The sequence below is a fragment of the Actinoplanes octamycinicus genome (assembly GCF_014205225.1).
Taxonomy (GTDB): Bacteria; Actinomycetota; Actinomycetes; order Mycobacteriales; family Micromonosporaceae; genus Actinoplanes; species Actinoplanes octamycinicus.
Window position 1 is genome coordinate 687,234 of the sequence record NZ_JACHNB010000001.1, and the last position, 113,227, is coordinate 800,460.

The 113,227-nt window shown below is 72.4% G+C and carries 102 protein-coding genes, 1 tRNA gene and 2 pseudogenes (2 of these 105 only partly in view); 43 read left to right on the forward strand and 62 right to left on the reverse strand.

The window, feature by feature from the left end:
- Positions 1-240 carry the start of an enoyl-CoA hydratase/isomerase family protein gene (locus BJY16_RS02915; protein ID WP_185037579.1) on the reverse strand. It extends 534 nt beyond the left edge of the window, so only the first 240 of its 774 coding nucleotides appear in the window; its start codon is at positions 238-240; the stop codon falls past the left edge of the window.
- Positions 241-316: 76 nt separating this feature from the next.
- Between BJY16_RS02915 and BJY16_RS02920 the strand changes: the two genes are divergently transcribed.
- Genes BJY16_RS02920 through BJY16_RS48260 form a run of 4 tightly spaced genes read left to right on the forward strand, consistent with a single transcriptional unit; the run spans position 317 to position 2,626 of the window.
- The gene (locus BJY16_RS02920) at positions 317-778 is read left to right on the forward strand and encodes a DUF6232 family protein (protein ID WP_185037580.1); all 462 of its coding nucleotides are present in this window, start codon (positions 317-319) and stop codon (positions 776-778) included.
- Positions 779-795: 17 nt separating this feature from the next.
- Positions 796-1,149, forward strand: coding sequence for a DoxX family protein (locus tag BJY16_RS02925; RefSeq protein ID WP_185037581.1), 354 nt, complete (start codon positions 796-798; stop codon positions 1,147-1,149).
- Between the two features lie 44 nt (positions 1,150-1,193).
- Positions 1,194-1,736, forward strand: coding sequence for a PAS domain-containing protein (locus BJY16_RS02930; protein WP_185037582.1), 543 nt, complete (start codon positions 1,194-1,196; stop codon positions 1,734-1,736).
- A complete protein-coding gene (locus BJY16_RS48260; RefSeq protein WP_275408103.1) occupies positions 1,733-2,626 on the forward strand; it encodes a methyl-accepting chemotaxis protein in 894 nt (297 codons plus the stop codon). The genes BJY16_RS02930 and BJY16_RS48260 overlap by 4 nt, the downstream gene beginning before the upstream one ends.
- 73 nt (positions 2,627-2,699) lie before the next feature.
- Here the strand turns inward: BJY16_RS48260 and BJY16_RS02940 are convergent, their stop codons facing one another.
- From BJY16_RS02940 to BJY16_RS02950, 3 genes are all read right to left on the reverse strand, one after another.
- Positions 2,700-3,611 (reverse strand): ribokinase, encoded by a 912-nt coding sequence (locus tag BJY16_RS02940; RefSeq protein ID WP_185037583.1) that lies wholly within the window; start codon positions 3,609-3,611, stop codon positions 2,700-2,702.
- 121 nt (positions 3,612-3,732) lie between these two features.
- On the reverse strand, positions 3,733-4,557 hold the full coding sequence (locus tag BJY16_RS02945; RefSeq protein ID WP_185037584.1) for an ABC transporter ATP-binding protein: 825 nt from the start codon (positions 4,555-4,557) through the stop codon (positions 3,733-3,735).
- Between the two features lie 405 nt (positions 4,558-4,962).
- Positions 4,963-6,141, reverse strand: coding sequence for an ROK family transcriptional regulator (locus BJY16_RS02950; protein WP_185037585.1), 1,179 nt, complete (start codon positions 6,139-6,141; stop codon positions 4,963-4,965).
- Positions 6,142-6,313: 172 nt separating this feature from the next.
- Between BJY16_RS02950 and BJY16_RS46875 the strand changes: the two are divergent.
- Both BJY16_RS46875 and BJY16_RS02960 read left to right on the forward strand, forming a co-directional pair.
- Positions 6,314-7,318: pseudogene (locus tag BJY16_RS46875) on the forward strand (glycoside hydrolase family 3 N-terminal domain-containing protein); the annotation flags it as partial.
- Positions 7,319-8,662: 1,344 nt separating this feature from the next.
- Positions 8,663-9,277: a type IV toxin-antitoxin system AbiEi family antitoxin domain-containing protein gene (locus BJY16_RS02960; RefSeq protein WP_185037587.1), complete on the forward strand. Its 615-nt coding sequence runs from the start codon at positions 8,663-8,665 to the stop codon at positions 9,275-9,277.
- 697 nt (positions 9,278-9,974) lie between these two features.
- Here BJY16_RS02960 and BJY16_RS02965 read toward each other — a convergent pair.
- Positions 9,975-14,906, reverse strand: a complete 4,932-nt coding sequence (locus tag BJY16_RS02965) for an NAD-glutamate dehydrogenase (protein WP_185037588.1) — start codon at positions 14,904-14,906, stop codon at positions 9,975-9,977.
- Positions 14,907-15,117: 211 nt separating this feature from the next.
- On the opposite strand from BJY16_RS02965, the gene BJY16_RS02970 reads away from it, so the two are divergent.
- Positions 15,118-17,022: a penicillin-binding transpeptidase domain-containing protein gene (locus tag BJY16_RS02970; protein WP_185037589.1), complete on the forward strand. Its 1,905-nt coding sequence runs from the start codon at positions 15,118-15,120 to the stop codon at positions 17,020-17,022.
- 315 nt (positions 17,023-17,337) lie between these two features.
- On the opposite strand, the pseudogene BJY16_RS02975 reads toward BJY16_RS02970, so the two are convergent.
- The 4 genes and pseudogenes from BJY16_RS02975 to BJY16_RS02990 all read right to left on the reverse strand — a co-directional run.
- Positions 17,338-18,453 (reverse strand): annotated as a pseudogene (locus BJY16_RS02975) (arginase family protein); the annotation flags it as partial.
- Between the two features lie 33 nt (positions 18,454-18,486).
- The gene (locus BJY16_RS02980) at positions 18,487-19,425 is read right to left on the reverse strand and encodes a tetratricopeptide repeat protein (RefSeq protein WP_185037591.1); all 939 of its coding nucleotides are present in this window, start codon (positions 19,423-19,425) and stop codon (positions 18,487-18,489) included.
- 97 nt (positions 19,426-19,522) lie between these two features.
- Positions 19,523-21,196: a coenzyme B12-dependent isobutyryl-CoA mutase large subunit gene (gene icmA, locus BJY16_RS02985; protein WP_185037592.1), complete on the reverse strand. Its 1,674-nt coding sequence runs from the start codon at positions 21,194-21,196 to the stop codon at positions 19,523-19,525.
- Positions 21,197-21,364: 168 nt separating this feature from the next.
- Positions 21,365-22,567: an FAD-dependent oxidoreductase gene (locus BJY16_RS02990; RefSeq protein ID WP_239177883.1), complete on the reverse strand. Its 1,203-nt coding sequence runs from the start codon at positions 22,565-22,567 to the stop codon at positions 21,365-21,367.
- A gap of 56 nt (positions 22,568-22,623) precedes the next feature.
- Between BJY16_RS02990 and BJY16_RS02995 the strand changes: the two genes are divergently transcribed.
- Complete coding sequence (locus tag BJY16_RS02995; protein WP_185037594.1) at positions 22,624-23,205, forward strand: PadR family transcriptional regulator; 582 nt, start codon at positions 22,624-22,626, stop codon at positions 23,203-23,205.
- A 632-nt stretch (positions 23,206-23,837) separates the two neighbouring features.
- Here the strand turns inward: BJY16_RS02995 and meaB are convergent.
- Positions 23,838-24,809 (reverse strand): methylmalonyl Co-A mutase-associated GTPase MeaB, encoded by a 972-nt coding sequence (meaB, locus tag BJY16_RS03000; protein WP_185037595.1) that lies wholly within the window; start codon positions 24,807-24,809, stop codon positions 23,838-23,840.
- A 40-nt stretch (positions 24,810-24,849) separates the two neighbouring features.
- Entirely contained in the window at positions 24,850-26,028 is a 1,179-nt protein-coding gene (locus tag BJY16_RS03005; RefSeq protein WP_185037596.1) for an acetyl-CoA C-acetyltransferase, read from the reverse strand.
- Between the two features lie 81 nt (positions 26,029-26,109).
- Between BJY16_RS03005 and mce the strand changes: the two genes are divergently transcribed.
- The 4 genes from mce (at position 26,110) to BJY16_RS03025 (ending at position 31,032) form a co-directional block, all read left to right on the forward strand.
- Positions 26,110-26,607, forward strand: a complete 498-nt coding sequence (gene mce / locus BJY16_RS03010; protein WP_185037597.1) for a methylmalonyl-CoA epimerase — start codon at positions 26,110-26,112, stop codon at positions 26,605-26,607.
- A gap of 249 nt (positions 26,608-26,856) precedes the next feature.
- Positions 26,857-28,179 carry a coiled-coil domain-containing protein gene (locus BJY16_RS03015; RefSeq protein ID WP_185037598.1) on the forward strand — a complete coding sequence of 441 codons (1,323 nt, stop codon included), beginning with the start codon at positions 26,857-26,859 and terminating at the stop codon, positions 28,177-28,179.
- 243 nt (positions 28,180-28,422) lie between these two features.
- The gene (locus BJY16_RS03020) at positions 28,423-29,853 is read left to right on the forward strand and encodes a Laminin subunit beta-1 (protein WP_185037599.1); all 1,431 of its coding nucleotides are present in this window, start codon (positions 28,423-28,425) and stop codon (positions 29,851-29,853) included.
- Positions 29,854-29,913: 60 nt separating this feature from the next.
- The gene (locus tag BJY16_RS03025; protein ID WP_185037600.1) at positions 29,914-31,032 is read left to right on the forward strand and encodes an AI-2E family transporter; all 1,119 of its coding nucleotides are present in this window, start codon (positions 29,914-29,916) and stop codon (positions 31,030-31,032) included.
- A 21-nt stretch (positions 31,033-31,053) separates the two neighbouring features.
- On the opposite strand, the gene BJY16_RS03030 is transcribed toward BJY16_RS03025, so the two are convergent.
- Together BJY16_RS03030 and BJY16_RS03035 are read right to left on the reverse strand one after the other, a co-directional pair.
- Positions 31,054-31,854 carry an alpha/beta hydrolase gene (locus BJY16_RS03030; RefSeq protein WP_185037601.1) on the reverse strand — a complete coding sequence of 267 codons (801 nt, stop codon included), beginning with the start codon at positions 31,852-31,854 and terminating at the stop codon, positions 31,054-31,056.
- 10 nt (positions 31,855-31,864) lie between these two features.
- Entirely contained in the window at positions 31,865-32,194 is a 330-nt protein-coding gene (locus BJY16_RS03035; RefSeq protein ID WP_185037602.1) for an Rv1322 family protein, read from the reverse strand.
- Between the two features lie 53 nt (positions 32,195-32,247).
- On the opposite strand from BJY16_RS03035, the gene BJY16_RS03040 reads away from it, so the two are divergent.
- From BJY16_RS03040 to BJY16_RS03050, 3 genes are read left to right on the forward strand one after another with little or no spacing between them, the layout of a single operon-like run.
- Positions 32,248-33,741: an aldehyde dehydrogenase family protein gene (locus BJY16_RS03040; protein WP_185037603.1), complete on the forward strand. Its 1,494-nt coding sequence runs from the start codon at positions 32,248-32,250 to the stop codon at positions 33,739-33,741.
- A gap of 49 nt (positions 33,742-33,790) precedes the next feature.
- Entirely contained in the window at positions 33,791-34,429 is a 639-nt protein-coding gene (locus BJY16_RS03045) for an ABC transporter ATP-binding protein (protein WP_185037604.1), read from the forward strand.
- Positions 34,426-35,916, forward strand: a complete 1,491-nt coding sequence (locus BJY16_RS03050; RefSeq protein ID WP_185037605.1) for a DUF6297 family protein — start codon at positions 34,426-34,428, stop codon at positions 35,914-35,916. The genes BJY16_RS03045 and BJY16_RS03050 overlap by 4 nt, the downstream gene beginning before the upstream one ends.
- Before the next feature lie 9 nt (positions 35,917-35,925).
- Here the strand turns inward: BJY16_RS03050 and nucS are convergent, their stop codons facing one another.
- Positions 35,926-36,585, reverse strand: coding sequence for an endonuclease NucS (nucS, locus tag BJY16_RS03055; protein WP_185037606.1), 660 nt, complete (start codon positions 36,583-36,585; stop codon positions 35,926-35,928).
- A 71-nt stretch (positions 36,586-36,656) separates the two neighbouring features.
- On the opposite strand from nucS, the gene BJY16_RS03060 reads away from it, so the two are divergent.
- The 4 genes from BJY16_RS03060 to BJY16_RS03075 are packed head-to-tail and all read left to right on the forward strand — an operon-like array spanning position 36,657 to position 42,019.
- Positions 36,657-37,277: a DUF4126 domain-containing protein gene (locus tag BJY16_RS03060; RefSeq protein WP_185037607.1), complete on the forward strand. Its 621-nt coding sequence runs from the start codon at positions 36,657-36,659 to the stop codon at positions 37,275-37,277.
- The gene (locus tag BJY16_RS03065) at positions 37,274-38,608 is read left to right on the forward strand and encodes a hypothetical protein (RefSeq protein ID WP_185037608.1); all 1,335 of its coding nucleotides are present in this window, start codon (positions 37,274-37,276) and stop codon (positions 38,606-38,608) included. Before BJY16_RS03060 ends, BJY16_RS03065 begins: the two co-directional genes overlap by 4 nt.
- A 47-nt stretch (positions 38,609-38,655) precedes the next feature.
- Positions 38,656-41,262 (forward strand): FtsK/SpoIIIE domain-containing protein, encoded by a 2,607-nt coding sequence (locus BJY16_RS03070; protein ID WP_185037609.1) that lies wholly within the window; start codon positions 38,656-38,658, stop codon positions 41,260-41,262.
- Positions 41,249-42,019 carry a hypothetical protein gene (locus BJY16_RS03075; protein WP_185037610.1) on the forward strand — a complete coding sequence of 257 codons (771 nt, stop codon included), beginning with the start codon at positions 41,249-41,251 and terminating at the stop codon, positions 42,017-42,019. Before BJY16_RS03070 ends, BJY16_RS03075 begins: the two co-directional genes overlap by 14 nt.
- Before the next feature lie 448 nt (positions 42,020-42,467).
- Here BJY16_RS03075 and BJY16_RS03080 read toward each other — a convergent pair whose 3' ends face one another.
- On the reverse strand, positions 42,468-43,316 hold the full coding sequence (locus tag BJY16_RS03080) for a 3-hydroxyacyl-CoA dehydrogenase family protein (protein ID WP_185037611.1): 849 nt from the start codon (positions 43,314-43,316) through the stop codon (positions 42,468-42,470).
- 117 nt (positions 43,317-43,433) lie between these two features.
- Here BJY16_RS03080 and BJY16_RS03085 point away from each other — a divergent pair, with 117 nt between their 5' ends.
- The gene (locus BJY16_RS03085) at positions 43,434-43,763 is read left to right on the forward strand and encodes a hypothetical protein (protein WP_185037612.1); all 330 of its coding nucleotides are present in this window, start codon (positions 43,434-43,436) and stop codon (positions 43,761-43,763) included.
- Here BJY16_RS03085 and murA read toward each other — a convergent pair.
- A complete protein-coding gene (gene murA, locus BJY16_RS03090) occupies positions 43,760-45,049 on the reverse strand; it encodes a UDP-N-acetylglucosamine 1-carboxyvinyltransferase (protein WP_185046237.1) in 1,290 nt (429 codons plus the stop codon). The genes BJY16_RS03085 and murA overlap by 4 nt on opposite strands.
- 1,156 nt (positions 45,050-46,205) lie before the next feature.
- On the opposite strand from murA, the gene BJY16_RS03095 reads away from it, so the two are divergent.
- Complete coding sequence (locus BJY16_RS03095) at positions 46,206-46,781, forward strand: cob(I)yrinic acid a,c-diamide adenosyltransferase (protein WP_185037613.1); 576 nt, start codon at positions 46,206-46,208, stop codon at positions 46,779-46,781.
- 291 nt (positions 46,782-47,072) lie between these two features.
- On the opposite strand, the gene BJY16_RS03100 is transcribed toward BJY16_RS03095, so the two are convergent.
- The 14 genes from BJY16_RS03100 to glyA form a co-directional block, all read right to left on the reverse strand.
- The gene (locus tag BJY16_RS03100) at positions 47,073-47,909 is read right to left on the reverse strand and encodes a PhzF family protein (RefSeq protein ID WP_185037614.1); all 837 of its coding nucleotides are present in this window, start codon (positions 47,907-47,909) and stop codon (positions 47,073-47,075) included.
- A gap of 57 nt (positions 47,910-47,966) precedes the next feature.
- A complete protein-coding gene (locus tag BJY16_RS03105; RefSeq protein WP_185037615.1) occupies positions 47,967-48,434 on the reverse strand; it encodes a DUF2550 domain-containing protein in 468 nt (155 codons plus the stop codon).
- Positions 48,435-48,442: 8 nt separating this feature from the next.
- Positions 48,443-48,724, reverse strand: coding sequence for a F0F1 ATP synthase subunit epsilon (locus BJY16_RS03110; protein ID WP_014694384.1), 282 nt, complete (start codon positions 48,722-48,724; stop codon positions 48,443-48,445).
- Positions 48,725-48,798: 74 nt separating this feature from the next.
- Positions 48,799-49,929, reverse strand: coding sequence for an LCP family protein (locus tag BJY16_RS03115; protein ID WP_373873482.1), 1,131 nt, complete (start codon positions 49,927-49,929; stop codon positions 48,799-48,801).
- A gap of 203 nt (positions 49,930-50,132) precedes the next feature.
- Positions 50,133-51,575, reverse strand: a complete 1,443-nt coding sequence (gene atpD, locus BJY16_RS03120) for a F0F1 ATP synthase subunit beta (protein ID WP_221501869.1) — start codon at positions 51,573-51,575, stop codon at positions 50,133-50,135.
- Entirely contained in the window at positions 51,575-52,510 is a 936-nt protein-coding gene (locus BJY16_RS03125; protein WP_185037617.1) for a F0F1 ATP synthase subunit gamma, read from the reverse strand. The genes atpD and BJY16_RS03125 overlap by 1 nt, the downstream gene beginning before the upstream one ends.
- A gap of 2 nt (positions 52,511-52,512) precedes the next feature.
- Positions 52,513-54,078 carry a F0F1 ATP synthase subunit alpha gene (gene atpA, locus BJY16_RS03130; RefSeq protein ID WP_185037618.1) on the reverse strand — a complete coding sequence of 522 codons (1,566 nt, stop codon included), beginning with the start codon at positions 54,076-54,078 and terminating at the stop codon, positions 52,513-52,515.
- A 75-nt stretch (positions 54,079-54,153) separates the two neighbouring features.
- Positions 54,154-54,975, reverse strand: coding sequence for a F0F1 ATP synthase subunit delta (locus tag BJY16_RS03135; protein WP_185037619.1), 822 nt, complete (start codon positions 54,973-54,975; stop codon positions 54,154-54,156).
- Complete coding sequence (locus BJY16_RS03140; RefSeq protein WP_185037620.1) at positions 54,975-55,538, reverse strand: F0F1 ATP synthase subunit B; 564 nt, start codon at positions 55,536-55,538, stop codon at positions 54,975-54,977. The genes BJY16_RS03135 and BJY16_RS03140 overlap by 1 nt, the downstream gene beginning before the upstream one ends.
- A 34-nt stretch (positions 55,539-55,572) precedes the next feature.
- Complete coding sequence (locus BJY16_RS03145; protein ID WP_185037621.1) at positions 55,573-55,809, reverse strand: ATP synthase F0 subunit c; 237 nt, start codon at positions 55,807-55,809, stop codon at positions 55,573-55,575.
- Between the two features lie 76 nt (positions 55,810-55,885).
- Entirely contained in the window at positions 55,886-56,677 is a 792-nt protein-coding gene (gene atpB / locus BJY16_RS03150; RefSeq protein ID WP_221501870.1) for a F0F1 ATP synthase subunit A, read from the reverse strand.
- Positions 56,678-56,689: 12 nt separating this feature from the next.
- Positions 56,690-56,923, reverse strand: coding sequence for an AtpZ/AtpI family protein (locus BJY16_RS03155; RefSeq protein ID WP_185037622.1), 234 nt, complete (start codon positions 56,921-56,923; stop codon positions 56,690-56,692).
- 205 nt (positions 56,924-57,128) lie between these two features.
- A complete protein-coding gene (locus BJY16_RS03160) occupies positions 57,129-57,626 on the reverse strand; it encodes a hypothetical protein (protein WP_185037623.1) in 498 nt (165 codons plus the stop codon).
- 55 nt (positions 57,627-57,681) lie between these two features.
- Positions 57,682-58,971: a serine hydroxymethyltransferase gene (glyA, locus tag BJY16_RS03165; RefSeq protein ID WP_239177882.1), complete on the reverse strand. Its 1,290-nt coding sequence runs from the start codon at positions 58,969-58,971 to the stop codon at positions 57,682-57,684.
- Positions 58,972-59,053: 82 nt separating this feature from the next.
- On the opposite strand from glyA, the gene BJY16_RS03170 reads away from it, so the two are divergent.
- Positions 59,054-60,529 carry an SDR family oxidoreductase gene (locus tag BJY16_RS03170; RefSeq protein ID WP_185037625.1) on the forward strand — a complete coding sequence of 492 codons (1,476 nt, stop codon included), beginning with the start codon at positions 59,054-59,056 and terminating at the stop codon, positions 60,527-60,529.
- The gene (locus BJY16_RS03175) at positions 60,526-60,912 is read left to right on the forward strand and encodes a RidA family protein (protein ID WP_185037626.1); all 387 of its coding nucleotides are present in this window, start codon (positions 60,526-60,528) and stop codon (positions 60,910-60,912) included. The genes BJY16_RS03170 and BJY16_RS03175 overlap by 4 nt, the downstream gene beginning before the upstream one ends.
- A 135-nt stretch (positions 60,913-61,047) precedes the next feature.
- Here BJY16_RS03175 and BJY16_RS03180 read toward each other — a convergent pair whose 3' ends face one another.
- The 4 genes from BJY16_RS03180 to prmC are packed head-to-tail and all read right to left on the reverse strand — an operon-like array spanning position 61,048 to position 64,191.
- The gene (locus BJY16_RS03180) at positions 61,048-62,064 is read right to left on the reverse strand and encodes an L-threonylcarbamoyladenylate synthase (protein WP_185037627.1); all 1,017 of its coding nucleotides are present in this window, start codon (positions 62,062-62,064) and stop codon (positions 61,048-61,050) included.
- On the reverse strand, positions 62,061-62,660 hold the full coding sequence (locus BJY16_RS03185) for an arsenate reductase/protein-tyrosine-phosphatase family protein (RefSeq protein WP_275408102.1): 600 nt from the start codon (positions 62,658-62,660) through the stop codon (positions 62,061-62,063). The genes BJY16_RS03180 and BJY16_RS03185 overlap by 4 nt, the downstream gene beginning before the upstream one ends.
- A gap of 1 nt (position 62,661) precedes the next feature.
- Positions 62,662-63,306 carry an L-threonylcarbamoyladenylate synthase gene (locus BJY16_RS03190; RefSeq protein WP_239177885.1) on the reverse strand — a complete coding sequence of 215 codons (645 nt, stop codon included), beginning with the start codon at positions 63,304-63,306 and terminating at the stop codon, positions 62,662-62,664.
- 24 nt (positions 63,307-63,330) lie between these two features.
- Entirely contained in the window at positions 63,331-64,191 is an 861-nt protein-coding gene (gene prmC, locus BJY16_RS03195) for a peptide chain release factor N(5)-glutamine methyltransferase (protein ID WP_185037628.1), read from the reverse strand.
- Positions 64,192-64,275: 84 nt separating this feature from the next.
- Here prmC and BJY16_RS03200 point away from each other — a divergent pair, with 84 nt between their 5' ends.
- Genes BJY16_RS03200 through BJY16_RS03215 form a run of 4 tightly spaced genes read left to right on the forward strand, consistent with a single transcriptional unit; the run spans position 64,276 to position 69,632 of the window.
- The gene (locus BJY16_RS03200; protein WP_185037629.1) at positions 64,276-65,772 is read left to right on the forward strand and encodes a GGDEF domain-containing protein; all 1,497 of its coding nucleotides are present in this window, start codon (positions 64,276-64,278) and stop codon (positions 65,770-65,772) included.
- A 1-nt stretch (position 65,773) separates the two neighbouring features.
- Positions 65,774-67,018: an outer membrane protein assembly factor BamB family protein gene (locus BJY16_RS03205; RefSeq protein WP_185037630.1), complete on the forward strand. Its 1,245-nt coding sequence runs from the start codon at positions 65,774-65,776 to the stop codon at positions 67,016-67,018.
- Complete coding sequence (locus BJY16_RS03210; protein WP_185037631.1) at positions 67,015-68,295, forward strand: outer membrane protein assembly factor BamB family protein; 1,281 nt, start codon at positions 67,015-67,017, stop codon at positions 68,293-68,295. Before BJY16_RS03205 ends, BJY16_RS03210 begins: the two co-directional genes overlap by 4 nt.
- Positions 68,296-68,321: 26 nt before the next feature.
- Positions 68,322-69,632 carry an outer membrane protein assembly factor BamB family protein gene (locus BJY16_RS03215; protein ID WP_185037632.1) on the forward strand — a complete coding sequence of 437 codons (1,311 nt, stop codon included), beginning with the start codon at positions 68,322-68,324 and terminating at the stop codon, positions 69,630-69,632.
- Here the strand turns inward: BJY16_RS03215 and prfA are convergent.
- Together prfA and rpmE are read right to left on the reverse strand one after the other, a co-directional pair.
- On the reverse strand, positions 69,616-70,707 hold the full coding sequence (gene prfA, locus BJY16_RS03220; RefSeq protein WP_185037633.1) for a peptide chain release factor 1: 1,092 nt from the start codon (positions 70,705-70,707) through the stop codon (positions 69,616-69,618). The two genes, BJY16_RS03215 and prfA, sit on opposite strands and share 17 nt — an antisense overlap.
- A gap of 85 nt (positions 70,708-70,792) precedes the next feature.
- Positions 70,793-71,017 (reverse strand): 50S ribosomal protein L31, encoded by a 225-nt coding sequence (gene rpmE, locus BJY16_RS03225; protein ID WP_133874661.1) that lies wholly within the window; start codon positions 71,015-71,017, stop codon positions 70,793-70,795.
- A gap of 198 nt (positions 71,018-71,215) precedes the next feature.
- Between rpmE and BJY16_RS03230 the strand changes: the two genes are divergently transcribed.
- From BJY16_RS03230 to BJY16_RS03240, 3 genes are read left to right on the forward strand one after another with little or no spacing between them, the layout of a single operon-like run.
- Positions 71,216-72,286: an RNA ligase gene (locus tag BJY16_RS03230; RefSeq protein WP_185037634.1), complete on the forward strand. Its 1,071-nt coding sequence runs from the start codon at positions 71,216-71,218 to the stop codon at positions 72,284-72,286.
- Entirely contained in the window at positions 72,283-73,179 is an 897-nt protein-coding gene (locus BJY16_RS03235; RefSeq protein WP_185037635.1) for a phosphatase domain-containing protein, read from the forward strand. The genes BJY16_RS03230 and BJY16_RS03235 overlap by 4 nt, the downstream gene beginning before the upstream one ends.
- Positions 73,180-73,181: 2 nt before the next feature.
- Entirely contained in the window at positions 73,182-73,802 is a 621-nt protein-coding gene (locus BJY16_RS03240; RefSeq protein WP_239177881.1) for an RNA ligase family protein, read from the forward strand.
- On the opposite strand, the gene BJY16_RS03245 is transcribed toward BJY16_RS03240, so the two are convergent.
- From BJY16_RS03245 to BJY16_RS03270, 6 genes are all read right to left on the reverse strand, one after another.
- Positions 73,799-74,284: a hypothetical protein gene (locus BJY16_RS03245; protein WP_185037636.1), complete on the reverse strand. Its 486-nt coding sequence runs from the start codon at positions 74,282-74,284 to the stop codon at positions 73,799-73,801. The genes BJY16_RS03240 and BJY16_RS03245 overlap by 4 nt on opposite strands.
- 78 nt (positions 74,285-74,362) lie before the next feature.
- Positions 74,363-75,532, reverse strand: coding sequence for a nitric oxide synthase oxygenase (locus BJY16_RS03250; RefSeq protein ID WP_185037637.1), 1,170 nt, complete (start codon positions 75,530-75,532; stop codon positions 74,363-74,365).
- A 132-nt stretch (positions 75,533-75,664) separates the two neighbouring features.
- A complete protein-coding gene (rho, locus tag BJY16_RS03255) occupies positions 75,665-77,776 on the reverse strand; it encodes a transcription termination factor Rho (protein WP_185037638.1) in 2,112 nt (703 codons plus the stop codon).
- Between the two features lie 294 nt (positions 77,777-78,070).
- Positions 78,071-79,015: a homoserine kinase gene (gene thrB / locus BJY16_RS03260; protein ID WP_185037639.1), complete on the reverse strand. Its 945-nt coding sequence runs from the start codon at positions 79,013-79,015 to the stop codon at positions 78,071-78,073.
- 25 nt (positions 79,016-79,040) lie between these two features.
- Positions 79,041-80,291: an MFS transporter gene (locus tag BJY16_RS03265; RefSeq protein ID WP_185037640.1), complete on the reverse strand. Its 1,251-nt coding sequence runs from the start codon at positions 80,289-80,291 to the stop codon at positions 79,041-79,043.
- A 92-nt stretch (positions 80,292-80,383) separates the two neighbouring features.
- Entirely contained in the window at positions 80,384-83,611 is a 3,228-nt protein-coding gene (locus tag BJY16_RS03270; RefSeq protein ID WP_185037641.1) for an efflux RND transporter permease subunit, read from the reverse strand.
- 56 nt (positions 83,612-83,667) lie between these two features.
- On the opposite strand from BJY16_RS03270, the gene BJY16_RS03275 reads away from it, so the two are divergent.
- Positions 83,668-84,312 carry a MarR family winged helix-turn-helix transcriptional regulator gene (locus tag BJY16_RS03275; RefSeq protein WP_185037642.1) on the forward strand — a complete coding sequence of 215 codons (645 nt, stop codon included), beginning with the start codon at positions 83,668-83,670 and terminating at the stop codon, positions 84,310-84,312.
- Here BJY16_RS03275 and thrC read toward each other — a convergent pair.
- From thrC to argS, 5 genes are all read right to left on the reverse strand, one after another.
- Positions 84,298-85,347 (reverse strand): threonine synthase, encoded by a 1,050-nt coding sequence (gene thrC, locus BJY16_RS03280; protein ID WP_185037643.1) that lies wholly within the window; start codon positions 85,345-85,347, stop codon positions 84,298-84,300. The two genes, BJY16_RS03275 and thrC, sit on opposite strands and share 15 nt — an antisense overlap.
- A 77-nt stretch (positions 85,348-85,424) precedes the next feature.
- Positions 85,425-85,796: a VOC family protein gene (locus tag BJY16_RS03285; RefSeq protein WP_185037644.1), complete on the reverse strand. Its 372-nt coding sequence runs from the start codon at positions 85,794-85,796 to the stop codon at positions 85,425-85,427.
- Positions 85,796-87,094: a homoserine dehydrogenase gene (locus tag BJY16_RS03290; protein WP_185037645.1), complete on the reverse strand. Its 1,299-nt coding sequence runs from the start codon at positions 87,092-87,094 to the stop codon at positions 85,796-85,798. Before BJY16_RS03290 ends, BJY16_RS03285 begins: the two co-directional genes overlap by 1 nt.
- Positions 87,091-88,476 carry a diaminopimelate decarboxylase gene (gene lysA / locus BJY16_RS03295; RefSeq protein ID WP_185037646.1) on the reverse strand — a complete coding sequence of 462 codons (1,386 nt, stop codon included), beginning with the start codon at positions 88,474-88,476 and terminating at the stop codon, positions 87,091-87,093. The genes BJY16_RS03290 and lysA overlap by 4 nt, the downstream gene beginning before the upstream one ends.
- A 3-nt stretch (positions 88,477-88,479) precedes the next feature.
- Positions 88,480-90,141 carry an arginine--tRNA ligase gene (argS, locus tag BJY16_RS03300; protein WP_185037647.1) on the reverse strand — a complete coding sequence of 554 codons (1,662 nt, stop codon included), beginning with the start codon at positions 90,139-90,141 and terminating at the stop codon, positions 88,480-88,482.
- A gap of 86 nt (positions 90,142-90,227) precedes the next feature.
- On the opposite strand from argS, the gene BJY16_RS03305 reads away from it, so the two are divergent.
- The 3 genes from BJY16_RS03305 (at position 90,228) to BJY16_RS03315 (ending at position 91,841) form a co-directional block, all read left to right on the forward strand.
- The gene (locus tag BJY16_RS03305; RefSeq protein ID WP_185037648.1) at positions 90,228-91,037 is read left to right on the forward strand and encodes a thioredoxin-like domain-containing protein; all 810 of its coding nucleotides are present in this window, start codon (positions 90,228-90,230) and stop codon (positions 91,035-91,037) included.
- Complete coding sequence (locus BJY16_RS03310; protein ID WP_185037649.1) at positions 91,037-91,693, forward strand: DUF305 domain-containing protein; 657 nt, start codon at positions 91,037-91,039, stop codon at positions 91,691-91,693. The genes BJY16_RS03305 and BJY16_RS03310 overlap by 1 nt, the downstream gene beginning before the upstream one ends.
- Positions 91,694-91,769: 76 nt before the next feature.
- Positions 91,770-91,841 (forward strand) — tRNA-Arg (locus BJY16_RS03315).
- Between the two features lie 253 nt (positions 91,842-92,094).
- On the opposite strand, the gene BJY16_RS03320 is transcribed toward BJY16_RS03315, so the two are convergent.
- Both BJY16_RS03320 and BJY16_RS03325 read right to left on the reverse strand, forming a co-directional pair.
- Positions 92,095-92,481 carry a hypothetical protein gene (locus BJY16_RS03320; protein ID WP_185046243.1) on the reverse strand — a complete coding sequence of 129 codons (387 nt, stop codon included), beginning with the start codon at positions 92,479-92,481 and terminating at the stop codon, positions 92,095-92,097.
- 94 nt (positions 92,482-92,575) lie between these two features.
- Complete coding sequence (locus tag BJY16_RS03325) at positions 92,576-92,941, reverse strand: hypothetical protein (protein ID WP_185037650.1); 366 nt, start codon at positions 92,939-92,941, stop codon at positions 92,576-92,578.
- A gap of 80 nt (positions 92,942-93,021) precedes the next feature.
- Here BJY16_RS03325 and BJY16_RS03330 point away from each other — a divergent pair, with 80 nt between their 5' ends.
- Positions 93,022-93,918: a Gfo/Idh/MocA family protein gene (locus BJY16_RS03330; RefSeq protein WP_185037651.1), complete on the forward strand. Its 897-nt coding sequence runs from the start codon at positions 93,022-93,024 to the stop codon at positions 93,916-93,918.
- Between the two features lie 209 nt (positions 93,919-94,127).
- Here BJY16_RS03330 and BJY16_RS03335 read toward each other — a convergent pair whose 3' ends face one another.
- On the reverse strand, positions 94,128-94,316 hold the full coding sequence (locus tag BJY16_RS03335; RefSeq protein WP_185037652.1) for a hypothetical protein: 189 nt from the start codon (positions 94,314-94,316) through the stop codon (positions 94,128-94,130).
- A 303-nt stretch (positions 94,317-94,619) separates the two neighbouring features.
- On the opposite strand from BJY16_RS03335, the gene BJY16_RS03340 reads away from it, so the two are divergent.
- Positions 94,620-94,979 (forward strand): hypothetical protein, encoded by a 360-nt coding sequence (locus tag BJY16_RS03340; protein WP_185037653.1) that lies wholly within the window; start codon positions 94,620-94,622, stop codon positions 94,977-94,979.
- 37 nt (positions 94,980-95,016) lie between these two features.
- Here BJY16_RS03340 and BJY16_RS03345 read toward each other — a convergent pair whose 3' ends face one another.
- The gene (locus BJY16_RS03345) at positions 95,017-96,012 is read right to left on the reverse strand and encodes a helix-turn-helix transcriptional regulator (protein ID WP_185037654.1); all 996 of its coding nucleotides are present in this window, start codon (positions 96,010-96,012) and stop codon (positions 95,017-95,019) included.
- Positions 96,013-96,298: 286 nt separating this feature from the next.
- Here BJY16_RS03345 and BJY16_RS03350 point away from each other — a divergent pair, with 286 nt between their 5' ends.
- Entirely contained in the window at positions 96,299-96,655 is a 357-nt protein-coding gene (locus tag BJY16_RS03350) for an STAS domain-containing protein (protein WP_185037655.1), read from the forward strand.
- Between the two features lie 174 nt (positions 96,656-96,829).
- On the opposite strand, the gene BJY16_RS03355 is transcribed toward BJY16_RS03350, so the two are convergent.
- Positions 96,830-97,639, reverse strand: coding sequence for an alpha/beta hydrolase (locus tag BJY16_RS03355; RefSeq protein WP_185037656.1), 810 nt, complete (start codon positions 97,637-97,639; stop codon positions 96,830-96,832).
- Between the two features lie 69 nt (positions 97,640-97,708).
- On the opposite strand from BJY16_RS03355, the gene BJY16_RS03360 reads away from it, so the two are divergent.
- Positions 97,709-98,038 carry a winged helix-turn-helix transcriptional regulator gene (locus tag BJY16_RS03360; protein ID WP_185037657.1) on the forward strand — a complete coding sequence of 110 codons (330 nt, stop codon included), beginning with the start codon at positions 97,709-97,711 and terminating at the stop codon, positions 98,036-98,038.
- Positions 98,039-98,376: 338 nt separating this feature from the next.
- Here the strand turns inward: BJY16_RS03360 and BJY16_RS03365 are convergent, their stop codons facing one another.
- On the reverse strand, positions 98,377-98,835 hold the full coding sequence (locus BJY16_RS03365; protein ID WP_185037658.1) for a hypothetical protein: 459 nt from the start codon (positions 98,833-98,835) through the stop codon (positions 98,377-98,379).
- Positions 98,836-99,164: 329 nt separating this feature from the next.
- Here BJY16_RS03365 and BJY16_RS03370 point away from each other — a divergent pair, with 329 nt between their 5' ends.
- Entirely contained in the window at positions 99,165-99,524 is a 360-nt protein-coding gene (locus BJY16_RS03370; RefSeq protein WP_185037659.1) for a nuclear transport factor 2 family protein, read from the forward strand.
- A gap of 22 nt (positions 99,525-99,546) precedes the next feature.
- On the opposite strand, the gene BJY16_RS03375 is transcribed toward BJY16_RS03370, so the two are convergent.
- On the reverse strand, positions 99,547-101,178 hold the full coding sequence (locus tag BJY16_RS03375; RefSeq protein ID WP_185037660.1) for a CocE/NonD family hydrolase: 1,632 nt from the start codon (positions 101,176-101,178) through the stop codon (positions 99,547-99,549).
- A gap of 103 nt (positions 101,179-101,281) precedes the next feature.
- On the opposite strand from BJY16_RS03375, the gene BJY16_RS03380 reads away from it, so the two are divergent.
- The gene (locus BJY16_RS03380; RefSeq protein WP_185037661.1) at positions 101,282-102,757 is read left to right on the forward strand and encodes a serine/threonine-protein kinase; all 1,476 of its coding nucleotides are present in this window, start codon (positions 101,282-101,284) and stop codon (positions 102,755-102,757) included.
- On the opposite strand, the gene BJY16_RS03385 is transcribed toward BJY16_RS03380, so the two are convergent.
- On the reverse strand, positions 102,711-103,682 hold the full coding sequence (locus BJY16_RS03385; RefSeq protein WP_185037662.1) for an ArsR/SmtB family transcription factor: 972 nt from the start codon (positions 103,680-103,682) through the stop codon (positions 102,711-102,713). The genes BJY16_RS03380 and BJY16_RS03385 overlap by 47 nt on opposite strands.
- Before the next feature lie 59 nt (positions 103,683-103,741).
- Here BJY16_RS03385 and BJY16_RS03390 point away from each other — a divergent pair, with 59 nt between their 5' ends.
- A complete protein-coding gene (locus BJY16_RS03390) occupies positions 103,742-104,512 on the forward strand; it encodes an isocitrate lyase/phosphoenolpyruvate mutase family protein (RefSeq protein WP_185037663.1) in 771 nt (256 codons plus the stop codon).
- Here BJY16_RS03390 and BJY16_RS03395 read toward each other — a convergent pair.
- Positions 104,481-105,506, reverse strand: a complete 1,026-nt coding sequence (locus tag BJY16_RS03395) for a glycoside hydrolase family 18 protein (protein WP_185037664.1) — start codon at positions 105,504-105,506, stop codon at positions 104,481-104,483. The two genes, BJY16_RS03390 and BJY16_RS03395, sit on opposite strands and share 32 nt — an antisense overlap.
- A 134-nt stretch (positions 105,507-105,640) precedes the next feature.
- Here BJY16_RS03395 and valS point away from each other — a divergent pair, with 134 nt between their 5' ends.
- Positions 105,641-108,172: a valine--tRNA ligase gene (gene valS / locus BJY16_RS03400; protein WP_185046244.1), complete on the forward strand. Its 2,532-nt coding sequence runs from the start codon at positions 105,641-105,643 to the stop codon at positions 108,170-108,172.
- Positions 108,173-108,209: 37 nt separating this feature from the next.
- Positions 108,210-108,827: a signal peptidase I gene (gene lepB / locus BJY16_RS03405; protein WP_239177880.1), complete on the forward strand. Its 618-nt coding sequence runs from the start codon at positions 108,210-108,212 to the stop codon at positions 108,825-108,827.
- A 13-nt stretch (positions 108,828-108,840) separates the two neighbouring features.
- Here the strand turns inward: lepB and BJY16_RS03410 are convergent, their stop codons facing one another.
- From BJY16_RS03410 to fabG, 6 genes are all read right to left on the reverse strand, one after another.
- Entirely contained in the window at positions 108,841-109,830 is a 990-nt protein-coding gene (locus BJY16_RS03410) for a calcium-binding protein (protein WP_185037666.1), read from the reverse strand.
- A 98-nt stretch (positions 109,831-109,928) separates the two neighbouring features.
- Entirely contained in the window at positions 109,929-110,294 is a 366-nt protein-coding gene (locus tag BJY16_RS03415; RefSeq protein WP_185037667.1) for a hypothetical protein, read from the reverse strand.
- Between the two features lie 138 nt (positions 110,295-110,432).
- On the reverse strand, positions 110,433-111,899 hold the full coding sequence (locus tag BJY16_RS03420) for a glutathionylspermidine synthase family protein (protein ID WP_185037668.1): 1,467 nt from the start codon (positions 111,897-111,899) through the stop codon (positions 110,433-110,435).
- A 3-nt stretch (positions 111,900-111,902) separates the two neighbouring features.
- On the reverse strand, positions 111,903-112,487 hold the full coding sequence (locus BJY16_RS03425; protein ID WP_185037669.1) for a hypothetical protein: 585 nt from the start codon (positions 112,485-112,487) through the stop codon (positions 111,903-111,905).
- Between the two features lie 8 nt (positions 112,488-112,495).
- Positions 112,496-112,930 (reverse strand): hypothetical protein, encoded by a 435-nt coding sequence (locus tag BJY16_RS03430; RefSeq protein WP_239177879.1) that lies wholly within the window; start codon positions 112,928-112,930, stop codon positions 112,496-112,498.
- A gap of 48 nt (positions 112,931-112,978) precedes the next feature.
- A protein-coding gene (gene fabG / locus BJY16_RS03435) for a 3-oxoacyl-ACP reductase FabG (protein WP_185037671.1) crosses the window boundary here: on the reverse strand, positions 112,979-113,227 show its end. The gene runs 516 nt beyond the window's last position; only the last 249 of its 765 coding nucleotides appear in the window; its start codon lies beyond the right edge, outside the window; the stop codon is at positions 112,979-112,981.

Here is a 113,227-nt window from a genome sequence, read left to right on the forward strand (position 1 = left end):
GGCGCGGGCCACCATGTCCGGGTAGCTGATCGTGGCGAAGTCGCGGATGTCGGCGCCGGCCGCGAACACCGCCGGGCCGCCCCAGACGATCACGGCGCGGATCGCCGGGTCGCCGGCCGCGGCCGTGGCGGCCTCCCGCAGCTCGTCCTGGACCTGGACGTTCAGCGCGTTCATCGGGGGTCGTTCGAGCCGGATCGTGCCGATCCCGTCCGCGATCTCCAGCCGTACGAACTCGCCCACGCCGACCTCCGTTGGTTGCCGTTTCGGGGCCAGCCTACGACGGGTACCACTAGATTGGTTCCCCTGGGGAGGCAAGATGACCACGTACTACCGGGATCCGGACGTACTGATCACTTCGTCCGGGATCCATATGAACGGCCGCGATTTCCGGCTGCCCGAGCTGCTCCAGGTGTGGCACACCAAGGGCGCCCGGTCCTGGTCGGTGATCGCCAAGCGGGGCGCGCTCGGCCTGGCCATCCTGATGCCGCTCGTGGTCGGGGCGCTCGCCGTCGGGCTGGCGCTGCTCCTCGACCTCAGCACGGCGAACACCATCGCGCTGGTGATCGGCGGGCTGCTGATCGGGCTGGCCGTGGTGCCGGCCGCCGACCTGGTGCTGGAGCGGGTCGACCGGTCCTACGACCTCGGCAGCCGGACCATCGAGATCTGGGGCCGGGTGCGCGGCGGCGAGGTGCTGCTGCTGCGGACCACGAACGCGCAACGGTTCGGCCGGATCTACCGCGCCCTGCAGCGGGCCATGGAGCCGGCGATCCGGCGTTGACTGGTTAGAGTGCCCGGATGAAAAAGGATGCCGCGGCGCTGGCCGGGTTGCTCACCACGACGGGCGTGCTGCACTTCGTGGCGCCGAAGCCGTTCGACGCGATCGTGCCGGGCGGGTTGCCCGGGCCGGCGCGGCGTTGGACGTACCTCAGCGGGGTCGCCGAATTGGCCGTGGCCGCGGCCGTCGCGCATCCCCGCACCCGGAAGGCCGGCGGCTTGGCCGCCGCCGCGCTGTTCGCGGCGGTCTTCCCGGCCAACGTGAAGATGGCCTGGGACTGGCGGCACGCCCCGCCCGCCAAGCGCGCCGTCGCCTTCGGCCGCCTGCCGCTGCAGGCTCCCCTGATCGCCTGGGCGCTCCGCGTTTCTCGCTGATTCGTCGTAAAAGCCGGACGAAATTCGGCACGATCAGAAACACCATGAGAGCGACCCGGGTACGGCCCACCGGCATCGAGCGGACCTTCGGCGACCACGAGATGATCGTCACGAAGACCGATCCGCGCGGCGTGATCACCTACGCCAACGACGTCTTCCTGCGGGTGTCCGCGCTGCCCGAGGCCGAGGCGGTCGGCCAGCCGCACAACCTGATCCGGCACCCGGACATGCCGCGCGCGGTGTTCAAGCTGCTCTGGGACGTGCTCGCGGAGCAGCGCGAGATCTTCGCCTACGTGCTGAACCTGGCCGCCGACGGCGCGCACTACTGGGTCCTGGCGCACGTCACGCCGAGTTACGACGCCGGCGGCCGGGTGGTCGGCTACCACTCCAACCGGCGCCGCCCGAGCCCGTCCGCGGTAGCCGCGGTCAGCGACCTGTATGCGAGCCTGCGCGCCGTGGAGGCCCGGCACAGCCACACCCCGGACGCGGTCGCGGCCGGCTACCAGGCGCTTCAGGACACCCTGGCCGACCGCGGCATGGACTACGACGAGCTGGTGTGGTCGCTGACCAACGGGGGCGACCGGTGAGGCCGGCGGCCGACCCGCTGGTCACCATCGCCGAGGTCTGCCGGCGGATGACCGCCGGTGACTTCGAGGCGCGGCTGCCCCCGATCGGCGACACCGAGGCCGCGCTGGCCGCCCGGACCGCGGTGAACGGCCTGCTGGACCGGCTGGACGCGTTCGCCCGGGAGGCCGGCGCCGCCTCCGCCGCGGCCGCCGCCGGCCGCTTCCACCGGCGGTTCCTGACCACCGGGCTGCAGGGCACGTTCCGGCTGGCCGCCGAGCAGATCAACGAGTCGGTGACCGCGATGCGCCGCAACGCCGACCAGATCGCCGCGGCCACCCGCGCCCGGCACGCCCTGGCCGACGAGCTGGAATCCGCGGTGCTGACCGTTTCCGAGCAGGTGGCGACGGCGGCCACCGAGATGGGCGCGTCGGCGAACGGGCTGGCCAGCTTCGCCCGGGGCGCGGTCGCCGACGCCGAGCGCGGGCTGGGCACGGTCACCTCGCTGCGCAGCGCGTCCGAGGAGATCCGGCACGCCGTCGACCTGATCAACCAGGTCGCCTCGCAGACCCGCCTGCTGGCGCTGAACGCGACCATCGAGGCGGCCCGGGCCGGCGAGGCGGGCCGCGGCTTCAGCGTGGTGGCCAACGAGGTGAAGACCCTCGCGAACGAGACCAGCGCGTCCAGCGAGGAGATCATGGGGCAGGTCAACACGGTGCAGCAGACCGCGGCCGAGGCGGTCGGCGTGCTGGAGGCGGTGAGCCGCAGCTTCCGCGAGATCAACAACCTGATCGACGGCATCGCGGTCGCGGTGGACGGCGGCGGCGCGGCCGGCACCACCGGGTTGTCGCAGCTGGCCGAGGTGTTACGCGCCGAGGTCACGCGTTTCTTGACGACCGCACGACAATCCTGAAGATCTTCGTCTGCGCGCGTCCGCTTCGGTGCGGATCGCCTGCTCCCGCGCGGCCTTCATTGCCCGCGGGTGGTCACCGAAGATCAACCGCGAAGATCTCGTCGATCTCGTCGCGGGACGGGAGCGCGACACTGGCGCCGACCTTGCGGACGCAGGCCGCCCCGGCCGCGTTCGCCCAGCGCACCGCCTCGATCAGGTCACGGCCCTCGGCCCAGGCCACGGCGAGCGCGCCGCAGAAGGCGTCACCGGCCGCCGTGGTGTCGGCGACCTCGACCCGATAGGCGGGCACCTGCACGTCCTGGCCGTCCCGGTCGGCATAGCGCGAGCCGTTGCCGCTGAGGGTCAGCACGACCCGGGGCACCAGGGCGAGCAGCGCCGCCATGTCCGAAGCTGATCCACCGGTGATGGCCCGCGCCTCGGTCTCGTTGACCACCAGCAGGTCGACCTGGTCGAGCAGGCCGGGCGGAAGGTCCATGGCCGGCGCGGCGTTCAAAATCGTCCGGGTTCCGGCGGCCCGGCCGGCGGTCAGCGCCGCGGCCACCGTGGCCAGCGGGATCTCCTGCTGGCAGAGCAGCACGTCGGCGCCGGCGACGCAGGCCCGCTCCTCCTCGGTCAGCTCCAGGAACGTCCGGTTGGCGCCCGGGCTGACCAGGATCGAGTTCTCCCCGGCCCGGTCCACCATGATCACGGCGACCCCGGACGAGCCGTAGCTGGTCCGCAGGTGGGTGGTGTCGACGCCGGTCGCCGCCAGGCGCGAGCCCAGCGTCACCCCGAACGAGTCCGACCCGATCGCCCCCAGGAACGTCGTCGTGCCACCCGCCCGGGCGGCCGCGATCGCCTGGTTGGCGCCCTTGCCGCCCGGCGTCATCACGAAGTCGTCGCCGAGCACGGTCTCGCCCGGCCGGGGCAGCTTCTCGGCCAGCCCGACCAGGTCCATGTTCGCGCTGCCGACGACCGCGATCTTCGCTGTCCTCGAAGCGGGCATCTCAGGCCGCCTTCTTTTTCGCTTTCGTCGGCGCGGGCATCTCAGCCCGCTTTGGCTTTCGCTTTCGTCGGCCCGGACATCTCAGGCCGCCTCCGCTTTCGCTGTCGTCGGCGCGGGCGACTCAGGCGGCCCGGGCCGTGTACCGGTCGCCGAACCGGTCCACGACCAGCGGCAGCCCGAACGTCTTCGTCAGGTTCTCCGCGGTCATCACCTCGCCGAGCAGGCCGGCCGCGACCACGCTGCCCTCGCGCAGCAGCAGGCCGTGGGTGAAGCCCGGCGGGATCTCCTCGACGTGGTGGGTGACCAGCACCATGGCCGGCGCGTCCGGGTCGAGGGCCAGCTCGGTGAGGTGCCCGATGAGCACCTCCCGGCCGCCCAGGTCGAGGCCGGCGGTCGGCTCGTCGAGCAGCATCAGCTCCGGGTCGGTCATCAGCGCCCGGGCGATCTGGGTGCGCTTGCGCTCGCCCTCGGAGAGCGTGCCGAACTCCCGGTCCAGGAAGTTGCTCATGCCGAGCTGGGCGAGCAGCTGCCGGGCGCGGGCCTCGTCCTGCGGGTCGTACTCCTCGCGCCAGCGGCCGACCACCGACCAGGCGGCGGTGACGACGACGTCGAGCACCTTCTCCTCCGGCGGGATCCGGTCGGCGAGCCGGCCGGTGGTGATCCCGACCCGGGTGCGCAGCTCGTTGACGTCGACCCGGCCCAGCCGGTCACCCAGCACCCACGCCTGGCCGCGGGTCGGGTGCAGCCGGCCGGAGGCGATGTTGAGCAGGGTAGTCTTGCCGGCCCCGTTCGGACCCAGCACCACCCATCGCTCGTCCAGCTCGACCTGCCAGGACAAACTGTTGATCAGGTGATTCCCGCCGCGGACCACGCTGACGCGGTCGAACGCGATGACGGTGTCCTCATCGGGCGGAACGGTTACGGCAGCCTCAACCACGCCGTCCATCCAACCATGTGCCCACGCCCCCGATCCGTCGGCGTGCCGCCGCTCACCCACGAGGTCACCCACGTCCCGCCAAAGGCACGCCGTCCGCCACCCAGCCACCCCCGAACGCCCCACGCCGAGCGCCCCCGGACCACCCGGCCGGCCCACAATCGCGCCGTCCCGAGCGCGCCAGGGACCACCGCCGCCGGTCCGCAATCGCCCTGCCCCGAACGCGCCACGGAGAACCCCCGCCAGCACGCAATCGACCTGCCCCGAACGCGCTACGGACCACCCCCGCCAGTCCGCAATCGCCCTGCCGCGAACGCGCCGCGGACCCACCCCCGCCAGCCCGCGACCGCCCCGCGCCGAGCGCGCGCCACCGACCGCCCGCGATCGGTCCTTCGCGGGCTGGGCGGCCGGCCCGGGTCAGTCCGTGGTGGAGCCGAAGACCTCGTCGCGGACCGCGTCCAGGGCGGTGTGCAGGGCGCCGAACAGCACCGGGTCGGTGCTCACGCCGGTCACCACCACCTTGGGCGAGACCAGGGTGATCTCGGCGACCTCGCGCTCCACCCGCTCGGCCAGCGCCGGCCCGCCGGCCCGGCCCACCTCACCGGCCAGCACCACCAGCGGCGGGTCGAGCACCAGGCAGGTGGCCGCGACACCGAGGGCGAGCCGGCGGGCCAGCTCGTCCAGCACCGGCTCACCGGCCGGCCCGGCGGCGACCGCGGCGCGCACCACGTCGGCGGCCTCGGCCCCCCGGAACCCGTACTGCTTGCCGATCGCCTTGACCGCCTCGGCCGCGGCCAGCGTCTGGAAGGCGCCCTTCACCCCACGCTTCGACGCGTTGTGCGGCACGTCGGCGCCGCCCACCGGCAGGTAGCCGATCTCACCGGCAGCGCCCGTCGCGCCCTGGTGCAGCCGGCCGTTGATCACGCTGGCCAGACCGACGCCCCGGCCGATCCAGACCAGCGCGAAGTCGGCGACCCCGGTGGCCGCCCCGGTGCTCTGCTCGGCGACCGCGGCCAGGTTCACGTCGTTGCCGAAGACGACCGGCGTGCTCAGGTCCCGGCGCAGGTCGGCGAGCAGCCCGCGGTGCCAGCGCGGCAGGTCCCAGGCGAACGAGATCTCGCCGGACTGCGGGTCGACCAGGCCCGGGGTGCCGAGCACCACCCGGCGTACCGAAGTGATGTCGGTCCCCGCGTCGCTCGCCGCCTGGACCACCGCCTGGTGCACCACGCCGACCGGGTCGTCGGTGTCCTTGGTGCTCAGCTCGGCCCGGCCGATCACCGCTCCGGTGATGTCCGCGCAGGCGGCGACCACGGTGTCCGGGCCGACCTCGACGCCGATCACGTGCGCGCTGCTCGGGGTGACCGCGTAGAGCTGCGCGTTCGGCCCGCGGCCGCCGGCCTGCTCACCGACCCGGCGGACCAGGCCGCGCTCCTCCAGCCGCTCCACCAGCTGGGAGGCGGTGACCTTGCTGAGGCCGGTCAGCTCGCCGAGCTGGGCCCGGGTCAGGGGACCTCGGGTGAGCAGCAGATCCAGCGCCGCGCGGTCGTTGAGAGCACGCAGCAACCGGGGTGTGCCCGGAAGGCGAGTGGCGGCCATGACTCGTTCCCCTAATACTAAAGATTCTTTCCTGTTACAGTGTCGGCGCTCGAAACGCAGCCGCAGCGTAACGGTCGGCAATGTTGCTCGTCCGTACGGTGGCTATCGACTCCGAGCGATCATGGCAGCTCGCCGCCACCGGTGGCCAGAGCCGCGTCATCGAGAGGACACCATGGCCATCGACCCCGGGCTACGCCGACTCGCCCTGCGCACCCTCCTTGCCGCCTTCCCCGGGACGGTCCCGCCCGGCTGGGCGCTCGACCTGCTCGCTGACGGGCTGGCCGGGCACACGCTGTTCGGCACCAACGTCGAGGATCCCGCGCAACTCGCCCGGTTGACCGCAAAACTGCGATCCGCACGCCCGGACGCGCTGGTCGCGATCGACGAGGAGGGTGGCGACGTCACCCGGCTGGGGCATCGGACCGGCAGCCCGTACCCCGGAAATTCCGCTCTCGGCGCGGTAGACGATCAAAGTCTCACCCGCCAGGTGTACGCCGCGATGGGCCGCGACCTGGCCGCCGCCGGGATCAACCTGGACCTCGCGCCGACCGTCGACGTGAACACCGCCGCCGAGAACCCGATCATCGGAACCCGCTCGTTCGGCGCCGACCCGGCCCTGGTCGCCCGGCACACCGGCGCGGCCGTCGAGGGCCTGCAGTCGGCCGGGGTGGCGGCCTGCGCCAAGCACTTCCCCGGCCACGGCGCCACGGTCACCGACTCCCACCTGGAGCTGCCGACCGTCGACGCGCCGATCGGCGTGCTCCGGTCCCGGGACCTCCCTCCGTTCGCCGCGGCGGTGGCGGCCGGCGCGAAGGCCGTGATGAGCGCCCACATCCGGGTCCCGGAACTGACCGGCGACGGCCCCGCCACCTTCAGCCGCGCCGCCCTGGAAGGCCTGCTCCGCGCGGAATACGGCTTCACCGGCGTGATCGTGACCGACGCCCTGGAGATGCGCGGCGCGGCCGGCGCCGCCGGTGGCGTCCCGCAGGCCGCCGTCCGGGCCCTGGCCGCCGGTGCCGACCTGCTGTGCATCGGCGCGCTCGTGGACCGCGACCTGGTCCTCGCCGTCGCCGACGAGATCGCCACCGCCGTCCAGGACGGCCGCCTCCCCGCGTCCCGTCTGGAACAGGCCGCCACCCGCAACGCCGACCTGGCCACCTGGACCGCCCTCACCCGCATCACCGCCCCGCCCTCCCCCAGCGCGATCCACCTGTCCGCTTCCTCTCCGTCTGCCCTCACCGCCCCCGCAACGGCAGCCACCACCGCGGTCCCCGCCTCAGCTACCGCCCTGACTTACGTCACAGCCGTCGCTCTGCCGTCCGCCGCATCGGAGGCCACCGCCGCCTCCGTCGCCTCCACCCCAACGAAGGCCACCACCGGCTCCCTCGCCTCCACCGGCTCCCTCGCCTCCACCGCCGCCACCGCCGTCGCCTCCACCGCTGTCGCCTCCACCGCAACGGAGGCCGGCACCGCGACCGGAGCCCAAGAAGCCACCGCCCTCGCCGCGACTCCGGACGTCGCCTCCGCCGCGACCGCCACGCTCACCTCGACTGAGCTGGGGATCCACGCGGCTCGGCGCGCGCTGCTGATCGAGGGCGACCCGACCGCGGTGGCCGGACCGCTGGTGGTGCAGCTCTCCAGCGGTTACTCGATCGCCGAGGGCAAGGTGCCGTGGGGCCTGCGGCCCTTCCTCGGCGGCGTCGAGCAGATCGAGGTGCCGGCCGCCGACACCACCGCCGACGCGCTGATCGAACGGGCCGCGGGCCGGCCCATCGTGCTGGTCGGCCGCCGGGTGCACCAGGGCGCGGCGAGCCGCGAACTGGCCGAGAAACTCGCCGGGGCCTGGCCGACCGCGATCGTTGAGCTGGGCTGGCCGTCGCCCTGGCGGCCGCAGGGCGCCCGAGCCTTCCTGGTCACCCACGGCGCCAGCCTGGCCAGCAGCCGGGTCGCCGCCGAAGCCCTCGGTCTGGTCGGGTCTGATAACTGAACGTAACGCAGAGACACAGTCACACCCCGTAATTGATGTCCGAAAAACCGGACAACAGACGGATAAGTCCGCTCATCCGAACGGTCAGAGCCCACGCTCAGCACTTCTCACCCGCAGCCCAAGTCACGTAGCGTCATGTCCGCAGGTGGATCTGGGGATGTCGCGGGCCCGCCTCGGGAGCAGTGCGACCCGCGACGCAGATGGTGAGCCGGGCGCGGCGGACTTCGGGAGCAGTCCGCCGCAGCCCGGCCCACCACCATCACTTGCCACGGGCGTCCCGGCAGCAGGCGACCCGCGAGGGCTCAGGGGCCATCCCGGTTCGTGCACCGGCCTGCTGGTGGACAGCCACCCATGCACCTCCTTCTTGCGGTGTTCCGCCCTCCCGCACACCGGGCCACCTCGTGCCTGCCGCGCTCATTTCTTCGCACGCCTCCAAGTCTCCGCCCGCGAATTTCCGCGAACGAGTTATCCACATTGCGCGTCTGTCCACAGGGTCCGAGGCAGCCATCCGCGCCCGGCGGCAGAGTTCCGGGCATGGCACAACTCGACGACATCAGCGGCCGCCAGTGCGGGGTGGTGACCCGCGGGCAGGCCCTCCAGGCCGGCGTCCGACCGGAGACCGTGCGCCGCCACCTCAGGTCCGGCCGCTGGCAGCGGATGATCCCGGGGATCTATGCGACCTTCACCGGCCGCCCGCCACCGGGCGCGAAGCGCTGGGCCGCGGTCCTGCACGCCGGCCCCGGCGCGATGCTGTGCCGCCGTTCCGCGGCGGAGGAGACCGGGCTCGCCGCACCCGGCCGCGGCGCGGTCCACGTGCTGATCCCGGAGACGCGGCGGATCCGTCCGATCGTCGGCATCGTCGCGCACCGTTCCCGGCACGCGGCGGCCCGCCGCGATCCACTCCGCTCCCCGCCGCAGACCCGCGTCGAGGAGACCGTCCTGGACCTGGCCTCGACAGCGCGCACGGCGCCGGAGGGCCTGCACTGGATCATGGCGGCCTGCGTCCGGCGGCTGACCACCCCGGACCGGCTGGCCAGGGCCCTGTCCACCCGTCCCCGCCTACCCCGCCGCAAGGCAGTGGCCGCCTTGCTCGGCATCGCCGCCGATGGCCGGCCCGCGCCCCTGCCGCTCTGGCCACCGCTCAAGTGATCACCACGGCACGCCACGGATAACGCGACACGTCCCGACGGCCGCCGCGTCCCCGCGGCCACCCAGACGGCCCACGCCCGACCTGGCGATCTGGCGATCTGGCGATCTGGCGATCTGGCGACCAGGCGACCAGGCGACCAGGCGACCAGGCGACCAGGCGAGTATCCGCGACCGGTCAGGCATCGGTCGCACCCAGTCGCCGCGGTGCTGTACGCCCCCGGACAGCGCCGCGGCCCGTTCCGAAAGTCTCGGGAAAGGAGCGAGAAAAGCTGCCGGCGGCAACCGGCAGGCCCGGTAATCCGTGCGCCGGGCCGCCCGGGATCGGGACAATCCCGGGCAAGGTCGGCCGGGGCACTAGCCCCCGGCCGACCTTCAACTCTCCCCGGATGGACGAGATCCGGATGACGCATCAAAGCCGCGCGAAAGGACGACCGCGCTGCAGCTGTAGCAGGACTGCGAGCGGAGCGGCCCGCGAGCCGCGCCTAGGACGACCGAGCTGCGGCTGTAGCGGATTGGGAATCGGAGCGGCCCGAGCCGCGCGTAAGGACAACCGCACTGCAGCTGTCGCAGAGCTGGGCACGGAGCGGCCCGCGAGCCGCGCGAAAGGACAGCTGTCGCAGAGCTGGGGAACGGAGCGGCCCGCAAGCCGCGCGGAGGAGACCGCGCGACCGGCGGGCCGCTGAACGTGCGGGCCGGCTCAGTTGGCCGACGAGGTCTTCACCAGCGTGCGGATCTGGCGGAGCAGGACGGACAGCGCCGCCAGGTCCGCCGGGGACTCGTCCACGTCGCCCATCGCGTTCGACGCGCGGGCGATCGACGCGGCGTTGACCTGCTCCCACTGGGAGACCCGGTCCTCCGGGGCGGCCGACTCCGGTGTCGACTGGAGGACCTCCGCCGTGAGGGCGGCCAGCGCCGCGTACAGGTCGTAGCGGAGCGCCATCCGGGCCAGCGTCTGCCAGCGGTCGCCGCGCGGCAGGCGGGAGATGTGCGACAGCAGCGCGTCCACCCCGAACCGCTCGGAGAGCACGAAGTAGACCTGCGCCACCTCGGTCACGTCCCGGTCGATGCCGGCCGCCGTCTCCAGGATGTCCAGCAGGCCGAAGCCGTAGAACACCCGGCTCACCGAGTCCGCCAGGTCGGCCGGCACGTCCTTGCCGGCCAGCATCGCCACCCGCTCCTCGAACGAGCGGCGCTCCGCCCCGACCAGCACCTGCGGCAGCTGCGGCAGCAGGGTGGCCACCCCGGGACGCAGCTTGGCGATCTCGCCCTGCACGTCGATCGGCGAGCGCCGGGTGCTGACCAGCCAGCGGACCGCCCGGTCGAGCAGCCGCCGGGTCTCCAGCAGCGCCAGCGTCTGCGCGGCCGTCGGCACCTTGTTGTCCAGCGCCTCGGCGGCCTTCCAGATGTCGGCGAGCCCGTAGACGTCCCGGATCACCACGAAGGCCCGGATCACGTCGGCCGCGGACGCGCCGCTCTCCTCCATGGCCCGGAAGACGAACGACGTGCCACCCCGGTTGACCACCTCGTTGACCAGCGCCGTCGAGATGATCTCCCGGCGCAGCCGGTGCCCGGCCATCCGGGCGGCGTACCGTTCGCGCAGCGGCGTCGGGAAGTACCGGTGCAGCACCTGGTTGGTCCACGCCTCGTCGACCAGTTCGTCGGCGAGCACCTCCCGCTCCAGGCTGATCTTCACGTACGCCAGCAGCACCGCGAACTCCGGTGCGCTCAGGCCCTCCCCGTTCTCGTACCGAAGAGCCAGCTCTTTGTCCGTGGGCAGCGCCTCCAGCTCGCGGTTCAGCTCGCCGCGCTGCTCCAGCGCGGTCAGCATCCGGCGGTGCACCGGCAGCAGCGAGTGCGCCTGCGCCCGCGCGTTGCCCAGCGCCATCGCCTGCTCGTAGTTGTCCCGCAGGACCAGCGCCCCGACCTCGTCGGTCATCGCGGCCAGCAGCTCGTCCCGCTCGGGCATGCCGAGCTCGCCGTCGACCACCGCCCCGCCGAGCAGGATCTTGATGTTGACCTCGTGGTCGGAGCAGTCCACCCCGGCCGAGTTGTCGATGAAGTCGGTGAAGACGCGGCCGCCGGCCCGGGCGAACTCGATCCGCCCGCGCTGGGTGAGCCCCAGGTTGCCGCCCTCGCCGACCACCTTGACCCGCAGGTCGGCCCCGTTCACCCGGATCGCGTCGTTGCCCTTGTCACCGACGTCGGCGTGCGACTCGGAGGCGGCTTTCACGTAGGTGCCGATGCCGCCGTTGAAGAGCAGGTCGACCGGGGCCTTGAGGATGGCCCGCATCAGCTCGCCGGGGCTGACCGCGGTGACCGACTCGGACAGGTCCAGCGCGGCGCGCACCTGCGGGCTGACCGGGATCGACTTGGCGCCGCGCGGGTACACCCCGCCGCCCTCGCTGATCAGCTTGGTGTCGTAGTCCGCCCAGGACGACCGGGGCAGGTCGAAGAGGCGACGACGTTCGGCGTACGAAACAGCCGGGTCCGGATCCGGATCGAGGAAGATGTGCCGGTGGTCGAACGCGGCCACCAGCTTGATGTGCTCGGACAGCAGCATGCCGTTGCCGAAGACGTCGCCGGACATGTCGCCGACGCCGACCACCGTGAAGTCCTCGGTCTGGGTGTCCTTGCCCAGGTCCCGGAAGTGTTTCTTGACCGACTCCCAGGCGCCCCGGGCGGTGATCCCCATCTTCTTGTGGTCGTAGCCGGCCGAGCCACCGCTGGCGAACGCGTCGCCGAGCCAGAACTCCTTGCCGACCGAGATCTCGTTGGCGATGTCGCTGAACGTCGCGGTGCCCTTGTCCGCGGCCACCACCAGGTAGGGGTCGTCGCCGTCGTGCCGCACCACGTCCTTCGGCGGCACGATCTTGCCGCTGAGGATGTTGTCGGTGACGTCCATCAGCGCGGTGACGAACTGCTTGTAGCACTCCACCGCCTCGTCCCGGTCGCCCGGCTTCTGCTTCAGCACGAAGCCGCCCTTGGCGCCCACCGGCACGATCACCGAGTTCTTCACCATCTGCGCCTTGACCAGGCCGAGCACCTCGGTCCGGAAGTCCTCGCGCCGGTCCGACCAGCGCAGGCCGCCGCGGGCGACGGCGCCGAAGCGCAGGTGCACGCCCTCGAAGCGCGGCGAGTAGACGAAGATCTCGTACTTCGGGCGGGGCTGCGGCAGGTCCGGGATCGCCTCCGGGTTCAGCTTGAACGCGACGTAGGACTTCGGCCGCCCGTCCGCGCCACGCTGGTAGAAGCTGGTCCGCAGGGTGGCCTCGATCAGCGTCAGGTAGGACCGCAGGATCCGGTCCTGGTCCAGGCTGTCCACCTGGTCGAGCAGCTCGGTGATCCGGCCGGCCACCTCGCCGGCGCGGCGGGCCCGCTCACCCTCCCCGATCTGCAGCGCCGGCGAGAAGCGGACCTCGAAGAGTTCCAGCAGCAGCCGCGCGATGTCCGGGTAGGCGATGAAGGTCGACTCCACGTACCGCTGGGAGAAGACGTTCCCGGCCTGGCGGAGATATTTCGCGTACGCCCGCAGCACCACCACCTGCCGCCAGGTCAGCCCGGCCCGCAGCACCAGCTCGTTGAAGCCGTCCACCTCGGCCTCGCCCCGCCAGGTCGACGCGAACGCGTTCTCCACCTGCGGCCGCACCTCGGCCAGCTCGCGGTGCACCTTCGGCGGGCGCAGGCCGAAGTCGTACAGATAGATCAGCCCGTCCTCGCGGCGGATCTCGTACGGCCGCTCGTCGCTCACCTGCACGCCGAGCGAGTGCAGCACCGGCAGCACGGCGGAGAGCATCATCGGCTCGCCGAACCGGTACACCTTGAACCGGATGTCGTGGTCGTCCGGCTGCGGCGCGCCGTCCGGGCCGAGCTTGCGCCGCCGGTAGAGGTGCATCTCCAGCTGGCCGGGCTCCTCGAGCAGCTCCAGCTTGGCCAGGTCCTGCATGCCCTCGTACGGCGTGTGCCCGTTCTTGTAGCTCTCCGGGTAGGCGTGCGCGTACCGCCCGAACAGCTCCTTGGCCGGCTCGTCGCCCAGCTTGCGCTCCAGGACCAGGGAGAAGTCGTCGTCCCACATCCGGGTGGCGTCGGCCAGCAGCTCGGCCAGCGTGTTCGGGTCGAGCTGCCCGGGCGGGTCGGACGGGTCGGTCCGGACGATGAAGTGCACCCGGGCGAGCATCCGCTCGGTCACCCGGGTGGTGTAGTCCACCCCGACCCCGTTCAGCTCGCGGAGCAGGATCTCCTGCATGCGCAGCCGGTTGCCGGTGGTGAACCGGTCCCGGGGCAGGTAGATCAGGCAGGAGATGAACCGGCCGTACCCGTCCCGGCGCAGGAACAGCCGCAGCTGCCGGCGACCGGCCATCCGCAGCACGCCGATGACCGCCTCGTACAGGTCATCGGTCTTGATCTGGAACAGCTCGTCGCGCGGGTAGGTCTCCAGGATCTGCAGCAGGTCCTTGCCGGAGTGGCCGCGCGGCGACAGGCCGGAGCGGTCCATCACCTCGGTGACCTTGCGCTTGACCACCGGCAGCTCGCGGACGCTGGTGCGGTAGGCGGAGCTGGAGAACAGGCCCAGGAAGCGCCGCTCGCCGACCACGTCGCCGTTGCCGTCGAAGACCTTGACGCTGATGTAGTCCAGGTAGGCGGAGCGGTGCACGGTGGCCCGCGAGTTCGCCTTGGTGATCACCAGGAGCCGCTTCTCCATGGCCCGCTCGTAGGCCTCGGGCGCCATGGTGTCCAGCCGCCGCGGCCGGCTCTCGCCGCGCAGGATGCCCAGGCCGGTGCCGTGCACCGCGGTCAGGACCCCGTCGTCCAGCCGGTACTCGCGGTAGCCCAGGAAGGTGAAGTGGTCGTGGGCGAGCCACTTGAGCAGCTCGATCGAGTCGGTGACGTCCTTCTCCGGCACCGGCAGTTTCCGGTCCGAGCCGCGGGCGGCGGCCAGCTCGTCGGCGATCACCAGGGCCCGCTGCCGCATCCGCGGCCAGTCCTCGACCGCCTCGCGCACGTCGGTCAGCACCCGGCGGACCTCGTTGAGCAGCTGGTCGCGGGCGTCCGCGCGGCGGACCGGGTCGATCTCGATCCGGATCCAGCTCTCCACCAGGTCGCCCTCGATGGCGTCGTCCGGCTCGACCTCGGCCTCCAGCTCGCTGAGCGCGCCCAGCGGCTCCCGGCGGACCACGATCAGCGGGTGCACCATCAGGTAGACCTGCAGGTTGTGCGCGGTGAGCAGGGCGATCACCGAGTCGACCAGGAACGGCATGTCGTCGGTGACGATCTGCAGCACGGTGTGTGCCTGCGGGCCGCGCGGCTCGGTCAGGGCCAGTTTCAGCTCGCCCGGCAATCTGTTCCGGGCCAGCTCACGATGCTCGACCGCGGCCGTGAACATCTCCTCCGGGGTGTACCCGACCAGCTCCTCGTCCGGAGCGAACCGCCAGAAGCGGTCGACCAGCGACGCGGTGGTGTGGTCCTCGCCGGCTCGCTCCACCGCCTGGGCGACCAGGCGCTCGGCGTTCGGGAGTGGCTCGTCGAGCTCTCCGGCATCGGTGGACGCACCGAGCCGGCCGGTCAGCGCCCGGCCTCCCGGTGAGTTCAGGGTCTGATCAGAATCAGTCGCTGCCTCGTCGGCGACAGGCATGGTCCGGCGCTCCCCTCACCCACGACACTGTGGGTTCGAACGTGTCGGGCACAGCCTAGAACGCCCGGGCGCGGCAGCTTCACACCCAGGGTGTGCCAGCCCGACAGGTGGGCTGATATGCGAGCTTTCGACCGGTGCGGGGCGGCGCAACTGGCCGCCGGCGACTACCGTGCGATCAGCCCAGCAAGACGTACCCACAGGGGGAAACCTCATGCGCCGCGCCACCGTCGGGATCGCCGCCGTGCTCGTGCTGACCACAGCCGGTCTGGCCGGGTGTTCCGAGGACGAGCCGCAGGACACCGTCGTCACCTTCCTGAACGGGTGGAAGAGCGGCGACCTCAGCAAAGTGGGCTTCGTCACGTCCGCGGGCGGCAAGATCGCCGCGGCCGAGGTGCTGACCAGCATCCAGAGCTTCTACGGCGACCTCAAGGACCAGCCGCTCGCCGTCTCGGTGGCCGGCGACCCGAGCGTGACCGGCGACATCGCCACCACCCCGATCGACGTGAAGTGGACCCTGCCCGGCAACGTCACCTGGGACTACAAGTCCACCGTCCGGATGACGAAGCAGAACGGCGACGGCTGGCAGGTGATCTGGGAGCCGGCCGTGCTGCAGCCCGACCTGGAGGCCGGCGAGAAGTTCCGGCTGCGCCGCGAGCCCGCCAAGCGCGGCACCATCCTGGACGCGAGCGGCAAGCCGCTGGTCGGCCCCCAGCAGGTCGTCGTGATCGGGGTCAGCCCGGAGAAGATCAAGGATCTGCCGGCGCTGACCAAGTCGCTGACCGCCGCGTTCCGGAAGATCGGCGTCGACGTCGACCTCAAGGACCTCAAGGACCGGGTCGCCAAGGCCGACACGGGCGCCTTCCTCGATCTGGTCAGCCTGCGCCGGGCCGACTACGACAAGATCAGATCTACGGTACGACCACTGCCCGGCACCGTGTTCCGCGAGGAGACCCGCCAGCTCGCCCCGACCCGCGCCTTCGCCCGTGCCCTGCTCGGCACGGCGGACGCGGCCACCAAGGACGACCTGGAGAAACGCCCCGAGGAGCTGACCACCGGCGACGTGGTCGGGCACGGTGGCCTGCAGGAGAAGTACGACCAGGTGCTGCGTGGCGCCCCCGGCCTGTCCGTGGTGGCCTCCGCCGAGGCGGCCGACGCGTCCACCGAGGAGAAGCCGATCTTCACGGCCAAGCCGGTGGACGGCAAGGACATCAAGATCTCGATCGACACCACCACGCAGAACGCCGCCGACCAGGCGCTCGCCAAGCAGAAACAGCCCAGCTCGCTGGTCGCGCTGCGGATCAGCGACGGCGCGGTGCTCGCGGTGGCCAACGGGCCGGACCCGGGCGGGGTGAACACCGCGCTGACCGGGCAGGTGCCGCCCGGCTCGACGTACAAGATGGTGTCGTCGTACGGACTGCTGTCCACCGGGAAGGTCACCGCGGACACCGTGGTGGACTGCCCGAAGACGCGGACCGTGGACGGCCGGACCTTCAAGAACTCGCACGACGAGGAGCTCGGCAAGGTCCCGTTTCACGTCGACTTCGCCAAGTCCTGCAACACCGCGTTCGTCGGCCTGGCCCCGCAGCTCGGCGCCGAGGGCCTGCGGCAGGCGTCCAGCACGCTGGGCATCGGCGGCGACTGGAACATCGGGATCGACGCGTTCACCGGGAAGGTGTCCGACGGCGCCAGCCCGACCGAGCTGGCCGCCGCCACCTTCGGCCAGGGCAGCACCGCGGTCAGCCCGATCGCGATGGCCGCCGCCACCGCGGCCGTGGCCAAGGGCGGTTTCCAGCCGCCCAAGCTGGTCCTCGACCCGGCCCCGGCACCAGCCGGCAGCAGCGGCACGCTGGACGCCAAGGCGGTGAGCGCGCTGCAGTCGATGATGCGGGAGGTGGTCACCGGCGGCACCGGCACCGCGCTGAAGGCGGTCCCGGGCAAGCCGGTCTACGGCAAGACCGGCACCGCCGAGTTCGCCGACGGCTCCGACGAGACGCACTCGTGGTTCATCGGGTACCAGGGTGATGTGGCCTTCGCGGTGATGGTGCAGAAGGGCGGCGCCGGCTCGGAGGCGGCCGTCCCGATCGTCAAGGACTTCCTCACCACGCTGGCGAAGTAGTCAGGCCACACCCGTCGGACCGGCCGGGCCGAAACCCGGGGTGTGCAGGGTCAGCGCCCCGGCGGCCGGCGGGTCGGCCGGGGGCCGCGGGCGCAGCATCCCGGGGCGGGTGGCCGGCAACGGCTCCGAGTCGAGCAGCGGGGCGGAGCCGAGCGGCCGGGGAAGCAGGCGGATCCCGGCCGGCTCCTCGTCGAGCTGCGGCTCCTCGTGCTGCTCTTCCTCGTCCTGTGCTTCCTCGGGCTGCTCCTCGCCGACCGCCTCTTCGTGGAGCGGCTCTTCATGGAGCTGCTCTTCGTGGAGCGGCTCTTCGTCGAGCGGCTCCTCGCCGACCGTCTCGAACGCGGCTCCGGGTTCCTCGGCCCGCTCCCCGGGCTCGGGGGTGTCCCCGCTGCTCACGAGCTCCTCGGGCTCGGGCAGCACCGCGGGCTCGGCCGGCACCTCGGGCTCGGCCGGCACGGCGCCGGGTCCCGACGGACGCGCCAGATCCCGGCGGGCGGCGATCAGATCCGGTCGGGGCGTCACCGTGCGCACCGGCGCCAGCCCGCTCACCACCGCCGAGGTGATCTCCCCCGCGTACCGCCCGTCCGGGTCGTAGTCCGGGTCGAAGACGGTGATCTCCACGCCCAGGCAGTGCGGCGACTCGACCAGCCCGGTGAGCAGCAGCTCCAGCTCCGGGAAGGCGATGCCCCCGGGGTCCGGCGCGTCCACCGCCGGCATCACCGCCGGGTCGAGCACGTCGACGTCCACGTGCACCCAGTAGCCGGCGCAGTCGACGAGTTGGTCGCGGGCCCACTGCGCGCTGCGCGCCGCCCCCTCGGCCCGCAGCATCGGCACCGGGCGGGTCACGATCCCGGCGGCCTGCAGATCGAGCCGGTATTCGTCCTGGGCGCGGATGCCGAGCACCACCACGTCGACATCCCGGAAGTACGGCCGGCGGCTCTCGATCGCCGCCAGGTCGGCCTGCCCGCGGCCGGTGACCAGGGCCAGGTCCTCACCCGCGGCGGCGCCGACATAGGACGCGTTCCCGGGGTGCCGGAAGTCCGAGTGACCGTCCACGAAGACCAGCCCGATCCGGCCGCCGACCGCCTCGCCGAGCCGGTGCATGGCCAGCCCGGAACCGATCAGGATCGAGCAGTCGCCGCCCAGGATCACCGGGAACTCGCCGCCGTCGATGATCGCGCCGATCCGGTCGGCGAGCGCGCGCGAGTACGCCGCGATCTCCGGGGCGTGCGCGACGCCGTCGCCGGGCCGCCAGTCACCCGGGTCGTAGCGCGGCGGGGTGAGGCAGCCGGCGTCCCGGGCGCCGAGCCGGGTCAGCAGACCGTGGTCGCGGAGGGCGCCGGGCGCCTTGGCACAGCCCGGCACCGACGTCGCGGTCGGCGGGCGCAGGCCGAGATTGGACGGCGCGTCCAGAACGGCGATGCGTCGCACGACGCCCTCCCGCTTCCTCGATAACTGTGTGGGCTAGAAGAGTGCGCTGGCCAGGGCACGCCGCGCGCCGGCCACGGCCGGGTCGTCCGGACCGGCCACCGCGAACAGCGACAGCAGGTGCTTGCGCACCGCGTCCCGCTCCTCGCCGCTGGTCCGCTTGACCAGCGTGACCAGCCGCGCGTAGGCCTGCTCGGCCTGGCCGCTGAGCACCTCGACGTCGGCGGCCAGCCGCTGCGCCTCCAGGTCGGCCGGATCGGCCTCGGCCCGGGCCAGGATCGACGCCGGGTCCTGCCCGTTGATCCGCCGGTACAGCTCGACCTGGGCCAGCCCGGCCTCGGCGGCCGCGTCGGCCGGCGACTCGGCGAGAATCTTCTTGTACGCCGCCTCGGCCGCGTCCAGGTCGCCCACCATCAGCGCGTCGTCGGCCGCGTCCAGCCGCGGGTCCTCCGGCGCGGCACCGGCCGTGCTCACCCCGGCCGCCTTGAGCACCGCGTCGATGTACTGCTTGATCTGGACCTCGGGCAGCACGCCGGTGAAGCCCTCGACCGGCTGCCCGCCGATCACCGCGAGCACCATCGGGATGCCCTGCACCCGGAACGCCTGGGCGAGCCGCGGGTTGGCGTCCACATCGACCCGGCCGAGCACCCACGCGCCCTGGCCCTCGACGGCGAGTTTCTCCAGCACCGGGGAGAGCTGCTTGCACGGCCCGCACCAGTCGGCCCAGAAGTCGAGGATCACCGGGGTGTCGAGCGACCGCTCCAGCACGGTGGTCTGGAAATCGGCCTCGGTGACATCGATGATCGTCTCCGGGGCGAGGCCCGGGAGGGTGCTCGGCACGGCACCGCTCGGGGCGCCGTCGGAGGCGGCGGGACGGCTCGGCGCGGCCGGCTTGGCCGGCGCCGGGGTACGCAGCGCGCTGAGATCGACCGCGCCGCGGGTGAAGATCGACGGAGTGGTCCGTGGGTCGCTCATGGTTACCTAGTCTCGCACGCTGTCCGGCCTGTTCGCGCCGCCGCCGGGCGGCCGATATCGGACGTCACAGAGCGACCCCGCGGACCCTCCACGACGGTCAGAAGCGGGCCGGCTCCCGGTAGACGCCCCACTCGCCCCGCAAGGCGTCACAGATCTCGCCGAGCGTCGCCTCGGCGCGGGCCGCCTCGAGCATCGCCGGGATCATGTTCGCCGAGGTCCGGGACACCGCGACCAGCTCCTCCAGGGCGCTCTTCACCCGCCCCTCGTCGCGCTCGGCCCGGCGCGCGCCGAGCACCCGCCGCTGCTCCACCTCGACCTCGTGGGAGACCCGGAGGATCTCCAGCTCCTTGGCGACCGTGCCGGTGTGCGCGTTGACGCCGACGATCCGCTTCTCGTTCTTCTCCAGGGCCTGCTGGTACGCGAACGCGGCCTCGGCGATGTGCGCGGTGAACCAGCCGTCCTCGATGCCGCGCAGAATCCCGGCGGTGATGCTGCCGTCGTGCCCGAGCCCGCGGATCCGCTCGAAGATCTCCTCGGCCTCCGCCTCGATCCGGTCGGTGAGCGCCTCCACGTACCACGAGCCGCCGAGCGGGTCGGCCACATTGACCACCCCGGTCTCCTCCATCAGCACCTGCTGGGTGCGCAGCGCGATCTCGGCGGACTCGTCGGTGGGCAGCGCCAGCGTCTCGTCCAGCGCGTTGGTGTGCAGCGAGTTGGTGCCGCCGAGGACCGCGGCGAGCGCCTCGACCGCGGTGCGCACCACGTTGTTCACCGGCTGCTGGGCGGTCAGCGAGACCCCGGCGGTCTGCGTGTGGAACTTCAGCCACAACGCTTTCTCGCTGGTCGCCCCGTAGTCGTCGCGCAGGTGCCGGGCCCAGATCCGGCGCGCCGCGCGGAACTTGGCGATCTCCTCGAAGAAGTCGATGTGCGAGTCGAAGAAGAAGCTCAGCCCGGGCGCGAACTGGTTGACGTCGAGCCCGCGGGACAGCCCCAGCTCGACGTAGCCGAAGCCGTCGGCCAGCGTGTACGCCAACTCCTGCGCGGCGGTCGCCCCGGCCTCGCGGATGTGGTAGCCGCTGACCGACAGCGGCTTGTACTTCGGGATCTCCCGCGCGCAGTACTCCATCAGGTCGCCGATCAGGCGCAGGTGCGGCTCCGGGGCGAAGAGCCACTCCTTCTGCGCGATGTACTCCTTGAAGATGTCGGTCTGCAGCGTGCCGTCCAGCTTGCTCAGGTCGGCGCCCTGCCGCTCGGCGGCCACCAGGTACATCACGAAGATCGGGACGGCCGGACCGGAGATGGTCATGCTGGTCGTCACGTCCTGCAGCGGGATCCCGTCGAACAGCACGTCCATGTCGGCCGCCGAGTCGATCGCCACCCCGCAGTGCCCGACCTCACCGAGCGCCTGCGCGTCGTCCGAGTCGCGGCCCATCAGGGTCGGCATGTCGAAGGCGACGCTGAGCCCGCCGCCGCCGGCCGCCAGGATCATCTTGTAGCGCTCGTTGGTCTGCCGCGCGTTGCCGAACCCGGCGAACTGCCGGATCGTCCAGGTCCGCCCCCGGTAACCGGTCGGGTAGAGCCCGCGCGTGTAGGGGAACTCGCCGGGCCAGCCGATCCGCTCGAAACCGGGGTGGGTGGCCCCGGCCGGTGGGCCGTAGACCGGCTCCACCTGGTTGCCGGAAAGCGTGGTGAAGTCGGCGTCCCGCTTGCGGGCGGCGTCGTAGCGGCGCTGCCAGCGCTCACGGCCGGCCTCGATGTCGGCTGCGTCCATGCGCCCCATCTTAGAGGCACAACTGAACGATTACTAAGGTCGCGATGGACAACAGGACAAGGGTTTTCCCCACTACCGCCAGGTAACCGGAGCGGGAAGAGTCCGGGTGGGAACCCTTTCCATCCCCACCGGCCCCGGCAGCGCCCGCCACGCTGCCGGGGTCGCCGCTCAGGTCCCGGCCGGCAGCGGGGGCAGCCGGTGCTCGAAGATCCAGGCCTGCGGATCGCCCTTGCGCTGCAGCAGCCGGAAGACCAGCGGCATCATCGCGTCCCGGATCGCCGCCCCGACCGGACCCTGCACCTTGCTGCTGTTGCCCCGCCGCCCGTGCGCCGCCACCTTCTCCACCCGGGGACGACGAGCTTTCTCGTACGCCGTCAGCCCCGCCCCGATCGGCACCCGGCCCCGCAGGCTGTGACCGAGCACCACGGCGTCCTCCAGTGCCTGCGAGGCACCCTGCCCGGAGGTCGGCGCCATCGCGTGCGCGGCATCCCCGACCAGCACGATCCGGTCGTCGTGCCAGACCCGTACCGGGCCCATGTCCTCGGTGTTCCACGGCCCGACCACCTCGTCGCTGAGCCGGATCAACTCGGCGGCCGGCGACGACGGATCGCCCTCGAACAGCTCGATCAGGTGCGCCTTCCAGGTCTCGGCGGTGAACGCGCCGGGCTCGACCGGCCGCTTGCTCGGCGGGTTGGCGAACCACCAGACCGACCCGTCCGGCGCGGTCGCCCAGCCGAAGAACGCCCGCCGGCCGAAGGCCATCTGCATCACGCCGGGCGGCGGCGCCAGCCGCGGCTCGACCGGCCCGGCGGTGAACCCGCCGGCGTTGAGCAGCCCGAGGTAGTGCGGCGCGGGCGCGCCCGGATCCAGGGACCGCCGGGTGCGCGACCGCAGCCCGTCGGCGCCGACGAGCAGGTCGGCACGCACCCGACGGCCGTCGGCGAACTCCGCGCCGGCCCCGTCCGGCCCGGACACCGCCCGGGTCAGCGCGGCGCCGTAGACCACCGGGATGCCGCGTGCCTCGGCCTCGTCACGCATCGCGGCGTAGAGGTCGGAGCGCCGGATGGTCAGCGTCCCCGGGCCGGACGCCTCCCGGCCCAGCGACATCTCGGCGAGCACCCGCCCGGACGCGCCGCGCAGCGCCATGGCCGGCGTCGGAAAGCCCTTGGCCAGCACCTTCTCCGGGGACAAGCCGAGCGAACGGAGCGCGGCCAGCCCGTTCACCGCGACGGTGAGGAACGCGCCGCGCTCGTCGGCGACGCTGCGCTCGTGACGCTCGTGGATCACCGGGTCGAACCCGGCGTGACGCAGGGCGATGGCCGCCGCGGTGCCGGCGATGCCACCCCCGATCACGGCAGCTGTGTTAGTCATAAAATGACTATCCATACAATGACTACGGTACGTCAAGGGATCGTAGGCTGCTTGGCATGAAGCGCTCCCCACTTGCGATGCTGCTGCTGGCGCTGCTGGTGGAAGCGCCGATGCACCCGTACCGGATGCAGCAGGTGATCAAGGAGCGCGGTCAGGACCAACTGGTCAACGTGGCCCAGCGCAACAGCGTCTACCAGGCCCTCGACCGGCTGGTCCGGGAGGGACTGGCGCGCGCCGGTGAGACCACCCGGGAAGCCGGGCGGCCGGAGCGGACCGTCTACGAGATCACCGAGGAGGGCAGCGCGACCCTCCGCCGCTGGCTGCTGGAGATGCTGCCGGCGCCGGCCCGGGAGTTCCCCGAGTTCCCGGTGGCGCTCGCCTTCCTGGCCATGCTCACCCCACCGGAGACCCGGCACCTGCTGGACCGCCGGATCGACGCGGTCACCGAACGACTCGCGGCGATCGAGGCGCAGGCCCCGCCTGGCCTGCCCCGGCTGTTCCTGCTCGAGGACGAATACCGGGCCGCCCTGCTCCGCGCCGAGCTGGACTGGTTGCGCGGGGTCGTCCGCGATCTGGACGACGGCACGCTGACCTGGGACCTGACCCTGATCCAGGAGACCCTCGCCCGGTTCCCCTGACCCGCCGCCCCGAGCCGACCCGGCCCGGCCCGGCCCGGCCCAAAAGATTCGCCCGGCCGGCTGGATAAGGACCCGCAAGATTCGCCCGGCTGGTTAGATCCGCTCAGCCCGCCAACTCCCCCGGCCGGCCAAATTCGCCCGGCCCGCCACCTGGCCCAGCCCGCCAACCGGCCCAGCCCGCGATCACACGGCGGGGAACAGGACCGTCGGTGCCAACCGACCCAGCCCGCCCACTGGCCCAGCCCGCCCACCCAGGGGGCCACCACCCGCTGAGCAGTGTGGCCGAATGGCGAGATGCGGGCGGGCGCCCTGTGGACAGAGCAGGATTGTGGACAGCGGGCGCGCGCTTCGGACAGACCAGGATTGCGGACAGCCGAGGCCTCAGCGGGCGCGCGCTTCGGACGAACCAGAATTGCGGACAGCCGAGCCGTCAGCGGGCGCGCGGTTCGAACAGACCAGGATTGCGGACAGCCGAGGCGTCAGCGGGCGCGCCCTTCGAACAGACCAGAACCGGTGGACGGCCGAAACATTAGCGGGCAGGCGCCCTTCGCACACACCACAACGGCGGACAGCCGAAACGCCCAGCGGGCAGGCGCGCCTCGAACACCAGAACGGGGCGGACAGCCGAGACGTCAGCGGGCGGCGCCCGCGTCCAACCCGGCGAGCAGCTCATCCGCCGCGGCATAGGGGTCGAGCGCCCCGTCCGCCACCCGGGCGGCCAGGTCGGCCAGCGCCGTCCCCCCGCGCAGGTCGCCCATCCGGGCCCGCAGCGTGCCCAGGGCCAGCGCGGAGATCTCCGCCTCGGCGCGGCGTTCGCGGCGGGACCGCAGCTCGCCGTTCGCCTCCATCCAGTGGCGGTGCTTCTCGATCGCGGCGACCACCTCGTCGACGCCCTCGCCCTTGACCGCGACCGCGCGGACCACCTGCGGCCGCCACTCGCCGGCGCCGCGCTCGCCGAGCGCCAGCATGCCCTGGATGTCGCGGTAGGTGTTGTCCGCGCCCGGGCGGTCCGCCTTGTTGATCACGAAGACGTCGGCAATCTCCAGCACGCCGGCCTTGACCGCCTGGATCGCGTCGCCCATGCCCGGGGCGAGCAGCACCAGCGTGGTGTCGGCGAGCGAGGCGATCTCCACCTCGGCCTGCCCGACGCCGACCGTCTCGACCAGCACCACGTCGCAGCCGGCGCCCTCGAGGACCCGGACGGCCTGCGGGGTGGCCGCGGAGAGACCGCCGAGCTGTCCGCGACTGGACATCGAGCGGATGTACACGCCCGGGTCGGCGGTGTGCTCCTGCATGCGCACCCGGTCGCCCAGGATGGCGCCGCCGGTGAACGGGCTGGACGGGTCGACGGCCAGCACTCCGACCCGGTGGCCGGCCTGGCGCAGCGCCCGGACCAGCTCGTTCGTGGTGGTCGATTTGCCCACGCCGGGGGCGCCGGTCAGCCCGACCACCTGGGCCCGGCCGGCGTAGGGCGCCATCGCGGCGGCGACCTCGGGCAGCGCCGGGTCGCCGTTCTCCACCAGGCTGATCAGCCGGGCCACCGACCGCGGGTCGCCCTCCCGGGCCTTGCTGACCAGGGAGGGCACATCGCGGGGTCGGCTCATGCCGGCCCTCCGGTGCCGGGCCGGGTGAGGTCGCAGTGGGTCACGACGACACTTTAATGATCAGAGCGTCGCCCTGACCGCCACCGCCGCAGAGACCCGCCGCACCGGTCCCGCCGCCGCGGCGCTTCAGCTCCAGGGCCAGGGTGAGCACCAGCCGGGCGCCGGACATCCCGATCGGGTGGCCGAGGGCGATCGCGCCACCGTTGACGTTCACCTTGTCCTGGTCGACCTTGAGCTCGCGCATCGACTGGATGACCACCTGGGCGAACGCCTCGTTGATCTCGACCAGGTCGAGGTCCTCGACGATCAGCCGGGCCTTCTCCAGCGCGTGCTTGATCGCGTTCGCCGGCTGGGACTGCAGCGAGCTGTCCGGGCCGGCCACGTTGCCGTGCGCGGTGATCTCGGCGAGCCAGGTCAGACCCAGCTCCTCAGCCTTGGCCCGGCTCATCACCACGACCGCGGCGGCGCCGTCGGAGATCGGCGAGGCGGTGGCCGCGGTGATCGTGCCGTCCGCGGTGAACGCCGGGCGCAGCTTGGCCAGCGACTCGCCGGTGGTGCCGGGCCGGACGCCCTCGTCGGTGTCGATCAGCGTCTCGGCTTTCTTGTCCCCGGACGGCAGCGGCGCGATCTCCTCGGCGAACCGGCCCTCGGCCTGCGCGGCGGCCGCCCGCCGGTGGCTGAGCGCGCCCCACTCGTCCTGCTCGGCCCGGGTGATGTTCAGCCCGGCGCCGCTGAGCTCGGTGGACTCGCCCATCGAGACGCCGGCCCACGGGTCGGTGAGCCCGTCCAGCGCCATGTGGTCGCGGACCGTGACGTCGCCGAACTTGGTGCCCTGCCGCTGGTTGATCAGGTGCGGGGCGTTGGTCATCGACTCCATGCCGCCGGCCACCACGATCTCGCACTCGCCGGCCCGGATCAGCTGGTCGGCCAGCGCGATCGCGTCCAGCCCGGAGAGACACACCTTGTTGATGGTGAGCGCCGGGGTGGTCATCGGGATGCCGGCCGCGACGGCCGCCTGGCGGGCCGGGATCTGCCCGCAGCCGGCCTGCAGCACCTGGCCCATGATGACGTACTGCACCTGGTCGGGGGAGACACCGCCGCGGGCCAGGGCGGCGGCGATGGCGTGCCCGCCGAGGGCGGTGGCGGGCAGGTGCCGGAGGTTGCCCAGCAGGCGCCCCATCGGGGTACGGGCGCCACTGACGATCACGGAGCTGGTCACGGTATGTCCGATCTGCGACGGCTGGGTACGGAGCGGGTACCCGGGCAGCCTTAACGATGGGTCAGGTCAGAGACTAACGTCATGACAGACCACACATCGAGTGCCACCCATCCGGAAAATGTCACATTCTCCGGCGTCCGATTGCTCCGGATCGACCATGTCGGCATCGCCGTGCCGGACTTGGACGAGGCGATCCGGTTCTACCAGGAAAACCTCGGTTTACGGTGTGTGCACCAAGAGACCAATGACGAACAGGGTGTCCGGGAGGCGATGCTCGGGGTCGGCGACGACACCGGCCCCCGGATCCAGTTGCTCGCCCCGGCCCGGCCGGACTCGGCGATCGCCAAGTTCCTCGACCGCAGCGGACCCGGGCTGCAGCAACTGGCTTATACGGTGGCCGACGTGGAGGCCGCCGCGGACGCGCTGCGGGCCTGCGGCATGCGGCTGCTCTACGACAGCCCGAAACGGGGCACCGCCGGGTCACGGATCAACTTCGTCCACCCGAAGGACGCGGGCGGGGTGCTCGTCGAGTTGGTGGAGCCGGCCGAACCGGTACACCGGTCGGGTGAATCAGCCTGACGACGGGCCGGCCGGCTGGCAGGATCGGTGCCATTGAGCAGGGCCGACGATCCCCTCGGCGGGGTGCCGATCATCTGAAACCCCGAGTCAGCAGGTGGCGACGGGACGACACCGGCCCCGCCGGGGAGTGACCGCCGTCGCCCGAACGGGTCGGCACCCGCCTCCGCTCCAGGTCAAAGCTGATCTACATTGGGGTTCCACGGCCACCCGGCCCTTGCATCCCCGCCCCCTTCTCGCCAGGATGGCGCAATGCCCCAGCAGCAGGATCAGTCCATGGACTTCTTCGACACCGCGAATTCCCAGCACGACTTCACCGTCGTTCTTCGTGGTTACGATCGTCAGCAGGTCGACGGACACATCGGCCGCCTGCTCGCCGCCCTCAACCAGGCCGTCCAGGCCCGTGGTGAGGCCGAACAGCGGATGAACGACGCCCAGCGCCGGCTCCGCCAGTCGGAGCAGCGGCTGAACGTGCTGGAGCAGAAACTCGCCGACAGCAACAAGCTGCTGGAGGAGAACAATCGGCCGACGCTCTCCGGGCTGGGCACCCGGGTCGAGCAGATCCTGCGGCTCGCCGAGGAACAGGCGAACGATCACCGGAGCGAGGCCAAGCGGGAGAGTGAGGGCATCCTCTCCGCGGCTCGGCTGGAGGCCCGGGAGATCACCGACAAGGCGCGGGCCGAGGCCGCCGCGATGAAGGCGACCGCCGAGCGCGAGGCCGGTCAGGTGCGCACGCACGCCGAGCGGGAGGCGGCCGAGACCCGGGTGCAGGCCCGGCGCGAGGCCGACACGCTGCGCTCGGACGCCGACCGGGAGACCAAGCAGTTGCGGACGGTCACCGCGCACGAGGTGGCCGAGCTCAAGTCGACCGTGGAGCGCGAGGTCTCCTCGCTGCGCGCCACCGCCGAGCGGGAGATCACCCAGGCCCGGGCGAAAGCCGGCCGGGAGGCCGAGGAGAAGCGCGCCGAGGCCACCAAGATGCTCAGCGACGCCCGGGACAAGCGGGACAAGGACCTCCAGGCGCTGGCCCTGGAGATCGCCGAGCGCCGGGAGAAGGCCGAGGCCGAGGAGTCGCAGCGGCACGCCGCCCAGGTCGCCGCCACCCAGAAGATGGTGGCCGAGGCCGAGGAGCGGGCCCGCGCCGCGGAGGACCGGGCCAAGGAGATCGAGCAGCGCGCCGAGAGCCGCCGGGTCGAGTCGGAGCGCACCTCCGCGGAGACCGTGGAGAAAGCTCGGGCGCTCGCCGAGAAGACCGTCTCGGAGGCCCGCGCCGAGTCCAACCGGCTGCTCAGCGAGGCGCGCACCGAGGCCGAGCTGACCACCCAGGCGGCCCGCCGCGAGGTCGAGGACCTCACCCGGCAGAAGGACGCGGTCACCAACCAGCTCGGGCAGATGCTGTCCGGCCTGTCCGGCCTGGTGCCGGGCGTCGGCGCGGCCGCTCCGGCAGCCGTGGCCCAGGCCGCCCAGGCCGCCCCGGCGGCGGAGAAGCAGGCGGAGAAGCCGGCCGGCGAGCCGGCCGCGCAGGAGGACGCCGAGGCCGGCGAGGAGCCGGTCGCCGCCAAGACCAACTCGTAACCCGCACCGCCCGGTCCCTCCGGTTGCGGACTCCTCGGGAGTGCGCGACGGTGGACCGGGCCGGTTTGGCTTTGTGTGACTCAGGCCGTACCGGAGTTTCTCCGGGACGGCCTGACTCGTTTTGGCGCGTAGCCTGGGTTGCACGCGGACCCGGTCGGACAATTCGCTACTACCCGCGCAGTCCCACCCAGCCCGGTGTGTATCGACACGCTGCAGGACTGTGCGTATGTGAGGATGGAGAGCATGTCGCACGGCGGTGAAATCTTCGGCCTTGGCGGAGACTCGGCCACCGAGCCCAGCTTCGAGACCGCCCTCCGGGGGTATGAGCGCAAGCAGGTCGAGCGGTATGTCGCCCGCGCGGAGAACGAGATCGCCGCGCTGGCCGCCGAGCGGGAGCAGGCGTATTCGCAGATCCAGGCGATGGCCGCGCAGATCGAGCGGCTGCAGCAGGAGATCACCCAGACCCGGCGCAACTCCGGAGTGGTCGGCGAGGTCTCGTTCCGGCACCTGGGCCCGCGGGTCGAGCAGATCCTGGCGCTCGCCGAGGAGCAGGCCGAGGCGATCAAGGCGTCGGCCACCGACGACATCGCCGGCCGGCTCGCCGAGGCGGAGCGGATCCGGGCCGAGGCCGAGGCGCACGCGCACGACGCGGTCCGGGACTTCGAGGTGGCTCTGGCCGCCCGCCGCGCCGAGGAGGAGAAGGCGGACGCCGCCAAGCGGGCCGCCGGGGAGAAGGCCGTCGCCGCCGCCCGGCAGGCCGCCGAGCAGATCCGCAGCGAGAGCGAGGCCCTGCTGGCCCGGGCCCGGGCCGAGGCGCAGCACCTGGCCGACACCGCCGCCCAGGACAGCCAGCGGGCCCGCGCCGAGGTGGACGGCTACGTGCAGTCCACCCGGGTGCAGGCCGAGCAGGAGCTGAAAGCGCTGCGGGAGAAGACCAACCAGGAGATCACCACCCGGCGCGCCGAGGCCGACCGGGAGCACGCCGACCTCAAGGCCGCCGTCGAGCACGAGCTGGCGCTGCGCCGGCACGCGGTGATCGAGGAGCTCGGCCAGATGCGGGCCGGTGTCGAGAAACAGTGCGCCGACCTGCGCAGCGAGGCCGACAAGTACGCGGAGGAGGTGCTCCGCCGCTCGGACGAGCAGGCCACCGCCACCCGCAAGGAGATGGCCGCCCAGCAGGAGAAGATCGCGCAGGCCGGCCGGCAGCTGGAGGCCGCCCAGGACAAGGTGGCCGAGGCCGAGCGGCGGCTGGCCGCCGCGCAGGAGCAGGCGCTGGCCGGCGAGCGGGAGACCGAGCGGGTCGAGCAGCGGCTGGCCGAGGCCACCAAGCAGCTCGAGGCCGAGCTGCAGCGGGTCGCCGAGGCGAAACGGGCCGGGGAGGCCGCCGAGCGGCACGCCGCCGACGTCCGCCGCCAGGTGCAGCAGGAGGCGAAACGGGTGGCCGAGCTGGCCGCCGCCGCGGTGCTGGCCGCCGCCGCCTCCCCCGACGAGCCGGAGCAGGACGGCAAGGCGGAGCCGCCGGTCAGGGTCACCGCGACCGCGGAAGCTCCGGTGAAGGCCGAGCCACCGGTCAAGGCCGACCCGCCGGTGAAAGCCGAGCCGCCCGCCAAGGTGACCGCCTCGGCCAAGGTGACGGTCCCACAGGCGAGCCGGGTGCCGGCCGACGCGGAGTAGTGACCGGCTGGCGGCCGGTTGATAGCCTCCGGACACTCCCGTCCGTTGTGGAGGTCCCGCATGTCATCGGAACCCGTCGAGGAGCCGGTGGACGCACCCGCTCCCGAGGACGACAGTCTCGACGAGGCCCGCCGCTTCGGCGCACCCGGCCGCCCGCTGAACCGGCGCAGTCCGTTCCTGTTCGGCTTTCTCTTCGGGCTGGGCGTGATCGTGGCGTACGCGCTGTTCCTCGGCGTCCGTAACGCCGCCTCGATCCTCGTCCTGATCTTCATCGCGCTGTTCCTGGCGATCGGGCTGAACCCGGCGGTGGTCCGGCTGCGCGGCTGGGGTGTCCCCCGCGGCCTGGCCGTGACCATCGTCTCGCTGACCGTGGTGGGTCTGCTGGCCGGCGGGATCATCGCACTGATCCCGCCGCTGGTCACGCAGACCACCGAGCTGATCAACAACGCGCCCGACACGATCGAGAACCTGCGCCGCAGCGAGACGGTCAACGACCTGGTGCAGCGCTACGACATCGTGAACAAGGTGCAGAGCGCGGTGAACGCGGGCACCATCGGCGGCGCGGTGGGCGGGGTGGTCGGCGGCGCCAAGCTGATCTTCGGGACGATCTTCAACGTCCTCACCGTGCTGGTGCTGACGATCTACTTCATGGCCTCCTTCGACAAGCTCAAGGAGGCCGGTTACTCGCTGGTCCCGTCGTCCCGGCGGGACCGGGTGCGGCTGCTCACCGACGAGATCCTGACCAAGGTCGGCGCCTACATGGTGGGCGCCATCTCGATCGCCATCCTGGCCGGGCTGAGCACCTTCGTGCTGGCCATGCTGCTCGACCTGCCCTACCCGTTCGCCCTGGCCGTGGTGGTCGCGGTCTGCGACCTGATCCCGCAGATCGGCGCCACCATCGGCGCGGTGATCGTCAGCCTGGTCGGGCTGGCCTCCTCGGTCCCGGACGGCATCGTCTGCATCGTCTTCTTCATCATCTACCAGCAGATCGAGAACTACCTGATCTATCCGAACGTGATGCGCCGCTCGGTCAAGGTCAGCGACGTGGCCGCGGTGGTCGCCGCGCTGCTCGGCGTGGCCCTCTTCGGCGTGGTCGGCGCGCTGGTGGCGATCCCGATGGTCGCCGCCGTCCAGCTGATCATGCGCGAGGTCCTGGTCCCCAGCATGGACCAGCGTTAGACCCTGCGATACGCGCGGGGGTCAGTCCCGGAGGGGTTTCGGGACGTCGACGTCGGCGAAGGCGGCCACCGTGCGGTCGGCGTAGGCGTTCATGTCGCCGGTCTCCATCGGACCGTCCCAGGTACGCGGCAACGGGGTCGGCACGCCCGGGGCGACCCGGCGGACCACCTCGTCCAGCACCTTCTCCGCGTCGCCGACCCAGAGGTGCTTGGCGCCCGGCATCGGGACCACCTCGGCCTGCGGGATCGCGGCGAACCGCTCGGCCGCCTCGGCCGGGCGCAGGTAGTCGTCGAACTCCGGGATCAGGGCGGTCACCGGCTTGCCGTCGGCGGCCCAGGCGGCCAGGTGTTCCGGGCGGGAGAAGCGCAGCGGCGGGGAGAGCAGGACGGCGCCGGTCACCGCCGGGTCGAGGCCGTACATCAGGGTGAGGTCGGTGCCGAAGGACCAGCCGAGCAGCCAGATGTCCGGCAGGTCGGCGAACTCCGCGTACTCGATGGCGGCGGCCACGTCGTAGCGCTCGTCGACGCCGGCCGCGAAGGCGCCGCCGCTGGTGCCCCGGACGCTGCTGGTGCCCCGGGTGTTGAACCGCAGCACGGCCAGGCCGGCCAGCGCGGGCAGCCGCCAGGCCGCCTTGCGGTAGACGTGGCTGTCCATCATCCCGCCGTGGGTGGGCAGCGGGTGCAGGCAGACGAGGGTGGCCACCGGCGGGCGGTCCAGCGGCACGGCCAGCTCACCGACCAGGGTGACGCCGTCGGCGGTGTGCAGCTCGATGTCCTCCCTCTTCGCGGGGAGGATCGAGTTGGCACGGATCTGGTTCGTCATACCCCGATCATCACCCATAGCGCGGGGCGTTCCGCGAGCGCTCCACCCCGGGGCCGCGGCGGTCACGGGCGCGCCAGCACCCGGTGTGCCAGTGCCGGCGGTCGGCGCCGTCGCCGAGATCGTCGGCCGGCCAGGCCACCACGTGCGCGACGCCGGGCCGGATGTCCTGCATGCAGCCGGGGCACCGGTAGACCTTCGCGGCCGCCGCGCCGAAGATGTTGCGCACCATCCAGTCACCGTCCCGCCACTGCTGGACGCGCTGCTCGGTGATGCCCGGACGGTCCCGCGGCAGCTCGTCGTCGGCCGGGGGACGGTGGGGGCGGTTGCGGCGGGGGCTCACAAGGTTAAGAGTACGTAGTGACTCATCGGTAACATTCGGCCTAGACTCCGGACATGACGGCGACTCACGTTCCCGGCCTGCCCGTGATCGAGGACGGCCAGCTGATCTCGACGAACCCGGCCACCGGCGCGGAAGCGGGCCGGGTGCCCGCCGCCGACGAGAAAGCGGTGGTCGCCGCGGTCGAGCGGGCCCAGGCGGCTGCCGCCTGGTGGCAGAGCCTCGGCTGGGAGGGCCGCAAGGTCCGGCTGCTGCGCTGGCGCACCCTGCTCGTCGAGCGGATCCAGGAGCTGGCCGAGCTCACCCAGCGGGAGAGCGGCAAACCGATCAACGACGGCATCATCGAGGTGACCGCGGCCGTCGAGCACCTGGACTGGGCCGCCAAGCACGCCAAGCGGGTGCTCGGCCCGCGCCGGATGCGCACCCGCATGCTGCTCGCCGAGCACGTCGGCCACCTGGAGTACCAGCCGTACGGCGTGGTCGGCGTGATCGGCCCGTGGAACTACCCGATCGTCACCCCGATCGGCCCGATCTCCGGCGCCCTGGCGGCCGGCAACGCGGTCGTCTTCAAGCCGAGTGAGTACACCCCGGTGGTCGGCCAGTGGCTGGTCGACTCGTTCGCCGAGGTCGTCCCGGAGCACCCGGTGCTGCAGGCGGTGCACGGGCTGGGCGACGTCGGCGGCGCGCTGTGCCGCGCCGGGGTCGGCAAGGTCAGCTTCACCGGCTCCACCGCCACCGGCAAGAAGGTGATGGCCGCCTGCGCGGAGAACCTGGTGCCGGTGGTGATCGAGGCGGGCGGCAAGGACGCGCTGATCGTGGACGCCGACGCGGACGTCAAGGCGGCCGCCGAGGCGGCGGTCTGGGGCGCGATGACCAACGCCGGGCAGACCTGCATCGGCATCGAGCGGGTCTACGCGGTCGCCCCGGTCTACGACCGGTTCGTCGAGGCGGTGGTGGAGAAGGCCGGGAAGCTGCGCACCGGCGAGGAGATCGGCCCGATCACCATGCCGAAACAGCTGGACATCATCCGCGACCACATCGAGGACGCGCTGGCCAAGGGCGGCCGGGCGGTGCTCGGCGGCGCCGAGGCGGTGCAGGCGCCCTACGTGGCGCCGACCGTGCTGGTCGACGTGCCGGCGGACTCCTCGGAGATCCGCGAGGAGACCTTCGGGCCGACGCTGACCATCACCAAGGTGCGCGACGCCGACGAGGCCGTGCAGAAGGCCAACGACACCCCGTACGGACTGGGCGGCTCGGTCTTCGGCAAGAAGAACGCGGTCCGGATCGCCCGGCGGCTGCGCTCCGGCATGGTCGCGGTGAACGGCACGCTGACCTTCGTCGGGATGGGCAACCTGCCGTTCGGCGGGGTCGGCGAGTCCGGCTTCGGGCGGATCCACGGTGAGGACGGGCTGCGCGAGTTCGCCCGGGCCAAGGCGATCACCGTACGCCGGGCGAAATCGCTGCTCCCGGCGATGACCTTCGAGCGCACCCCGGCCCAGGTGCAGCAGATCGTCAAGGCCCTGCGCCTGCTCTACGGCCGCAAGCCCTGACCGCGGCCTCGCTCCGACGCACAGGAAAAGCAAGCCCTAGGCTGTCGGGGTGGCCGACCACCCCGCGGTTGAGGTAAGTGATCTCACGGTGAGCTACGGCTCGACACCGGTGCTGGCCGGTGTCGAGCTGACCGTTCCGGCCGGCGCGGGTGTCTGCGTGACCGGGGAGAACGGCATCGGCAAGTCCACCCTGCTGCGCTGCGTCAGCGGCCTGCAGCGGCCGGACGCCGGCCGGATCCGGGTGTTCGGCGGCACGGCCGGCGGCGGCCCGGCGTTCTGGGCCGCGGTGGTCACCACGGTCGAGCCGCCGACCTGGTACCCGGGGCTGACCACCCGGGAGCACGCCGAGCTGATCTGCCGCGCGCACGGGCAGGACCCGGACGAGGCCGGGGTGGACGCGGCGCTGGAGCGGTTCGGCCTGGCCGGGCACGCGGACGCCATCCCGCCGTCGCTCTCGTCCGGCCAGAAGCAGCGGCTCACCCTGGCCATGGTGCTGCTCCGGCCGAGTTCGCTGCTGATCCTGGACGAGCCGGAGCAGCGACTGGACCCGGACGGGCGGGTGCTGGTCGCCGAGTTGCTCGCCGACTACCTGTCGACCGGCGGGTCGCTGCTGATGGCCAGCCACGACGACAAGTTCGCGGTGGCCTCCGGTGCGGAACTCACCACGATGGAGTCGCTGCACCGATGACCGTTCTCGTCCCGCTGCGCCCGGTCCGCCGGTGGATCCACCAGCGTCAGGTGTCCCATCGGGAGCGCGGCGCGACGCTCGGCAACCTCTACGTCGCGGTGCTGCTGGTCGCGGTGCTCGGCGCGATGCTGCACCGGCAGCTGGCCACGATCTTCTGGCCGCCGGCCGCCGACCTGGGCGCGCTGCCCGCGCTCGCGCTGGCGCTGCTCGGCGCCGGGTTCCTCACCCTGGCGTTGCGCGCGATCGGCCCGGTCACGCTCGGCCGCCCCGCGGCGTACTTCCTGCTCACCGCCCCGGTCAGCCGCCGCCGGCTGCTGTTGCCGTCGCTGCGCCTGGCCGGCGCCGGGGTGGCCGTCGCGGCCGCGCTGCTGGCCACCGCGATCGCCGGGCACGCCGCGCCGCACGACCGGGCGCCGGCGATCATCCTGGGCGGGGCGCTGCTCGGCATCGGGTTGCTGCTGGTCACCGTGGTGGCGCAGCGGGCGCGGCGGTGGGCCACGGTCGCCGACCGGCTGGCCGGGCTCGCCGTGCTGGCCGGGCTGGCGCTGCTGGTGGCCGACGCCGCCGGCGGGCTCGACTCGGCCCCGCTGCGCGGGTGGCCGTCGAGGCCGGCGCTGCTCACGGTCGCCGCCGGGCTCGCGGTGGCGGTCGCGGCGGGGACCGCGGTGATCGTACGGAAGCTGGCTCTGACCCCGGCCGATCGCGTCCTGGACGCCGCGAAGCTCACCGGAACCCTCTTCGACAGCGCGTTCGGGGTGGAACCGAGCTTCCTGACCGACATGGTGGAGCGGCGCTACTGGGCGAACCGGCGGCTGACCTCGGCCCGCCCGCCGGCCCGGCTGCCGGTGCTGACCGGGCAGGACTTCCTGCTGGCCCGGCGCCGGCTGCCCCGCCTGCTCTGGCTGCTCGCCGCCACCCCGGTGCCGCTGCTGCTCACCGGGGCGCCGGCCTGGGTCACCGCGGTCGCGCTGCCGCTCGGCGCGATGGCCGCCGGCGGCACCACGACCGCCACGGTCAACACCGACTCCGGCAACCCGGTGCTGTCCCGGCTGCTCGGGCTCACCTCCCGGCAGGCGCTGTTGCAGCGGCTGTGGATCCCGGGTGTGCTGGCCTTCCTCTGGTCGCTGGCCGCCCTGCTTCTGCTGCAGCTCACCGGGCATCTGCCAGACGGCCAGTGGTGGCTGCTCAGCGTGCCGCTCGGGATCGCCGGCGGGGTCGCGGCGGTGCGCCGTGCGCGGTCCGGTTTCGTCCGCAACGACCTGCTGCCGCTGGACACCCCGATGGGGACGGTGTCGACCGGGCCGCTGGTGCACGCCTTCGCCGGCCCGGACGCGCTGATCCTGGCGGTCCCGACGGTGGTGGGGCTGATCGTCGGCGACCCGCTGAGCCTGACGCTGATCGTCTTCCAGTACGCGCTGGCGCTGATCGGCACCCGCGGCTACCTGGTCGCCACCACCGACCCGGACCGCGTCGACCTGAAGCCCTAACAGTGCCGGCTAGAACAGGGTCAGCTCGTCGCGCTCCATGCCGCGCAGCTTGTCGTAGTCGACGACCACGCAGCGGATACCGCGGTCGGCGGCCAGCACCCGGGCCTGCGGCTTGATCTCCTGGGCCGCGAAGACGCCCTTGACCGGGGCGAGCAGCGGGTCCCGGTTCATCAGTTCGAGGTACCGGGTGAGCTGCTCGACGCCGTCGATCTCGCCGCGCCGCTTCACCTCGACCGCCACCGAGGCGCCCTCGGCGTCCTTGAGCAGCAGGTCGACCGGGCCGATCGCGGTCATGAACTCACGGCGGACCAGGGTGTGCCCCTCGCCGAACGTCTCCGGGTGCTCGGCGAGCAACTCCTGCAGGTGCGCCTCGACGCCGTCCTTCTGCAGGCCGGGGTCGACGCCCAGCTCGTACGAATAATCCTGGAAGACCTCCGCCAGGGTGATCCGCAGCTCCTCGCCGGCCTTGTTCACCACCTTCCAGACGCCCTCCGACTCCTGCAGCTTGCAGGGCGGACTCATCCAGTTCAGCGGCTTGTAGGCACGGTCGTCGGCGTGGATCGACACCGAGCCGTCGGCCTTGACCATGAGCAGCCGCGTGGCGAGCGGGAGGTGGGCGGACAACCGCCCGACGTAATCGACCGAGCATTTCGCGATGACCAGACGCACCCGGCGACACTACCGGACGGTGCGGCCTCGCTCGGGGAGCGGGACGAGCGTGCCGGTGCCATGCTGGCATCGTGTTCGAAGCATTGACCGGCACGGGTCTGGCGGCATCCGCCGGCCTGAATGCGTACATCCCCCTGCTGACCATGGGCCTGCTGGCCCGGTTCACCGGCGCGATCGACCTGCCGTCCAGCTGGTCGTGGCTGGCCAACGGCTGGACCCTGACGATCCTGGCGATCCTGCTCGCCATCGAGGTGGTCGCCGACAAGGTGCCGATGGTCGACCACGTGAACGACGTGGTGCAGACCGTCGTCCGGCCGACCGCCGGCGGCCTGGCCTTCGGCGCCGGCTCCGCCTCGCAGACGGTGACCGTCACCGACCCGGGCTCGTTCTTCACCTCGCACCAGTGGGTGCCGGTGGTCACCGGCATGCTGATCGCGCTCGGCGTGCACGGGGTCAAGGCGGCCGCCCGCCCGGTGGTCAACGTCACCACGGCCGGTTTCGGCGCCCCGGTGGCCAGCACCGCCGAGGATCTGGGCAGCGTCGCCATGTCGGTGCTGGCCATCCTGATGCCGTTCCTGGTGCTGATCGGCCTGGCGGTGATGGTCTGGGCCACCGTCTGGGTGGTCCGCCGTCGCAAACGTCGCCGGGAAGCGAAACTTACGGGTGTCGAAACGCGTCGCCTGTTTGGTTGACTCTCCGGGTGCCCGCGCTCGCCGTACCCCTCTTCGCCCTCTGCTGGTGGCTCGCCGGTTATCTGCTCGGCCGGGATCCGGGGCGGCCGGCGCTGCGCTGGGCGGCCGCGGCGCTGGTCGCGTACGCGGCCGGTCTGGTCGCCTGGACCGTCGCCCCCGGTGAGCGGACCGCGGACATCCTGATCTGCCTGCCGGCCCTGGCCTGGGCCGGCACCGTGGTGGCCCTGCTGCCGCTGTCCCCGGCCGACCGGCGCCCGGTGGACATGGGCGCGCTGGCCCTCGGCGTCACTTTCCAGGTGCTGGTGGTCGCGCTGCCCGGGGCCGGCAAGCTGGTCGGGCTGACCCCGCTGGCCGGCGCGCTGATCCTGCTCTGGCGGGTGCGCGCCGAGGTGGTGCCGCGCTCGCTGCCGCCGGCGCTGACCCTGATGGCCGGGCTCTACGCGGCGAGCCTGGCCGTGCTGCTGGTCCCGGTGGACGCCGGCGGGCCGGGCCCGGCGCTCGCCGCCGGCGCGGTGGACCTGCTGGTCTTCGGCTACCTGGTCGCGGTGGCGCACGCGGTGGCCGGCGGCGAGCGGCTCCGGCCGGACCTGCGCCGGTCGCTGGCCGCGGCGGTCGGCATCCTGCTGCTGGTCGGCCTCCCGGCCACCCTGACCATCTACGCGGCGGACCGCGACAGCACCGTGGTGGTGCTGCAGTTCGTGGTGGTCGCGGCGGCCTCGGCGGTGGCCGGGCTGACCGGGCGGCTGAGCCGGATGCTGGACCGGGTGGCGCTGGCCGGCGACAGCCGGCTGCGCAACGACCGGGCGGCGCTGTTCGTGAACGCGGACGCGCTGCTGCGCCGCCGGGAGCGGCGCCGGCTGACCGAGATCGGCGAGCCGGAGTTCCTCCGGCTGACCCGCCGGGCGCTGGCCGACTTCAACGATCTGAACCGGCTGTCCCGCAGCCCGCTGACCGACCTGCCGGTGGTGGCCCGGCGGATCGCCGGGCGCGGCGACGACCAGCCCCGGGCCCGGGCCCGCGAGCTGCGGGCGGTGCTGCGCGAGGCGGTGTCGGCGCTGCGGCCGGACGGGCCGTTCGGCACCACCGAGGAGTGGCGGTACTACAACACGCTGCAGTTCGTCGGGGTGCTCGGGCTGAACCCGTACTCCCGGCGGCAGCGGCTCGACGGGCTGAGCCGGGAGGCCCGGATGGCGGTCGACTGGTTCCGGCGGAACGTGCCGCGGGACACCATGCGGCAGTGGCACCGGGAGGCCGCGATGATCGTGGCGGCGCAGCTGTGGGAAGCCCTTTCTGACTACAGATCACGACACGCAATGGCTAATCCGTCTTAATGCTGGAAAATGGCTAAAATCCCCCCACATGGAGTCCGGGGGGTGGCGTGGGTAGCAACCGGAACGCGCTGGTCGCCGCGGTTCGGCAGGAACTGGCCGAGGCTCGCGGCTCCGCTCGGGCGGTGCTGGCCGCCGCCGAGTCGGCGCGCGGCGAGGCGCAGGGGCGGCGTCGGCTGGTCCGGGACGCGTACGCCACCTGCCTGACCCAGCTCGCCGCCGCCCGGGAGGCCGCCCGCGACGACATCCAGCGGCGGTTCCGCAGCGAGGCCACCCAGCTCGCCGGGCACCTGCGCGGCCTGGCCACGTCCAGCGCCACCGGCGCGGCCGGGGCGCCCTGGCGGCTCTGGTCGCCCAGCGAGCCGGACCCCGGCGCCCGGCCCGGCCTGCTCCGGATCGGCGCGATCACCTTCGAGGAGACCGCCGCGCTGCCCGGCCTGATCCCGCTGCTGGACGCCGTGCACCTGCACGTCTCCGGACCGTCCCCGCAGGTCGACGACCTGATCACCGGGGTGCTGCTGCGGGCGCTGGGCAGCACCCGGCCGGGCGACGTGCAGCTGACCGTCTACGACCCGGAGAACCTGGGCGGCACGCTGGCCCCGTTCGCGCCGCTGAACCCCACCTTCGTCGGCCCGGGCGGGCTCGGCTCGCTCCTCGACGACCTGGCCGACCACATCTGCCGGGTGAACGAGTCGCTCGGCGGGCAGTACCCGTCGCTGGCCGAGCTGGCCGCCGCCCGGCCCGGCCCGCGCCCGGAACCGTGGCGGCTGGTGGTGCTGCTCGCCGACCGGGCCACCACGGTGGAGATGACCACCGGGCAGCGGGCGCAGCTCGGGCGGATCGTGCGCACCGGCGTGGCCTGCGGGGTACACCTGGTGGTGCGCGGGCTGGAGCTGGACGACGACCCGACGGTGGAGCGGATCACCGTGCACCGGGACCAGCTGGCCACCTGCGACTCGCTGGGTCACCTGGAGATCCGGCTGGACCCGCCGCCCCCGCCGGACCGGATCGCGGCGTTCTGCCGGACCACCGCCGAGCGGCTGCGCGCCGGGCCCGGCCCGGCCAGCCTGGCCGACCTGGAGCCGGCCAAGCACTGGACCGAGTCCTCGGTGCACGGCCTCATCGCACCGATCGGCGACAGCACCGACGGGACACTGGTCGAGGTGCCGCTCGGCGACGACCCGCCGCACGCGCTGATCGGCGGGCCGTCCGGCTCCGGCAAGACCAACCTGATCTACGCCTGGCTGGGCTCGCTGGCCACCCGGTACGGCCCCGAGGAGCTGGCGCTCTACCTGCTCGACTTCAAGGAGGGGGTGTCCTTCGCCCGGTACGCCCCCGGCCCGCGCGACCCGAGCTGGCTCCCCCAGGTACGACTGGCCGGCATCAACGTCAACGGCGACCGCGAGTTCGGCCTGGCCATGCTCCGGCACCTGAGCGAGGAGCTGCGCACCCGGGCCCAGGCGGCGAAACGCTACGACGCCGGCAAGCTGGCCGAGCTGCGCACCGAGGACCCGGCCGGGCACTGGCCGCGGATCGTCGCGGTGATCGACGAGTTCCAGGTGTTGCTGGCCGGCCGGGACGCGGTCGCCGACGAGGCCGTCGACCTGCTCGAGGACCTCGCCCGGCGGGGCCGCTCGCAAGGCATCCACCTGGTGCTGGCCAGCCAGGACGTGGCCGGGATCCAGGCGCTGTGGGGCCGGCCCGGGCTGATCGCCCAGTTCACCCTGCGGATCGCACTGCCCAAGGCGCGCCGGATCCTGGCCGACGACAACCTGGCCGCCGCGGTCATCCCGCGCTTCCACGCGGTGGTGAACACCGAGTCCGGGATGTCCGGGGCGAACCGGATCGTCCGGCTGCCCGACGCCGGCGACCGGGCCGTCTGGCGCACCCTGCAACGCAAGCTCTGGCGGACCCGGCCGGCCGGATGCGCCGAGCCGCGGCTCTTCGACGGCGACGCGGTGCCCCGGCTGCCGGCCGCGCTGCGCCCGGCCGGACGGGTGCCGTCCGCCGACGCCCCGGTCGGCTCGTCGCCCGGTGCGGTGCTCGGCGAGCGGATCGACGTGGCCGCCCACCCGGCCCGGCTGCGGCTCGGCCGGATGCCCGGGCGCAACCTGGCGGTCCTCGGCACCCGCGCCGACGAGGCCTGCGACGTGCTCGCGGCGGCCGCGCTCAGCCTGGCCGCACAGGGTCCGGCGCACTTCAGCGTGATCTGCCTGGACCCGGCGGCCGGCCCGGCCGCCGCGCGGCTCTTCGCCGAGCTGCCGTCGGCCGACTGGTACGACACCAGCGACGCCCGCTTCGACCTCGCCCACCTCGACATCCCGCACTACGTGGTCGGCTACGCGCTGGACGCGGCCCGCGACCCGGCGCTCAAGAAGCTGCTCACCGAGGGGCCGGAACAGCGCACCCACGTGCTCGGCTGGTGGCGCTCGGTGGCCCGGCTGCGCGACGACCTGGGTGGGGTCGGCGCCCGGTGCGACCCGATCGGCGCCTGGGTGGCGCTCGACGTGCACGGCGCCGACCTGGCCCCGCTCTACCCGCAACCCGGTGGCCCGGTCTGGTACCCGCGATCGCGCCGCGCGCTGTTCTTCGACCGTTCGGTGCACCGCACACCCGAAGTGATCATTCCGTACGAGGTGAACAGTGACCACACGTGACCGGCAGCCGCCCAGCCGCGACTACCAGTTGATGGTGAGTGCCCTGGCCGACGTGACCCGGCGCCGCGACGCCGAACTGGACCAGGCGGAACAGGCGTACCAGGACCACGCCGCGCGGGCCGCCGGGGAACTGGCCCGGGCGGAGAACGACGCGCTCGCCGCGGACCGCTGGGCCGGCGCCGCCGCCGCGCAGGTGCTGGACGTGGACCGGGAGGCGGCCCGGCTCTGGGACCAGCTGCGCCGGGCCCGCGGGCTGCGGGTCCGGGCGCTCGGCGAAGTGCCGGAACCGGCCCCGGTCGAGGCGCTGCCCCGGGTGGCGCTGCAACGCCGGCCGTCCTCGATCGACGGGATCGCCGACCGGGACGCCGCCGGGGCGGGCCGGCAGTCCCCGCGGGCGCTGCTGGCCCGGGCCGCCGACCGGATCGACGACCGGGTCCGGCCGGGCGGGCGGCGGGCGCTGCCCCGCTGGGCGCTGGCCCTGCTCCCGCTGCTCGGCGCGGCCGCGTCGGCGCTGGTCGGGCTGGTCGCGGCCGGGCTGGTCACGTTCGGCCAGGAGGCGATCTGGGCCGGCGCGGTGATCCGCGGGCTCGGCTGGCTGGCCTTCATCGTGGCGCCCTCGGCGGGCGTCCCGGCGGCGGCCTTCCTAGCCCACCGCCGGCTGCGCGCCCGGCTCGACGTCGGCGGCATCGGCCTCACCCTGCTCGGCGGCATGGTCGCCGCCACCGCCCTGTCCCTGACCTTCGCCGCCTCGCACTGACCGTCCGGCCACCCGGCCGCCCGCCCCGGCCGACCGCCCGGTCGGTCGGTCGGCCGACACCGGAAGCCGCGCCGCCTCGCACTGGACCGCAGCGCGCCGCCCGGCGAACCGCGAGGCGGGATGCGGTCCGGGCCACGGCGCGCCTCGCGGTTCCGGGCTGGTGCTCAGGGGTGTCTCGGGGTACCCGAGACACCCCTGAGCACCAGCCGACAACCCGGGAGCGGCGCCGCGGCCCGGACCGGCAACGGTCTCCGTGACCCACAGCTCCAGCCCGGAACGGCCCAGCGATCCGGCACCGGGACCACATCGCGTCGAGCCACGGGACCGGTCGACTGCGCCTGTGGCAGGCGTAGCACGTACAAAACAGGGGTTGAGAAGCCACGGCGAACCGACGGCGAAAAGGAAACCCCGGGATGAGACCACCCCGGGGTTTCCTGACGACAACAGATCAGTAGCTGTAGAAACCCTTACCGGTCTTGCGGCCCAGGTCGCCCGCGGTCACCATCCGCTGCAGCAGCTCCGGCGGGAAGAACTTCTCGTCCTGGGTGTCGCGGTAGATGTTGCCGGCCGCGTTCAGCATCACGTCGAGACCGGTCAGGTCGACCGTGGCGAGCGGGCCCATGGCGTGGCCGAAGCCGAGCTTCATCACCGTGTCCAGGTCGGCCGCGGAGACCACGCCGGACTCGACCAGCTTGATCGCCTCGACCAGGATGGCGGAGAACAGCCGGTTCGACACGAAGCCGGCCACGTCGCGCTTGACCTCGACGCAGGTCTTGCCGACACCCTCGGCGAAGTCGCGGGCGGCGGCCAGCGTCTCGTCCGACGTCTGGTAACCGCGGACCAGCTCGACCAGCTTCATCATCGGGACCGGCGAGAAGAAGTGGATGCCGACCACCGACTCCGGACGCGCGGTGATCGCGGCGATCTGGGTGATCGGGATGGCCGAGGTGTTGGTGCCGAGGACCGCGCCGGACTTGCAGATCTTGTCGAGCGCCTTGAAGACCTCGTGCTTGGCCTCCACCTTCTCGTAGATCGCCTCGACCACGACGTCGGCCTCGGCGACCGCGTCCAGGTCGGTGGTCGGGGTGATCCGCTGCAGGGTGGCCTCGACGTCCTCCTCGGCGATCTTGCCCTTGGCTGCGAAGCGGGTGAGCGAGTCACGGATCGCGGCCAGCCCGCGCTTGAGCGAGGCGTCGTCGACGTCCCGCATGGTGACCTGCCACCCGGCCTGCGCCGAGACCTGCGCGATGCCGGAACCCATCAGTCCGGACCCGATGACCGCGAGACGACCCGCCATGCTCCACTCCTTTGTTAGGGCGCCGTCAGTCTACGGGGTTACTTAACGGAAGCTAAGCCCGTCCTCGATGGGGTCAAATCGCCAGAAATCAGCCTGTGCCGGTGCCAGACTGTGCGCATGGCCACGAGCGACGGCTGGTACCTCATCGGACCGTTGATCGCCGTCGGTCTGGTCGGCTTCCTCGGCGCCGTCTTCTGGCGCATGGGCCTGCAGCCGGGTCCCGCGGACGGTCTCGCGGACGGCCTGGCGATCTTCGGTGAGGAGGACTACGGCCTCCTCTCACCGGCAGCGGTCACCGAGGAGCCCCAGGTCGCCGACGAGATCCGGCGGTTGCTCTCGGACGCGGGCATCCGCGCCACCACCACAACCCGGCGGGACGGCCGGGTCTGCGTACTCGTCTTCGCCGAAGAGGTGGAGGAAGCGCGCCGCCTCGTCGGCTCGTCCTAGAAGTCGAAGGTCGGCTCCGGCACGTCGGTGCGCTCCACCTCGACACCCAGCCGGGCCAGGTCGGCCACGAAGTCCGGATAGCCGCGGTCGATGTGGTGCACCTCGCCCACCTCGGTCACCCCGTCCGCGCACAGCCCGGCGATCACCAGGCCGGCCCCGGCCCGGATGTCGGTGGCCCGGACCGGGGCGCCGGAGAGCCGCTCCCGCCCGTTCACCACCGCGTGGTGCCCGTCGGTGCGGATGTCGGCGCCCAGCCGGACCATCTCGTTCACGAACATGAACCGGCCGTCGAAGATGTTCTCGGTGATCAGCGACGAACCCTCGGCGACCGCGGCCAGGCCGAGCGCCATCGGCAGCAGGTCGGTGGCGAAACCCGGGAACGGCAGCGTGACGATGTCGACGTGCTTGGGCCGCTCGGTCATCCGGACCCGGAACGAGTTGTCCCCCGGGTCGACCGTCGCGCCGGCCGCCACCAGCTTGTCCAGCGCGATGTCCAGGAACTCCGGGCGGACCCCGTGCACGGTCACGTCACCGCGGGTCATCGCCGCGCCGTAGGCCCAGGTGCCGCCGACGATCCGGTCGCCGATCGTGGTGTGCCGGACCGGCTTGAGCGGCCCGTCCACCCCCTCGATGATCAGCGTCGAGGTGCCGGCGCCGTGGATCCGGGCGCCCATCGCGGTGAGCATCTCGCAGATGTCGACGATCTCCGGCTCGCGGGCCGCGTTGTCGATCTCGGTGACGCCCTTGGCCAGGACCGCGGCCATCAACAGGTTCTCGGTGGCGCCGACACTCGGGAAGTCCAGCCAGATCTTGGTGCCGCGCAGGCCGGCCGGGGCCGAGGCGATCACGAAGCCGTGCTCGTTGGAGATCTCCGCGCCCATCCGGGCCAGGCCGGACACGTGCATGTCCAGGCCCCGGGAGCCGATCATGTCGCCGCCGGGCAGCGCCACCCGCACATAACCCCGGCGGGCCAGCAGCGGGCCGAGCACGCAGATCGACGCGCGCAGCCGCCTCACCAGGTCGTAGTCGGCCTCGGCGCCCGGCTCCAACGGAACGTCGATCACCGCCTCGGTGCCGTCCAGCGTCACGGCGCAGCCCAGCCGGCGCAGCACCTCCGCCATGATCGCGATGTCGGTGATCCGGGGCACGTTGGAGACCACGCTGCGCCCCTCACCCAGCAGCGCGACCGCCATCAGCTTGAGAGCCGAGTTCTTCGCGCCGCCGACCGAGACGTCACCGGTGAGCGGGTTGCCGCCCTTTACCCTGATCACATCCACGCGGGCCATCGTAGGGTCCCCGGCCCACCGCCGCCGCACAGGGCACGCTCCAAGCAGCCACCCGCCCCGCCCGACACCTCCCCGCGATCCGTCACCTGCTCCTCCCCGCTGCCCCCACGGTCCTCCGCCGCTGTTCCCCGCTGCTCCCCGGTCCTCCGCCGCTCTCCCGCCGCTCTTCCCCGCTGCTCCCCCAGTCCCGCGCCGCTTTCCCGCCGCTCCCTCGGCCGATCCTCCCGGGGCTCCTCCCGCCGATCCTCCGCGCTCTCCGGCGCTCTCCCGGCGCTCGCCCGCTCGCCCTTTGAGCGCGCCTTGCCGCCTGCTCTTCCGCCTGCCTCGCCGCACGCCCCAAACTCAAGATCAAAAGATTGCTGACTCGGATCCGCGCTGATCACTGATCGTCGCTCCCGCCAGGGACCCTTCCGGGCCGGGCTGGCCGCTACGCGTCCAAAACGCCCACCCCTCCAGGGCGACGCCCGCGGGTGGCCACGACCGCCAACCCCAAACCCCGCCACACCCGCCTCGCCCCCGGACCGCCACGCGCCTCCCAGCCGCCCGGCTGGCTCTCACGGGTCCCTCAACCATCCCGAGACACCCCTCACGCGCAGCCGAAGAACCACACCACACACCGCCACCCGGACGCAGCGCCCCTCACGGCCGTCCGGCTGCCTCTCACGGGTGCCTCAAACACCGCGAAACACCCCTCACCCCCAGCCGAAGAACCGCACCACGCGCTGCCACCCGGACGCAGCGCCCCTCCCGGCCGCCCGGCTGGCTCTCACGGGTCCCTCAAACACCCCGAAACACCCCTCACGCCCAGCCGAAGAACCGCACCACACACCGCCACCCGAACGCCACGCGCCTCCCGGCCGTCCGGCTGCCTCTCACAGGTGCCTCAAACACCCGGAGACACCCCTCACCCCCAGCCGAAGAACGGCACCACGCGCCGCCACCCGCCTCGGGGCAGTCCGGCTGGCTCTCACGGGTGCCTCGACCACCCCGAGACACCCCTCACGCCCAGCCGGGCAACCGCAACACGCACGGCCATCCCGGACCGCAGAGCGTCCCCAGCCGCCGGTCACCCACAGCGCTTCGGTCTGGTGGGGCGTCGCCGGCTTCGTGGCTGGGGTGGCACCGGCTGCCGGAAGGGCGCGGATAGGCTCGGCGCATGGCTGTGCATCTCACGAGGATTTACACCCGTACCGGGGACGCCGGACAGACCCGGCTCGTCAACAACGAGGTGGCGGCGAAAACGGATCCGCGGATCGCGGCCTACGCCGACGCGGACGAGTGCAACGCGGCGCTGGGCGTGGCGCTCGCGCTGGGCGCGTTGCCGGAGGACGTCCGGGCGGTGCTGGCCCGGATCCAGAACGATCTGTTCGACCTCGGGGCCGATCTCGGCAACCCGCTGGCCGAGGATCCGCCCTACCCGCCGCTGCGGATCACCGAGGACTACGTGACCCGCCTCGAAGGCTGGTGCGACGAGTTCAACGAGCGCCTGGCGGCGCTGGACAGCTTCATCCTGCCGGGTGGCACGCCGGGTGCGGCCCTGCTGCACGTGGCCCGCACGGTGGCCCGGCGCGCGGAACGGTCCGCCTGGGCGCTGATCGAGAGCGACCCGGAGCGCACCTCGGTCCTCCCGGCCAAATACCTGAACCGCCTCTCCGACCTGCTCTTCATCCTGTCCCGGGTGGCCAACCCGGACGGCGACGTGAAGTGGGTCCCCGGCGGCCAGCGCGACTGACCCCCAGCCCGGTCAGCGGCCCCCGAGCCATCAGCAGCACGGCAGAAAAGCGCCGGGCTTCCAGGAAGCGACACGGCTGGCCGCCGGGGGCGCCTCGATCACGCCGGGCGGGCCCAAGGACGCGCCGCCCAGCGTGCCTCCAGCCCGTCCCGGCGCCCCGGCCGGTAGCGGCTGGTCCTCACGGGTGTCTCAAGGCCGTCGAGACACCCGTGAGGACCAGCCGGGGGCCGGGGGCGCGGGGCGGCCCGGAGCCGGGACCGCCTGGCGTGGTGCTGCCACGGGACCGGGCGCTCAGTCCGTACCGGAAGAAGGGTCCGCGGGGATCAGCAGGTCGCCGTCGATCGTGGTGACGGCGGTGCCGGCCAGGTCGACCCGGTCGCCGCGGAGGGTGACCCGGACCTGGCCGCCGCGCGGGGACGCCTGGTAGCCGACCAGCGTGGTGCGGCCGAGGCGTTCGCTCCAGTACGGCGTCAGAGCGGTGTGCGCGGAGCCGGTCACCGGGTCCTCGTTGACGCCGACGGCCGGGGCGAAGAAGCGGGAGACGAAGTCGTAGCCGGCCGCCGGGTCCTCGGCCCGCGCGGTGACGATCACGCCGCGGCTGGTGAGCCGGGCCAGCGCGCCGAGGTCCGGGGTGAGCGCCCGGACGGTCTTCTCGTCGGCCACCTCGGCCAGCACGTCGTCGGTGTTCGGCCCGGTCCAGAGCGTGCTGAGCAGGTCGGCGCCGAGCGCCGCGGCCAGCGCCGGGTCGGTGTCGATCGGGCTGAGCGGCGCGGCCGGGAAGTCCAGGGTGATCAGGCCGTCGCCGGCCACCGTGGCGGTCAGCACGCCGCTGCGGGTGGCGAACCGGACCGGTCCCTCGGCCAGCCCGGCCTGGTGCAGCGCGTGGGTGGTGGCCAGCGTGGCGTGCCCGCAGAGCGCCACCTCGGCGGCCGGGGTGAACCAACGCAGCGCCCAGTCGGCGTCGCCGCCGGCCGGCAGCCGGTGCAGGAAGGCGGTCTCGGAGAGGTTGACCTCGGCGGCGACCCGCTGCATCCAGTCGTCGGCCGGGAAGGCGTCGAGGATCAGCACCCCGGCCGGGTTGCCGGCGAACGGGCGGTCGGTGAAGGCGTCGACGATACGAATCCGCATGCCGCCGACGCTAGAGGCGGGACCGGGCGGCCGCGACCGCCAATCCCAGAATCGTGGTCAGCTCTCCATCGGGCGCGGCCCGAAGATCGACCGGCCGGGCACGCTGCCCGGGTCCCGCGGCGGGCCGGCCTCCAGCCAGGAGAGGAAACCGGTCACCGTGGTCTCGGCCATGGCGATCTCCACCTCGGTGCCGCCCATGGCGCAGCGCAGCACCACCCAGTGGCCGGGCATGGTGAGCCGCTCCGGCCCGGTCGGCAGGCGCCGCTCGGCGATGGTCAGCACCCGCCGGTCCAGCACCCGTTTGGGGCGGAAGGCGAGGCTGAACATCTTGTGGAAGCGGAGCTCGTCACCGACGAACTGGCCCACGCCCGGTGACCACCCGCGGCCCGGCACCATGGTGCTGGTGCGGACCTGCAGGCGGATGGTGCCGCCGCCGAGCATCAGCAGGCGGCGGCGGAAGAAGATCGCGAAGAGGAGCGCGAGCAGCGCGACGAGGCAGATTCCGACGACTTCCAGAACCCGCATCGCCGGTGTCAGTGCTGCTCGGGCGTGGCGGGCGTCGCGCTCTCGGCGAGCACGGTGACGCCGTTCGCGTCGATGGAGAGGAAGCCACCGGCCACGTCGTAGGTGAGCTGCTCGCCACCGGCGAGCTTCACCCGGACCTGGGACGGCTCCTTGAGCAGGCCGAGCAGCGGAGAGTGGCCCGGCAGCACACCGATCTCACCCTCGGTGGTGCGCGCGACGAGCATCTCGGCCTCACCGGCCCAGACCTTCTCCTCGACGGCGACGACCTCGACGTGAAGCTGGTTGGCCACGCTGTCTCCCTTTGACGCTGCGAACCGAATGGGTGAAAGTCTAATCGGCGCCGCCGGCCGGCGGCCGACCGGGTCTAGCTGTTGGTGTTGACGAACTCCGGGTGGGCCAGCAGAAACGCCGGGATCTTGTCGTTGCGCACCGCGTCGAAGAACTCGTCGGTCCCCTCGCCGAGCCCCTCACCCCGGTATTTGCCCCCCTCGTAGATGCCGCCGCCGGGCAGCTTGATGGAGACCATGTTGTCGGTGTTGAGCCCCTGCAGCGCCAGTCCCCAGTCCAGGACGCTGGTGCCGTTGGCCGCGCCGAAGGTGACCGCGTCGCCGGCTGCGTCCAGGATCTTCAGCATCTTGCCCGGGTCGGTCACCACACCCTTGCTCATCGCCTGCTTGGCCATCGCCTTGATGAACTGCTGCTGGTGCCGCTGGCGGTCGTAGTCGCTGTTCGGCAGGCCGTAGCGCTGCCGGACGTAGTCCAGGGCCTCCCAGGCCTTCAGGTGGTACGTCCCCGGCTTGTAGACCTTCTGCTCGCCGATGTACGGGTGCTCGCAGGTGTTGTCGGCGCACTCCGGACGGCGGTCCCGGGGCTTGCCGTTCGGCTTGAGGTGCTCGGACTTGACCGTCATGTCGATCGTCATGGTCACCCCGCCCATCGCCTCGACGATCTTCTTGAAGCCGCCGAAGTTGATGATCGCGCCGGCGTCGAACTGCTTGATGCCGGTGAGCTGGCTGACCGTCTTGGTGAGCAGCTGGAAGCCCTGGGTGACGTCGTGCTTGCCGTTGCCGACCGAGCTGCCGAACGACATCGCCGCGTTGATCTTCGACTTGCCGCCGCCGAAGCCGGTCGGCTGGAAGGCCGGGATGTCGACGTAGAGGTCCCGCGGGATGGAGAAGAGGAAGACCTGGTCCATGCTCGCCGGGATGTGCGCCACGATGATCGAGTCGGAGAGCGGCGCGGTCTTGTTGTCCCGCGGGTCGATGCCGGCCATCAGGATGTTCAGCGGGCCCTTGATGTCCTTGCCGGACGCCTTGGGGGCGCCCTCGGCCGGGCTGCCGACCAGTTTGCTGCCCGCGTCCAGGGACCCGGTGTACTTCGAGATCAGGGCGTTGCCGCCGACCAGGGCCACGCCGCTGGTCACCATGAGCACCGCACCGAAGACGGCGGTCAGCCGGGCCCACAGCGGTGCCCGGCGCTTCGCAGACTTAGCCACCCGATCCCCAACTCTGCCGGTCCATCACCCACGTGACGCGGGGCCGCCCTCCGGGCGGCGGCCAAGCATACCCAAGGGAAATACGAGGTTCCTGGGCACGATCCCCACGTTCACGTCGGTCGAACTCCCCCGGGAACGAGAGAAGCCGTGCCGGTGTGAACCGGCACGGCTTCCTCTTCGTCAGAACCTCGGCAGGGCTGAGGTCAGCCCTTCATCAGCTCGTGCGCGTTCTTCTCCAGGTCCTCGAGACCACCGCACATGAAGAAGGCCTGCTCCGGGTAGTTGTCGTACTCACCCTCGGCGATCTTCTTGAACGCCTCGATGGTCTCCTTCAGCGGAACCGTCGAGCCGGGGACGCCGGTGAACTGCTCCGCCGCGTAGGTGTTCTGCGACAGGAACCGCTCGATGCGGCGGGCCCGCTGCACCGTGACCTTGTCCTCCTCGGAGAGCTCGTCCATACCGAGGATGGCGATGATGTCCTGGAGGTCCTTGTACTTCTGCAGGATCCGCTGGACCTCACGGGCCACCGCGTAGTGCTCGGCGCCGACGAACTCCGGGGCCAGGATCCGCGAGCTGGAGGCCAGCGGGTCCACGGCCGGGTAGATGCCCTTGTCGGAGATCGACCGCTCGAGGTTGGTGGTCGCGTCCAGGTGGGCGAACGTGGTGGCCGGCGCCGGGTCGGTGTAGTCGTCGGCGGGCACGTAGATCGCCTGCAGCGAGGTGATCGCCTTGCCACGGACCGAGGTGATCCGCTCCTGCAGCTCACCCATCTCGTCGGCCAGGGTGGGCTGGTAACCCACCGCGGACGGCATACGGCCGAGCAGGGTGGAGACCTCGGAACCGGCCTGGGTGAACCGGAAGATGTTGTCGATGAAGAGCAGCACCTCCTGGTTCTGGACGTCCCGGAAGTACTCCGCCATGGTCAGAGCGGTCAGGGCGACCCGCAGACGGGTGCCCGGCGGCTCGTCCATCTGGCCGAAGACCAGGGCGGTCTTGTCCAGCACGCCACCCTCGTCCATCTCCAGGATGAGGTCGTTGCCCTCACGGGTGCGCTCGCCGACGCCGGCGAACACCGAGGTGCCACCGAAGTTCCGGGCCACCCGGATGATCATCTCCTGGATGAGCACGGTCTTGCCCACGCCCGCGCCGCCGAACAGGCCGATCTTGCCACCGCGCACGTACGGCGCGAGCAGGTCGAGCACCTTGATGCCGGTCTCCAGCATCTCGGTCTTCGGCTCCAGGTCGGCGAACGCCGGAGGCTTGCGGTGGATCGCCCAGCGCTCCTGGATGTCCAGCGTCGACGGGTCGACGTTGAGCACCTCGCCGAGGGCGTTGAACACGTGGCCCTTGGTCACGTCGCCGACCGGCACCGAGATCGGCGCGCCGGTGTCGGTGACCTCCTTGCCGCGGACCAGACCGTCGGTCGGCTGCATCGAGATGGCGCGGAGCAGGTTGTCACCCAGGTGCTGGGCGACCTCCAGCGTCAGCTTCTTGGTGCCCTCGGAGAGGGTGACCTCGACGTGCAGCGCGTTGAAGATCGGGGGCATGGCGTCACGGGGAAACTCGACGTCGACGACCGGGCCGATGACCCGGACGACACGGCCGACAGCGGTCTCCGCCTTGGTGGGCTCAGCAACAGCAGTCATCACACATCACTTCCCGCCGCGGCCAGCGCGTTGGCGCCGCCGACGATCTCACTGATTTCCTGGGTGATCGCAGCCTGCCGCGCGGAGTTCATCTCGCGCGTGTACCGCTTGAGGAGGTCGTCGGCGTTGTCCGACGCGCTCTTCATCGCCCGCCGCCGGGATGCCGACTCGCTCGCCGCCGAGTCCAGCAACGCCGCGTAGATCCGCGTGTTGAGGTACTTCGGCAGCAGCGCGTCGAGCAGCTCGTCGGCGTCCGGCTCGAATTCGTAGGCCGGGCGCAGCCCCTCGGGCTGCTCCTCGCCGTCGTCCTCGACCTGCACCGGCGCGAGCGGCTTCGCCTGTGCGGTCTGGGTCATCAGCGACTTGAACTCGGTGCTCACGAGGTGCAGCTCGTCCACGCCCGCGATGCCCTCCGGACCGAAGGAACCCTCGGTCTCGGAACCGGCCGCGAACCCCTCGATCAGGGCGTCACCGATCTTCTTGGCGTCCGCGAAGGACGGACGCTCGGAGAAGCCGGTCCAGCTGGCGGCGATGTCCCGCCCGCGGAACCGGTAGTAACCGACGCCCTTGCGGCCCACCACGTACAGCGCCACCTCCTTGCCCTCCGACTTCAGCTGAGCGATCAGCTGCTCGGCGGTCCGGATGGCGTTGGCGTTGTAGGCGCCGGCCAGGCCCCGGTCACTGGTGATCAGCAGGACCCCCGCCCGCTGGACGCGCTCACGCGCGACCAGCAGCGGGTTGTCGACCGAGGCGTTCGACGCGAGCGCGCCGAGCACCTTGGTGATCGCAATCGAGTACGGCCGGGACGCGTTGACCCGCTCCTGGGCCTTCGCGATCCGGCTGGTGGCGACCAGCTCCTGCGCCTTGGTGATCTTCTTGGTCGACTTGACGGTGCGGATGCGCCGACGCAGCGCCTGTACCTGACCGGCGGCCATGTCTAGCTACCGCTTCCGCCGGTCGTACCGCCCTGGAAGACCTTCTTGAACTCGACAACGCCGGCCTTCAGGCTCTCGATGTTGTCGTCGCTCAGCAGGTTCGTCGACTCGATCGCGGTGTAGACGTCGCTGTTGTGCTGCTTGAACCACTGCAGGAACTCCTGCTCGAAGCGGCGCACGTCGCCCACCTCGACGTCGTCCAGCTGCCCCGTGGTGCCGGCCCAGATCGTGATGACCTGGTCCACCGTCGAGTACGGCGAGTACTGCGGCTGCTTGAGCAGCTCGACCAGGCGGATGCCCTTCTCCAGCTGGGCACGCGACGCGCGGTCCAGGTCGGAGGCGAAGGCCGAGAAGGCCTCCAGCTCACGGAACTGGGCCAGGTCGAGCCGGAGCCGGCCGGAGACCGAGCGCATCGCCTTGACCTGCGCCGAACCGCCGACCCGGGACACCGAGGTGCCGACGTTGATCGCGGGGCGGACACCCGAGGCGAACAGGTCGGACTCCAGGAAGATCTGGCCGTCGGTGATCGAGATGACGTTGGTCGGGATGTAGGCCGAGATGTCGTTGGCCTTGGTCTCGATGATCGGCAGACCGGTCATCGAGCCGCCGCCCAGCTCGTCGGAGAGCTTGGCGCACCGCTCCAGCAGCCGGGAGTGCAAGTAGAAGACGTCACCCGGGTACGCCTCGCGGCCCGGCGGGCGGCGCAGCAGCAGCGACACGGCGCGGTAGGCCTCGGCCTGCTTGGTCAGGTCGTCGAAGACGATCAGGACGTGCTTGCCGTTGTACATCCAGTGCTGACCGATCGAGGAACCGGTGTACGGCGCGATGTACTTGAAGCCGGCCGGGTCGGACGCCGGAGCCGCGACGATCGTCGTGTACTCGAGCGCGCCCTGGGCCTCCAGGGTGCCCCGGATGCTGGCGATGGTGGAGGCCTTCTGGCCGATCGCCACGTAGATGCAGCGAACCTGCTTGGCCGGGTCGCCCGACTCCCAGTTCGCCTTCTGGTTGATGATCGTGTCGATCGCGACCGTGGTCTTGCCGGTCTTGCGGTCACCGATGATCAGCTGGCGCTGGCCCCGGCCGATCGGCGTCATGGCGTCGATCGCCTTGATGCCGGTCTGCAGCGGCTGCTTCACCGGCTGGCGGGCCATCACGTTCGGCGCCTGCAGCTCGAGCTCGCGGAAACCCTCGTTCGCGATCTCGCCACGGTCGTCGATCGGGTTGCCCAGGGCGTCCACGACGCGACCCAGGAAGGCGTCGCCGACCGGCACCGAGAGAACCCGGCCGGTGCGCTTGACCGGCTGGCCCTCCTCGATGTTCGCGTAGTCGCCCAGGATCACGGCGCCGATCTCGCGGACGTCGAGGTTCAGGGCGACACCCAGCGTGCCGTCGGCGAACTCCAGCAGTTCGTTCGCCATCGTCGAGGGCAGGCCCTCGACGTGCGCGATACCGTCGCCCGCATCGGAGACGATGCCGACCTCCTCGCGGGAGACCTCGGGCGAATAGGACGAGACGTAGCGCTCTAGCGCCCCCCGGATCTCGTCCGAGGAGATGGTCAGCTCGGCCATCCTCTGCCTTCTCTGTCTAGCTCGGGACGTCGCCGCCACCGAGGGGCTTCTCGATAAGGAATCGAGGGGAAAGGACTATTTAGCGAACGCCTGCTTGGCGGCGTTCAGCCGCCGCAGGATCGTGCCGTCGTAGAGGTCGGAGCCGACCCGGACGCTGACCCCGCCGATGATCGCGGGATTGACGTCCACCTTCAGCGACACCTCGCGGCCGTAGATCGCGGCCAGCTTGCCGGCCAGGGCCGTCTCCTCGGCGTCGCCGAGCGGCTTGGCCACCGTCACATAGGCGACCTCGCGGTCCCGTCGTGCGGCGGTCAGCTCGACCAGCCGGCCCAGCGAGGCCTCGAAGCCACGGCCGCCGAAGCCCTCCAGCGCAACCCGGACGAGCCGCACGGTGATCGCCTGAGCCTTGCCGTCGAGCAGGTCCCCGACCAGCTTAGCCCGGGGGGCGACCGGCGCGCCGATGTCACTGAGCGTGGCCGCGAGCTGCGGGCTCCCGGCGACGATCTGCGCGAACCGGAAGAGCTCGTCCTCGATCTCCGCCAGCGTGTCCTCCTTCTGCGCCGAGGCGAGCAGGGTGTCCACACCCAGCCGCTCGGTCGCGTCCAGCAGATCGCTGGGCTTGGAGAACCGGCCGGCCACCAGGGTGGCCAGCGCGTTGACGGTCACCTCGGCGACCTTGCCGGACAGCAGCGAGCGGAACAGGTCGCCACGGTCGTCGCCGGGCCGCGACGGGTCGGTCAGCGCCCGGCGCAGCCGGGGCTGGCCCCGCAGCAGGCCGGCCACCGTGAGGATCTCATCGGCGACCGTGGCCAGCTGCGTGCCCGTGGACGTGGCGGTGTCGGCGGAAAGCCGCTCCGCCGCGTCCGCGTAGGCCTGGTTGGTGACGCCCGACGCCATCAGCGCCCGCCAGCCGTGCCGGCGGCGTCGAGGTCCGCGATGAACCGCTCGACGGTGCCGCGGGTGCGGGCCTCGTCGGCCAGCGCCTCGCCCACGATCTTGCCGGCCAGGTCGACCGCGAGGGTCCCGACCTCGGCACGGAGCTCCCGGACGATCGACTCACGCTGCGCCGCAAGCTGCTCGTGGCCGGCCGCGATGATGCGGTCCGACTCCTCGCGAGCCTTGGCGAGCACGTCCTGCCGGATGCCCTCGGCGTCGGCCCGGGCCTCGTCGCGGATGCGAGCGGCCTCGGTGCGCGCCTCGGCGAGCTGCGCGCGGTACTGCTCGAGCAGCTCGTTCGCCTCGGCCTGCGCGGTCTCGGCGCGCTTGATGCCGCCCTCGATCGCGTCCACCCGGGCCCGGAACGTCTTCTCCATCTGCGGGAAGACGAACTTCATCAGGACGAAGCAGAGCACCGCGAAGGCGACCGAGCCGACCACGAGTTCCTGCCAGGCAGGAATGATCGGGTTGTGCTTGGACTCCTCGCCGGCGGCCTCGGCCAGAACCACAAACGTGTTGATCATGGGAACCTCCTGTCGAGGTCAGCTATGCCTTGGATCAGCCGACCGGGTTGCCGGCCCAGATGAAGCCGAACGCGATGCCGAGCAGCGCGAGCGCCTCGACCACGGCGAAGCCGATCCAGACGTACGGCAGGGTCAGACGCGACGACTCCGGCTGGCGGGCGGTCGACTGGATGTAGGCCGAGAAGACGAGACCGACACCGATACCCGGGCCGATGGCAGCGAGACCGTAACCGATGGCGGCGGTGCTACCAACAACTTCGGAGAGCAGCATTCTCAGTTCCTCCTGGTATCTCGCGTGACTGTCACGCGGGACGACAAACGGGGTGGTGCGTGGAGCGGGGTGAAACTCAGTGCTCGTCGGCGAGCGCGCCCTGGACGTAGCTCGCGGTCAGCACCGTGAAGACGTAGGCCTGGAGACAGATCACCAGGAACTCGAGGAAGGTCAGCGCGATGGTCAGGACCCAGGAGAGGATCGAGACCGGGGCGAGGAACCCGTTCGCGCTGATCATCGCGAACCCGCCCAGCGTGAACACCAGCAGCAGCATGTGGCCGGCGAACATGTTGGCGAACAGACGGACGGCCAGCGAGAACGGCCGGACCAGGAAGTTCGAGAAGAACTCGATCGGGATCAGCAGCGGCAGGATGAACCACGGCGCCGGCGGGATCAGCGCGGTCTTGAAGTACTTCAGGAAGCCGTGGTGCCGGATGCCCACATAGATGAACATCACATAGCTGATCACCGCCAGGATGGCCGGGAACGCGATGTGCGAGTTCGGCGAGATCTGCACGAACGGCAGGATGCCGAAGAAGTTGTTCACGATGATGAACATGAACAGCACCGTCAGGTACGGCGCGAACGCGACGCCGCGCGGGCCGATCATCTCGACCGCGACGTTGTTCCGCACGAACCCGTAGACGCTCTCGGCGATCCACTGCTTCTTCGTCGGAACGAGCTCCGGCTTCCGGTACGAGACCAGGAAGAAGATGATGATCGCGGCCACCGCCACCCAGACCAGGAACGTGATCTTGGTGAACCAGTAGTTGTTCTCCTGACCCCACGGCAGGATGCTGGGCAGGTAGAAATCCTCGACGCTGGGCGGGAACTCCGCCGCGAGGACCGTCGACGTACCGATCACCATGGCCCTTTCCTGTCAGGCGCCGAGCCGGCGCACGATGAGGTACACACCCAGGCCGATGCCCAGGACGGCGCCGATACCGGCGAAAATGCCCTTGGTCCCGGCCCAGTGGTCGACCAGCCACCCGATCCCGCCCCAGACCAACATGCCCGCGATGAGGTAGGTGACTGCCGTCATGCCCGCGCCCGTGTCGGGCGGGGTGGGGCCTTCGTCACCGCGTTTGTCGTGGGGGGGTTCTTGGCCGGTCATGACGGCCCGAACGATATCAGCAGGTGATACGAAGCTAAGCGGGACCCCCCGCACAACCGCAGTTGTCCAGGCGTCAGGGGTCTCGCAACTGGAAGGACACGGTACTCCTGTCACGCCAAAACGGAACACGGCACGACCGGACACATCACCGGTTCGTGGCAGTCCACCTGCCAAACCTCCGCTGACCAGCGGGAACGCGCGTGCCTCAAGTCACTTTTCGCAGTGTCCGGCGGGTGACCCACCAGGCCTGGACCGCGGTCCAGACGATCACTCCGGCCACGACACCGAGTCCCAGTGCCTTCTTTCCCGACCAATCGGACGAGACGCCGACAGCCAGGATAACGCCCAGCAAAGAGTATTTGACGACATACGTCAACATTCCCAGCGGCATGACCAGGGCCGGCCGGACCGTGTCGGCCCAGGCGACCACCAACGTGGTCAGCGTGTGGCTGACCGTCACGATCAGCACGCCGCCGGCCGCGGCCAGCGCCGCGGTCGGGCCGCTGACCAGGAAGCCGATCGAGGCGGCGCAGGTGAGCAGCAGGAACGAGACGGCGGTGAGGAAGCCGAGGTGCTCCACCTTCCACCGCGGATCCTTCGGCAGGGGTGGCAGGTCCGGCAGCGGACCATCAAGATCTTTTTCCGGTACGCCGGGAAGCTCGCCGAACGCACCGGGCGTCGCCGCCGTGGGGGCACCACTCACACCGCGCTTCACGGGGTATGCGCTCCTGGCCCGTGCTTCGCTGCGATGCCGTCGCTCATGCCATGACCTCCTGGTCGACGTAGAACGGGAAGCGCCGCACCAGGCAGGTCACCTCCTCGCGGACAGCGGCCAACCGGGACACCCCGCCGGCCGTCTCCGGATCGCACCGCACCGCCACCCCGATGAGCTCGGCGACCCGGCGCATCTCGGCCTCCCCCATGCCCTGCGAGGTGACACCGGGCGCGCCGACCCGGATCCCGGACGCCACGGCGGGTTTCGCCGGGTCGTACGGAACGGGGTTCTTGTTGAGAGCGATCCCCGCGGCGGCGCAGCGCGCCTCCGCCTCCCGGCCGCTGACCCCCAGCTCGCGCAGATCGAGCACGGCGAGATGGGTGTCGGTGCCACCGGTGACCGGGCGCATCCCCTCGGCGGCCAGCCCAGCGGCCAGCGCCTGCGCGTTGCGCACGGTCTGCGAAGCGTACCTCCGGAAGGCCGGCATGCCCGCCTCGCGGAGGGCCACCGCCTTGGCCGCGACCGTGTGCATCATCGGACCGCCCTGGGCGAACGGGAAGACCGCCTTGTCCACCCGCTGGGCCAGGTCCGCCCGGCAGAGGATCATGCCGCCCCGCGGGCCGCGCAGCGCCTTGTGAGTGGTGCAGGTGACCACGTCGGCGAACGGCACCGGGGACGGCACCGCCCGGCCGGCCACCAGGCCGATGACATGTGCCGCGTCAACCAGCAGGTAGGCGCCCACCTCGTCGGCGATCTCCCGGAACCGGGCGAAGTCGATCAGCCGGGGGTAGGAGATCGAGCCGCAGATGATCAGCTTGGGCCGGTGCGCCAGCGCCAGGTCGCGCACCTCGTCGTAGTCGATCAGCTCGGTGTCCGGCGCCACCCGGTAGGCGATCGGGTGGAACCACTTGCCGGAGAAGTTGGCCCGGCTGCCGTGCGTCAGGTGCCCGCCGTGCGGCAGCCCCATGGCCAGCACCGGGTCGCCCGGCTCGGCCAGCGCGGCGTAGGCGGCGAGGTTCGCCGAGGCGCCGGAGTGCGGCTGCACGTTCGCGTGGTCGGCGCCGAACAGCTCCCGGGCCCGCTCGACGGCCAGCTCCTCGGCCCGGTCGGCCTGCGCGCAGCCGCCGTAGTAGCGGTTCCCCGGATAGCCCTCGGCGTACTTGTTGGCCAGCGTCGAGCCGAGCGCGGCCAGCACCGCCGGCGAGGTGAAGCTCTCGCTGGCGATCAGCGTGAGGGTGTCGCGCTGGCGCGCCAACTCGTCGAGCAGCACGTGGGCGATGGCCGGGTCGTCGCGCTCCAGCGCGGCGAAATCCGGACCCCAGAAGGTGTCCACCTGGGCCTCCCCGAGCTGGTTTGACGCGGCCTGGATCGAGCATATGGCTGAACTGGCCCGAATCGGGGCACAGTCTGAAGTTATGCGCTGTCTTGTCACGGGAGCTACCGGGTACATCGGCGGGCGATTGGCCCCCCGGCTGGTCGAAGCCGGGCATCAGGTGCGCTGCCTGTCGCGCAGCGCGGGCCGGCTGCGCGACGTCCCCTGGGCCGGCCAGGTGGAGATCGTCGAGGCCGATCTGGCCGACCCGGCGAGCCTGCGGCCCGCGTTCGACGGCATCGAGGTCGCCTACTTCCTGATGCACTCGCTGGGCCAGCCGGACTTCGAGCGCCGGGACCGGGAGGCGGCGGCCAACTTCGCCGCCGCGGCCCGCGCCGCCGGCGTCCGCCGGATCATCTACCTCGGCGGCCCCGAGCCGCCGCCCGGCGACCGGCCCTCCCCGCACCTGCGCTCCCGCGCCGAGGTGGCCCGGATCCTGCTGGCCAGCGGCGTGCCGACGGCGGTGCTCCGGGCCCCGGTGATCATCGGCTCCGGGTCCGCCTCGTTCGAGATGCTGCGCTACCTGACCGAGCGGCTGCCCGCCATGATCACGCCGCGCTGGGCGGAGAACCTGATCCAGCCGATCGCCGTCCGGGACGTGCTGCGCTATCTGATCGACGCGGCCGCCCTGCCGCCGGAGGTGCACCGCGGCTTCGACATCGGCGGCGCCGACGTGCTCAGCTACGCCGACATGATGCGCCGGTACGCCCGGGTCGCCGGCCTCCCCCGCCGGATCATCCTGCCCACCCGGATCCTCAGCCCGTGGCTCTCGGCGCACTGGGTCGGCCTGATCACCCCGGTGCCGAACGCGATCGCCCGCCCGCTGGTCGCCAGCCTGGTCCACGAGGCGGTGGCCCGGGAGAACGACCTGGCCGAGCTGCTGCCGGGCCCGCCGCCGCTGGGCTTCGACGACGCCGTCCGGCTGGCTCTCGGCCGGATCCGCGACGCCAACGTGGAGACCCGCTGGACCAGCGCGTCCGGCCGGGACGCCGCCGCCGAGCCGCTGCCCAGCGACCCGTCCTGGTCCGGCGGCAGCGTCTACACCGACGAGCGGTGCCGCGAGGTGCGCGCCCCGGCCGACCGGCTGTGGCGGGTGATCGAGGGGGTCGGCGGGGAGAACGGCTGGTACTCGTTCCCGCTCGCCTGGTCGGTGCGCGGCTGGCTGGACCGGCTGGCCGGCGGGGTCGGCCTGCGCCGCGGCCGCCGGGACCGGCACCACCTGCGGGTCGGCGAGGCCCTCGACTGGTGGCGGGTCGAGGAGATCGTCCCGGGCGAGCTGCTGCGCCTGCGCGCCGAGATGCGCGTCCCCGGCCGGGCCTGGCTGGAGATGCGCGCCGAGCCGGACGGCGACGGCGGCTCGGTCTACCGCCAGCGCGCCGTCTTCCTGCCCCGCGGCCTGGCCGGGCACCTCTACTGGGCCTCGGTCCTGCCCTTCCACGGCATCGTCTTCAGCGGCATGGCCCGCAACATCGCCCGCGGCGCGGAGAACGCCGGATCGGAGGCTAACGTCGCGGCATGACCGAGCGACGTTCCATCCTCAGCGGCTCGACCTTCGAGGACGAGTTCGGCTACGCCCGGGCGGTGGTCGACGGGGACCACATCTACGTCTCCGGCACGACCGGTTTCGATTACTCCACGATGACCATCTCGGAGGATGTCGCGGAGCAGGCCGCGCAGTGCCTGCGCACCATCGCGGCGGCGCTGGCCGAGGCCGGCTGCACGCTCGCCGACGTGGTCCGGGTCCGCTACCTGCTGCCCGACCCGGCCGACTTCGCGCTCTGCGGCCCGGTGTTGCGGGAGGCCTTCGGCACGGTCCGGCCGGCCGCGACCATGCTGGTCTGCGGCCTGCTGGACAAGCGGATGCGGATCGAGATCGAGGTCGACGCGGTCCGCCGGGGCTGAGCGGTGCTGTTGTCCTGGGTGGCCACCACGCACAGAGCCCACCCTCCCAGGGGGCAGCCCCCGCAGACAGTGTGACGGGGCGGTGCGAGATCGTGCGGCGGCCCTGTGGACAACCCCGGACTGTGGAAACCCGGGTCAGGCGGCGGCGCGGGTGAGCCGGTCGCGGACCGCGAGCCAGTCCTCGGTGCGGGGCGGCTCCTGGACCAGGATGGTGGCCACCCCGGCGTCGTCCAGGCGGTGCAGCGCGGCATACAGATCCGCCGCGTACTCCGCCGGATCGGCGGAGAGCACTTCGACGACCTCAGGCTGGCCGGAAGTGATCACGGCGGTCCCGGTGCCGGGTTCGGTCGGTTGACGGTACGACGGCAGCGCGCTCCCCTCGTACGTCAAAATCGCCGCAGGCGCCGCCAAGCGCGACCGATCCGCCTCCCGCACGTCCGGCGTCAGAATGACCTTGGCGCGCGGCGCGTAGTGCCGCCGGCTCATCCCGGGCGACGGCCGGGCCGCGCCGTCCGCCGTCTCCGCGTCCCGCAGCGCGATCGCCCCGGTCACGTCACGCAGCGCGCGCAGGCTCAGCGCCCCGGGCCGGAGCAGCGTCGGCACCTCGGTGGTCAGGTCCAGCACGGTCGACTCGATGCCCCACGAGCACGGGCCGCCGTCCAGCACCAGCGGCACGTCCGGCAGGCTGCGCACCACGTGCCCGGCGGTGGTCGGCGAGATCGACTCGGACCGGTTGGCGCTGGGCGCGGCGAGCGGCAGGCCGGACGCCTCGAGCAGGCGCAGCGCCACCTCGTGGGCGGGGATCCGGACGGCGATGGTGTCGTTGTCGGCGCCGACCCCGGCCAGGTGCGCGGCCCGGCGCAGCACCAGGGTGAGCGGGCCCGGCCAGAATCGCGCGGCCAGCTTGTCGGCGACGGCCGGCCACTCGGCGGTCAGCTCGCGGGCCGCCTCGACCGAGGCGACGTGCACGATCAGCGGGTTCCAGCTCGGCCTGTTCTTCAGCCGGTAGACCTCGCTGATCGCCTGCCGGGAGAAGGCGTTGGCGCCGAGCCCGTAGACGGTCTCGGTGGGGAAGGCGACGACCGAGTCGGCGCGCAGGATCTCGACGGCCCGGCGCACCCCGTCGGCGTCGGGCGGAACGACACGGCTCATGGAAGCAACAACGCGGCGAGCGGGACGGTGGTGTCCTCGATCTCGTCGCCGACCCGCTGGAAGGTCTGGTCGCCACGGCCCCACGGATCGTCCAGATCGTCGGTGAGCAGCGGCGCCTCGCCGCCGCGCAGCCGGTGCACGGCGGCGACGACGGCCACCCCGCGCTGGCGCACCGCCTCCGGCTTGGGCTCGGCCGGCGGCAGCGCGGCCCGGTCGACGGCGCCGAGCAGCCGGCCGAACTCGCCGAGCACGAAGGTGCGCCCGGCGGCGTCCGGGCGCAGCGCGACCACGTAGTCGTACTGGTCGGCGGTGGCGGTGAGGATCAGGTCGGCCTCGTCGATGAAGTCGCCGCGCAGCTTGCGGGCCAGGAAGCCGTCGTCGGAGCCGCGCCGGGCGCGCACCTGCCGGGCGGCCGGCGGGTTCATCTCCTCGCCCTCGTGCCAGCCGCCGGTGCCGGCGCTGACGCTGCGGACCAGCGGCTCGTCGGTGGCCGCGCCGGCCCGGTCGCGGACCGCCCGGGCGAGCAGCCGCTCGGCCATCGGCGAGCGGCAGATGTTGCCCATGCAGACGTGCAGAACGGTGAACGGCGCCGCCACCTCAGGCCTGCCCCTCGACGATCTCCGGCACCACGTCGCGCAGTTTCTCGACCGGGATCGAGCCGGTGCGCAGCACCCGCGGCACGTCGCCGGTCACGTCGACCACGGTGCTCGGCCACGGGTCGACGGCCGGACCGGCCTCCAGGTAGACCCGCACCGAATACTCCAGCTGGTCGCGGGCCTCCTCGGCGGTCAGCGGGGACGGCGAGCCGACCTTGTTGGCGGTGGTCACCGCCATCGGGCCGACCTCGCGCAGCACCTCCAGGGCGACCGGGTGCAGCGGCATCCGGACCGCGATCACGCCGCCGGTGTCGCCCAGGTCCCACTGCAGGCTCGGCGAGTGCTCCACGATGATGGTCAGCGCGCCCGGCCAGAACGCGTCGGCCAGGTCCCGGGCGGCCCGGGGCAGCGAGTAGACCAGCCCGTCCAGGGTGTGCCGGGAGCCGACCAGCACCGGCGGCGGCACCCGCCGGTCCGACCCGCGGGCGTGGTGCAGCTGGGTGATCGCGTGTGCGGTGAAGGCGTCCGCGCCCACCCCGTACACCGTGTCGGTGGGCATCACCACGAGCTCACCGCTCTTGGCCGCCTCGACGGCCGCGGCGACGCCGCGATCACGATCGGCGATGGCGGTGCAGTCGTAGAGCATCACGACGTGCAGTCTGCCATGCCGTCAGCCGCGACGGGCGGTCGCGTATCGCGGGCGGCCGGTGAGGTCGTCGTGGGCGGTCACCTCGGTGAACCGGCCGTCGGCGCGCAGCAGCGCGGGCACCGCGGCGCCGTGCACGTCGTCGTGCTCGATCCCGACCCATCCACCCGGCTTGAGCAGGGCCGCGGCCAGGTTCACCACCGGCCGGATCACGGACAGGCCGTCGGCGCCGCCGAAGACCGCCTCGGCCGGGTCGTGATCGGACACCTCGGGTGGCACCGGGGTGCCCTCCGGGACGTAGGGCGGGTTGCAGAGCAGCACGTCGACCTGACCGTGCAACTCGGACAGCAGATCCGGATCGGTCACGTCCGCCTCGACGACCTCGACCTTGCCGAGCTCGGCCGCGTTCCGCCGCAGCCAGGGCAGCGCGGCCGGCGAGCGTTCCACCGCGATCACCCGGCCGGCCGCCGACTCGTCGGCGACCGCCAGCGCGATCGCCCCGCTGCCGCTGCACAGGTCGACCACGATGGCGCCGGGCGCGGTGCGCTCGATGCCCCAGCCGGCCAGCAGCTCGGTCTCCGGCCGCGGCACGAAGACGCCGTCGCCGACCGCCAGCTCCAGGTGGCGGAACGCGGCCGTGCCGAGCAGGTGCTGCAACGGGATCCGCTCGGCGCGCCGGGCGACCAGCTCGCGGAACCGGGCCAGCTCGTCGTCGCGGATCCCGTCGATCAGCAGCAGCCGGCCCCGCGGCACGTCCAGCACGTGCGCGGCGAGCAGTTCGGCGTCGACGCGCGGCGAGGACACCCCGGCGGCCGAGAGTTCGGCGGCCGCCGATGCCAGCTCGGGTGCCAGACGGGTCCGGCGGGGGTGTTCGTCACGCGGCATCACGGCATAATCATGAGACGTCGCGCACGCCGGGGATCGGCCGGGTCACCCAGCGATCGCGCCGAAGGCCGTGGGAGGCGCCTGGTGGGTTGGTTGGACCAGCTCGCGGAACATGTCGACGACCTGCGCCGGGCCGGGCGACTGCAGCAGGACGGCCGCTCGGCCCGGGCCCTGCCGATCCTGGACGCCGTGCTGGCCGGCAGCACCGATCCCCTCACCCGGGCGTACGCGCTGGTCCAGCGCTTCGGCGCGCTGATCAACCTGGGCCGGGTGGCCGAGCTGGCCACCGCGATGGCGGCCGCCACCGAGGCGGTCCGCGAGGTGCCCGACCCCTACCTGCGCGGCCAGCTGCACGCCTTCGCCGCCCTCGGCGCCCACCTGCAGAGCAATCTGGACCGTGGGGTGACCCACCTGGTCCAGGCGTCCCGCGCGCTGGCCGCGGTGCCGGACCGGGACGCGGAGACCGCCTGGGGCTGGCACGACCTGGCCATGGCGTACTCCTATCTGGGCTTCCACGGCCAGGCGCTGACCTCGATCGAGCAGGCCCGCGAGGTGGGCGCGAGCGCCGGGCTGGCCCCGGAGGTGTTCGCCGCCCCCGGCATCCGGCTGCGCAACGCGGTCGCCCTCGACCACCAGGGCGACACCGACGGCTGCCTGCGGGTGCTCCGCGACATCGACGCCGAGCTGTCCCGCTACCTGGCGACCGACCAGTTGCGCCCGGGCAGCCGCGCGGTCTACGGCTACGCGCTGGCCCGCCGGGCCGCCCTGGGCGAGCCGACCGAGGCCGGCGCGACCACCTGGCTGACCGGCGGCGGGGACAGCGCGCGGACCCGCGACCTGCACCATCTCGGCGCGGTCTGCCTGACCATCGCGGCCGGCAAGCCGGAGCGGGCACTGACCATGCTGGAGGCGATCCCGGTCTCCGCCGAGGTGCTCGGCGCCCCCGAGCCGGCCCGGTTGCGCAGCATCTGCCACGCCAGCGCCGGCGACCACGCCGCCGCGCACGCCGCCGACCGGTACGCGTTCCGCCTCGCCGCCCAGCGCATCGACCAGCTCCGGGACGGCTACCTGGACGGGGTCGCGGCCCGGCTGGACGCCCAGGAGACCCACCGCGACCCGCACCGCTACGGCGACGAGACGCTCACCGACCCGCTCACCGGCCTGCCCAACCGCCGCGCGCTGGAGCACTATGTGGACGGCCTGCTGGTCCGCGGCGAACGCGCCGCCGTCGGGGTCTGCGACATCGTCGGCTTCACCACGGTCAACCTGCGGCACGGCCGGCACTGCGGCGACCTGGTGCTGCAGCGGATCGCCGGGGTGCTGGCCCGGGTGATGCGCCGGGGCGACTTCGTGGCCCGGTTCGCCGGTGACGAGTTCGTGCTGGTGCTGCCGGGCGCCGGCCCGCACCACGCGGCCGAGGTAGCCCGCCGGATCAGCGCCGCCGCGGCCACCGAGAACTGGCAGGTGCTGGTCCCCGGCACCCCGATCGGGCTGGCCGCCGGCTGGTCCGAGGTGGGCGCCAACGGCCGCGGGCTGAGCGCCGCCCTGGCCGCCGCCGCGGCGAGTCGGAAACCCACCTGAGATGGCCGTGATCGAGCTCGGCGAGCCGGAGCCGGAGCCACCGGTCCGGGAGGAGTGGCGGCCGCGCCCTCTGCTCTGCGCCGTGCTCGCCCTGCTCACCCTCTTCGCGGTGACCGGCTCGGCCCGGCCCCGCCCGCCGGCCGGCGGCGACCTGCTCTGGTCCGCGCCGTCCGGCCTGGACGACCTGGTCAGCCTGGACGGGGACACCGTCTACCAGCAGCGCACCGGCGAGCAGTCCGACCTGGTCCTCTACGACCTGGCCACCGGCGCCCGGCGGTGGAGCACCAGCGACGCGGTCTTCGACCGGTTCCTCGCGGCCGGACCGGTGCTGCTGCTGATCGCCGAGCGGCAGGCCGGCCGGTCCGACGGCGTCGTCACCGCCCGCGGCACCGCCGACGGCCGCACTCTCTGGCAGCGGCCCGGCACCGCGCTGGCCCAGGACCGGGGTGTCGCGCTGCTCGCCGGGTACGACGCGGACGGCCGGGCGGTCCGGCTCAGCCAGGTCCGGCTCACCGACGGCGTCCCGGTCTGGAGCCGCGCCGTCGCGCCGGCCGACGACGTGCAGGTGGAGTACCGCACGGACGGGACGCCGGGGCGGATCGTCGCGGCGGTCGACGGCCGGATCGACCTCTACCGCTGGGCGGACGGCACGCTGGACAGCTCCGGCCGGCTGCCGATCCGGGCCCTCGACATCGTGTTCGCCTACGACGGCCGCCTGCAGACCAGCAGCGGCGCCGAGTTCCGGTTCTTCGACCTCGGCGACTTCCGCGACCTGGGCGACTTCGGCGGCGCCACGGTCGCCCAGGTCGTCCCGTGCGCCACGCTGATCTGCCGGATCGGCGCGGGCGGGGCGGTCGCGATCGACCCGGCCACCGGCCGGGAGGTGTGGCAGCACCCGGAGGCGAACGGGATCGACCTGGCCACCACCGGCCGGGTGCTGCTGACCGACCCGGACGGCCTGACCCGCACGCTGGCCGACGCGACGACCGGCCGGGTGCTGGCCAGCCGGGTGCCCGGCACGATCGCCCGGGCGTACCTCGCCGAGCCCGGATCGGTGCTGCTGCTGCACGCCACCCGGTCACCGGACCGGCGGACCGCGGCGATCCGCCTCGACCTGGCCACCGGCGCCTGGCGGCTGCTCGGCCTGCTGCCGCCGATCGCCGACCCGCATTCCTGCACCACCGCCGGCTCGGTGCTCCTCTGCCAGGACAACGACCGGATGTTCGCGCTGGCGGTGCCCGGATGACGGTGATCGACCTCGGTGACCTGAGCGTCCACCCGGACGAGCCGCCCGCCCCGCCACCGGCCCGCCGGCTGCCCCGCCGCCCGGCTGCCGCGCTGGTCGCCCTGCTCTGCGCGGTCACCCTGGGCGCGGCGGCCACCCCGGACCCGCCGCTGGTGCACGAGGTGTGGAGCGTCCCGGCCGAGCAGGGCGACGGCCTGGCCACCACCGAGGACACCGTCTACGTGGCCCGGGCCACCGACGGGCGGACCGTGCTGTCCGCGTACGAGCTGGCCACCGGCGCCACCCGGTGGACCCGGGACCTGCCCTGGGTCAGCGGCGGCGGGCTGCTCACCTTCCTCGCCGGCGACGGGATGGTCCAGCTCGCCGACACGCCCCGCGGGTCGATCGGCGACCGCCCGGAGGCGTTCTACCCGAGCCGGGCGACCGTGGTGGACGCGGCCACCGGCGAGGTGCGCTGGCGGACCACCGGCGAGGTGCAGCACACCACCCCGGAGGCCGTGCTGCTCGCCGACCGGGACGACCTCGGCGAGATCACCGCGCTGCGGCTGGCCGGGGCGCGTACCGGGGAGATCCGCTGGACCCGGCCGGTGCGGCGGGTGATCCGGCTAGAACTCGACGGGTCCCGGATCGTCACCGTCACCGAGGCCGGCGAGGCCGCCGTCTACCGGTACGCCGACGGCACCCCGCTGGCCCGCGGGCGGGTGGCCTGGAACACCGATCGGGACCTGGGCGCCCAGGCGCTGATCCACGACGGGCGGTACGTGGTCACCCGGACCGACCCGCTCGGCGCCACGGTCACCGCGTACCGGCTGACCGACCTGCGCCCGGACTGGAGCCTGCGGACGCTGCGCTCCTCGCTGATCAGCGACTGCGGACCGGTGCTCTGCCTGTCCCGGGGCGCCGACGTCGCCGGCCTGGAACCGGCCACCGGGACCACCCGCTGGGTGCTGGCCGGTCAGGGCTTCGTCAACCGGGCCGGACCGGACCGGTTGCTCGCCGCCGGCACCGACACCGACCAGCCGGCGCAGACCCTGGTCGACGCGGCCACCGGCCGGGTGATCGCCGGCCTCGGCCCCGGCTGGCCGGACGGCGACCTGCTGATCGGGAACACCACCGGCAGCCCGGTCCGGACCGTGCTCAGCCGGATGGACCTGGTCGCCGGCCGGTCCACCCCGGTCGGCACGGTCGAGTCGATCGAGGGCGTCTACTGCTCGGTCACCGGCCGCTTCCTGGCCTGCCGGCGACCCGGCCGGATCGTGGTCACCGCGGTCGGGTGACCGGGAAGCCTAGGATCGGCGACACCATGACGACGATCGACTTGGGCGACGTCAGCGAGCCGGCCCTTCCCGAGCCGGCCGACGCCGCCCGGCCGGCCCAGCTCCGGCGCCGGGACCTGTCCCGGGCCGCGGCCGCTGTCCTCGCCGTGCTCTGCGCGATCGGCCTGACCGGCTCCGCCCGCCCCGGCCCGCCCCTGGTCCACGAGCTGTGGTCGATGCCGGTGCCCGAGGGCGGCTACCCGGAGTTCGCCGACGGCCAGGCGGTGCTGTTCCGGACCGGGCCGGACGGGGCGGCGCTGAGCGCGTACGACCTGGCCGACGGCCGGGTCCGGTGGACCACCCGGATCGGGCCGGAGCCGACCTGGATGATCACCCGGGAGCCGGCCCACCGGCTCTACGTCACCGAGCACATGCGCGTCGTCGAGGAGAACAACGCCGCCGCCCAGTACGCCACCGACACCGTGGTGCTGGACAGCCGCACCGGGGCGGTCCAGTGGCGGCACGCCGGTCAGATGATGGCCGGTGACGCGACCACCGCGCTCTTCGCCGACTGGGACGACCGGGCCCGGATCACCGGGCTGCACCTGGTCCGGGCCGTGGACGGCGCCCCGGTCTGGGACCGCGTGATCGACCCGGCGGTGACCGTGGTGGCCCCGGACCAGCCGGCGACGCCCGAGCAGGTGGTCACCGTCACCGCGGCCGGGCTGCTCACCAGTTACCGCTACGCGGACGGCCGGCCGCTCGCGAGCCGTCAGGCCGCCCCGGTCACCGGCGAGCCGTGGCTGCCGATGATCGCCGACGGCCGCTTCGCCGACATCCGGTACGGCGCCGAGTCGACCGTGACCATGTACCGGACCGACACGTTGACCGAGCTGTGGCACCGCTCCGGGCTGGGTCCGGACGTCAACGCGCTGTTCTGCGGCCCGGTGCTCTGCCTGGGCGACCGGGAGACGCTGCACGCGGTCGACGTGCGGTCCGGCGCGGACCTCTGGACCGCCCGGCAGACCGGCGCGCTGCCGATCGGCGCCGGCCGCCTGCTGATCAACTCCGGCGGGGCGGACAGCTCCCGGGTGGTGGACGCGACCGCCGGCATCGCGGGGAACCCGTGGATCGACGGCACCGTGCTCTTTCCGCCCCGGCCCGACGGCACGCTGCTGGTGCTCCGCGCGTACGGATATCCGGATCTGCGCAAGGCGGTCCTGCGCCTGGACCCGGCCACCGGCCGGACCGAGGTGCTCGGCTCGATCGACGCCCTGGAGGGCAACTGTCAGCCGGTCGCGCGCTACCTGGTCTGCATGGCCGGCGGCGACGACCTCAGCGTCACGGCCGTCGGCTGATCTCGGTGTCGCCGGCCAGCCGGGCCTCCCGGTCCGCCGCGGCCAGCGCGTCCAGCACCCCGTCCAGCTCGCCGCCGAGCACCAGGTCCAGGTTGTAGGCGGTGTAGCCGATCCGGTGGTCGGTGATCCGGTTCTGCGGGAAGTTGTAGGTCCGCACCCGCTCCGAGCGGTCCACCGTCCGCACCTGCGCCTTGCGCGCGTCGCCGGCCGCCGCGTCCGCCGCCTCCTGGGCCTGCGCCAGCAGCCGGGAGCGCAGGATGCGCATCGCCGACTCCTTGTTCTGCAGCTGGCTCTTCTCGTTCTGGCAGCTCACCACGGTGCCGGTGGGCAGGTGGGTGATCCGCACCGCGGAGTCGGTGGTGTTGACCGACTGGCCACCCGGCCCGGACGACCGGTAGACGTCGATCCGCAGGTCACCCGGCTCGATCTGGACGTCGACGTCCTCGGCCTCGGGCAGCACCAGCACGCCGGCCGCCGAGGTGTGGATCCGGCCCTGCGACTCGGTGACCGGGACGCGCTGCACCCGGTGCACGCCGCCCTCCCACTTCATCCGGGACCAGACGCCGTGCCCGCCCTCCGGCGTGCCCTTGCTCTTCACCGCGACCGAGATGTCCTTGACCCCGCCGAGGTCCGACTCCTGCGAGTCGATCACCTCGAGCACCCAGCCGCGGCGCTCCGCGTACCGGGTGTACATGCGCAGCAGGTCGCCGGCGAACAGCGCGGACTCCTGGCCGCCCTCACCCGCCTTGATCTCGATGATGACGTCCTTGGCGTCGCTCGGGTCGCGCGGCATCAGCATCTCGCCGAGCTTCTCCTCCAGCGCCGGGAGGGTGGCGGCGACCGCCTCGGCCTCCGCGGCGAACGCCGGGTCCTCGGCGGCCAGCTCCTTGGCCGCGGCCAGGTCCTCGCGTGCGGCCTCCAGCTCGGCGTGCGCCGAGTAGATCGGCGCCAGCTCGGCGAACCGCCGGCCGACCCGGCGGACCAGCGCCTGGTCGGCGTGGATCGACGGGTCCTCCATCCGCTTCTCCAGGTCCGCGTACTCGGCGAGAAGCATGTTCAGGCGGTCGTTGCTCATCGGACTCCCCTACGACGGACCGGAAAAGGCACGCACATGCGAACGGCGCCCGCCCCGGGATCCGGGACGGGCGCCGTGGAAGCAGTTACTTCTTCTTCGCGGCGTTGACCTTGGCGTACTTCGCCTGGAACTTCGCCACCCGGCCCGCGGTGTCGAGGACGCGCTGCTTGCCGGTGTAGAACGGGTGGCAGGCGCTGCAGGTCTCGACGCGGATCTCGCCGCCCTTGGCGGTGCTGCGGGTGGTGAAGGTGCTGCCGCAGGAGCAGATGACCTCGGTGGTCGTGTACTCCGGGTGGATGCCGCTCTTCATGTCTTCTCGGTCCCTCTCACGATGTCGGGCCGCCGGGTCGTCCTGTGATGAATGAGGACGGGAACCGGAACCCTTACTGGCCGATGTACCAGTCTGCCAGATCCCCGGTAGCTGCCGGAAATCAGGAGGTGCAACTGGTTTCGCCCTGGATAACGTGAGCGCCCCTCCGGTAATTCCCGCGCTCGAGAGGCACCTCCCATGACGCTGCTGCACGACGTCTTCGATCCGGACACGCTCCTCGAAGCGGTTCAGAACGGACTGATCCGGACGCAGCGTCACCCCGGCCTCCCGTTCACGATCTACAACTACACCGAGGCCTGCCAGTACTCCGGCGCGTGGAGCCCGGTCACGCTCGCCTGCCGGGGCCTGATCGTGGACGCCTCGGGCCGGATCGTCGCGCGGCCGTACGCCAAATTCTTCAACCACACCGAGGCGCAGGCGCCGGCCCTGGACCCGGCGGCGAAGGTGACGGTGACCGACAAGGCGGACGGCAGCCTCGGCATCGTCTACCACGACGGCTCCGGCTACGCCGTCGCCACCAGGGGTTCCTTCGCCTCCGACCAGGCGATCCACGCGACCGGCATCTTGCGTACGCGGTACGCGTCCTTCGTGCCGCCGGAGGGCCTGACCGTGCTCGTGGAGATCATCTACCCGGGCAACCGGATCGTCGTGGACTACCAGGGCCTCGACGACCTGGTGCTGCTCGGCGCCGTGGAGATCGCCACCGGGCGGTCGCACGGGCCGGACGCGGTGCCGGACTGGCCGGGCCCGGTGGTCGAGACGTTCGGCTACGCGACGCTGGCCGAAGCGCTCGCCGCACCGCCGCGCGACGGGCGGGAGGGCCTGGTCGTCCACTTCACCGACGCCGACCAGCGAGTGAAGATCAAGTACGCGGACTACGTCCGGCTGCACCGCCTGGTGACCGGGCTCACCCCGCGGTCGGTGTGGGAGATCCTGGCCACCGGCGGCGACCTGGACGCGCTCCTGGAGCCGCTGCCGGACGAGTTCCACATCTGGGCCCGGGGTGTCGCCGCCCGGCTGACCGCCGAGGTCGAGGCGCGCGCCGCCGCGGTCGAGGCGGCCTACGCGGAGATCGTCGCCGGCCTGCCGGAGGGGTGGAGCCGCAAGGAGTTCGCGCTCGCCGCGGTGCGCAGCCCGCACCGGGGTGAGTTGTTCCAGCGCCTGGACGGTCACGACTACCGTCCTGGCCTGTGGCAGCGGGTCCGGCCGTCGGCCGACCAGCCGCCCGCCGGAGGAGCCGAGGAATGACACGACTGCTGATCACGCGCGGCCTGCCCGCGTCCGGGAAGACCACGTTCGCCCGCAAGCTGCAGCCGGGCGTGGTCCGGGTCAACCGGGACGACCTGCGCCGGATGCTGCACGGCGAGCGCCTCTTCACCCAGTGGGCGGAGGCGCAGGTGACGCACGCCCAGCGGGCCGCGGTCGAGGCGCTGCTGCGGGCCCGGGCCAGCGTCATCGTGGACGACACCAACCTGCGGGCCAAGACGGTCCGGGAGTGGGCCGAGATGGCCGCCCGGTTCGGCGCGTCGTTCGAGGTGCACGACTTCACCGACGTCCCGCTGGAGGAGTGCCTCCGGCGGGACGCCGACCGGCCGGCCGACGACCGGGTCGGCGAGGACCCGATCCGCCGGATGCACGAGCGCTACCTGGCCGGGAAGAACCTGCCGCTGCCGGTGCCGTTCGTCGACCCGGGTGGCCCGGGCGTGGTCTACGAGCCGGATCCGGAGCTGCCGCCGGTGGTCCTGGTGGACATCGACGGGACGGTCGCGCTGATGGCCGGGCGCAGTCCGTACGACTGGTCCCGGGTCGGCGAGGACGTCCCGAACCCGGCGGTGATCACGGCGGTGCGGGCGATGCACGCCGCCGGGCACGCGATCGTCTTCTGCTCCGGCCGGGACGCGGTGTGCCGGGCGGAGACCGAGGCGTGGCTGGAGCTGTTCGTCGGCGTGCCGTACGAAGCCCTGTTCATGCGCCCGGAGGGTGACAGCCGCAAGGACTCGGTGGTCAAGCGCGAGATCTTCGATGCCCAGATCCGGGACCGCTGGCGGGTGGTCGGGGTGTTCGACGACCGCCAGCAGGTGGTACGCATGTGGCGTGCGCTCGGCCTGACCGTGTTCCAGGTGGCGGAAGGTGACTTCTGATCGTGGTGAAGTATCCGCGGACGTTCCATCTGCCGGACTCTCCGGGCGCGTCGGCCGACGACCGGATCCAGCCGGATCTGTCCTGGCTGGACGGCGAGCTCGTGGTGACCGAGAAGATGGACGGCGGGAACCTCACCTTCACCCGGGACGCGATGCACGCGCGCTCGGTCGACTCCGGCACCCACCCGTGGGACCGGCCGGCCAAGGCGCTGTGGGCGATGACGTCCTGGAAGATCCCGGACGGCTGGCGGGTCTGCGGCGAGTCCATGTGGGCCCGCCGCAGCGTCGCCTACACCGACCTGCCCGGGGTGTTCCTGGTCTTCGGCATCTGGGACGAGACCGACACCCTGCTGGGCTGGGACGACACCGTGGACTGGGCGCGCCGGCTGGAGCTGCCGATGGTCCCGGTGCTCTACCGCGGCGGCAGTCTCTCCGAGGCCCGGGCGGCCTGGGCGGCGCAGCGCTCCGCGGACCGCTCGGAGGGCTTCGTGGTCCGCGCGGCCGGGCGCATCCCGGCCGCCGAGTTCCCGATGAAGCTGCTGAAGTGGGTCCGCGCCGACCACGTCCGCACCGAGGCCGCCTGGCGCCACCGCGACGACTTCGCGGTCAACGAGTTCGCCTAGGTCCGGCCGGCCCCGCCGGGCCCCTCCTCCGGCAGGAAATCGGCCGGGTCTGTCCCGTCGGTCCAGCAGATCTGATAGCCGTGCTGCTCCTTGTCGAGCAGGCAGCACACCGCGCCGACCTGCTCGGCCAGCCCGGTGAACAGCCGCCGGACACTGGCCGACCGCTCGAACAGCAGGCTCATCCCGGTCGTCGCGGCGGTGAAGTCGAGCTCGGCGAACCCCGGCCGGCGGCCGCTCTCGAAGGAGACGGTCAGGTAGATGAAACCGATCGCGGCCCGGTCACCGCCCGGCCCGTCGAGGAAGTCGCGGATCTCGTCGTCGCCGACCTCGAACATCAGCGAGGTGTCCAGATCCAGATTGCCACCGTCCGAGCAGTCCACCGGATCGCCCCGGAAATTCGAGGTGAACGGCACGGTCAGCCGGGCACCGCCGGGCAGGACGATCGGTGTGCTCGCCTTCTCACCCGGTGGCGCGAGTTCCACGACGGCTTCCAAGGCGTGTCGCACCCGGTCAGCCGGAAGGTGGATTTCGTACGCATAGTCCAACCCCATCCGGACAAACTACTGATGATGCGGGCATCTCCGCATACCCTCCCGGGCCAGCGCGGCCGCCTCCTCGTCCAGATAGAAGTTCGGCCGCAGGTCGAGCTCCTGGTAGTAGCGGTGGAAGACCGGAGTGACCCCGCCGGACATCGGCGGCACGATCCAGGTCCAGTCGGCCGGCACCGGGCGTCCGGCCTTCTCCTCGTTGCTCAGATGCTTGAGGAAGCGCTGCGCCTCGGTGTGGTGGTCGCTCATCCGCACCCCGGCCTGTTCGAAGCTGTGCAGCACGGCGCGGTTGAGTTCGAGCAGGGCGCGGTCGCGCCACAGCGTGGACTCCCGGCTGGTGTCCAGGCCGAGCCGGGCGGCGACCACCGGCAGCAGGTCGTAGCGGTCGGCGTCGGCCAGGTTCCGGGCGCCGATCTCGGTGCCCATGTACCAGCCGTTGAACGGGGCCAGCGGGTAGTGCACGCCGCCGATGGTCAGCCGCATGTTGGCGATCGCCGGGACGGCGTGCCAGCGCAGCCCCAGCTCGGTGAACCAGCCGTGCTCGGGGTGGCTGATCGGCACCTCGCGGATGGCCCGCTCGGGCAGCTCGTAGAGCCGGATCCCGTCCGCCGGGGTCTCGATCACCAGGGGCAGCACGTCGAACGCCTCGCCCTTGCCCTGCCAGCCGAAGGCGCGGACCGCGGTGGTGAACTCGCGCAGCCGGGGGTCGCCGACCGACTCGCCGTCCTCGGTGCGGTAGCCGGCGTACCGGATCAGCTGCTCGTTCCACACCCGGGCGTACGGCTGGCCCGGCTGGGCCGGCGCGAAGACGCTGATCACCGGCCGGATCTGGGTGTCCCCGGCGGTCTGCAGGTGCTGCACCAGCAGCGAGTAGATCTCGTCGGCGGTCCGGGCCCGGCGCCGGTCCAGCACCAGCAGGCTGCGCCAGTACAGCCGGCCGATGCACCGGCTGGCGTTGCGCCAGGCCATCCGGGCGCCGTGGGTCAGCTCGTCCGGGGTGTGCACGTAGGTGCCGGTGGCGGCGATCTGCGCGCGGACGATGGCCAGGCGTGCCTCGACCGGGCCGAGCCGGGGGTTCTCGGTGTAGCAGCGGCGCAGGAAGTCCTCCGCCTCGGCGGGGTCGACGGGGGCGTCCCGATCCCAGGGCTCGGCCGGTTGGTCCCGGTAGCCGGGCACGATCATCGAGCGCCTCCGGTGAATCGAGGATGGGGATACCGGAGGTTCGCACGACCCCGTATGGGCCGAATCAGACAACGAGTGCGACAAAAGCCGCGAGGCCCACCCGATCGGGTGGGCCTCGCGGCTTTTACGCGTTTACTCGCCTGGTGTCGACTTGGCGATCTGCATCAGGAACTCGATGTTGGTCCGGGTCTGCTTGAGCCGGTCCAGCAGGAGGTCCAGAGCCGCGCCGGACTCCAGCGAGCTGAGCACCTTGCGGAGCTTGTGGATGATCGCCAGCTCCTCCTTGCCCATCAGGATCTCTTCCTTACGGGTGCCGGAGGCGGAGACGTCCACGGCCGGGAAGACGCGCTTGTCCGCGATCTTCCGGTCCAGCTTGAGCTCGGCGTTGCCGGTGCCCTTGAACTCCTCGAAGATCACCGTGTCCATCATCGACCCGGTCTCGACCAGCGCGGTCGCCAGGATGGTGAGCGAGCCACCGTTCTCGATGTTGCGCGCGGCGCCGAGGAAGCGCTTGGGCGGGTAGAGCGCGGTCGAGTCGATACCACCCGACATGATCCGGCCGGAGGCCGGCGCGGCCAGGTTGTACGACCGGCCGAGCCGGGTCACCGAGTCGAGCAGCACGACCACGTCGTGGCCCAGCTCGACCAGCCGCTTGGCCCGCTCGATGGCGAGCTCGGCGACCGTGGTGTGGTCCTGCGGCGGACGGTCGAACGTGGCCGCGACGACCTCGCCCTTCACCGACCGCTGCATGTCGGTGACCTCTTCCGGACGCTCGTCCACCAGCACCACCATCAGGTGGCACTCCGGGTTGTTCCGGGTGATGGCGTTCGCCAGGGCCTGCAGCACCATCGTCTTACCGGCCTTCGGCGGCGAGACGATCAGCGCGCGCTGGCCCTTGCCGATCGGCATGACCAGGTCGATGACCCGGGTGGTGAGGATGTGCGGCTCGGTCTCCAGCCGCAGGCGCTCCTGCGGGTAGAGCGGGGTGAGCTTGTAGAACTCGGGACGCCGGCGGGCCTCCTCGGGCTCCATCCCGTTGATGGTGTCCAGGCGGACCAGCGGGTTGTACTTGTCCCGCCGCTGCTCGCCGTCGCGCGGGGCGGAGCGCACCGCGCCGGTCACCGCGTCGCCGCGGCGCAGGCCGTACTTCTTCACCTGCGACATCGACACGTAGACGTCGTTCGGCCCGGAGAGGTAACCGGTGGTCCGGACGAACGCGTAGTTGTCCAGCACGTCCAGGATGCCGGCCACCGGGACGAGCACCTCGTCGTCGGCGACGTGCGGCTCGCGGCCACCGTCGCGACGGTTGTCGTCCCGCTGGTTGTCGTCCCGGTCGCGGCCGCGGCGGCGGTCCCGGAAGCGGCTGCGCCGGCTCCGGCGGCCGCCCTCGCCGTCGTTGTCGTCGTCGTCGTGACCCTGGTCGGCGCGCGGACCACGGTCCCCGCCGGACCGGTCGTTGCGGTCGTTGCGGTCGTTCGTGCGGTCGTTGTTCCGCTCGCCGCGCTCGGCGCGCTCGCCCCGCTCGGAACGCTCACCCCGGTCGGAGCGCTCGTTGCGCTCGCCCCGCTCGGTGCGCTCGCCCCGCTCGGTGCGCTCGCCCCGCTCGGTGCGCTCGGCACGCTCGGAGCGCTCCCCGCGCTCGCCCCGCTCGCCGTCGCGCTGGTTGCGCTGCCGATCGCGGCTCCGCTCGCCACGCTCGGGGCGGTCGCCCCGCTCGGTGCGCTCGGTGGTGTCGGCCGGCGCGGCCTCGGTCGCCACGGCGGCCGGAGCCGGCGCGGTCTCGACGGCCGGCGCGGCAGCCGGAGCGGTCTCGCGGGGTGCCGTCTCACGGGCGGCCCGGTCACGGGTGCGCCGGGACGGGCGCTCCGTCGCCGGGGCGGCCTCGGCGGCCGGAGCGGCGACCGGGGTGGTCTCGGCCGGGGCGGCTGCGGTCTGCGGCTTCTCGGCCGGGGCCGGCTGCGCGGGGGCGGCGGCCGGAGCGGCCTCGGTCCGCGGCCGGGGAGCCGGCTCGGCCGCGGCGGCGGACCCGCCGCTCTGCCGCTCGGTGATCGCGGTGATCAGCTCGCCCTTGCGCATCCGGGCGGTGCCGGAGATGCCCAGGGAGGCGGCGAGGCTCTGCAACTCGGGCAGCAGCATCGCGGACAGCCCGGTGCCGCCTCGGCGGCGCTTCGTGGCGGTCGCGGTGGTGCCGGCGCCGTCAGCGACGTCAGAAACACCCGACGTCACGTCGGTGGTGTCGCTCAATGGATTCCTTCCGTCGGAAAAACCCGAGTCCACCCGGAACTGCAGCCTGGGCCGGGTGCCCTCGGAACCCGCTTCGCAGCAGCGGCGCGGGAGTTCGTGCAGCACGGCAGCTCGACGGTATCCCTGCCCGTCATACCTTGACGGGTAGGTCTCGGCGAGTGCAGCGATCTATGACTGCTGAGCGGCGTAAGCCTTGGTGAGAGCTGAGACAGACCTGGACGGCCCAGAAATCTCGGGGGTGCGCCGAACCGCAGAGATCGCTTGCTTCGCGGCTGTGCTAGGTCTAGAGCGTAATCAACTCTTGCGACCTGCGGCAACAGGACCCCGCTCGGCGTGTTCCACCATACCCCCTTTCACAACAGCACCGGCGCCGTCCACGCCCAGCACCTCGCTGTGCCAGTGCGCGCCCGGGTGGAAATCGCCCGGGACCTCGGTCAATGCCAGCACGGTCGGGCCGGCGCCACTGACCACCGCGGCGACGCCCGCCGACCGCAGCGCGGCCACCAGCGACGCCGTGCCCGGCATCCCGGCGGCCCGGTACCCCTGGTGCAGCCGGTCCTCGGTGGCCGGGAACAGCAGCGACGGGTCGCCCGTCAAGGCGTGGGTGAGCAGCGCGGACCGGCCCGCGTTGAACGACGCGTCCCGGTGCGGCACCTCGGACGGCAACGCGGCCCGCGCGGTCGCCGTATACCCCCGCTCGGACGGGATGAAAACCGTCGGGCGGACTCCCTCGGCCGGCGTCAGCCGGACCGCCCGCGCGCCGCCGGCCTCGGTCCAGGCCACGGTGAACCCGCCGAGCAGGCACGGGGCCACGTTGTCCGGGTGGCCCTCGATCCGCGCGGCGATGCGCAGCGCGGCCGCGTCGTCGATCAGCTCCAGACCGCCGGCGACCAGCCCGCGGGCCAGTTGCACGCCGCCCACGATGGCCGCCGACGAGCTGCCCATGCCGCGCGCCTGCGGGATCCGGTTGACACAGCTGACGGCCAGGCCGGGCGGCCGCTCGCCGAACTCGTCGAAGGTGGCCAGCATGGCCCGCACGACCAGGTGCGTCTCGTCGGTCGGCAGCTCACCGGCGCCCTGGCCGCTGATCTCGACGGTGAAACCGGAGTCGGTGACCCGGGCGGTCAAGTCGTCGTACCGGGTGAGCGCGAGGCCCAGCGCGTCGAACCCCGGACCCAGGTTGGCGCTGGTCGCCGGGGTGCTGACGGAAACCGGATCGGTGACGAAGGTCAGGCCCATCGCCACATGCTAGGGCTTGATCATCTCAGGGTGACTGCCGCGCCCCGGGAATCTCATTCCCGGCCGCCGCCCGGCGGGCCAGCCGCCGGGTGGCCAGCCACCAGCCGAGCGCGTAGACCACCGTGATCAGGCCGCACCCGGCCAGCACCACGGACTGGTCGACGTGGTCGACCACCGCGCTCGCGCCCAGCTGGCTGACCGCGATGGCCAGCGTCGCCAGCATCATGTCGGTGGCGAAGACCCGGCCGCGCAGCTCGTCCGGCACCTCGGCCTGCAGGGCGAAGTTGGAGAGCACCCAGTTGGTGCCGCCGGCGAAGTGCGCGACGAAGACCAGCAGCAGCACCACCGGGAACCACGGGGTCCAGGCGACACCGAGATAGCCGAGGCCGTACAGGCTCATCGACAGCGCCAGGCCGGTGAACAGCCAGGCCGGGCGGGCCAGCATCGGCCGCATCACCAGCGGGCCGACCAGCGCGCCCAGGCCGCGCACCGCGAAGAGCAGCCCGGCGCCCAGCGGGCCGGCCCCGTGCGCGGCGGCGATCAGCGGGAACACGGTCAGCACCCCGTTGCCCAGGCCGACCGCCGACTTGACGGTGACCAGGGCGCCGAGCCGGGGCCGGGCGCCGATGTAGCGCAGCGCCTCGAGCAGGGCGCGCAGCGAGGCCGGTGGCCGGCCGGCCACCGGCTTCTCCGCCTGCAGCGGGCGGCGGACCAGGGCGGTCAGGAGGCTGCCCGCCAGCAGGAAGACGGCGGTCACGGTGAAACTCGCGTACGGCCCGGCCACGCTGCTCACCACGCCGCCGAGCGAGGCGCCGAGCACGGTCATGGTGCCCCAGGCCGAGCCGGCGATCGCGTTGGCGGCCGGCAGGTCGGCCGGCTCCACCACGTTCGGCAGCGCGGCCGAGCTGGCCGGCTGGTAGAACGCCTTGGCCACGGCCATCGCGCCGATCGCGACCAGGGCCAGCGGGGCGGTGGCCGCCGACCGCACCGCGAACAGCAGCAGCACGGCGAGGAAGGCGGCCAGGTTCGCCGCGATCAGGATCTTGCGCCGGTCCAGGCGGTCGGCCACGGTCCCGGTGTACGGCAGCAGCAGCGCGTTGATCCCGGTGTCCACGGCCAGCACCAGGCCGCCCCAGAAACCGTGCCCGGTGAGCTGCGGGAGCAGCACCAGCAGCGGCACCATGACGAACCAGTCGGCCCCGAAGACCACCAGCTCAGCGGCGAACAGACGGCGGAAGTCGCGATTGCGGGTAAGGACCGAGAGCGTTGCTGGCACGTACCGCAATCTACGTCCTACGGAAACGGCCGGTGCCCGGCGGGAGACGCCGGGCACCGGTCTTCCTTATTTCTCGCTTATTTCTGTACGCGCTACTCCGGCTTCGCCGGCCCCTTCGGCATCTTGAGCACCTCGAACTGGTCGGTGTACCCGCGCAGCGCGCCGTTCCCGCCCGGCGTCGCGTCGTCCGGCACGGTCACCGGCTCGGCGGCGGCCGGCGGCGTGACCGGCTCGGCCGGCGTGCCGCCCTTGGCGATCCGCTTGGCCTCGCGCTTCTCGCGGCGCCGCTCCTTGCGCCGCTCCACGATCGTGTAGAGCGCCGGGACCAGCACCAGGGTGAGCAGCGTCGAGCTGACCAGACCACCGATCACCACGATGGCCAGCGGCTGGGAGATGAAGCCGCCCTCGCCGGTCAGGCCGAGCGCCATCGGGATGAGCGCGAAGATGGTCGCGATCGCGGTCATCAGGATCGGCCGCAGCCGGTGCCGGCCGCCCTCGATCACCGCCTCCTGGACGCCCATGCCGGCCGCCCGGTAGTGGTTGATCAGGTCCATCAGCACGATCGCGTTGGTGACCACGATGCCCACCAGCATCAGCACGCCGATCAGCGCCGGCACGCCGAGCGGGGTGCCGGTGGCCAGCAGCAGCGCGATCGCGCCGGTCGCCGCGAACGGGATGGAGACCAGCAGGATGATCGGCTGCACGATGCTGCGGAACGTCGCCACCATGATGATGAAGACGATCGCGATGGCCGCCAGCACGGCGAGGCCGAGCTGCTGGAACGCCTCCGCCTGGTCGGCGCTGACGCCGCCGACCGAGGTCGACGCGCCGGCCGGCAGGGTGAGCGCGTCCAGCTTCTTGTTCAGGTCCTGGGTGACCTCGCTCAGGTTCGACCCGGTGACCGTGCCGGTGACCGTGGCGGTCCGGTTGCCGTCCGTCCGGGTCACCTGCTCCGGGCCGTTGACCTGCTTGACCTCGGCCACCTGACTGAGCGGCACGACGCCCTTGGCGGTGGTCAGCGGCAGGTTCTTGAGCGCGGCCGGGTCGGCCGGCGCCGCGCCGAACGAGATCACCACGTCCTGGCTGGTGCCGTCGACGCTGATCTGACCGGCCGGGGCGGAGCGGAACATGCCGGCCACGGTCTGGCCGATCTGCGCCTCGGTGAGCCCGGCCTGCGCGGCGGCCTTGCGGTCCACCACCACGTCGAGCCGCGGCACGCTGGCCGCCAGGGTGGTGTCCACGTCGGCGACCCCGCCGATCCCGGCCATCGCGGCCCGCACCTGCTCGGTCGCGCTGCTGAGCACCTCGTTGTCGGCCGCGGTGACCTCGACGGAGAGCTGGCTGCTGCCCAGCCCGGAGCCCTCCTGACCGATCTTGATCTCGCCGGCGCCGGTCAGCTTGGCGAACTCGTCGCGCAGCTGGTCGGACACCTCCTCGGCGTCCGCGTCCTCGTCCAGCGCGACCTGGTAGGTGGCCGTGCCGGCGCCGCCGCCCCCGGCGAACGGGTTCGCCGAGTTGCCGCCGACGGTGACCTGGTAGGTCTTCACGTCGTCCCGGTCGGCGAGGACCGCCTCGACCTTCTTGGCCGCCTCGTCGGTGGCCGCCAGGCTGGTGCCGACCGGCATCTCCTGGGTGATGTTGATGCTGTCCTGGCCGGACTCGTCGAGGAAGTTGGTCTTCAGCGCGGTGGACAGGACGAAGGTGCCGAGCAGCACCACCACGCCGATCAGCACGGTGATCCAGCGCCGCGTGGTGGCGAAGCGGATCACCGGCAGGTAGGACCGCTGCAGCGGGCTGCGCTGCTCCTTCTCCTCGGCGGCTTTGCGGATCGCCTCGGCCTCGGCGGCCCCGCCCTTCGGCGGGCGCAGGAACCAGTACGCCAGCACCGGCACCACGGTCAGCGCCACCAGCAGCGAGGCCAGCAGGGCCACCGTCACGGTGATCGCGAAGGACGCGAAGATCTGCCCGACCAGACCGCCGACCAGCGCGATCGGGGCGAAGACGGCGACCGTGGTGAGGGTCGAGGCGGTGACCGCGCCGGCCACCTCACGGACCGCGGCGACGATGGCGTGCCGCTTCTCCTCGCCGTACTCCAGATGTCGTTTGATGTTCTCCAGGACCACGATCGAGTCGTCCACCACCCGGCCCACCGCGATCGTCAGCGCGCCGAGGGTGAGCAGGTTGAGGGTGAAGTCGCCGACCCAGAGCGCGATCAGGGCGATCAGCACGGAGAGCGGGATGGAGACCGCGGTGACCAGCGTCGAGCGGACGCTGAGCAGGAAGATCAGGATGACCACGACCGCCATCACCAGGCCGAGCAGGCCCTCGGTGGTCAGGCTCTTGATCGACCGCTCCACGTACGGCGCCTGGTCGGTGATCACCGTGAGCGTGGCGCCGGTGTCCTTCTCCAGGTCGTCGAGCATGGCCCGGACCTGGTGCGAGATCTCCACCGGGTTGCCGTCCGGCCGCGCGGTGACCGCGATGCCCAGGCTGTCCACGCCGTCGGTGCGGGTGTACGACTCGGCGGCCGGCAGCTTGCTCTCCACCTTGGCGACGTCACCGAGCCGGACCGGGCCGCGGGCGCCGGTCAGGTAGACGTCCTGCAGCTGCTGGACGGTGGTGATCGGGGTGCCCACCTGCACGGTCAGCGACTTGGTGCCGTCGGTGACCGCGCCGGCCGGGATGGAGACGCCGTTCGCCTGCAGCACGGTGGTCAGCGAGGCCGGGCTGACCCCGGCGGCGCCCAGCTTCGCCAGGTCCGGCGTGATCACCACCTGCTCGGCGCGGGCGCCGGTGACCTGGGTGTCCCGGACGCCGGTGATGCCGTTCAGCTCCGGGACCACGGTCTCGTTGAGCTTGGCGAGCAGGTCGCTCTCGTCGCTCCCGCCGGAGGCGGCCAGCACGATCGCCGGGATGTCGTCGGTGCCGCCGGCGAAGACCTGCGGGTCGACGCTCTCCGGCAGCTGCGACTGGATCCGGTTGATCGAGGTGGTGACCTGGTTGACGGCGGACTCGATGTCCGTGCCGTACTCGAACATGACCACGACGCTCGACACGTTCTCCCGCGAGGTCGAGGTGACCGTGTCGATCCCGTCGATGCCCTTGACCGCGTCCTCGATCGGCTTGGTGACCTGCGTCTCCACCGTCTCCGGTGAGGCGCCGGGCAGCACCGCGCTGACGAACGCGGCGGGCAGCTCGATGGACGGGAACAGTTGCTGTTTCAAGGACGGGATCGCATAGAGGCCGAAGCCGCTGATCACTATCGCGATCAGGGCGACCAGACCTCGGTTGGCAAGGCTGAGCCGTGTCAGAGCTGACATGGGCGCTCCCCCGAGATAATTTCGTCCGACATTGATAGTTTGCCTGACGCGAACAAATGGTTTTCGATGGGGGTCCCGCGGGGCTTGGTCGCGACGGGCGAGATGCCCGGCCTCCCGAGGGGGAGGCAGGGCGCACCGGGGGTCGCGAACGAACCCCGTTGGTACAGTCCGTCATCGGATGGACCCACACCGGCCATCAGCACGTCACTAAGGAGCGGGCGCTGAGCGAGAAGGAAAAGCTCATCGCGGAGATCATGGGTGCGCAGGTGAGATTGCAGCACCTGTTCGCGGACGACCGGTCGGATCCGCTCTTCTCGTCACACCTGACGATGTCCCAGTTGAAAATACTCTTGTTGCTGTCCCGGCACGGCACGTTGGCGGGCGGTGAGCTGGCCCGGCTGGTGGGTGTCGGCGCGGCCGCACTGAGCGGCATGATCGACCGGCTGGTGGTGCAGAACCTGGTGACGCGCACGGAGGACGTGCACGACCGGCGGGTCCGCCGGATCGGCCTCACGAAAGCGGGCACCGAGCTCATCGACGGCATCATCACCGCCGGGATGGCGAAACACCGTCAGCTCCTCAGCCGGCTCACAGCCGAGGAACTGACGGTGGTGTCACACGCCATGGAGATCCTGGTCCGCGAGGCCGCCGCGAGTCAGGCGGACGGCCCGGACCGGGAGACCGGCTCAGGCCAGGTCTAGCGCCTTCGCGGCGATCAGCGCGTCGTTGGCCACCACGGTCGGCGACGGCGCGGTGGAGATCGCCCACTCCGGGTCCTTCAGGCCGTGCCCGGTGACCGTGCAGACCACCCGGGACCCGGCCGGGATCTTGCCGGCTGCGGCCTGCTGCAGCAGACCCGCCACGCTGGCCGCGCTGCCCAGCTCGACGAAGACGCCGACCTCCCGGGCCAGCAGCCGGTACGCGTTCAGGATGTCCCGGTCGGTGACCGCCGAGATCAACCCGCCCGAGGCGTCCCGCGCGTCGAGCGCCTTGGTCCAGCTCGCCGGGTTGCCGATCCGGATCGCGGTGGCGATGGTGGACGGCTGCTCGACCACCTTGCCGGTGACGATCGGGGCGGCGCCGGAGGCCTGGAAGCCGTACATCTTCGGCAGCTTCGTGCTGTTCCCCGCCGCCTTGTCCTCCTGGTAGCCCATCCAGTACGCGGAGATGTTGCCGGCGTTGCCGACCGGCAGGCAGTGGATGTCCGGGGCGTCGCCGAGCGCCTCGACGATCTCGAAGGACGCGGTCTTCTGCCCGTGCAGGCGGAAGATGTTCACCGAGTTGACCAGGGCGACCGGGTAGTCCTGGGAGAGTTTCGAGGCGAGCGCCAGGCAGTCGTCGAAGTTGCCGTCCACCTGGAGCAGCCGGGCCCCGTGCACCAGCGCCTGGGCGAGCTTGCCCAGCGCGATCTTGCCCTGCGGCACCAGCACCGCGCAGGTGATCCCGGCACGGGCCGCGTAGGCCGCGGCGGACGCCGAGGTGTTGCCGGTGGACGCGCAGATGATCGCCTTGGCGCCCTCCTCGACCGCCTTGGAGACCGCCATGGTCATCCCCCGGTCCTTGAACGAACCGGTCGGGTTGGCACCCTCCACCTTGAGGTAGACGTCCGCGCCGACCCGCTGGGACAGCACCGGCGCCGGCACCAGCGGCGTGTTGCCCTCGTGCAACGTGACCACCGGGGTGGCCTCGGTCACCGGGAGCCGGTCCCGGTACGCCTCGATCAAACCCCGCCACATGGCCGTACTCCCTCACTCACGCCGGGCAATCGCGCACAGCGTGCCCGAGTCATCCGATCTTTGGGACCGGATGTCCATTATTCAGGACGGTGACACACCGCTTCGACGTTGTTGCCGTCCGGATCGCGGACAAACGCGCCGTAATAGTGCTCGTGGTACTCCGGGTGCAGCCCCGGCTCGTGCAGCACCTCGGCGCCGGCCGCCACCGCGGCCTCGAAGAACCGGTCGACCGCGGCCCGGTCGGCGGCGCCGAACGCGATGTGCGACTCGCGGAAGCCGTCACCCTCGTTCAGCCCGCCGATCCAGAAGTCGGCGTGGTCACCGACGCCGTAGCCGATCGCCACCTGGAAATCCATCAGCCGCCGGCCACCCAGCGGGGCCAGCACCGCGTCGTAGAACGCGGCGCTCGCCGCCAGGTCGGCGCACTGGAAACCCACGTGGTCCAGCACTAGCCGGCTCCTCCCTCGACCCGCAGCACGCTCGCGATCGACCGGACGATGTCCAGCGACGACAGCGACTCGACGGTAGCCGCCAGCGCGGCGTCCGGGGCGCTGTGGGTCACGATGACCAGTTTGGCGTCGTCCGCCCGGCCGGACTGCCGGACCGTGGCGATGGACACCTCGTGCTGGGCGAAGACGCCGGCCACGGTGGCCAGCACGCCCGGCCGCTCGGCCACGTCCAGGCTGATGTGGTAGCGGGTCATCGACTCGCCGATCGGGCGGACGGTCAGCTCGGCGTAGTTGCTCTCGCTGGGCGCCCGGGTGCCGGTGAGCTTGTGCCGGGCCGCCGCGACGATGTCGCCGAGCACCGCGCTGGCGGTCGGGCGGCCACCCGCGCCGCGGCCGTAGAACATCAGCGGCCCGGCCGCCTCGGCCTCGACGAACACCGCGTTGAACGCGTCACCGACACCGGCCAGCGGATGGCTCAGCGGGATCATCGCCGGGTGCACCCGCACGGAGACGGAGTCCTCCCGCCGCTGCGCGATGCAGAGCAGCTTGATCGTGCAGCCCATCTCCTTGGCGCTGGCCATGTCGCCGGCGGTCACCCCGGTCATCCCCTCACGGAACACGTCCGCGGCGGTGACCCGGGTGTGGAAGGCGAGCGAGGCGAGGATCGCGGCCTTCGCGGCGGCGTCGAAGCCCTCCACGTCGGCGGTCGGGTCGGCCTCCGCGTACCCCAGCTCGGTGGCCTCCTCGAGCGCCTCGTTGAAGCCGGCGCCGGTGGCGAACATCGAGGAGAGGATGTAGTTGGTGGTGCCGTTCACGATGCCGGTGACCGCGGTGACCCGGTCCCCGTGCAGCGACTCGCGCAGCGGGCGGAGCAGCGGGATCGCGCCGGCCACCGCGGCCTCGTAGTAGAGGTCGGCCTCGCCCTCGGTGGCCGCGTCGTGCAGCGTGCCGCCGTCCTCGGCGAGCAGCGCCTTGTTCGCGGTGACCACGCTCTTGCCGGCCCGCAGCGCCTCGACCAGCCAGGTGCGGGCCGGCTCGATGCCGCCCACCACCTCGATCACCACATCCACGTCGTCCCGCTTGATCAGGCCGAGCGCGTCCGTGGTGAACAGGGCCGGGTCGACCGGCAGGTCGCCGCGCTCGCGGCCGGGCCGGCGCACGGCGATGCCGGCCAGCTCCAGCGGCGCGCCGATCCGGGCGGTCAGGTCGTCGGCCTGCTCGTGCAACAGCCGGACCACTTCAGTACCGACGGTGCCGCAACCGAGCAGGGCGAGGCGGACCGGTTTGACTGGGCTCATCCAACATCCAATGCAAGCAGGTCGTCCTCGGTCTCCCGCCGCACGATGACGCGGGCCGCGCCGTCGCGCACGGCCACCACGGGCGGCCGAGGAACGTGGTTGTAGTTGCTGGCCATGCTCCGGCAGTACGCGCCGGTACCCGGCACGGCAACAAGATCTCCGGGCTGCACGTCGCTGGGCAGGAATTCATCCTTCACGACGATGTCCCCCGACTCACAATGTTTTCCCACAACGCGGGCGAGCATCGGCTCGGCGCCGGAGCTGCGGTTCGCCAGGGTGGCCGAGTAGGACGCGTCGTACAGGGCGGTCCGGATGTTGTCGCTCATCCCGCCGTCCACACTCACGTAGGTGCGGATGCCGTCCACGTCCTTGACCGTCCCCACCTGGTAGAGGGTGAAGACGGCCGGCCCGACGATGGCCCGGCCCGGCTCGATGGACAGGTGCGGGACCCGCAGCGAGGCCAGCTCGCACTCCGACTCGACGATCTTGTTGATCCGCTTGGCCAGGTCGCCCGGCGTGGACGGATCGTCCTGAGTGGTGTACGCGATGCCGAACCCCCCGCCCAGGTCCAGCTCCGGCAGCTCCACCCCGCGGGCGTCGCGGATCTGCGCCTGCAGCTCCACGATCCGCCGGGCGGCCACCTCGAACCCGCTGGTATCGAAGATCTGCGAGCCGATGTGCGAGTGCAGCCCGCGCAGGTCCAGCACGTCCTCGTCGAGGATCCGCGCGCAGGCCGCGAACGCCGCGCCGCCGGCCAGCGAGAACCCGAACTTCTGGTCCTCGTGCGCGGTGGCGATGAACTCGTGGGTGTGCGCCTCGACGCCGACCGTGACCCGGACCAGCACGCCCGGCCGCTTGCCCAGCTCGCGGGAGAGCTCGGAGAGCCGGTCGATCTCGTGGAACGAGTCGACGATGATCCGGCCGACCCCGGCCTCCAGGGCCCGGCGCAGCTCGGACACCGACTTGTTGTTGCCGTGGAAGCCCAGCCGCTCCGGCGGGAACCCGGCGGCCAGGGCCACCGCCAGCTCGCCGCCCGAGCAGACGTCGAGGAAGAGCCCCTCCTCCTCGACCACCCGGACCACGGCCTTGCACAGGAACGACTTGCCGGCGTAGTAGACGTCCGCGCCGGCGAACGCGGCCGCGAAGTCCCGGCAGCGGGCCCGCAGGTCGTCCTCGTCGAGGAAGTAGGCGGGAGTGCCGTGATCGGCCGCCAGGTCGGTCACGCTCACGCCGCCGACCTGCAGGGAGCCGTCGGCGGCGCGGGTCACCGTGCGCGGCCAGAGCTGCGGCACCAGGGCGTTGACGTCCTCCGGGGTCCGCAACCAGGCCGGCCCGCGGTTGCCGAGGTCGCCGTGCAGCGCCCCGGCCTCGTGTGCGCGCATGCGTTACATCCTCTCCGGGGCGGAGACCCCGAGCAGGGCCAAACCGTTCGCGATCACCGTACGGGTGGCCTCGGCCAGCCAGAGCCGGGCCAGGTTCACGTCGGTGGCCGGCTCCTCGCCCTTCGGCACCACCTGACAGGCGTCGTAGAAGCGGTGCCAGTCGGTGGCCACCCGCTCCTCCAGGTAGACCGCGATCCGGTGCGGCTCGCGCAGCTCGGCCGCGGTGGCCACCACGGCCGGGAACTGGCCGAGCGTCTTGAGCAGGTTGTTCTCCCGCTCGTGGGAGAGCAGGGCCGGGTCGTACGACTCGCCGCGGGTGATCCCCTTGTCGGCGGCGTTGCGCAGGATCGAGCAGATCCGGGCGTGCGCGTACTGCACGTAGAAGACCGGGTTGTCGCTGGAGTGCTTGGTGATCTCCTCGATGTCCAGGGTCAGCATCGAGTCGGTGGAGGACCGGGCCAGCGAGTACCGCGCGGCGTCCGCGCCGACCGCCTCGAGCAGCTCGTCCAGCGTGATGATGTTGCCGGCCCGCTTGGACAGCCGCACCGGCTGGCCGGCCCGGACCAGGTTGACCAGCTGGCCGATCAGGATCTCGATGTTCGCGTCCGGGTCGTCGCCGGCGCACGCGGCGATCGCCTTGAGCCGGCCGATGTAGCCGTGGTGGTCGGCGCCGAGCAGGTAGACGCAGCGGTCGAAGCCGCGCTCCCGCTTGTTGATGTAGTACGCCGCGTCGGCCGCGAAGTAGGTCTTCTCCCCGTTCGACCGGATCAGCACCCGGTCCTTGTCATCGGTGAAGTCGGTGGTGCGCAGCCAGATCGCGCCGCCGTCCTCGAAGATGTGGCCCTGCTTGCGCAGCTCGTCGATGGCGTGCTCGACCGCGCCGCCCTCGTGCAGCGTCTTCTCCGAGAACCAGACGTCGAAGTGCACCCCGAAGCGCTCGAGGCTCTCCCGGATCTCGGCCAGCATCAGCGCGTAACCCCGGGTCCAGAAGACCGGCAGCGCGGTCTCGGCCGGCTGACCGGCCAATTCTGGATCCTCGCTGAGAATCCGCTGGGCGATCTCGCCGATGTAGTCGCCGCCGTACCCGTCCTCCGGCGCCGGCTGGCCGTTCGCCGCCGCGAACAGCGACCGGGCGAACCGGTCCACCTGGGCGCCCGCGTCGTTGATGTAGTACTCGCTGGTCACCTCGGCGCCCGCGGCGGACAGCACACGGCGCAGCGAGTCGCCGACCGCGGCCCACCGGGTGTGGCCCAGGTGGATCGGGCCGGTCGGGTTCGCCGAGACGAACTCCAGGTTGATCTTCTGCCCGGCGAGCTGCTCGTTGCTGCCGTACCTCGCGCCGGCGGCGAGCACCAGGCCGGCCACCGCGCCGGTGACCGCGGCGTCCAGCCGGATGTTCAGGAAGCCCGGCCCGGCGATCTCCACCGCCTTGATGCCCTCGCGCCGGCCCAGCTCCTCGGCGAGCGCGGCGGCCAGCTCGCGCGGCGCCACCCCGACCTTCTTGCCCAGCTGCAGGGCGAGCGTCGAGGCGTAGTCGCCGTGCTCGGGGTTGCGGGGCCGCTCCACCGCGGTGGTCGCGGGCAGCGCGGCCAGGTCGAGGCCACGCGTCTCGAATACGGCACGAGCAGCTGAGAGAACGGTGTCAGCAAGGTTGGCGGGAGTCACCCGGCCATGCTATCGGGGGTAGACTTCAGCGTTCGGCGGCCACCCGAGCCCCGCCCTTCCCCTTTATGACGAATCGACGAGGCACGATGAGCATGAGCACGCCGGGGCCCGAACGGGTCCCGTCCACCGTGAAGGTCGGCAAGACCACCGGCCAGGGCAAGCCGCCGGCCGGCAAGTCCGGCGGAAACCAGACCGCGGCCGACCGGCAGGGCAACAAGGCCGGCAAGAAGGGCCGCAAGCCGGTCACCCCGGTCAAGGTGTCCGGCGGGCGCAACTGGGGCCCGATCGCGGTGGCCGGCGCCGTCATCCTGATCGCCGCCGGCATCATCGGCTACGGGGTGTACGCCTCGGTCCAGGGCTCCCGCGACTGGACCGACAAGCTCGCCGACATCTCCGGCGTGGTCAACTACCGCGCCGAGAAGAACCCGAAGATCGACGACCGGACCCACAAGGACGGCGCGCAGACCTACGTGACCAACCCGCCGGTCGGCGGCGCGCACAACCAGTCCTGGCAGAACTGCATGGGCGACGTCTACACCGAGCCGATCGCCAACGAGCACGCGGTGCACAGCCTCGAGCACGGCGCGGTCTGGATCACCTACAAGCAGGGCCTCGCCGCCGACCAGGTCGACGTGCTGAAGAAAAAGGTCGAGGGCAAGGACTACATGCTCATGTCGCCCTACGCCGGCCTCGACAAGAACGTCTCCGTCCAGGTCTGGGGCTACCAGCTGAAGACCGACGACGTGAACGACAGCCGGATCGACGACTTCATCTCGGCCGCCCGGATCAAGGCGTCGATGGAGCCCGGCGCGGCCTGCTCCAGCGGCAACACCACCACCGGCCCGATCACCGCGGGCGCCGGCAACGGCACCGGCATGGACACGGCCGGTAGTTGATGATTCAGGACGTCACCTCCCCGGACGCCGCACCGGCGTCCGGGGAGGCGCCGGCCCCGCGGCGGCGCTTCGGCTACGCCGCGGTCGCCGTGCTGCTCGCCGGCATCGTTCTCGGCGCCGCCATCGGCCTGGTCATCCCCCACTTCCGGACCCCGGCCGACGACTCCGTCGAAGCCGGCTTCCTCCGCGACATGTCCAGCCACCACGCCCAGGCGGTCGAGATGGCGATGATCGCGCACGCCGGCTCGGACACCCCCGGCATCGTCACCCTCGCCGCCGACATCGCCACCACCCAGCAGGCCCAGATCGGCTACATGCAGGCCTGGCTGCGTGACTGGGATCTCAGCCCGACCAGCGACCAGCAGCCGATGGCCTGGATGCCGGACTCGGCCGGCTCGGTCGTCAACGGGCTGATGCCCGGCATGGCCACCCCCGAGCAGCTCGCCTCGCTGCGCAAAGCCACCGGCAAAGAGCAGGACATCCAGTTCCTCACCCTGATGCGGGCACACCACCTGGGCGGCATCCACATGGCCCAGGAGGCGGAGAAACTCTCCGGCAACGAGGACGTGGACTGGCTGGCCGACAGCATGGTGGCCGCCCAGCAGGGCGAGATCCAGCTGATCGACGACCTGCTCAAGCAGGCCCAGGCCGGCTGACCGCCGCCCGATCGCGGACACGGCGGTACCGATTGGCGGTGCGTCTCAGGGGCCTGCTAGGCTTCTGAACCACTGGGCCCCCGTAGCTCAGGGGATAGAGCGTCGCCCTCCGGAGGCGAAAGCGCAGGTTCGAATCCTGCCGGGGGCACGATTAGCAGGCGCCGTTTGTCCGCGGAGAGCGCGGACCGGCGCCATCGTGCTTTCTAGCCTGGGGCCCGAGCCCCAGACCCCACGCCGGGGAGGTCCCCGGAGCCCCCATCGCTGGTTTCTTGCGGCTGGTTCGGGCTGGGGTTCGATCACTTTTCGGTACGACTGGAGCGCCCCTCCGCCTTGTGCTTGGCACGGGTGGAGGGGCGCTGGGCGTTGCTCTGGGGCTTTGTCAGTGCTTTGTCAGTGGGTTTTCAGGGCTTGGTGGGGCGGTGGCGGTGGATCCACCAGAGGCCGATGAACGGGAGGATCAAGGGGACGTAGCCGTAGCCGCTGCCGAAGTGGGACCAGACGGTGTCGTCGGGGAAGGCGACCTTGTCGGTGATGCTGAGGGTGCCGACGATGAGGACGCCCAGGAGTTCGATGGTGCAGCTGATCAAGGCGATCTGGCGGCCTCTGGGGCCTCCTACGGCCAGGCCTACGGTGGCGGCGATGTAGACGGCGCCGGCTACCGCTGACAGCAGGTAGGCCAGGGGGGCTTCGGAGAAGTGGGTGGTGATCTGGACCAGGGCTCGGGCGCTCGCCGAGAGGGCGAAGATGCCGTAGACGAGCAGGAGGACTCGGCCCAGGCCGGTGCCCAGGGCGGCGTCGCTCGGGCGGCCGGTGGTCCGGACCGGGGCGTCGGCGGCCGGGGAACGGTCTGCCGGGGTGTTCTCGGGTGGGGTGGGGGTTTGGTCAGGCACCGGTTACCGACGCTATCTGCTGCAGGCGCAGCACCAGGACGGGGAGGACGACGGCGCCTACGCCGAGGATCAGGGAGCCCCAGCGGGTGGGTTCCAGCTTGGCCAGCCAGAGGGCGGCGGGGGCGAAGGCGACCGTGGTGACCAGGTAGCCGGCGAACGTCGTGGTGTCGGACGGGCGGGAGCCGTCGACGAGGCCGATCACGGCGACCAGCACCAGGACGGCGGCCAGGGCGCTGAGCGCGGCCATCGCCAGGAGGTCGAAGCGGCTCGGCGGGCGGTCGAGCGCGCAGCGCAGGAAGAACCACGCCGCCAGGAGGAGTGCGACGACGATCGTCGCCACCGAGAGGGGACCGTTCACCCGGCACAGGTTACTGAGGGCGTGCTGGGCTGGTAACTTCCGGCCCCGGAGATCGCGTCGACGGAGAGGTGGGCACTGCGGTGCGCTTCGGACTGTTCGGAACCGGCCCCTGGGCGCACATGGTGCACGCCGAGGCGCTGGCGCGGCACCCCGGCGTCGACTTCATCGGGGTCTGGGGGCGTAACCCGGAGAAGGCGGCCGAGCTGGCCGGGAAGCACGGGGCGCGGGCCTACGCCGACCCGGACGAGCTGATCGCCGACGTGGACGCGGTCGCCATCGCGCTGCCGCCGGACATCCAGGCGCCGATCGCCATCCGGGCGGCCCGCGCCGGGCGGCACCTGGCGCTGGACAAGCCGGTCTCCCTGCGTACCGAAGAGGCTCGGGAACTGGCCGCGGCCGTCGCGGACCGCGGCGTGGCGTCGGTGGTCCTGTTCACCCGGCGGTTCGTGCCGGAGTGCGAGACGTTCCTGGCCGGCGCGGTGGCCGAGGGCGGCTGGACCGAGGCCCGGGTGGACCACCTCGGGTCGATCTTCACGCCGGACAACCCGTTCGGGGCGTCCCCGTGGCGGCGCGAGCGGGGCGGCCTGTGGGACGTCGGGCCGCACGCGCTGTCGCTGGTGCTGCCGGTGCTCGGGCCGGTCGTGGAGGTGACCGGGCTGACCGGCGCGCGGGACCTGACCGCGCTGGTGCTGCGGCACGAGGGCGGGGCGATCAGCCGGTTGACGCTGTCGGTGGACGCGCCGGAGGGTGCGGTGCGGTCGGAGGCCGAGTTCGCCGGGGCGGCCGGGGTGCGGACCGTGCCCGGCGCGGAGTTCTCCGCGGTCGACTGCTTCGGCCGTGCGGTGGACCAGCTGCTGGCCGCCGCGGCCGGCGGGGAGCGGCCGGCCTGCGATGTCGCTTTCGGCGCGCGGGTCACCGAGGTGCTGGCGGCGGCGGACCAGGCGATCCGGGAGGGACGCTCGGTCCGGCTCGGCTGAGCCGGACCGGGACGCGACCCGGATCGGCAGCGCGGCGGCCGTGACCCGGAAGGCGGCCGCCCGGCGCGGCTCCCCCGCATCGCGGCTAACCCGCGTGGCGGCGCGGCAACCCGCGGCGCGGCACTCGGGTGTTGCGCAAAGTAGCGGCGCACCCGAAATGATGCTCGCCGCCGAAAGTGATGCCGGACCCCAAAGCGGCGCGGCGGGTCTTACGGGACGGTGCGCTCGATCGCGGCGGCCCCGTCGCGCTCCAGCTCGGCGCGGGCCCGGGCGATGTTCGCCGGCGTCGGGTCCTTGCCCTGGGCGACCGCGAGGTCCTCGGGGTCCCAGGGCTGCTCGGCGCCGGTGCGCCAGACGGGCGGCGTGGCCGCCTCGGACGATGTGCGGATCGTGCTCATGATGGCCCCTCCTGGTGGTCTTCCGGGCGGCGGTGGCGCCCGGTCTCCCATTCTTCACGCCGGGTAGGGGCAAGGGGCCCGAACTGAGCGCTAACTGGACAGAACCTGCGCGTTACGGATGGACGCAAAGTAGCGAGCCGAATACATTTTCGCGTGTCACGAGTGCCCGGGGCGTATCGTCCCGACAACGGCCCCCGGCGGGGTCGTCGGCGCGCGTGAGGTGAGGGGACGAATCTGCATGACGCACCGCACCGCAGCGAAACGAGGGCCGGCCGGCCGGACGATCGAGCGCGGAGGCCCGGCGTGACCGGGCTCTGGGACGCGGAGCGCGACGCGGGCGAGGTGGTGCGGGCGCTGACCGGCCTCGCCGCCCTGCTCGGCCAGGACGCCGCCGACCCAGGACCGGACCAGGAGACGTTGCGGCTCGTCCGGCAGCTGGTCGCGAACGGCGCGGCCTCGGCCGCCCGGGTCCAGGCCTACCTGCACGAGCAGGGTGGCGCCGGGGACGGCGACGCCGTCGCGGTGCCGCCGTCGCTGGCCCCGTGGCGGGAGTGGGCGCCGTCGCGCGGTCACCTGTTCACCAGTCGCCGGTCGCCCGGCACGCTCAGCGTGCGCCGGATCAACGAGGTGCCCCAGCCGCGCCGGTGCGACCCGGGCGAGTGAACCGCGGCCGGGACCGGTCCGGCCGCCGCCGCGGTCGCTAGGCCCGCCGGCGCAGTGTCTCGGACGGCGAGGCGCCGAACCGTGCCCGGTAGGCCGAGGCGAACCGCCCCAGGTGGGCGAAGCCCCAGCGGTGCGCGACCGCGGCCACGGTGACCGTGGCCGGGTCGGCGTGCCGCAGCGTCTCGTGCGCCCGGGTCAGCCGGACCTCCTGCAGGTAGGCCATCGGCGTGCACCCGACGTGCCGCCGGAACCCCTCCTGCAGCGACCGCACGCTCATCCGCGCCTCCCGGGCCAGGTCGGCGACCGTGAACGGCCGGTCCGGCTCGGCGTTGATCGTGTCCAGCACCCGCCGGATCGCCCGGGGCGGGCCGGCCGCGGCCGGGGTGACCAGCTCGTCGTGGTACCGGTGCGGGACGCTCAGCAGCAGGCCGCTGAGCACGCTGCTGCACAGGTGCTCGGCGATCTGCGGCTGGTAGATCAGGCTGGTCTCGTGCTCCAGCTCGTCGTGCAGCAGCCGGATCAGCCGGCTCCAGCTGTGCGCCGGGCCGCCGGTCAGGTCGAAGGCGACCGGCAGGTCGATCGGTCCCTCGACCGGGTGACCGAGCAGCGCCGCGAGTTCACTCTCCAGGGCCCACCGCTCGATCCGCACGTCGATCTCCGCGGACGGGGTCTGCGGGCGCAGGTAGACCGGATCGCCGGGGCGGAAGGCGACTGCGGTGGCCGGCCCGGCGGTGACCTCCCGGCCGTTGCGGCGGGCCAGCACCCGCCCGGCGGTCGGCAGGGTCAGGTGATACGCGTCGACCGCGGGGGCGACCAGAGTCACGCGGCCGGCGAACGTGAGATGACCGACGGTGAGAGGTCCGAGTTGGATCACCTCGGCGCCGACCATCGCCTCGGCGCACTCCGGCGTGCCCAGCGACACCGGGTGGTAGAAACGATTCAGGACGTCACGCGCCTCCCGCACCCGGATGCTGTCGAAGTGAACAGCTCCCGGGGACGCCGGCCCGGTGGTCACGATCGCCGCCTCAGGCATGCCGTCCGGTGCTCCATCGCATACGGTGAGTATTCGGTCAGATTCAGTGGACAGTCAACGTCGTCGCCACGCAGTGACCGTTCCAGCACATTCCGGCCATATGAACTACTCTGGCGTTCCGCGCCTACGTGGCGTAACTTGCAGACCAGCGGATTGTTGTAGGAACGCGGGTTCCTTGCGGCGTCTCCCAGCGAACGCCGTGTGCGGACGACCCTTCTCCGGCCGGCGCACCGTGTCCCGCGGCAAGTCGGCGTCGGACGTCCCGACGCCAGAAGAGAGGGCAGCTGTGTATCTGCCGATCACGACCCGCCAGCTGGCCGACGGCACCGTCGAGATCGCCCCGAGCGGGGAGATCGACCTCGACAACGCGCACGTCATGCGGGACGCCGTCAACGACGTCCTGACCACCATGACGCCCACGAAGATCTGCTTGGATCTGCAGCGCGTCATGCTGATCGACAGCATCGGGATCGGGATTCTGGTGGCGTGTTTCCACACCGCCGCCGCCAGCGGGATCAAGCTGGTGGTGAGCCACCCCAGTGCCACGGTCTACCGGCAACTGTGGGTGTCCGGCCTGGTCGGCCTTCTGGGCTGTGCCGAGCCACCCTCCCCGCGCACCTCGGTGGGGCTCCGGCCCTCCTGACGGCGCGGTCCTCGCCGCGGTTCACCCCTGCGGGGGTGGCGGCCGACCGAATCCGATTGAGCAGCACCGCGTGGCCCGTCACCTTCTCCGGTGGCGGGCCACGCTGCTGATCGGCGGACCGGCGACGGCGGCGGACCGGCGACGGCGGCGGACCGGCGACAGCGGCGGACCGGCTCAGCGGGGACGGTTCAGGAACTCCACGGTCGCGGCGACGGCCTGGCTGACGTACTCGTCGTTGTCGTAGAGGTCGACGTGCCGGGTGCAGTCCAGCCAGCGGGTCTCGTCGGCGCGCATCGCCTCGGCCAGCTCCGGGGAGCAGTAGGCGTCCTGGCGGCCGTGCACGATCAGGCTGGGCGGCAGCAGTGGGCGGACGCCGAGCACGTCCAGCGTCATCAGGCTGTGCAGCGAACCGCGGGTCACCCTGTTCTCCCAGGTGCCGCGGCCGAGCCAGCGGGAATAGTAGGACCACGGCTCCTCGCCGGGCATGGCGGCCTCACCGGACTCGGCGACCGCCGGGATCTCCTCGTCGTAACGGTCCAGCATGTCGGTCAAGGCTTTCCGGTACGACTCCGTGCCCATCCGCTCGGCGAACCAGGCCGGGCTGTTGTAGGCCCCGGCGATGCCCACCACGGCCCGCACCCGGGGATCGGTGGCGGCGGCCCGCATCGCGTAGCCGGCGCCGAGGCAGACACCGACCACGGCCGGGTCATAGCCGTCCAGCACACCGACCGCGGCCCGCAGATCGGCCAGTTTGCCCTGGCTGTCCTCGTGACCACGGCGGCCCTCGCTGGCCCCGAAGCCACGGTGGTCGAACACCAGGGTGGTGATGCCGGCTGCGGTCAGCCGCTCCGCGTAGTCGGCGACCACCTGCTCCTTGACGCCGGTGAACGGGCCGGTGAGCACCGCGGCACGGTCACCCGGAGCGGTCCGCAGCACCCCGGAGAGCCGGAGTCCCTCGCTGATGAACGTCACTGTTTCGGTCACAGGCCGACGTTAGGCTGCGAGGACAACGCCGGACAGAAGGCACTTCCGGGTACCCATGGGGGGCGCAGCGTGGACGTGTTCGTGCCAGACGTGCTGGAGGAGGGCTGCGTGACCCGGCAGGCCCTGGAGCGGCTGGCGGTGAAATGGCGGGTGCTGCTGATCTACGCGCTGGCCGACGGGGCGCAGCGGCCGGCCCGGCTGCGCCGGCGGATCCCCGGGATCACCCCGAAGATGCTGACCGAGACGCTGCGCGGGATGGAGGCGGACGGACTGGTCACCCGCCGGGTGTACAAGGTGGAGCCGCCGCAGCACGTGGAGTACGAGCTGACCGAGCTGGGCCGGACCCTGCGCGAGCCGCTGGCCGCGATCTGCGACTGGGCCCGGAAGCACGGCGCATGACCGGCCCAGCCCCAGCAGCGCCGCACAGGACCGGCCCGGCTCCAGCGGCGCCGCACGCGACCGGCCCGGCTCCAGCGGCGCCGCACGCGACCGGCCCGGCTCCAGCGGCGCCGCACGCGACCGGCCCGGCCCCAGCGGCGCCGCACGCGACCGGCCCGGCTCCAGCGGCGCCGCACGCGACCGGCCCGGCCCCAGCAGCGCCGCACGCGACCGGCCCGGCCCCAGCAGCGCCGCACGCGACCGGCCCGGCCCCAGCAGCGCCGCACGCGACCGGCGGGGGTCCGGAGCCCGCCAGGCGACCCGGCCGGGTGCGGCAGCGCGGCGGGACCGGCCCGAGCTCAGTCGTTCAGCTGGCTGTGCTGGATCTCGGTGAGCGCCGCGGTCAGCCAGGTGCGCGGGTCCCGCCCGGCGAGCAGGTCGGTGAGCAGCAGCGCGGCGTTGCGGGCCAGGGCGTCCGGCTTCGGCGCCGGCATCCCGTCCTCGTCGAGCACGCCCAGCGCCCCGGCCAGCAGCCAGAGCACCACCTGCGGGTGCGCGTCCGGGTGCGCGCGGACGCAGGAGGCCAGCGCGTCCCGGATGTCGTCGGCGGTCAGCCCGTCCGGGTGCCCGTCCTCCAGCAGCAGCCGCACCGCGGTGCCCAGGATCAGCCCGGTGTGCGCCGGGTCGAGCCCGGCCAGATCGCCGACGGCCTCGTCCAGCGCGGCGTCGTCACCGGCCCGGACCGCCTCGACCGCCGCGGTGGTGGCGGCCGCCACGGGACGGGCCGGCGCCGGCAGATGCCGCCAGTTCTCACTCATCCCGCGACCCTATCGGGGCCCGATCCGGGGCCGGCACGTCGCGACCGCGCACGGTCCCGGCTGGCTCCCACGGGTGTCTCGGCCGGGCCGAGACACCCGTGGGAGCCAGCCGGGGCGGTGCGCCGAGGCCGGGCGGTGACCGGCGCGGGGTGGGGTTTCGCGGTCGTGACCACCCGCGGGCGTCGCCCTGGAGGGCCGGGCGTTCTGGCCGCGCCAGCGGCCTGCCCGGCCCGGAAGGGTCCCTGGCGGGAGCGACGATCGGTGATCAGCGCGGATCCGAGTCAGCAATCTCTTGATCGTGATGTTGAGCGAACGGCGGGAGCGGAAGAATGACCAGCTTGGACGCGGTGACGGCGTGGGTCGACGGCTATCGCAAGGCCTGGGAGACGAATGATCCGGACGACGTGCGGGATCTGTTCGCCGACGACGCGGCCTACTTCACCGAGCCCTACGCCCAGCCCTGGGTCGGCCGCGAGGCGATCGTCGCCGGCTGGCTGGAGCACCGGGACGAACCGGGCACCACCACGTTCACCTGGCATCCGCTGATCATCACGGACGAGCTCGCGGTGATCGAGGGGCGCACGGTCTACCCGGATCGAGAGTTCCGCAACATGTGGGTGCTCCGGCTGGACCACACCGGGCAGGCCCGGCAGTTCACCGAGTGGTGGATGGAGGTGCCGGCGGCCTGAACGGCGACGCCGGCCCGGCAGGTCAGCCGATGGTGGCGGGTGGGGCCGTGGCCACCGGCAGGGTGAGCCGGGAGGCCGCCACGTCGACGGTGTGCCGGGAGGCGGCCAGGCCGGCGCCGTCGGTGCCCGGGTTGCGGGCGAAGCGGGGGAACGCGCCGCCGGAGATCTGCAACCGCAGCCGGTGCCCGGCGAGCAACCGGTGGAAGCACTGGTCCAGGGTGAGCTCGAGTCGTTGCGGCCGACCGGCCGGGATCGCCGGGTCGAGCCGCCGGTGCTGGTCGGCGAAGTTGTGCGAGCGGCCGTCCGGGTCGACGTCGCAGAGCCGGACGAAGACGTCCGCGAACGGATTGTCCACGCTCAGCGTGAGGTCGAGCACCGGCGAGCCGATCACGTCGACCGCGGTCGGCAGCGGATCGGTGCTGAACACCAGCACGTCCGCGCGGGCCTCGAGCGGCCGGTTGTCCTTCACCCCCATCGAGCCGGTCAGCGTCCGGCCGCCCAGCGACGGCGTCGGGTCGGCCGGGTCGTAGCGGAACTCGGCGACGCCCTCCGGCCCGTCCGGCGCGGTGGTGGTCAACCGGCGCCCGGCCCGCAGGTGCAGGGTGGCCGGCTCGGACGGCGGCGGCCAGGCGGGCAGCTCGTGCCAGGCTTTCTCGCCGGTCCGGTGCACTCGGACGGGTGACTTGCGGGCCGCCGCGCCGCCGGCCAGGTGTTGATCGAGCCAGGCCAGGCTCTCCCGGGCGACCAGACCGGCCGCGTGCAGCCCGACCTGCAGGTGGGTCCACGGGCCGACGGTCAGCGCGACGTCGACACCGCGCTCGTGGAGCGTCTCGTACTGCTGCAGGGTCTGGTCCAGGAAGAGGTCCTGCCAGCCGCCGATCAGCAGGGTCGGCGCGTCGAGGTTGGTCAGCGCGTCGCCGGCCCGGTACGGCTCCCACCACGGGTCGTCGCCGTCCGGATGACCGACCCACTCGGCGAACCACGGGGCCCGGTCGCCGAGCACCGGCCGGGCCGACTCGGCGAGCGGCAACCCGGCCAGCGCGGGCCGCAGCCGGCGCTGGGCGGTGGCCATGCTGAGCACCCGGCGCAGCCCGCCGTCCTCCTGGTGGACGATCTGGTCGCTCCAGCCGAGGAAGTCACCGAGGGTGAAGGCGCCGGTCCCGTAGGTCGCCTCGCGGAAGTCGTGCGGCGCCACGTAGACGACCGCGGCGCGCAGCTCCGGCGGCGGGTCCTGGAGCAGCGTCCACTGGGTCCAGCCCAGGTAGGAGGCCCCGAGGGTGGCCAGCCGGCCGTCGAACCAGGGCTGCTCGCGGAGCCAGGCGACGGTGTCCCGGCCGTCCTCGGCCTCCTGGGCCATCGGCGTGAAGGTGCCCTCCGAGCCGAACGTGCCGCGCACGCTCTGCAACAGCACGTGGTAGCCGCGGGCCGCGAACATCCGCCCGTTCAGCGCCGAGGTGAGCAGGTTGCGCCCGTACGGCGTGCGGATCAGCACGGTCCCGCCGGGCCGGTCGGTGTGCGGCGCGAAGTGATCGCCGAGCAGCCGGACGCCGTCCCGCATCGGGGTCCGGACGGTCTCCACCGAGTACTGATTCAGTGCCGGCGCCTGGCCGAGCAATCGGCTCACCACCGCGTCGCCCAGCCGCTGACGTTTCATGCTTGAAGACCATATCGGCGGCCTGCCGAATATGAAAGATGAATGGCATTCGCAGCGGTTCTCGGATGTGCGAATCGGCGAGCATTTCGGCACACTGCGTCGGGTGGACGAGGGACGCAAACTCGGGGGCCGTTACCGGCTGCTGAACGAACTCGGCCGCGGCGGGATGGCCGTGGTCTGGCGCGCCGCCGACGAGGTGCTGGACCGCCCGGTGGCGGTGAAGGTGCTGGCCGGGCGGTACGCCGGTGACGAACGGTTCCGTTCGCGGATCCTGCACGAGGCGCGGGCCGCGGCGATCCTTTCGCATCCCAACATCGCGCAGATCCACGACTTCGGGGAATCCGACGAGATCCCCTACGTGGTGATGGAATTGATCAACGGGCCGACCCTGCAACAGATGTTGTCGGACGCCCCGATCCCGCCCCGGCGGGTATTCCGGATCTGCGGCGAGGTGGCCGCCGCGCTGGCCGCCGCCCATCAGGACGGCCTGGTGCACCGGGACATCAAGCTGGCCAACATCATGGTCACCCCGGCCGGCGCCAAGGTGGTCGACTTCGGCATCGCGGCGGCGGCCGGGCCGGCCGAGCCGGACGAGGGCCTGCTCGGCACCCCCGCCTACCTGGCCCCGGAACGGCTGACCGGCGGGGCGATCGAGCCGGCCTCGGACGTCTACGCGCTCGGCGTGCTGCTCTACCGGCTGCTCGCCGACGAGTCGCCGTGGACCGTGGAGACCACCACGCAGATGCTCAGCGCGCACATGTACGTCGAGCCGATGCCGCTGCCCGACCTGCCCGGGGTGCCGGACGCGGTCGCCGAACTGGTCGACCGCTGCCTGGCCAAGGAGCCGGCGGACCGGCCGGACGCGGCCGAGGTGTCGGCGGTGCTGGCCGACGCGGTGGAGGCGTCGGTGGTCCGGGAGCCCGCTCCGGCGCCGGTCCCGGCCCCGGCCCCGACTCGCTTCGACGAGGAGACCGAGGCGATCGGGGCTATCGGGGCTATCCCGCCGGCCGCGGTACCGGCTCCGCGCCGACGCCGCCGGCTCGTCCTCGCCGGCGTCCTGGCCGTCCTGGTGATCGCCGGCGCCGGCTGGTGGGTCACCCGCGGGAGTGAACCTCGATCGACACCGGTCAACGCCGCCCCGCCGGCCGCCCGGGACGGGGCCGCGCCGCCCGGCTCGGCCCGCCCGTCGCCGGGTGGATCGCCGACACCGACCGGCGCCCGGGTCCTGCCACGGCCGGCCGCGCTGGTCTCGTCGGCGCCGGCCGCGTCGGCCGCGGCCCCGTCCGGCTCGCCCTCCTCGGCCCCGGCGCCGAGCCCGAGCAGCGCCGGCCCGGCCAGTTCGGCCCCGGTGCCGGAGGGCACCCGGCTGGAGTCCAAGGGCGGCGTGGTCACCGCGATCTGCCAGTCCGGCAACGCCACCCTGCTCGACTGGCAGCCGGCCGAGGGCTTCGTGGTGGAACGCGTCGACCCGGGCCCCGGCCTCACCCCGTCGGTGGTGTTCGCCGGGACGCTCAGCCGCTACCGGATGTCGGTCACCTGCTTCGCCGGGAAGCCGTCGGCCGTGGTGCTGCCGCTGTGACCAGGGTTTCCGCGGCGTCGGTGCGGGAGTTCAGCAGCAGCCGGCCGGCCCGGTGGGTGGCGACCAGGCCGGCCGCGCGCAGCACCCGCAGATGCTGCGACACCCCGCCGGCGGTGATCCCGGTGCGCCGGGCCAGCTCGGTGGTGGAGAGCGGGCCGGCCAGCGCGGTCAGGATCCGGGCCCGGCCGGCGCCGAGCAGCGCGCCCAGCGCGTCCGGCGCCGGCGCGGCGTCCTCCCCGAGTGTGGCGACGCCGGCCGCCGGATAGGCCAGCTGGGGCGTGCCCCAGGACGAGACGGTGAGCACCGAGGGCCAGGCGAACACCGAGGGGACCAGCACCAGGCCGCTGCCGTCCGGGACGTCCGGCGCGGTGCAGTGCCGCTGGTCGACCAGCAGCGTGCCGTCCTGCCAGCGGACCCGGGCGTGCAGGTCGTTGAGGACCGCGGCGGCGCCGTCGGTGGCCAGCCGGGCGGCCCGGCGGCGGATGTCCGCGTCGAGCAGGGCGTGGATCCGGGGCCAGTCCGGGGCGATCGCGGTCGCCCAGTACTCCTCGATCTCGTCGGCGAGCCGGGCCAGCCCGCTTCTCGGGTCCGCCCGGAAGTCCTCGACATCGGTGGGGAGGAACGCGAGATGCTCTCGGACAGTCTCGGGACTTGTCCGCTTCAAGACGGATAGCTCCGATGCCAGGTCCGCCGAGCGGCGACCAGGCGGCGGCGTGAGGAAGTCCGGGGCATACCCCCCGGTGGCAGGCACCAGCCGGCCCAGCAGACCCCCCGGCCCGGGCCGCTTCCCGGCAGCCCATTTCCGATGTACGGACGGCACGCCCCGGTCCCGCAGCACGCGCAGACTCGCCAGCACCTCCCACAGGCAGGAGACGGCGAACCGGATCCGGGTGGCGGCGTCCGGCGGCAGAGCGATGGCGACCATGCTTTTAGTGTCGGCTAAAAAGCTGCCCCCGCCGCGAGCCGGGGCGAAGACTTCCCGGCGTGACTGACTTCCACGCCCTTCATCAGCCCGGCCGCCCGCTCGTCCTGGTCAACGCCTGGGACGCGGCCAGCGCCCGGATCGTCGCCGCGGCCGGGGCCGCCGCGGTCGCCACCACCAGCGCCGGGGTGGCCTGGAGCCTGGGCGCCCCGGACGGTGACGCGCTCGGCCTGGACCTCGCCGTCGAGGCCGCCCGCCGGGTGGTCGCCGCGGTCGCGGTGCCGGTCTCGGTGGACGTCGGGGCCGGCTACGGCGACCCGGCCGGCACCCTGCGCGCGATGGCCGCCGCCGGGGTGGCCGGGGTGAACCTGGAGGACGGCGCCCGGGGCATCGCCGAGCAGCAGGCCCGGCTGGCCGCCGCGAAGGAGGCCGCGCCCGGCGTCTTCCTCAACGCCCGGATCGACACGCTGCTGTTCGGGCTCGGTGACCCGGCCGAGGCGATCACCCGGGCGAAGGCGTACCTGGACGCCGGCGCGGACGGCGTCTTCGTGCCCGGGACCACCGACCCGGCCGTGGTCGCCGAGCTGGTCGCGGCGATCCCGGGGCCGGTCAACGTGCTGACCGGGTCGGGCGCGCCGCCGATCGGCGAGCTGGCCGCACTCGGGGTGGCCCGGATCAGCCTGGGCTCGTCGGTGGCGCAGGCGGCGTACGGCCTGGTCGACCGGGCGGCCCGGGAGGCGTTCGGGGCCGGCGGCTACGCGGAGCTTGCCGGGGCGGCTGACTACGGGCGGCTGAACGAGCTCAGCGCGGGAAGTCCCGGAACTGGAGGGTGAACCGGTACTTCGTCTGGGCGATCCCGCTGCAGTCGGCGGCCACCGTGCCGTCGGCGCAGTCGCCGTTGTCCCGGTTCACCGAGCGGAACCGGACGAAGCCCAGCTTCTGGCGCCGGGCCCAGTCGAGCAGGTACGCCGCGTCGTCCGGGCCGGTGGTGCCGCCGGTGGCGTTCACCCCGATCATCGGGCTGACGCCGAGCATCCGGTGGATCTCCGCGACCGGCCTGTCCGGCCAGATCGCGGCCAGGTCGTCGGCGACCGCGCCGGCGGCCCGGGTCATCGCCCACCCCCAGCCGCCGCCGGCCGCGTTCAAGTTCATCGTCAGCGCGTTGACCGTGACCTCGACCCCGGCCGCCTGGACGCCCTTGAGCAGCGCGATGCCGGGCCCGGTCAGGCCCTCGGCCAGGCCGGCCACCGGCAGGCTCAGGGTGATCGCGGTGCCGCGCTGCTGCTGCAGGGTGGCCAGCGCCTCGGCGACGGTGTGGATGGTGACCTCCTGCTCGACGTCGACGTCGAGACGGTTGGCGCCGGCCGTGTCCAGGGCCTGGCCGTACGCGGCGACCAGCTGGTCCACCCGGCAGGCGTTCTCCAGATAGGCCCCGGCCTCGCCACCGGTGGCCACCACGGTCTGCCCGTCCAGCGCCTGGAGCTCGGCGACCTGGCCGGCCACCCGCCGGTCGCCGAGCGGGGTCCGGCCGCCCCAGGCCGGGGTGCAGTCCCGGTCGCCGCGGGCCTGCACGTACCCGAGGGTGAAGTCGCGCTGCCCGGTCACCTTCACCACGTCGCCGACGTCGGCGGTGCCGGCCGCCGGGTCGAGGTAGGGCGCGACCGCCAGGGTCGCCGGGATGGTCGTGGCGCCCAGCGCGTTGCCGGTCAGCTCCGGGGCGGGCGCCGGGCTCGGCGCCGGCTGCGCGGTGCGCTTCTCGCCCCCGGAACAGCCGCTGAGCAGCAGGAGCAGGGCGGCCGAGGCGCAGGCGAGGCGGTGGAGGCGCACCTTCGCACTATCCCATCGGCAAAAGCCGCGAGGGCCTGGAATGGCGGACGCGACGGGCCGGTGGCGTACCGAAAACCGGTCTTGCGCCGGAAGAGGCACGGGCTAGTGTCCGTGGCGTGACCGAGACGACCGCCGTGCCAGAGAAGATCACCCTCGACGGGCTCGAACGGAAATGGCGTCAGGTATGGGCCGAGCGGGGCACCTACGCCTTCGACCGGTCGGCGCCGCGGTCACGGGTGTTCTCGATCGACACGCCGCCGCCGACGGTGAGCGGGTCGCTGCACGTGGGGCACGTGTTCTCGTACACGCACGCGGACGCGATCGCGCGGTACCGGCGGATGACCGGGCGCGAGGTGTTCTACCCGATCGGGTGGGACGACAACGGGCTGCCGACCGAGCGGCGGGTGCAGAACTACTACGGCGTCCAGTGCGACCCGTCGCTGCCCTACGACCCCGGCTTCACCCCGCCGGACACCCCGCCGAGCCGCCCGCTGCCGATCTCCCGGCGCAACTTCGTCGAGCTGTGCCAGACGCTGACCGCGGTCGACGAGCAGGCGTACGAGGACCTGTGGCGCCAGCTCGGCCTCTCGGTCGACTGGTCGCTGCAGTACACCACGATCGGCGAGGCCAGCCGTACCGTCTCGCAGCGGGCCTTCTTGAACAACCTGGCCCGCGGCGAGGCCTACCTGGCCGACGCCCCAACCCTTTGGGACGTGTCGTTCCGGACCGCGGTGGCCCAGGCCGAGCTGGAGGACCGGGAACGGCAGGGCGCCTACCACCGGCTGGTCTTCGGCCTGCCCGGCGGCGGGTCGGCGCACGTCGAGACGACCCGGCCGGAGCTGCTGCCGGCCTGCGTGGCGCTGGTCGCGCACCCGGACGACGAGCGCTATCGGCCGCTCTTCGGGACGACCGCGACGACGCCGGTGTTCGGGGTCGAGGTGCCGATCAAGGCGCACCCGCTGGCGCAGCCGGACAAGGGCACCGGGATCGCGATGATCTGCACCTTCGGCGACCTGACGGATGTGATCTGGTGGCGCGAGCTGGATCTGCCCACCCGGCCGGTGATGGGCCGGGACGGACGGCTGCTGCCCTCGCCGCCGGCCGGCGTCGACCCCGAGATCTATGCCCAGCTGGCGGGGAAGACGGTCTTCTCCGCGAAGGAGACGATGATCGGCCTCCTGCGGTCCGCCGGCGCGCTGGACGGCGAGCCGCGGCCGACGACGCAGCAGGTCAAGTTCTACGAGAAGGGCGACAAGCCGCTCGAGATCGTGACCACCCGGCAGTGGTACATCCGCAACGGCGGCCGGGACGCCGCGCTGCGCTCCGCCCTTCTCGACCGGGGCCGCGAGATGAGCTGGTCGCCCGGCTTCATGCGGGCCCGCTACGAGAACTGGGTGGACGGCCTGGCCGGCGACTGGATCATCAGCCGGCAGCGGTTCTTCGGCGTCCCGTTCCCGGTCTGGTACCCGCTCGACGCGGCCGGCGAGCCGGACTACACCGCCCCGATCACCCCGGACGCGCTGCCGGTCGACCCGAGCAGCGACACGCCGCCCGGATACCGCGAGGACCAGCGGGGCCGGCCCGGCGGCTTCATCGGCGACCCGGACGTGATGGACACCTGGGCCACCTCGTCACTGACCCCGGAGATCGCCGGCCGGTGGGGCCTGGACGACGACCTGTTCGCCCGGGTCTTCCCGATGGACCTGCGGCCGCAGGCCCACGAGATCATCCGGACCTGGTTGTTCGCCACGGTGCTCCGCGCCCACCAGGAGTTCGGCAGCCTGCCCTGGCACACCGCGCTGCTCTCCGGGTGGATCCTCGACCCGGACCGCAAGAAGATGTCCAAGTCCAAGGGCAACGTGGTCACCCCGATGGCGCTGCTCGAGGAGTTCGGCTCGGACGCGGTCCGCTACTGGGCGGTGAGCGGGCGGCCGGGCACCGACACGGCGTTCGACACCGGGCAGATGAAGGTCGGCCGCCGGCTGGCCATCAAGATCTTGAACGCGACGAAGTTCGTGCTCCGCTTCGACCTCGAGGAGGGCGCGGCCGACCTCACGGCGGGCGAGGTCACCGAGCCGCTGGACCGGGCCGTGCTGGCCGGGCTCGCGGCCGTGGTGGCGGACGCCACCAAGCACTTCGAGGGGTACGACTACGCCCGCGCCCTGGAACGCACCGAGGCGTTCTTCTGGACGTTCTGCGACGACTACCTGGAGCTGGTCAAGGAGCGGGCGTACGGCGACCCGGACAGCCCGGCGACCCGGTCGGCGCACGCCGCGCTGGCGGTCACGCTGCGCACCCTGCTCCGATTGTTCGCGCCGATGCTGCCGTTCGTCACCGAGGAGGCCTGGTCCTGGTGGCAGCCCGGCTCGGTGCACCGGGCCGCCTGGCCGTCGCCGGACGAGTTCGCCCCGGCGCTCGACCCGGCGGCGCCGGCCGGCCTGCTCACCCTGGCCGGGACGGTGCTCGGCCTGGTGCGCAAGGCCAAGTCGGAAGCCCGCCAGTCGATGCGCACCGAGGTGGCCCGGCTGACGGTCCGCGGCCCGGATCCCGAGGTGCGCGCCTTCCACCTGGTCAGCCCGGACGTGCGGGCCGCCGGGGTGGTCCGGGAGGTGATCGCCGAGGTGGCCGGCGGGGAGCTGGCCGCCGACGTGACGCTTCAGTCTTGACCCCGCGCCCACGCTCCGGCTGTTGTACGCTCCGCCAGTGTCCGACGACAAGATCAATGCTCGCCGTTTTCCCCGGTCGAAGCCGCTCGAGTTCCTGATCCTGCTCGTCGTGGCGGTGCTCGTCGCGGCCGGGGTGCGGACGTTCCTGGTGCAGACCTTCTTCATCCCGTCCGGCTCGATGGAGCAGACCCTGCTCCTGAACGACAAGGTGCTGGTCAACAAGGCGGTCTACCGGTTCCGGGACCCGGCACGCGGCGAGGTGGTGGTCTTCGAGCCGCCGATCGGCTGGGGCGCCGGTCCCAGCGAGCAGGAGTACATCAAGCGGGTGATCGGCGTCGGCGGCGACCGGGTGGTCTGCTGCGACGCGCAGAAGCGGATCACCGTGAACGGCCACCCGCTCGACGAGACCTACATCTTCCCGGGCGACGCCCCGTCCGATGAGGACTTCGACGTGACCGTCCCGCAGGGCCGCATCTTCGTGATGGGCGACCACCGGTCCGACTCCGCCGACTCCCGCGCCCACCTGGAGTCCGACCTGGGCACGGTGCCGGTCGACCGGGTCGCCGGCCGCGCCTTCGCCATCTATTGGCCGACCTCCCGCTGGAGCACCCTCTCCGTCCCGCCCACCTTCGAGGGCGTCCCCGACCAGGGCTGACCGGCCCGGGCGGTCACCGCGCGCGGCGGATCTCGCAGCTCACCATGGTGGCCGCCGGCCCGGCCTCGCAGATGTCACCGCGGCGCGCCGCGGTGCCGCCGTTGAGCCGGTCCCGGGCTCGCGGGTTGTCCTTGCCCTGCTCCCGGCTGTCCCGCTCGCCGATCAGGTGGTCGTCACCGGCGCCGCCGCGGAGGGTGTCGTTGCCCGCCTGGCCCACGAGGATGTCGTGGCCCGCGCCGCCGGCCAGGTGGTCATTGCCGCCGCCGCCCCAGATCCGGTTGCCGGCCGCGTTGCCGATCAGCCGGTCCGCCCCGGCGCCGCCGATGATGTCCTCCACGTCGGCGCCGACGCTGTCGCCCTCGCCCCGCGCGCCGTCGTCCCCCTCGGCGCCGTCCAGATCGACGAGGACCGGGGCCTGTCGGGAGCCGTAGTAGACCAGGTCCCGCCCGGTGCCACCGCGCAGCCTGTCCCGGCCGGCGTCGGCGTTCAGGATGTCGTCACCCCGCCCGCCGTCGAGGCTGTCGTTGCCGCCGCCGCCGGCCAGGGCGTCCGCACCCCGGCCGCCGCTCAGGACGTCGTCGCCGCTGTCGCCGTGCAGGCTGTCCCGGCCGGAGCCGCCGGTGATCCGGTCGGCGCCCGCGCCGCCCTCGGCGAACACCCGGGCGGCGGTCCGGGCGATGAGCCGGTCGTTCCCGTCGCCGAGACTCGCGTAGAGCCAGCGCAGCGGCTCCGTCGTGGTGCACCGCACCCGGGTCCGGTCCCCGGGGACCGCGGCGCACCCGGGGCCCGGGTTGATCGCCACCCGGTCGTCGATCGTCACGGTGCGGCCGGACCCGGTGAGGACCACGTCGTTGACCGCGCCCCGGCCCGCCTCGACATGCACGCTGTCGCCGATCACCCGGGCCTGCCCGGCGGCGGTGGCCGCCTGGGCGGGCGCCGGCAGGAACGCGGCGCAGGTGACGACCGCCGTGGCCGCCCCAGCTGACTTGATGCCGAACCTCATGGTGCTCCCCCATCGCGCGAAGGTCGCTGTGACATCTGGTGTGATGCCGGTCGGGGCGGGGCAGTTCTACCGTCGGAGGTAACGAACGGGTAACGGCGTCAGCCGCGCAGCGGGAGCGGGCTCTCGTGGTTGAGGTAGAGGACGATCTCCAGCCGCGTGCCGTCGTCGTGCAGCAGGTAGGACGAGCTCATCGGGACCGGGTCGCCGCCGGCCAGGCGGGGCGCCGACCACGCGGTGCGGGCCAGGGCGTAATGGTCGTCGAGGCGTTCGGTGGTCAGCGAGACCAGCTCGGCCGGCCCGACTCCCAGGGCGGCGAACATCGCCGCCCGGCGGGGCAGGGCCCGCAGGAAGTCCGCCCGGCTGACCGGCCGGGCCCCGGCGGCGTCGGCGACCAGGAACGACTCGGCGAACGACTCGGCGGGCAGCGTGGTGAAGGTCTGGAAGAACTGCTCGATGCGATCCACGGGAGGCCTCCGGACATGCGAACGGCGCCGCACCTGCTGGCGCGGCGCCGACCACATTAGGCAGCTTCCGGGTGCATCATACCACTTTGTCTATTTTGATGACAGTGCCCGGCGGGTGGACCGGGATCGGCCGAACGGTCAGTACTCGGTCTCGATCGCGTGCGGCAGGAAGTTGCAGTTGTTCTTGGTGACCAGGCCGGCCGTCCCGAGATCCTCGCGGATGCCCATCCCGGCCGGCTCGCCGTCGATCAGCCAGGCCCCGATCACCGGGTGCACGGTGCCCTCCAGCCCCTCGAAGGACGGCAGCTCGCACAGCTGCTGCACGACGTAGAGGCCGTCCGAGCCGTACTCCGAGGGGTTCTCGGTGATCGGCACGCCGTCCCGGACCAGGGTGACCGAGCCGCCCTCGCGGCCCCAGACCGGCTTCTTCGCGTACGAGGTCAGGGTCTTCGCGCCCTTGCTGTCGGCGAAGTAGGCCGGCAGCAGGTACTTCCCCCGTTCCGGGTCGTCGCCGAACAGCTTCCACAGCACCGGGAGCAGCGCCTTGTGCCCGAGCAGCGCCGCCTTGTACGGCGGCTCGATCCACACCGTGCCGCGTTTCGCCGGGTCGGCCATGTTCCGGAAGAAGGCCTTGCCGCCCTCCTCGTGCCAGAACCACTCCCACGGGTAGAGCATGAAGATCACGTCGATCGGCTGGGCCTCGTGCTCGCGCCCCGGGCCGGGCACGTAGACCACCCGGTCGTCGCTGACGTCCCAGCCGATCTGGCTCATCGCGATCAGCTCGACCGGGAACCCGGCCTCCTCGGCGGTGGACATCAGGTACGCGACGTTCATCCGGTCCTCCCCCGAGGTGTCCGACGTCTCGTACGCGAAGAAGATCTTGGGTTTCTCCGGGAGCCAGGGCCGGGCCTCGCGCAGCTTGGCGATGTTGCGCCGCCAGGCGCCGAGCTCGGCCGGCTCGCCGTCCGGGGTCGCCTCCCAGCCGACCAGCCGGTCATGGATGGAGTTCCACTGCCGCCACGGGTGCTTGCTGACCCCGGTCTGGTCCATCCAGTGCCACTGGATGACCGCCGCCTCGACCAGCGCGGTCGGCGTCTGCGCGTTGAACTCGAGCAGTTTCGGGGTGGTGCCGGCCCCGTTGTACCAGAAGTCGAACCGGCCGTAGACCGACGGCGAGAAGTCCGGCGTCTGCATCGGCACCCGGCCGTCCGGGTCCTTGTCCCGGTGCGTCCAGGTGTCCGCGTCGCCGTCGAACCAGGTCCGGATGATCTGCTCGTGGGTGTACTCCGGGACGCCGATCCGGGTCAGGAAGCAGACGTCCGGCGGGCAGACCGAGTCGAAGAACCCCCGGCGGCGGCCCTCGGCGGTGCGCCGCGGGCACTGCTCGACCATCCAGTCGCCGGCCTCCAGGCACATCGCGTAGAGCGTCGCGGTGGCCGTCTCCAGTTCCTCGATCTCGGCCGCGGAGAAGTCGTAGTACGGCCCCTCCTGCCAGTACGAGTACATCGACCCGTCCGGCAGCACATCGTCGTTGTACGTCAGCCCGAGACTGAAATTGGTCAGTCGCCAGCCGTCCCGGACCGGCCCGTACGGAATCCGCTTCATGCCTCAGCCTCCCACCGACCCGGTGCCGCCACCGGTCACCGTGTCACCCCCGCCACCACTGCTCGTCCCGCCACTCCCGGTCCCGCTGCTGCCCCGCCCGACCACGTTGCTCTTCACCGTGGTCCCGTTGCGCACCACCCCGGTCGCCGGCAGGCCGTAGTACGCGCGGGCGTCCGCGTCGTCCCGGGCGAACGAGTCACCACCGGTCAGGGTCCGGCCCGGCCTGAGCCCGCGCGGGTAGCCCGGGGAGTGCCAGAACAGGTAGGCCGCGCCGTCGCCCACGCCGTCGTCGGCACAGAGTTCCGGATCGACGATCACGCCGTCCTGGTCGGCGCAGTAGAAGACCTCCGGCCCGTCGGTCGCCACCGGCACGGCAGCGGTGGTCCCGGCCGGCTTGGTCGTGGCCGGCTTGGTGGTGGCCGGCTTCGTCGTGGCCGGCACGGTGAAGTCCTCCGGCTCCGGCTCGTCGTCGCTGGCGGCGTGGACGTCCGTGGCGGTGGACGGCTCGCCGGGAGGCGCGTCGCAAGCGGTCAGGGCGAGAAAGGAGGCCGTCAGAACGACGGCCTTCGAGGTCCAGCGTCGCGTCATCGGGGTGCTCAGCCGCCGGACGAGCCGTGGCCGCTGCCGCCGTGCCCGCTGCTGCCGCTGCCACCCTTGCCGACCACGCTGGTCTTCACCGTCCCGTTGCTGACCCGGCCGGTGCTGGGCAGCCCGTAGGTGCTCCGCGCGGCCTTGTCGTTGTAGGCGAACCGGCTGCCGCCGGAGGGCAGCTTGTAGCCCACCGGGTAACCCGAGCCGTAGGCGGACGAGTGGTAGATGTAGTACGGCCCGCCGCTGTGGTAGACCCCGCTGCGGTTGTCATCGTCGTCGTCGCAGTACTCCTCGGGGACCACCACGCCGTTCTCGTCGGCGCAGTAGAAACCCTCGTCGGTCTGCTGGTACGAGTAGTCGTCGTCGTTGTCGCAGGCCGCCGCACCGCCCGCGGCGAGCAGCAGGAATGTGCTGGTCAACGACACGCTGCGGGAACTCATGCGCCGATTCATCACTTCTTTGTAGCCGTTCTCAGCAAGTTGCCAGCATCAGTCCCGCGGCCCGCCGGCCACGTAGATCACCTGTCCGGACACGAACCCGGCACCCTCGCTCACCAGGAACGAGACGGTGTTCGCCACATCCTCGGGACGGCCCGCGCGGGCCACCGGGATCTGACCGATCATCGCTTTCTCGAAGTCGTCGAACTCGACGCCCATCCGGGCCGCGGTGGCCCGGGTCATGTCGGTGACGATGAACCCGGGCGCCACCGCGTTCGCGGTGATCCCGAACTTGCCCAG

What these genes read in the sequence shown, in the direction of transcription:
- BJY16_RS03305 (WP_185037648.1), top strand. Translation starts at nt 90,228, where the DNA reads ATGAGCATGAGCACGCCGGGGCCCGAACGGGTCCCGTCCACCGTGAAG.
- BJY16_RS02965 (WP_185037588.1), bottom strand. Translation starts at nt 14,906, where the DNA reads ATGCCTGTCGCCGACGAGGCAGCGACTGATTCTGATCAGACCCTGAAC.
- BJY16_RS03190 (WP_239177885.1), bottom strand. Translation starts at nt 63,306, where the DNA reads ATGCTCTACGACTGCACCGCCATCGCCGATCGTGATCGCGGCGTCGCC.
- BJY16_RS03230 (WP_185037634.1), top strand. Translation starts at nt 71,216, where the DNA reads ATGACGCTGCTGCACGACGTCTTCGATCCGGACACGCTCCTCGAAGCG.
- BJY16_RS03425 (WP_185037669.1), bottom strand. Translation starts at nt 112,487, where the DNA reads ATGACGCGACGCTGGACCTCGAAGGCCGTCGTTCTGACGGCCTCCTTT.
- BJY16_RS03095 (WP_185037613.1), top strand. Translation starts at nt 46,206, where the DNA reads ATGGCTGTGCATCTCACGAGGATTTACACCCGTACCGGGGACGCCGGA.
- rpmE (WP_133874661.1), bottom strand. Translation starts at nt 71,017, where the DNA reads ATGAAGAGCGGCATCCACCCGGAGTACACGACCACCGAGGTCATCTGC.
- BJY16_RS03275 (WP_185037642.1), top strand. Translation starts at nt 83,668, where the DNA reads ATGGTTTTCGATGGGGGTCCCGCGGGGCTTGGTCGCGACGGGCGAGAT.
- murA (WP_185046237.1), bottom strand. Translation starts at nt 45,049, where the DNA reads ATGGCCCGCGTGGATGTGATCAGGGTAAAGGGCGGCAACCCGCTCACC.
- BJY16_RS03250 (WP_185037637.1), bottom strand. Translation starts at nt 75,532, where the DNA reads ATGATCGTGCCCGGCTACCGGGACCAACCGGCCGAGCCCTGGGATCGG.
- BJY16_RS03040 (WP_185037603.1), top strand. Translation starts at nt 32,248, where the DNA reads ATGACGGCGACTCACGTTCCCGGCCTGCCCGTGATCGAGGACGGCCAG.
- thrB (WP_185037639.1), bottom strand. Translation starts at nt 79,015, where the DNA reads ATGGGCCTGACCTTCGTCACCGATCCGGTTTCCGTCAGCACCCCGGCG.
- BJY16_RS03050 (WP_185037605.1), top strand. Translation starts at nt 34,426, where the DNA reads ATGACCGTTCTCGTCCCGCTGCGCCCGGTCCGCCGGTGGATCCACCAG.
- BJY16_RS03235 (WP_185037635.1), top strand. Translation starts at nt 72,283, where the DNA reads ATGACACGACTGCTGATCACGCGCGGCCTGCCCGCGTCCGGGAAGACC.
- BJY16_RS03205 (WP_185037630.1), top strand. Translation starts at nt 65,774, where the DNA reads ATGGCCGTGATCGAGCTCGGCGAGCCGGAGCCGGAGCCACCGGTCCGG.
- BJY16_RS03015 (WP_185037598.1), top strand. Translation starts at nt 26,857, where the DNA reads ATGCCCCAGCAGCAGGATCAGTCCATGGACTTCTTCGACACCGCGAAT.
- BJY16_RS03385 (WP_185037662.1), bottom strand. Translation starts at nt 103,682, where the DNA reads ATGGTCGCCATCGCTCTGCCGCCGGACGCCGCCACCCGGATCCGGTTC.
- BJY16_RS03375 (WP_185037660.1), bottom strand. Translation starts at nt 101,178, where the DNA reads ATGAAACGTCAGCGGCTGGGCGACGCGGTGGTGAGCCGATTGCTCGGC.
- BJY16_RS03420 (WP_185037668.1), bottom strand. Translation starts at nt 111,899, where the DNA reads ATGAAGCGGATTCCGTACGGGCCGGTCCGGGACGGCTGGCGACTGACC.
- BJY16_RS03215 (WP_185037632.1), top strand. Translation starts at nt 68,322, where the DNA reads ATGACGACGATCGACTTGGGCGACGTCAGCGAGCCGGCCCTTCCCGAG.
- BJY16_RS03155 (WP_185037622.1), bottom strand. Translation starts at nt 56,923, where the DNA reads ATGACCGGCCAAGAACCCCCCCACGACAAACGCGGTGACGAAGGCCCC.
- BJY16_RS03210 (WP_185037631.1), top strand. Translation starts at nt 67,015, where the DNA reads ATGACGGTGATCGACCTCGGTGACCTGAGCGTCCACCCGGACGAGCCG.
- BJY16_RS03365 (WP_185037658.1), bottom strand. Translation starts at nt 98,835, where the DNA reads ATGAGTGAGAACTGGCGGCATCTGCCGGCGCCGGCCCGTCCCGTGGCG.
- BJY16_RS03270 (WP_185037641.1), bottom strand. Translation starts at nt 83,611, where the DNA reads ATGTCAGCTCTGACACGGCTCAGCCTTGCCAACCGAGGTCTGGTCGCC.
- BJY16_RS03410 (WP_185037666.1), bottom strand. Translation starts at nt 109,830, where the DNA reads ATGAGGTTCGGCATCAAGTCAGCTGGGGCGGCCACGGCGGTCGTCACC.
- BJY16_RS03135 (WP_185037619.1), bottom strand. Translation starts at nt 54,975, where the DNA reads ATGGCGTCGGGCGTCACCAACCAGGCCTACGCGGACGCGGCGGAGCGG.
- BJY16_RS03345 (WP_185037654.1), bottom strand. Translation starts at nt 96,012, where the DNA reads ATGCCTGAGGCGGCGATCGTGACCACCGGGCCGGCGTCCCCGGGAGCT.
- BJY16_RS03025 (WP_185037600.1), top strand. Translation starts at nt 29,914, where the DNA reads ATGTCATCGGAACCCGTCGAGGAGCCGGTGGACGCACCCGCTCCCGAG.
- BJY16_RS03100 (WP_185037614.1), bottom strand. Translation starts at nt 47,909, where the DNA reads ATGCGGATTCGTATCGTCGACGCCTTCACCGACCGCCCGTTCGCCGGC.
- BJY16_RS03080 (WP_185037611.1), bottom strand. Translation starts at nt 43,316, where the DNA reads ATGGCGGGTCGTCTCGCGGTCATCGGGTCCGGACTGATGGGTTCCGGC.
- BJY16_RS03370 (WP_185037659.1), top strand. Translation starts at nt 99,165, where the DNA reads ATGACCAGCTTGGACGCGGTGACGGCGTGGGTCGACGGCTATCGCAAG.
- BJY16_RS03125 (WP_185037617.1), bottom strand. Translation starts at nt 52,510, where the DNA reads ATGGCCGCCGGTCAGGTACAGGCGCTGCGTCGGCGCATCCGCACCGTC.
- BJY16_RS03145 (WP_185037621.1), bottom strand. Translation starts at nt 55,809, where the DNA reads ATGCTGCTCTCCGAAGTTGTTGGTAGCACCGCCGCCATCGGTTACGGT.
- atpB (WP_221501870.1), bottom strand. Translation starts at nt 56,677, where the DNA reads ATGGTGATCGGTACGTCGACGGTCCTCGCGGCGGAGTTCCCGCCCAGC.
- atpA (WP_185037618.1), bottom strand. Translation starts at nt 54,078, where the DNA reads ATGGCCGAGCTGACCATCTCCTCGGACGAGATCCGGGGGGCGCTAGAG.
- lysA (WP_185037646.1), bottom strand. Translation starts at nt 88,476, where the DNA reads ATGCGCGCACACGAGGCCGGGGCGCTGCACGGCGACCTCGGCAACCGC.
- BJY16_RS03310 (WP_185037649.1), top strand. Translation starts at nt 91,037, where the DNA reads ATGATTCAGGACGTCACCTCCCCGGACGCCGCACCGGCGTCCGGGGAG.
- BJY16_RS03180 (WP_185037627.1), bottom strand. Translation starts at nt 62,064, where the DNA reads ATGAGCCGTGTCGTTCCGCCCGACGCCGACGGGGTGCGCCGGGCCGTC.
- BJY16_RS02970 (WP_185037589.1), top strand. Translation starts at nt 15,118, where the DNA reads ATGCGCCGCGCCACCGTCGGGATCGCCGCCGTGCTCGTGCTGACCACA.
- BJY16_RS02920 (WP_185037580.1), top strand. Translation starts at nt 317, where the DNA reads ATGACCACGTACTACCGGGATCCGGACGTACTGATCACTTCGTCCGGG.
- BJY16_RS03085 (WP_185037612.1), top strand. Translation starts at nt 43,434, where the DNA reads ATGGCCACGAGCGACGGCTGGTACCTCATCGGACCGTTGATCGCCGTC.
- BJY16_RS03335 (WP_185037652.1), bottom strand. Translation starts at nt 94,316, where the DNA reads ATGAGCACGATCCGCACATCGTCCGAGGCGGCCACGCCGCCCGTCTGG.
- BJY16_RS02960 (WP_185037587.1), top strand. Translation starts at nt 8,663, where the DNA reads ATGGCACAACTCGACGACATCAGCGGCCGCCAGTGCGGGGTGGTGACC.
- BJY16_RS03175 (WP_185037626.1), top strand. Translation starts at nt 60,526, where the DNA reads ATGACCGAGCGACGTTCCATCCTCAGCGGCTCGACCTTCGAGGACGAG.
- BJY16_RS02930 (WP_185037582.1), top strand. Translation starts at nt 1,194, where the DNA reads ATGAGAGCGACCCGGGTACGGCCCACCGGCATCGAGCGGACCTTCGGC.
- icmA (WP_185037592.1), bottom strand. Translation starts at nt 21,196, where the DNA reads ATGGACGCAGCCGACATCGAGGCCGGCCGTGAGCGCTGGCAGCGCCGC.
- BJY16_RS02945 (WP_185037584.1), bottom strand. Translation starts at nt 4,557, where the DNA reads ATGGACGGCGTGGTTGAGGCTGCCGTAACCGTTCCGCCCGATGAGGAC.
- prfA (WP_185037633.1), bottom strand. Translation starts at nt 70,707, where the DNA reads ATGAGCAACGACCGCCTGAACATGCTTCTCGCCGAGTACGCGGACCTG.
- atpD (WP_221501869.1), bottom strand. Translation starts at nt 51,575, where the DNA reads ATGACTGCTGTTGCTGAGCCCACCAAGGCGGAGACCGCTGTCGGCCGT.
- BJY16_RS03030 (WP_185037601.1), bottom strand. Translation starts at nt 31,854, where the DNA reads ATGACGAACCAGATCCGTGCCAACTCGATCCTCCCCGCGAAGAGGGAG.
- BJY16_RS03140 (WP_185037620.1), bottom strand. Translation starts at nt 55,538, where the DNA reads ATGATCAACACGTTTGTGGTTCTGGCCGAGGCCGCCGGCGAGGAGTCC.
- BJY16_RS03430 (WP_239177879.1), bottom strand. Translation starts at nt 112,930, where the DNA reads ATGAGTTCCCGCAGCGTGTCGTTGACCAGCACATTCCTGCTGCTCGCC.
- meaB (WP_185037595.1), bottom strand. Translation starts at nt 24,809, where the DNA reads ATGAGCCGACCCCGCGATGTGCCCTCCCTGGTCAGCAAGGCCCGGGAG.
- BJY16_RS02940 (WP_185037583.1), bottom strand. Translation starts at nt 3,611, where the DNA reads ATGCCCGCTTCGAGGACAGCGAAGATCGCGGTCGTCGGCAGCGCGAAC.
- BJY16_RS02950 (WP_185037585.1), bottom strand. Translation starts at nt 6,141, where the DNA reads ATGGCCGCCACTCGCCTTCCGGGCACACCCCGGTTGCTGCGTGCTCTC.
- BJY16_RS03170 (WP_185037625.1), top strand. Translation starts at nt 59,054, where the DNA reads ATGCGCTGTCTTGTCACGGGAGCTACCGGGTACATCGGCGGGCGATTG.
- thrC (WP_185037643.1), bottom strand. Translation starts at nt 85,347, where the DNA reads ATGTGGCGGGGTTTGATCGAGGCGTACCGGGACCGGCTCCCGGTGACC.
- BJY16_RS03105 (WP_185037615.1), bottom strand. Translation starts at nt 48,434, where the DNA reads ATGCGGGTTCTGGAAGTCGTCGGAATCTGCCTCGTCGCGCTGCTCGCG.
- BJY16_RS03290 (WP_185037645.1), bottom strand. Translation starts at nt 87,094, where the DNA reads ATGAGCCCAGTCAAACCGGTCCGCCTCGCCCTGCTCGGTTGCGGCACC.
- BJY16_RS02925 (WP_185037581.1), top strand. Translation starts at nt 796, where the DNA reads ATGAAAAAGGATGCCGCGGCGCTGGCCGGGTTGCTCACCACGACGGGC.
- BJY16_RS02990 (WP_239177883.1), bottom strand. Translation starts at nt 22,567, where the DNA reads ATGACTAACACAGCTGCCGTGATCGGGGGTGGCATCGCCGGCACCGCG.
- prmC (WP_185037628.1), bottom strand. Translation starts at nt 64,191, where the DNA reads ATGCCGCGTGACGAACACCCCCGCCGGACCCGTCTGGCACCCGAGCTG.
- BJY16_RS02980 (WP_185037591.1), bottom strand. Translation starts at nt 19,425, where the DNA reads ATGAGCGACCCACGGACCACTCCGTCGATCTTCACCCGCGGCGCGGTC.
- BJY16_RS02995 (WP_185037594.1), top strand. Translation starts at nt 22,624, where the DNA reads ATGAAGCGCTCCCCACTTGCGATGCTGCTGCTGGCGCTGCTGGTGGAA.
- BJY16_RS03020 (WP_185037599.1), top strand. Translation starts at nt 28,423, where the DNA reads ATGTCGCACGGCGGTGAAATCTTCGGCCTTGGCGGAGACTCGGCCACC.
- mce (WP_185037597.1), top strand. Translation starts at nt 26,110, where the DNA reads ATGACAGACCACACATCGAGTGCCACCCATCCGGAAAATGTCACATTC.